Genomic DNA, 115,343 nt, shown 5'->3' with positions numbered 1-115,343 from the left:
CCGGCACCTGGGACCAGTACCCGAACTGGCGGCTGCCGATCGCCGACGCGCAGGGCCGCCCCGTGACGCTGGAGCAGTTGGCCGCGTCGCCGAGACTGCGCGCGCTGATGGAGGTGCTGCGCGGGTGAGAGGGGTGTCCTGAGCCCGCATAGGGCACCCCGGACGCGCGTCCTCCCCGCGCGTTCGCTACTTTTGCACCGTGGACAAGAAGAACGCCCTGCGCGCCGGCACCCTGGCGGCCGGTACGACGCTGATGATGCTGCTCCTGTCGTCCCCCGCGCTCGCTGTCACCCGCGACGACGGCGACGACCCCGGTCCGGGCCTGAGCGTCGGCGAGACGCTGGGCCTCTACGTGGTGGCGCCGCTCGCGCTGTTCGCGGTCATCGCCGGCCTGGTGTGGGTCCTGGACCGTTCCAAGGACCGTCAGGACGACACCAGCTCCAACATCACGGTCAAGGGCGAGGCGAGCGCCAAGGCCTGAGCCGCGCCGGTCCGAGCCCCCCGCCGGACCCGCTGGACGCTTCCCGAGGGCCCCGGAGCCGCGCATGTCACGCGTGACCCGGGGCCTTCGGTCGTGCCCGCGATCGTCGCCCCGGGCGGTCCCTCCGTGGAAGGATGACGCAACCACTCATACCGAGGAGATGACCGCGTGCCTGGCACAAACCTGACTCGCGAAGAGGCGCAGCAGCGGGCGAAGCTGCTCACCGTTGACTCGTACGAGATCGATCTCGACCTCTCCGGCGCGCAGGAGGGCGGCACCTACCGGTCCGCGACCACGGTGCGCTTCGACGTCTCGGAGGGCGGCGCCGAGTCCTTCATCGACCTGGTCGCCCCCACCGTCCACGAGGTGACGCTGAACGGCGAGTCCCTGGACCCGGCCCAGGTCTTCGCCGACTCCCGGATCGCCCTGCCCTCCCTGCTGGAGGGCCGCAACATCCTGCGGGTCGTCGCCGACTGCGCCTACACCAACACCGGTGAGGGACTGCACCGGTTCGTCGACCCCGTCGACGAGCAGGCCTACCTGTACACCCAGTTCGAGGTCCCGGACGCCCGCCGCGTCTTCGCCTCCTTCGAACAGCCCGACCTCAAGGGCACCTTCCAGTTCACGGTGAAGGCGCCGAGCGGCTGGACCGTCGTCTCCAACTCGCCGACGCCCGAGCCCAAGGACGACGTCTGGGTCTTCGAGCCGACGCCCCGCATCTCGACGTACATCACGGCGCTCATCGTCGGGCCGTACCACTCCGTGCACAGCGTGTACGAGAAGGACGGGCAGTCGGTGCCGCTCGGCATCTACTGCCGGCCCTCCCTCGCCGAGTTCCTCGACTCGGACGCGATCTTCGAGGTCACGCGGCAGGGCTTCGACTGGTTCCAGGAGAAGTTCGACTTCCCCTACCCCTTCGGGAAGTACGACCAGCTGTTCGTGCCGGAGTTCAACGCGGGCGCGATGGAGAACGCGGGCGCGGTCACCATCCGCGACCAGTACGTGTTCCGCTCGAAGGTGACGGACGCGGCGTACGAGCTGCGCGCCGAGACCATCCTGCACGAGCTGGCCCACATGTGGTTCGGCGACCTGGTCACCATGGAGTGGTGGAACGACCTGTGGCTGAACGAGTCGTTCGCCACCTACACCTCGATCGCCTGCCAGGCCTACGCGCCGGACAGCCGCTGGCCGCACTCCTGGACCACCTTCGCCAACTCGATGAAGACGTGGGCCTACCGGCAGGACCAACTCCCGTCCACGCACCCGATCATGGCGGAGATCAACGACCTGGACGACGTCCTGGTCAACTTCGACGGCATCACGTACGCCAAGGGCGCGTCCGTCCTCAAGCAGCTCGTCGCCTACGTCGGCATGGACGAGTTCTTCAAGGGCGTGCAGGCCTACTTCAAGCGCCACGCCTACGGCAACACGCGCCTGACCGACCTCCTCGGCGCGCTGGAGGAGACCTCCGGCCGCGACCTCAAGGCCTGGTCGAAGGCGTGGCTGGAGACGGCCGGCATCAACGTCCTGCGTCCCGAGATCGAGACAGACCCTGAAAGCACGGAAGGGGTCATCACCTCCTTCGCCGTGCGCCAGGAGGCCCCCGCGCTGCCCGCCGGCGCCAAGGGCGAGCCGACGCTGCGCCCGCACCGCATCGCCGTCGGCTTCTACGGCCTCGACGAGGGCAGCGGCAAGCTGGTGCGCGAGGAGCGCGTGGAACTGGACGTGGACGGCGAACTGACGGCCGTGCCGCAGCTGGTGGGCAAGCGCCGCCCGGACGTGGTCCTGCTCAACGACGACGACCTGTCGTACGCCAAGGTGCGCCTCGACGAGCAGTCCCTCGCCTTCGTCACCGAGCACCTCGGCGACTTCGAGGAGTCCCTGCCGCGCGCGCTGTGCTGGGCCTCGGCCTGGGACATGACCCGCGACGCCGAACTGCCCACCCGCGACTACCTGTCGCTGGTGCTGTCCGGCATCGGCAAGGAGTCCGACATCGGTGTGGTCCAGTCGCTGCACCGGCAGGTCAAGCTCGCCGTCGACCTGTACGCGGACCCCGCCGCCCGCGAGACCCTGCTGAGCCGGTGGACCGACGCCACGCTGGCCCACCTGCGGTCCGCCGAGGCGGGCAGCGACCACCAGCTGGCGTGGGCCCGCGCGTTCGCGGCGACCGCCCGCACGCCCGAGCAGCTCGACCTCCTCGACGCCCTGCTGGACGGCTCGCAGACCATCGAGGGCCTCACCGTCGACACCGAGCTGCGCTGGGCGTTCGTACAGCGGCTCGCGGCGGTCGGCCGGTTCGACGAGAGCGAGATCGCCGGCGAGTACGAGCGCGACAGGACCGCCGCCGGCGAGCGCCACGCGGCGACCGCCCGCGCCTCCCGCCCCACGGCGGAGGCCAAGGCGGAGGCGTGGGCGCAGGTCGTCGAGTCCGACAAGCTGCCCAACGCGCTCCAGGAGGCCGTCATCGGCGGCTTCGTCCAGACCGACCAGCGTGAGCTGCTCGAGCCGTACACGGACCGGTACTTCGACGTGGTCAAGGACATCTGGGAGGAGCGGTCGCACGAGATCGCCCAGCAGATCGTCGTCGGCCTCTACCCGGCCCTCCAGGTCTCCGAGGAGACCCTGCGCAAGACCGACGCCTGGCTGGCCTCCGCCGAGCCCGGCGCGGCCCTGCGCCGCCTGGTCTCCGAGGCCCGCGCGGGCGTGGAGCGCGCGCTGAAGGCCCAGGCGGCGGACGCGCGCTAGCGGCCCGTACGCGGCGAGGGCGCCCCGCCGGGGCGCCCTCGCCGGCCGGGGAGCACGACGTCCGGATCCCGCCGGTGGCGCGCGCCGCCGGGCGGGAGCCTGGCACGCATGACGTTCACGACCCACACGTACACCGCACGGCCCGTCGAGCCCGGCGCCCTTCAGGAGCTGCGCGTCACGGACGACGCGGGCCGCCCGGCCGAGCCCTTCACCGACCACGAGGGCGGCGACCCGCTCCGCTGCTGCCTGCGCCGCAGCGAGCCGGGCGAGCGGCTCGCGCTCGTCTCCTACGCCCCTCTGCGCCGCTGGGCGGCCGGGACGGGCGCCGACCCGGGCCCCTACGACGAGCAGGGACCCGTCTTCGTCCACGCGGGCCCGTGTCCGGGTCCGGCGGCCGGCGACCCGCTCCCCTTCGCGGACGCCCACTGCACGGTCCGCCGCTACTCGGCCGCGGGCCGCATACTGGGCGGCGCGCTCGTGCAGGCCGGAGGCCTCGCAGAGGCCTTCCGGAAAGCGTTCGACGACCCGGCCGTGGCACTCGTCCACGTCCGGGCCGTCGAGTACGGCTGCTTCCTCTACGAGGTGCGCCGAGGCTGAGGCCGTACGTCAGCCCTTCAGCTCGGCCGCCACCAGCTCCGCGATCTGGACCGCGTTCAGGGCCGCGCCCTTGCGGAGGTTGTCGTTGGACAGGAACAGGGAGAGGCCGTTCTCCACGGTCTCGTCCTCGCGGATGCGGCCCACGTAGGAGGGGTCCTTGCCGGCCGCCTGCAGCGGGGTCGGGATGTCGGTGAGGACGACGCCCTCGGCGTCCTTGAGGATCTCCGTCGCGCGAGCGGCGCTGACCGGACGCGCGAAACGGGCGTTGACCTGGAGGGAGTGGCCGGAGAACACCGGCACGCGCACACAGGTGCCGGAGACCTTCAGCTCCGGGATCTCCAGGATCTTGCGGGACTCGTGGCGGAGCTTCTGCTCCTCGTCCGTCTCGTTCAGGCCGTCGTCGACGATCGAGCCGGCGAGCGGGACGACGTTGAAGGCGATGGGCCGCTGGTAGACCTGCGGCTCCGGGAAGTCGACGGCCTCGCCGTCGTGGGTGAGCCGGTCGGCGTCGGCGATCACCTTCTGCGCCTGGCCGTGCAGCTCGGCGACGCCCGCGAGGCCCGAGCCGGACACCGCCTGGTAGGTGGCGACGACGAGGGCTTCGAGGCCCGCCTCGGCGTGCAGCGGCCGCAGCACCGGCATCGCGGCCATCGTCGTGCAGTTCGGGTTGGCGATGATGCCCTTGGGGCGGTGGGCGATCGCGTGCGGGTTCACCTCGGACACCACCAGGGGCACGTCCGGGTCCCGGCGCCACGCGGAGGAGTTGTCGATGACGACGGCGCCCTGCGAGGCGACCTTCTCGGCCAGCGCCTTCGAGGTCGCGCCGCCCGCCGAGAACAGCACGATGTCCAGGCCGGAGTAGTCGGCGGTCGCCGCGTCCTCCACCGTCACGCCGTCCAGCTCGGAGCCCGCGGAACGGGCCGAGGCGAACAGGCGCAGCTCGGTGACCGGGAAGTCGCGCTCCTTGAGGATCTTGCGCATGACCGTGCCGACCTGACCGGTGGCTCCGACGATTCCGACCCTCACGACGACTCCCTGTCTGTTCACGGCTTGCTGCCGCCTTCTACGGACCTCTGCGGCGCGGCGGCTCTTCACGGACCGCACGGCGTGGCCGAGGCCTTTCCATCATGCGGCCGACACCGGCCCGCCTGTCCAGTTCTTTGCCCGCGGCGCCCGAGGAATGGGACGCGGCGGTCCGGATCCCGGTTGCGGAACTGCGGTGCGCACCCCGCCCGAGCTGCAGAAAATCGCCTGCGGACGGGCCCGCGCCGCAAGCTCGCCTGCCCGTCCCGCCCCCTCTCACACAAGGGTGTGACGTACGCCTCGACGGGTGTGAAAAGCCACCCTCGAACGTTCCACGCTCTCCCCGCGTCCTAGGAGAAACGTGGTGGAGGGGGTGGCGTGTGCTGCGCGGAAGAGGGCGGCGCGTGCAGGGGGCGCGCGCGGACGACGACCCGCTGGACGCGGCGCAGGAACGCCGGGTGCGGGCGGTGCTCGCGCTGGGCGGGGTTCCGCAGTCGGATTTGCCGGACGGGGTGCAGCAGGTCCGGCTGCGGCTGCTGGAGCGGGCGGCGAAGGGGTACGAGGCGCCGCGGGACGTCTCCGCCTGGGCGGCCGTCGTCGCCTCCAACCTGGCCATGGACTGGCACCGGGCCAAGCGCCGGCAGGAACGCGTCGGCGAGCGCCTGGCGTCCCTGCGCCAGCACGAGCACCCCTCCGGCGAGGAGACGAGCGTGCTCTCCCTCGCCGTCGCCCGCGGTCTGGACGAGCTGCCCGACGCCCAGCGTCAGGTCCTCGTCCTGCGTTTCTACGCCGATCTGCCGGTGCGCTCCATCGCCCTCGAGCTGGGCGTCCCGGAGGGCACGGTCAAGAGCCGCCTGCACACGGCGGTCCGGGCCCTGCGCGCCCGCCTGCACGAGGACGAGGTGGTGTGACATGAGCACCGGACGCGACAGCGAAGAGACCTTCGGCAAGGGGGAAGGCGAAGCCGATGTCGACGGCTACGACGGCTACGACAGCTACGACAGCTACGACAGCTACGACGGATACGACGGACACGACGGCGACGAGCGCACCGACCCCCTGATGGCCGCGATCCTGGGCACCCTCCTGCCCGAGGAGTCCCGCGCCGACCCCGCCTTCCTGGCCGCGCACCGGGCGGCGACGGCGGACCTGACGGTGCTGCGCGAGCAGCTGGGCGTCATCGCGGACACCCTGACCCGGCCCGGGGAGGGCACGCAGGACACGCTCACGTCCGGGCCCGCCCCGGTACTGAGGCCGCGCCCCGTCCGCCGACGTGCCGCGCGCGCCCTCGCCCTCGCCGCCGCCGGTGCGATCGTCGCCGGGGCCGGGTGGCTGGTCGTACAGGTGGGTGAGGGGGTGAGCACGCTCAGCTCGGCGAAGAGCGCCGACAGCGGCGCAGCCGACACCACGGCCGAGGGCGAGGCGGGCGCGGCCGAGCCCGGCGCGAGGTCGGCCGACAGCCCGCTGGGCGACCCGGGCTACCTCGCCTGCGCCCGCTTCGTCGTCGAGGGGGAGGTGACGGACGTCGTCCCGGTCGCCGGCACCGGAGAGGACCGGGTCACGCTGCGGGTGACCCGCTCCTACCTGCCGGGGCGGTTGGCGGCGGGCGAGGTGGACGTCGTGCTGGCGCCGGACATGGACCCGCTCGTCGCCGAGGGCGACCACGTCCTGGCCGGCCAGGCGCGGGATGCGGCGTCGCCTGAGGTGTGGGCGGTCGGCGCGGCGGACATCGCCGCCGAGCGGGCGGCGATCGAACGCGCGCTGCCCCGCACCGACGGGGTGAGCTGCGGATGACGAAGGGGCGGGCGCCCTCACGGACGCCCGCCCCTCACACTGTGCCGTCACACGCTGAGTGCGGTTACGGCACGACCTTCTCGATGGCCACGCTGCCCGTGCCCGCGACCGTGCCGCGCGCGTTCTTCAGCTGGACCTGGCCGAAGAACGCCCGGCCCTCCGGCGCGGGGGCCAGGGCGGTGACGGTCGCGGAGACCGTCGCCGTGGCGCCCGTGGCCAACTTCACCGGCGTCGACCCGTCGACGGCGACGGTGCCGAGCGCCGAGGAGAAGAACACGTCCAGGTAGTCGTAGGCCGTGGTGCCGGCCGGGACCGAGTAGCCCGCGACCTCGATGGTGTACGTGCCGGCGGCGGGCGACGGGATGGAGACCGCCTCCTCCGAGTCGCCGTCGGCCTGCTGCGCGACCTGGTTGCCGGCGGCGTCGAACACCGTCAGGTCGAGGTCGGCGGAGGCGTCGGAGACCTTGCCGATGGAGACGTCCAGGGACTTGGCGCCCGCGGGCACCTCGACCGTGGTGGTGTGCGTCTCGTGGTTGGCGATGGTCGGCCGGGCCGCCTTGGAGGAGCCCAGCGGGCCGCCCACCGGCGTGCCCTCGAACGCCGCGAAGTTGTTCTTCACCTTCCAGGAGACGGCGGCCGGCGTGCCGACCTTCGCCTCGGGCACGGTCACGGTCGCCGGGTCGAACGTGGCGCCGAAGACGGTGACGTCCAGCTGGTAGGGGTTGTCGAGCAGCGGCGAGGTGCGGCGCGACTCGACCTCGATCTCCCAGACGCCCGGCTGCGGGTCGGCGTAGGAGCGGGCGTCCGGCTTGCAGCCGTTGCCGTTGAGGTAGTTGTTGTAGCAGTAGATGGTGGCGCTGTCCTCGACGCCGACACCGTACGGGTGGATCGAGATGAACCGGGTCTGGCTCTTGTCCTTCAGACCGCCGATCGCGACCTCCAGGGAGGTGGCGCCCTCGGGCACGGTCAGGAAGTAGTGCTCCGAGCTGTTGCGCTGCACGCTGCTCTTCGCGGTGAAGGTGTGCGCCACCGGCGTGGCGGCGACGACCGTGTTGAGGATCTGCTTGTCGACGCCCTCGGTCGCGGGGTCGTCGACCTCGAGGATCGCGCTCTTGATGCCGACGGCCTTCGCCCTGGCCTGGATCTGGACGGTCACCGGCTTGTTCAGCGGCAGCGTCACCTCGTCCGGGCCGAGGATCTTGAAGGTGTGGTCCGCGTTGTTCTTCAGGTCGAGGCTGTGGCGGATCGCCTTGTCGGCGCCGGTGGTGCGGGTGATGGTGACGTCGTAGACCCTCTTCTCACCGGTCTTCAGGCCGCCCTCGCGGTCGTAGATGCCGGTGCCGAAGCCGGGGGTCTTCAGCGCGGCGTCGATCGCGGTGTCGACGGGGGCCTTGACCGTGTACTCGTGGGCGGTGGCGCCGTCCTCGATGGCGTCCCAGGCGTCCACGATGTCGATGGCGCCCGCGCCCTCCTCGTAGGCCTGGAGGTCCTTGATGTGGTGGGCGGTCGAGGTGAGCGCCGTGCGCAGATCGGCGGGCGTCAGCTTGATGCCCTTCGCCTTGGCGGCGCTCAGCAGCAGCGCCGAGGCGCCGGCGGCCTGCGGGGAGGCCATCGAGGTGCCCTGGAGCATGGCGTAGCCGGCCGGCAGGGTGTAGCCCGACTCGGCGACCGGGGCGCCCGGCAGCCAGGTCTGGATGGTGTTGATCGCGGCGCCGGGGGCGACGAGGGTCGGCGTGAAGCCGCCGTCCTCACGCGGGCCGCGCGAGGAGAACGGCAGCAGCGCGTACTTCTTGTCGACCTGCGAGCCGTAGTTGGCGGCCCAGGTCTTCTGGGAGATGGCCGCGCCGACGGAGACGACCTTGTCGGCCAGGCCGGGGTCGCCGATGGTGTTGGCGCCGGGGCCCTCGTTGCCCGCGGAGATCACGAGCTGGACGCCGTAGGTGTCGATGAGACGCGTGTAGAGCTCGGCGCGCGCGTTGTTGCCGTCGTTGAGCGCCGGCAGGCCGCCGATCGACATGTTGACGATGTCGACGCCGCGGTTGACGACGAGGTCGATCATGCCCTCGGTGAGCGCGACGTTGGTGCAGCCGGGGCCGAAGACGCAGGCGCGGGAGGAGACGATCTTCGCGCCGGGGGCGGCGCCGTTCATCTTCCCGCCGAACAGGCTGTTGGCGGCGGTGATGCCGGCGACGTGGGTGCCGTGCTCGCTGGAGATCATGCCGATGTTGACGAAGTCGGCCTTCTTGCCGACCCAGTCCCCGCCGAACGGGTCCATCGGGACGTCCTTGCGGATCTCCACCACGAACGGGATCCGCTCGGCGACGTCGGTCGCCGGGTTGTCGGTGCCGAAGTAGCCGACCTGGAAGCCGTTCTTGTACGGCTTCATCGCGGTGTCGTCGGTGAAGTCGCCGTTGTTGTTCAGGTCGACGGTGACCGTGCCGGCGGCGGCGTTGTAGAGCACGCCCCAGGCGTCGGTCTTGTCGCCGTCGCGGTTGACGTCGCCCTGCTGGTCGCCGCCGGCGGTGGCCGACTCGCGGAACAGGTTGATGGAGTACGTCCCGGCCGGCGCGGTCCAGGTGCGGCCGCCGTAGACGAAGCTCGGGCCGGAGACGGTGTTCGTCATCGGGCGCCAGCTGAGGTCGTTGTCGGCGATCGGGTCGGTGGAGGTGACCCAGTCGACGATCTTGCGCTCGCCGGTGGTGGTCTTCTGCAGCGCGGGGTGCGAGAGGTCGACGCCGGAGTCCAGGACGCCGATGGTGACGCCGCGGCCGTCCCACTGCGCGTGGTCGTCGACGAAGTCGACGGCGCCCGTCTCGAAGGACGGGTTGTACGGGTTCTCGGCGGGCGTCTGCTTGCCCGGCGCCGGGTACGGCTTGGGGGCCTTGGCGGCGCTCGCGCCCTTCGCGGTGTCCGCGGCGGGCGTCGGGTCGTCGAGGACGATGTCCTGCTTGAGATCGATCGCGTGCACCGAGGACAGCTTCCCGGCGGCGGCGATCACCGAGTCGGCCTTGGCCGTGGGCACGGTGGCGCGGACGTAGCCGAGCTTGTCGTAGGAGCGGCCCACGGAGGCGCCGTCGACGGCGTCCAGCTTCTCGGCGACCTGCTCGGTGCTGCCCGGAGCGGTCGCGACCATCAGCGTGACGTTCTTGTCGCCGGCGGCCTTGGCTTCGGCGAGGAGGTCGGCGTCGTCGGAGCCGAGCTTGTCGGCGGCCGACTTCACGCCCGGGTCGGCGGCGGCCGAGGGCTGGTCGGCGGAGAAGGCCAGGGGTATCGGCCCGGCGGCCGACAGCGCGGCCACCAGACCCGCGGCCACGGCTATGCGGGCCGCGCGTCTTGCGCCCGGTATCGGTTCGCGCTGGGGGGTGTGGGTCATCGGCATCCCTTGTCGGTAAGGAACGATCAGCGCGCGACCAGGACCGTTCCCCGTCCGGTCGCGCACGTCCGGAACGCGATCCCGGACGAGCACGCAGCTTTACGCAAGGGATGGATGTTTGGGGAGAGTTGACCGAATCGATATGGACGTATGGGGAAAACCCCCGATGGCCATAGCGGAGATGAGCGCCCAACCCGGACGAAACGCCCCTTGACGGCTTTAAGGTTCGCCGGAGACCCTTGCCCGCGCCAAGTCCCGTCCGTGGGGCGTCCGTTCGCCGGCGTCTGGGTAACCTCCAGCGATGCGCGAGAAGTTGAGGGTGGCGGCCTACGCCGTCTGCGTCCGTGACGGCCGGCTCCTGCTCGCCCGCTCACCGGCCCCCGGCGGCACCTTCGAGTGGGTGCTGCCCGGCGGCGGGATGGAGCACGGCGAGGACCCGCACGACACCGTCGTGCGCGAACTGGAGGAGGAGACCGGGTACCGCATCGAGGTGACGGGCCTGCTCGGCGTCGACTCCTTCCGCCATGTCCTGCGCGGTGAACGGCTGCGCCCTCCCGTCGACCACCACGGCGTGCGCATCGTCTACGAGGGCCGGATCGTCGGCGGGGAACTGCGCGACGAGATCGGCGGCTCCACCGACACGGCCGCCTGGCACGACCTCGCCGACGTGCCCGCCCTCACCCGGGTGCCGCTGATCGACACGGCGCTGCGCCTGTGGCGGGAACGCCCGGCGAGCGGACGGGTGCCCGCGACGCCCGTGGAGTGAGTCCGCACCGCGCGGACCGGTGACGCGAGGAGGGGCCGCCGGCCTGAGGGGCGCGCGAACGTCCCTCGGGCCCGGCGGCCCCTCCTCTCCCCTCCTGCTGTCGGCTCCGTCGCCCCACTACTGGGGCAGTACCACGACGTACGCGGCCGGATCGCGGTCCCCCGAGGCCATCAGGGCCGTGCGCACCACCGCCGCCTGCTGCTCCATGCACTCCCGCAGCTTCCTCGGCGTGATGTGCACGACGGTGATCCCGAGCCGCTCCAGGTGCTCCCGCTTGCGCGCGTACTCCGACCACATCGCGTCGTCCTCCTGCCCGGCGTCGGGCCCGTCGTCCGGCCGGCGCCGGGGCCGGGGCGCGCGGGTGTCCAGCTCCACCGCCACCGCCTGCTCCGGCCAGTACGCGTCCACCCCGCCGAGGTGCGGGCCGCCCGGCAGCCGCAGGTCCACGTTCCACACCGGGTCCGGCAGACCGTGGTGGCGCACCATCGCGTACAGGCGGTCCTCCGCGATCGACCGCCCCTCGGCCAGCAGCGCGTCCACCGCGGCCACCACGTGCGGCCGGCCCAGCAGCTTCGCCAGCTTCAACTCACGTACCACCGAGGCCGGTTCGCAGTACCCCCCGCGCACCGCGTCGGACAGCAGCCGCCGGACCGCCCCCGCGTCCGTCAGTCCCGCCACCGCGTCCGCCAGCGCGCGCGGCACCGGCGCCACCGGGAGCCCGGTGGCCTCCTCGGCGACGGGCAGGTCCGGCGTGCGCAGGACGTGGGCGCAGCCCGCCGAGCGCAGCCGCCGCCGGCAGGAGACCAGGACGTCGATCCGCTCCAGGGAGGGCAGCGGGGGCGCGGAGGGGAAGCCGTGCAGCGTCAGCGCCGCCAGGCCCGTGATCATCGCCTCCGCGTACACCGGGCGGTGCGGCTCCCCGGCGCCCGGCTGTGCCGGCACCCCGGAGGGCGACGTCTCGCGGGCCGCGTACAGCAGCACCGAGTGCAGCCGCTCCTCGCTGGTCGGCGGTCCGGGGTGGAGCAGGAACACGCCCGGCAGGAGCTGCTGCCAGGGGCCGCCGGTGCGGCACTGCTCGCCCGCCGCGGCGGGGGAGACGCCGTGCGCGCGGAGCTGGGCCGTCGTCATGACCCGGCGCTGGACGTCCGAGAGGTGACGCAGGGGGCGGGGGGAGGCCGGGGGGAGGGGGGTGTTGTGGTTCATGCCTGGGAGGTTCCCGCGTCCGATCCGCCCTGTAACCGCTGTTACACGCTCGTCGACAAATGAGGACAAGCCCGCACTAAAGGACGGGTGTTCGGATGCCGAGTAGGCACCGGAAACCCCTGGTCCGCAAGACGGGAGCCAGGGGTTACGGGTCGGATTGCCTGAATTCCGTAACGGTCACGGACCGCCGGATCTCAGGCCAGAGCTCGGGCTTCCAGGGCAGCCCCCGGGCGTCAGCCGGTGCCGGCCTCGGCGGCCGCGTCACAGGCCTGCCCGCGCAGCGCCCGCGCCAGGTCGTCCCGCGCCTCCAGCACCAGCCGGCGCAGCGCCGGCGGCGCCGACTCGTGCGCCGCGAGCCACGCGTCCGTCGCCTCCAGCGTGCCGGGGGAGTCCTGGAGGTCCGGGAAGAGCCCCCTGACCACGTGCATCGCGATCTGGATGGACCGCTCCTCCCAGATCCGCTCGATCACCTCGAAGTACCTCGGCGCGTACGGCGCGAGCAGCTCCCGCTGCGAGGGCTGCGCGAAGCCCGCGATCGTCGCCTCCACCAGCGCGTTGGACAGCGCGTCCGACTCCACGAGCTGCGCCCACGCCTGCGCCTTGACCGCCGCCGAGGGGCGGGCGGCCAGGCAGCGGACCTGGTGCCGCTTGCCCGACGCCGTGTCGTCGCGGGCCAGTTCGGCGGCGAGCACGCCCTCGTCCACGACGCCGTGCGCGGCCAGGGGCTCCAGGAAAGCCCAGCGCAGCTCCTGGTCCACGTCCAGGCCGTCGATCTTCGCGGTGCCGTCCAGCAGGCCCCGCAGCAGCTCGAAGTCCTCCCCCGAGGAGGCCACCGACGCCCAGAACCGGGCCCATGCCAGCTGGTGTTCGCTGCCCGGCCCGGCCGACCGCAGTTCGGCCAGCGCGCCCTCGGCCAGCAGCCGCTCGCCGACCGGCCGCCACGCGGGGCTCACGTAGTGCACGAGGGCCGAGCCGGCCCAGGCGTGCAGCATCTGGAGCACCCCGATGTCGGACTCGCGCCCCGCGAACCGCAGCACCAGGTCCACGAAGTCCCGCGCCGGCAACAGCGCGTCCCGGGTCAGGTTCCACAGCGCGGACCAGCACAGGGCGCGCGCCAGCGGGTCGGTGACGTCCCCGAGGTGGGCCTTGAGGGTCGCCAGCGAGGTGTCGTCGAAGCGGATCTTGCAGTACGTCAGGTCCTCGTCGTTGACCAGGACCAGTTCCGGCGCGTCCGCGCCCGCCAGCTCCGTCACCAGCGTGCGCGGACCGTCGACGTCCGCCTCGGCGCGGGCGTACCGCTCCAGCCGGCCCTCCCGCAGGCGGTACAGGCCGATCGCCACCCGGTGCGGGCGCAGCTCGGGATGGGATTCGGCGGCCTCCTGGAGCACCGCCAGCTCGTCGATGCGCCCCGAGGGGTCCAGCAGCACCTGCGGGGTCAGCGAGTTGACGCCGGCCGTCTGGAGCCAGGACCGCGCCCACGCGCCCATGTCGCGCCCGCTGGTCTCGGCCAGCACCGACAGCAGGTCGCCCAGGCGCGTGTTGCCGTACGCGTGCCGCTTGAAGTAGCGCCGGGCGCCCTCCAGGAAGGCGTCCTGCCCGACGTAGGCCACGAGCTGCTTCAGGACGGACGCGCCCTTGGCGTAGGTGATGCCGTCGAAGTTGAGCTTGGCGTCCTGGAGGTCGCGGATGTCGGCGGTGATCGGGTGGGTGGACGGCAGCTGGTCGGCGCGGTAGGCCCAGGCCTTGCGGCGGTTGGCGAAGGTGATCCAGCCGTCGGTGAAGCGGGTCGCCCCGACCATCGAGAAGGAGCCCATGAAGTCGGCGAACGACTCCTTCAGCCACAGGTCGTCCCACCACTGCATGGTGACCAGGTCGCCGAACCACATGTGCGCCATCTCGTGCAGGATGACGTTGGCCCGCGCCTCGTACGACGTCCGCGTCACCTTGCCCCGGAAGATGTACTCCTCGCGGAAGGTGACCAGTCCCGGGTTCTCCATCGCGCCGAGGTTGTACTCGGGGACGAACGCCTGGTCGTACTTGCCGAAGGGGTACGGGTAGTCGACGTGGTCGTGGAAGAAGTCCAGGCCCTGCTTGGTGATCTCGAAGACGTCGTCGGCGTCGAAGTGCGGCGCGAGGCCCTTGCGGCACAGCGCGCCGAGGGGGATCTCCAGCCGGGTGCCGTCCTCGAACGTCCGCTCGTAGTGGTCCGTGACGTAGTGGTACGGGCCCGCCACCACGCAGGTGATGTACGTCGAGATCGGCTTCGTCTCGGCGAACCGCCACACCCCGTCGGTGCGCTCGCCCACGCCGTTGCTCCACACCACCCAGTCCTCGGGCGCCCGCACCTCGAAGCGGAAGGGCGCCTTCAGGTCGGGCTGTTCGAAGGTGGTGAGGACCCGGCGGGAGTCGGCCGGCTCGTACTGCGTGTAGAGGTAGACCTCGCCGTCCTCGGGGTCGACGAAGCGGTGCAGGCCCTCCCCGGTGCGGGAGTACGCGCACTGCGCGTCGACGACCAGCTCGTTCTCCGCGGCCAGGTCCTCCAGCAGGATGCGGGAGCCGTCGAAGACCTCGCCGGGGTCCAGATCGCGCCCGTTGAGGGTGACGGCGGTCACGCTCGGGGCGACGAGGTCGGCGAAGCTCGACGCGCCCGGCTCGTTGCAGCGGAAGCGGATCGTGGTGACGGAGCGGAAGGTGCGCGGACCCTCCCCGGCCCCCTCGCCGCCTCCCGCCGGGTCGTCCACCGCCGACCGCACGTCGAGGGACACGTCGTACCCGTCGACGGACAGCAGGGCGGCCCGCTCCCGGGCCTCGTCGCGGGACAGGTTCTCACCGGGCACGGGCGGTACTCCCTCGGGCGTTGACGCAAGTCGCAGGACAGTACCGATCCTGCCATGCGCCCCTGACCGGGAACACCGGGGAATGGCCTGCCCGGGCGGCGCGTTCCAACCCCTAAACGCTTCCTGCCGAGGAGAGACATGTCCGAGAGCGCCACCGCCGGCAAGACCCCCGTCGACTTCTGGTTCGACCCGCTGTGCCCCTGGGCCTGGATGACCTCCCGCTGGGTCCTGGAAGTGGAGAAGGTCCGCGACATCGAGGTCCGCTGGCATGTGATGAGCCTCGCCGTCCTCAACGAGGACAAGCTCGACGAACTCCCCGAGGAATACCGCGAGATGCTCGCCACCAAGGCGTGGAAGCCGATCCGCGTGGTGACCGCCGCCTGGCAGAAGCACGGCACCGACGTCCTCGGCCCGCTCTACACCGCGCTCGGCACCCGCTTCCACAACAACGGCGAGGGCCCCACCCTTGAGGCCATCGCCGGCGCGCTCGCCGACGCCGGACTGCCCGCCGACCTCATCGACTACGCCGACCAGGAGAACTTCGAGTTCGACGCCGAGCTGCGCGCCTCCCACAAGGAGGGCATAGAGAAGGTCGGCCAGGACGTCGGCACCCCGGTCATCGCGGTGCCCGGCCCCGACGGCGAGCAGATCGCGTTCTTCGGCCCGGTCGTCACCCCCGCCCCGAAGGGCGAGGAGGCCGCCCGCCTGTGGGACGGCACCCTCGCGGTCGCCTCCGTCCCCGGCTTCTACGAGCTCAAGCGGACCCGGACGAAGGGCCCGGACTTCAGCAACCTGTGAGGTGCGGCGCACCGGGTCCTGAGGGGCCCTGAGACGGGAGACCCCCGCGAGTCACGTCCTCGCGGGGGTCTCCTTCTTTCCGCCCGCCGCCGTGAAGGGTGAGAAGACGATCACGAGGCAGGGCGTCTCGCACAGCTTATTGCGAGTTGCTTGCAACTGCACGGTAGCAACAAACAGTCCTGCGCGAACAGCGTCCGGCGATCGCGCCCGCCGCCGACGGAAAGACGAGCGAGGCCCCCCGTGCCGGTCGCACGGGGGCCTCGCGGGTCGGGCAGGGCGCGTCAGGACGCGGTGCGCCTGCGCTGCCAGAGGTAGCCGGCCACCGCGAGCAACGCCGTCATCGCACCCGTCGAGTACAGCTGCACGCGCGTGTGCGGCTCCCGGGCCATCAGCACCAGCACCGCCGCCATGCCCGCCAGCGAGACCCAGGTCAGCACCGGGAACGCCCACATCCGCACCGTCAGCCGCTCCGGCGCCTCCCGCTCCAGCCGGCCGCGCAGCCGCAGCTGGGAGACGGCGACGAACGCCCAGACGACCAGGATCACCGCGCCGATCATGTTCAGCAGCCAGGGGAAGACGTCGTCGGGCCGCCAGTAGCTGAGCAGCACGCACACGAACCCGAACCCGCACGAGGCGAGGACGCCGACCCGCGGCACACCGCCCGAGACCCGGCCCAGCGCCTTCGGGCCCTGCCCGCGCTGCACCAGCGAGTAGGCGATCCGCGAGGCGCCGTAGACGTTGGCGTTCATCGCCGACAGCAGGGCGGCCAGGACCACGACCTTCATCAGCTGACCGGCGCCCGGGATGCCCAGCTGGTCCAGGGCGGCGACGTACGGGCCTTCCTGCGCGACCTTCGGGTCGTTCCACGGGACGAGGGTGACGACGACCGCCATCGAGCCGACGTAGAACAGCGCGATGCGCCACATCGCCGTGCGGACCGCGCTCGCCACACCGCGCACCGGGTCCGGCGACTCGGCGGCGGCGATGGTGACCGTCTCCAGACCGCCGTAGGCGAAGATCGAGGCGAGCAGGCCCACGACCAGGCCCTCACCGCCGTTGGGGAAGAAGTCGGCGAGATGCGCGGTCCCCGGGGAGTCCGTGCCGGGCAGGACCCCGGCGATCGCCAGCACGCCCAGCACCAGGAACAGGGTGATCGCGCCGACCTTGAGGGCCGCGAACCAGAACTCGAACTCGCCGAAGTTCTTCACCGCGGCCAGGTTCGCCCCGCAGAAGACCGCCATGAACAGCGCCACCCACGCCCACTGCGGCGTGCCCGGCAGCCAGCCGGTGACGATCTCCGCCGCGCCGATGCCCTCCAGGCCGACGGCCGTGCACAGCAGCACCCAGAACGACCACCCGGCGGTGAAGCCCGCCCACGGCCCGATCGCCCGCTCGGCGTGCGCCGAGAAGGAACCCGACGACGGGTACGCGGCCGACATCTCGCCCAGCATCCGCATCACCAGCATCACCAGCAGGCCGGAGAGGGTGTAGGCGAGGACGATCGAGGGGCCGGCGGCGGCGATGCCCTCGCCGGAACCGACGAACAGTCCCGCGCCGATGACCCCGCCGAGGGCGATCATCGACAGGTGGCGCTGTTTCAGGCCGTGGGACAGGGCGGCGTCCGACTCCGGGGGAGCGTCGGTGGTGGTGCTGGGCATGGGCGCGACTCGTCCAATGCGTAGAGGACAAAAAACGCCGCCAGTCTGGTCGGCCCCCGCGCACCGGCGCGGGGGCCGACCACTATCCGGACATCTGCCGGACTGACCGTGTCTACGCCGCTACGGTCGCCGCCTCCCGGGCCGCCGGAGCCGGCACGGGCGCGGCCACGGGCGTGTAGTGCGCCGCGTCCCCCTCCACCGACCTGCTCTTCCCGCCGTCGACGCCCACCGGGACGTCCCCGGCGAGGGTCACCCGGTGCAGCCGGCGCGGCTGCCCGTCGTAGTTGTCGACGGCGTAGTGCTGGGTGATGCGGTTGTCGAAGATCACCAGCTGGTTCGGCGACCAGCGGTGGCGCAGGACGTTCTCCGGGCGGGTCACGTACGACTGGAGCAGGTCCAGGATCTTGCGGGACTCGCCCACCGACAGGCCGACGATCCGCTGCGCGAACCCGCCGATGAACAGCCCCCGTTCACCGGTCAGCGGGTGGACCCGCACCACGGGGTGGGCGGTGCGGTACTTGATCGAGGTGAACTGGGCGCGCTGGGCGGCCTGTTCCTCGTCGACCGCCTCGTCCGGGACGGCGTAGTCGTAGTCGTTGGTGTGCTCCGCCCACAGTCCGTCCGCCAGCCGGCGCAGCGGTTCGGGCAGGTCGCGGTAGGCGGCGGCCGAGCTGGCGATCAGGGTCTCGCCGCCGTACGGCGGGACGGTGATGCTGCGCAGCGTGGTGGCCTGCGGCGGGTTGAGCACGAAGGTGACGTCGGTGTGCCAGTGGTTGGCGCGGCCCCGCTCGCTGTCCACGGGCAGCACGTTCGGCGAGCCCTCCACCGCGCCGACCGTCGGATGGGCGGTGGTCAGGTCGCCGAAGTGGCGGACGAACGCCTGGTGGCCCTCGTCGTCGAGGTTCACGTCGTCGAAGACCAGCGCCTTGTGGACGTTGAGGGCCTCGCGGACGGCGGCGACGCTCTCCTCGTCGAGGGGGCGGGAGATGTCGACGCCGGAGACGCGCGCGCCGATGTTCGCGGTGACCTTGGTGATCCTGATGTCGCTCATGGGAGTGTCCTTTCAGACCAGGGCGGGGGTGTGGACGTACTGGTTGGCGGGGCGGGGCAGCCCGTAGCGCTCCCGCAGGGTGCTGCGGCCGCCGTACTCCGTGCGGAGCAGGCCGCGGGCGCGCAGGATCGGGACGACGTGGTCGACGAAGGCCTCCAGACCGGAGGGCAGGACCGCGGGCATGATGTTGAAGCCGTCGGCGGCGCCCTGGGTGAACCAGGTCTCGATCGTGTCGGCGACCTGCTCGGGCGTCCCGGCGACGGTGAGGTGGCCTCGGCCGCCGCCGAGCCGCCCGATCAGCTGCCGCACGGTGAGCCGCTCGCGCCGGGCCAGAGCGACGACGAGCGTGTAGCGGCTCTTGGCGCCTTCGACGGCGTCCTCGGACGGCAGGCCGGCGGGCAGCTCGGCGTCCAGCTCCAGCGTCCCCGGCTCCAGCTGGAGCAGCTGCTCCAGCCGCCGGACGCCGTGCTCGTGGACGATGTGGTCCTCCAGCAGCCGCTCGTTCGCCTCCGCCTCGGCCTGCGTCGAGCCGAGCACCGGCACGATCCCGGGCAGCACCTTGATGTGCTCGGGGTCCCGGCCGGCCGCCGCCGTGAGCGACTTGAGGCCGGCGTAGAAGGCCCGCGCGTCCTCGATGGTCTGTTGGGCGGTGAAGACGGCCTCCGCGTAGCGGGCCGCGAACGCCTTGCCGTCCTGTGAGGACCCGGCCTGCACCAGCAGCGGGTGCCCCTGCGGCGAGCGGGGGACGTTGAGGGCGCCCTCGACGCTGAAGTAGCGGCCCTTGTGCCGGGGCGGATGGATCTTCGCGTCGTCGCCCCACACGCCGGCCGCCTTGTCGGCGACGATCGCGTCGTCCTCCCAGCTGTCCCACAGCTTCAGCGCCACGTCGAGGAACTCGGCGGCGCGGGCGTACCGCTCGGCGTGGGCGGGCTCGGCGTCGAGACCGAAGTTGCGGGCGGCCTCGGCGCCCGCGGTGGTGACGATGTTCCAGCCGGCCCGGCCGCCGCTGATGATGTCCAGCGAGGCGAACTTGCGGGCCAGGTTGTAGGGGGAGTTGTAGGAGGTGGACGCGGTCGCGATCAGGCCGATGTGCTCGGTCGCCGTGGCCAGCGCGGTCAGCAGCGTGAGCGGCTCCAGCGCGCCGGCCGGGCGCTGGGCGATGTCGCCCCACAGCTGCGGTCCGTCGGCGAGGAAGAGGGAGTCGAAGGTGCCGCGTTCGGCGGTTCTGGCGAGCCTGACGTAATGGCCCAGCTCGACGTGGGCGTACGGGTCGCTCTCGGGGAGCCGCCAGGAGGCCTCGTGGTGGCCGGTGTTCATCAGGAAGGCGTTGAGGTGCAGTCGCCGGGTCATGGGTGTCCCTTGCTCTGGACAGGGGGAGGACTCTTGAAGTTCCGGCCGGGCTGTGCAGCCCGTCCGGTGTTCGAGGACGAGGCCCGTTCAGGGCCGAAGCGGGGGCGTGGGGGCGGCGGCCCCCGCAGGACGGCCACCCGGACCGCCGGTCAGGCGATGTCCTCGGTGACGCCCAGCGCCGCCAGCAGCCGCTCGCGGTACTCCCCGAGCAGCGGGTCCCGGTACGAGCGCGGGTGCGGGCGGTCGACGGTCAGATCGACGGCGATCCGGCCGTGCTCCAGGACGAGGACCCGGTCGGCGAGCACGATCGCCTCGTCCACGTCATGGGTGACCAGCAGCACCGAGGGCCGGTGGCGCTCCCACAGCTCGCGCAGCAGGGTGTGCATCCTGATCCGGGTGAGCGCGTCGAGCGCGCCGAACGGCTCGTCGGCGAGGAGCAGTTCGGGCTCGCGCACCAGGGAGCGGGCCAGCGCCGCCCGTTGCGCCTCGCCGCCGGACAGCTCGTTCGGCCAGGCCTGCTCGCGTCCCGCGAGGCCGACCTCGGCGAGCGCGGCGCGGCCCTTGGCCTCGGCGTCCTTGCCGTCGAGGCCGAGGAGCACGTTGGGCAGTACCCGCCGCCAGGGCAGCAGCCGGGAGTCCTGGAAGACGACCGACACCCTTTCGGGCGCGCTCAGCTGCCCGCTGCCGGTGACCTCGTGGTCGAGCCCCGCGACCGCCCGCAGCAGGGTGGACTTGCCGGAGCCGCTGTGCCCGAGCAGGGCGACGAACTGTCCGGCGGGGATGTCCAGGTCGACGCCGTCCAGGACGGTCCGTCCGTCGAAGGAGCGGGTGAGCCCGCTCAGCCGGACGGCGGGACGGGTCAGTTGCTCAGTGTGCGGCGCCACGACAGCACCCTCCGTTCGACGATGCGGACCGCGCTGTCGGAGACCAGGCCGAAGATCCCGTAGACGACCAGGCCGACGAGGATGACGTCCGACTGGCCGTAGTTCGTGGCCTGGAACATCATGTAGCCGAGGCCGCTGGTGGCGTTGATCTGCTCCAGGACCACCAGTCCCAGCCAGGAGCCGGTCACGCCGAGCCGCAGCCCGACGAAGAAGCCGGGCAGGGCGCCGGGGATCACGATCTGCCGGATGAACCGGAGCCTGGACAGGCCCTGCACCTCGGCGAGTTCGACGAACCGGTGGTCGATGCCGGCCAGCGCGGAATGCGTGTTGAGGTAGATCGGGACGTAGACGACGATGGCGATGATCGCGATCTTGAAGGTCTCGCCGATGCCCAGCCAGAGGATGAACAGCGGGATCAGGCCGAGGGTCGGGATGGCCCGGTTGAGGTTGACCGTCCCGTCGATCAGCGCCTCCCCGGTGCGGGAGAGCCCGGAGACGAGCGCGAGCGTCACGCCGGCGGCCAGGCCGATCGCGAAGCCGGAGCCGGCCCGTTGCAGCGAGGTGAGGATGTCGGTGGTCAGCGTCCCCTCGGTCCACAGCCGGACGCCGGTCTCCACCACCGTCCAGGGCGCGGGGATCGCGGCGGGGTCGAGTCGTCCGGCGGCGGACGCGGCGGCCCACAGGGCGAGCAGCAGCAGCGGGCCGGTGAGCCGGGCGGCGGGGAGCTGTTTTCCGGGCGCGAGCCTTCGCCGGCGTTCCCGGGGGCGCTCGTCGGGGACGGCGGCGGGGGCGGTGGCCGTGTGCAGTGTGGTGGCGGTCATGGCGGTCACTTCCGGTACTCGGCCGGCACGGACTGGGCGGCGATGTGTTCGAAGCGGTGGTCGAAGAGCTCGGCGACGTCGAACTTCTTCACGAACCCGCCCTCGGCGAGCAGATCCGCGGTCTCCTGCTCCCACTTGATCGCCTCACTCCAACTGGGCGAGAACAGAGGCTTGTTGGCGAGTGCGGAGATTCCCTTGGCCTGTTCCGGGCTCAGGTTCTGCGTCTTGACATAGAACTCCTCGTTCCAGACGTCGGGGTTCTCCCACTGCCAGACCAGGCCCTTGGCCCACTGCGGGATGTACGCGGCGATCGCGGCGGCCTTGGCCGGGTCGTTCAGCACGGACACCGGCGCCCACAGCAGGTTGAGCAGGTCGACGACGTCGGTGGCGATGGTGTGGGCGCCCTTCGCCCCGTACTGCTTCAGGTAGGCCGGGGCCTGGCTGTTGGCGAGCGGCGCGATGTCCACCTGGCCGGACTGCAGCGCGGTGAGGAACTGGTTGCTGGTCAGCGGCACGAGGTCCACGTCGTCGTACTTCAGGCCCGCCTTCTTCAGCGCCCGCAGCAGGACGACCCCCTGCGCCTGGCCCTGCGAGAACGCCAGCTTGCGGCCCTTGAAGTCCGCGACGCTCCCGATGTCGCTGCCGGGCTTGGTGGCGAAGAGGTAGTTCGGCTTGCGCGTGAGGTTGATCGCGACGATCTTCGCGTCGAAGCCCTGGTAGTGCGCCTGGATCGGCGGGATGCCCGCGTTGTTGGCGAGGTCCAGGGACTTCGAGCGGAACGCGTTGATGACGTCGGGACCGGCGCCGATGTTCAGCCAACTCGACACCTTGAACGGCAGCTCGGGCAGTCTGGCCAGCTTGAACTGGAGCTGCTGGACGTTCTGGAAGGAGCTGATCCTCAGGCTGGTGCCGGCGGGCACCGTGGCCGGGATCGCGGCGGTGGAGGCGGCCTCGGACCCGGCGGCCGCGCTGCTCTCGGCGCATCCGCTCAGTCCGGCGGCAGCGGCGGTGGCGCCGAGCAGAGAGGTGAGGAAGAGACGCCGGTCGAGGCCGGACGCACGGGAAACGGGCATGGGAGGACCCCCAGGGGAAAGCAGCGGAAAGGCAGGGACACCGCAGGTGGAATTCCGGGCGCGAAAGAGCCCGGGAAAAGAATTCACACAACGTTGATCAGGCGTGGATTCCCGCGCCGTGAGGCGGGAAGAAGGCGCGCTCCCGGCGCGCCGGAAGCGTCAGCAACAGAGGGTGCGACAGCTCATGGGAAAGATGTTCCTGTCCGGGCGCCGGCCCTGTCAACATTCGGAGTTTCTGAATTAAGTCGACCCGGCTCAGGCGGCCGGCCGCAGCCGGGCGGAGACCGCCAGCGGATCCCGGTAGAGCACGTCGAGAGCCACCGCGCCGCCCGCCACCGCGAGCACCGAGTCCGGGAAGCTGCTCGGCGCGACCGACGCCGCCCGGTCCGGTCCGACCTCCTCCCGCAACGCGGCCAGGCAGTCCTCCCGGTGTATCGCGCCCACCTCGGTGACGACCACGCTCTCCGGGTTGAGCACGTCCATGAGCAGCGCCGCGGCCCGCCCCACCAGCCGTGCCCGCCCCACCAGCAGCCGCACGGCCACCGGGTCCCCGTCGGCTGCCGCGGCGACCACGTGCATCGGGTTGACCCCGTCGGTCACCCCGGCCGCCCGGGCCCGCCGGCACAGCGTCCGCTCGCTCAGCTCCACCTGGAGGCAGCCCACCCGGCCGCACTCGCACGGCTCGACGCCCCCGGTCAGCGGCAGATGCGCGATGGCGCCGGCCTGCGAGCGCGGTCCGTGGTGCACCTCGTCATGGGTGGCGAACGCCGCGTCGACGACGTTGCCGGCGAACAGGTGCAGCACACTGCGCCCGCCGCCCGCCCGCCCGAACAACCGCTCGGCGTTCACCAGCGCCCGCGCGTGCCCGTCCACCTGGACCGGCAGCCCCGTACGCATGCGGAACGCCTCCCGCACCGGCACGTCCCGCCAGCCCAGCAGCGGATGCTCGACCACGGTCCCCGAGTCCCGGTCGACCCAGCCGCCCACGGCCACGCCCACCCCGAGCGTCCGGCAGCCGGGCGCCGCGCCGAGCAGCGCGTCCAGCCCGTCGGCGGCCCGCGCCAGCACCGCGCCGGGCTCGGCGCCCTCGCGCCCCTCGTGCCGCAGCTCGCGCTGCGCCACCACCCGCCCGCGCAGATCCAGCAGCGCGACCGTCGTGTACGGCACCGCCACATGCACCCCGCCCACCACGAACCGCGAGTCGTCCAGGTCCACGGGGACGTGCGGGCGGCCCACCCCGTTGCTGCGCCGTGGCACGGCCGACTCCCGGATCAGCCCCAGCTCCGACAGGCGCGCGCAGTGGTCGGTGACGGACGCCGGGGACAGCCCGGTCACCCGCGCGATGGTGCTGCGCGCCACCGGCCCGTGCTCCAGCACCGACCGCAGGATCACACTGGCGCTGGTCCGCCGCCGGTCGCTGTCCGCGATACGGGAGACGGGGGAGGGCGGGGCTCCGGCGAACGAAGGAGACGTCGTCAGGGGAGAAACAGCGGTACGGGGCATGGAGAACTTCCTCGGGGCCGGTCCGACACTGCGCCTGCTGCGAAGGAGGCGCCACGGATCGGCTCCGCCCGCCTCACATCTGCCGGCGACAGGCGGCCGTGCCCACGCGTCGCAGGTCGACATGGCGACGCGACGAGAAGTTGAGGGACTGGGCGACCATGCGCCAGAAGCTAGCAAAGCCGTCCACGGCTGCCCAGACGGTGACCGACGGGCGAGACGGGTCCGGTCCACGCCCGCGCCACGATTGGTGGAACCCTACAGACGTGCGTCACCGGCTCCCCGTAGCCCGTGCCACGCCACCTCAGTGACCGGAGTCACGTCCGTACGGGTGTAACCCCCATCCTTTGTCCGGAGCCCACCAAGCCGCCGATCATCCGTTTGTCGACCACTGACGGTGAGCGGACCGCTCCCGCTGGGATAGCGTCGCCGTGTCCCCGAACCGTCCCCGTCCCGCGGAGCCCCCATGAGCATCGCCGCCACCACCGTCCGCCCCGGACAGGTCCTCGCCGACCTCCTCCCGGCCTCCCGTGTCCGGGACGCCGCGCTCGTGCTCGGCGGCGCCGCGCTCACCGGCCTCGCGGCTCAGATCGCCGTCCCGGTGCCCGGCTCCCCGGTGCCGGTGACCGGCCAGACCTTCGCCGCCCTGCTCGTCGGGACCACCCTGGGCGCCGGGCGCGGCTTCCTCGCCCTCGCCCTCTACGCCGTGGCCGGCGTCGCGGGCGTCCCGTGGTTCGCCGAAGCCGGCTCCGGCGCGGGCGCGGTGTCCTTCGGCTACGTCCTCGGCATGCTCCTCGCCTCCACCGTCGTCGGCGCCCTGGCCCGGCGCGGCGCGGACCGCGGCGTGTGGCGCATGGCGGGCGCCATGCTGATCGGCGAGGCGATCATCTACGCCGTCGGCGTCCCGTACCTGGCCTACGCGGCCGACATCTCCGCCTCCGCCGCGATCGCGGCCGGCCTCACCCCGTTCCTGATCGGCGACGCCCTCAAGGCTGCGCTGGCGATGGGCCTGCTGCCCACCGCCTGGAAGTTCGCGAACCGCTGAGCGACGGCCGGCCCGGCGCCGGCACCGGAAGAGGCCCGCTCGGGGCAGACCACCTGCCCCGAGCGGGCCTCTTCCGTGCGCCGTGGGACGGCCACGGCGGATCACGCGTGTCAGGCCTCGCGCCCTGGCGGCCGCCGCCGTGACCATCGCAGTCCGGCCGCGCCGACCACGATCAGCGCCGCCCCGGCCGCGCCCCACGGCAGGACGGCCGGCCCGGTCCGGGGCAGTTCGTCGCCGCCCGGCGCCGCCGGCGTGTTGTCCGTGCCGAGCAGCAGCGGCGTCGCGGGCGCGTTCGGCGACGGGTTCGTCGTACCGAACGGCACCGGGCCCTGCTGCCAGAACGTCTTCGCCCCGTCGGCGCTCTGGACGGGCAGGCAGATCCTCCCCTTCCGGCCCGTGTCGAAGGTCGCGCCGACCGCGTACGACTTCGACGCGCCGGCCGCGAGTTCACCGACCGGGCAGGCGAAACCGCTGTTCGCGCCCTCGGGGAGATCCTTCCGCGCGATCGCGGAGCACCCCGCCACCTTCTTCACCGTCAGCCCGTCGAACCCGACGACCAGCAGCCTGACGTCACCGCTCCCCTTGGTCCCCTCGTTGTGCACCGTGGCGGTGATCGCCGTTTCGTGCGAGGCGTTGTCGACCGAGATCCGCTCCGGCAGCAGCGTGCTCAGCTTGACGCCCGCGGGCGCCGCGTCGACGGCCTTCCCCCCTTCGCTGCTCCCGGGCCCCGGGTCGCCCGCGGCGGCGGGCAGGGCCAAAACCATCACCGCCGAGAAAGACGCCGCGATCAGCGATCCGGCGATGGTCGTCGTACGACGAGAACTCATGTTCGTCCCCCTTGCCTGCGCCTGAATTCGCAGTACCAAAAGAGGTACCACAAGATTTCTCCGCACTATGCTGATATGCCACCGAGTGTGACCATTGTGTTCCAGGGGTCGGGCAATGGAGGGGGTGCAGCGAATTGCCGGGGAGCGCGGGGAATCCAGGAATTACGGAAAACTCTGGGAACACCGGGAAAGGCGGTGTCCCGGGTTTTGTCGTGGCGGGCCGGTACCGGTTGGCCGAGGTGATCGGGCAGGGGGGAATGGGGCGGGTGTGGCGCGCCGCCGACGAGATGCTCGACCGGGTGGTCGCGGTGAAGGAGATGCGCATCGACGGCCTCGACGCCGAGGACGGCCGCACCCGCCGTGAACGCGCCCTGCGTGAGGCCCGCGCCACCGCACGCATCGACCACCCCGGCGTCGTACGGATCTACGACGTCGTCGACGAGGGCGAACGCCTGTGGATCGTCATGGAGTTGGTCGCCGGACGCTCCCTGGAGCGCCTCACCGCCGAGGAGGGCCCGCTCGGCCCCCGGGAGACGGCCCGGATCGGCCTCGGCCTGATCGCGGCGCTGCGCCAGGTGCACGCGCGGGGCGTCCTGCACCGTGACATCAAGCCGGGCAACGTCCTCATGGACGACGGCGGGTGGCGCGTGGTCCTCACCGACTTCGGCATCGCCGCGATCCAGGACGCCAAGGCGCTCACCATGGTCGGCATGCTGGTCGGCTCCCCCGACTACATGGCTCCCGAGCGGGTCTCGGGCAGGCCCCAGGGCGCGGCCTCGGACGTCTGGTCGCTGGGCGCCACCCTCTGCGCCGCCCTGGCCGGGCACTCCCCCTTCTCCCGCGGCACCACCCTCGCGACCCTCCACGCCGTGCTCTACGAGGAACCCGAACTCCCCTCCGGTGCGGGCCCGTTGCGCGAGATCCTCACTGGGGCGCTGCGCAAGGAGCCGTCGCTGCGCGCCGACCTGGACGCCCTGGAGAGCGCCCTGCGCCCGGTGGCCTTCCCCGCTCCGACCCCGACCCTGCCCGTGCACCCGGCCGGGACGCCCACCGCGGGGGCGGACGGGGCGGACCGGTCACGTGCAGCGACGGAACGCGGGCCGGCCCCGCCCACGGTCACCCGCGCGGATCCGCCGGCGCCGGGCGGGTCAACCGGCCCCGCCCGGCACCGCCGCACGGTGCGGTCGGCCGCGGCGGGCGCCGTGGCCGTGAGCGTGGCCGGCGCGCTGGTGTGGGCCGCGATGTCCGCGGGCGGGGCCGGAGCCGACGGGCCCGGCGCCTCGCCGCGGCCGAGCCCCGCGGTCACGGCCTCCGCCACGGCGAACGGCCCCACCGCCACTGCTGTCCCCGGCGGTTCCTCGCCCACCGTGGCGGGGACGTACCGGCCGCCGAGTCTGCCGCCGGGCGCGCACCAGGAGGCCGGCGGGTACGCATGGGCGACGCCCCGGGGATGGCGGCGGGACCTGAAGACGGGAGCGGAGGTGCACTACACCTCCCCGGACGGCACGCAGGAGCTCGTCGCCAAGTCCTCCCTGGCCCGGGGCGATCTGATGGAGACCTGGCGGACCTCCGAGCACAACGCCCGCCAGGGCCGGGGCTACCGCAAGATCCGCCTGGGGGAGACGAGGTTCCGCGGCCGGCCGGCGGTCGTGTGGGAGTACGCCTTCACCCTCGGGGGCGTCCCCTGGCACGCCGTCCTGCTGGGCTTCACCCAGGACGGGACGACGTACCAGGTCAACACCTGGTACCAGCCGGCCGTGGAGACGAGCGCGCTGCGGATCTACGAGAGGGCCAAGGACAGCTTCACCGTGCTCTGAACGCGCGAAGGGGCCCGCACGGGCGGGCCCCTTCGACGGTCCGGTGGAACGGACGTACGGCTACTTCTCGACCGGGACGGCGTCCTCCGCCACGGCCGGAACCTCGGCGGCGGCGGTCTTGCCCTTCACCTTCTCCTTCACGAAGGCGATGGCGATCACGACCGCCGCGACGAGCAGCGACAGCAGCACGGTCTCCCGGCCGTCGTGCTCGGTGTCGGTGAGCATGTAGCCGAGCACGAACACGATCAGCGCGGCCGTCGCCCAGGTCAGGTACGGGTACAGCCACATCCGCACGACCAGCTTCTCCGGGGCCTCCGCCTGGATGATCTTCCGCATGCGCAGCTGCGAGAAGCAGATCACCAGCCACACGAACAGCGCGACCGCGCCGCTGGAGTTGACCAGGAAGAGGAACACGGAGTCCGGGAACTTGTAGTTGAAGAAGACCGCGACGAACCCGAACACCACGGAGGCGATGATCGCGGCCATCGGCACGCCGCGGCTGTTCGTCCGCGCGAACGCCTTGGGCGCGTCGCCGCGCTGGCCCAGCGAGAACGCCATCCGGGACGCGGTGTAGAGACCGGAGTTCAGGCAGGACAGCACCGAGGTCAGCACGATGAAGTTCATGATCTGCCCGGCGTGCGCGATGCCCAGGGAGTCCAGGGCGGCGACGTAGGAGCCCTTCTCCTTGATGGAGGGGTCGTTCCACGGCAGCAGCGCGACGACGACGAAGATGGAACCCAGGTAGAAGACGCCGATACGCCAGATGATGCTGTTGGTGGACTTCGTCACCGCGCGCTGCGGGTCCTCGGACTCGCCGGCGGCCAGGGTCGCGATCTCACTGCCCATGAAGGAGAAGACGACGAGCAGCACACCGGTGAGGATGGCGCCCGGTCCGTTGGGCAGGAAGCCGCCGTGCTCGGTGAGGTTGCCGAGGCCCGCCTTGTCGCTGTCGACGCCGGGCAGCACGCCGAAGACGGCGAGTCCGCCGACGACGATGAAGGCGCCGATGGCGACGACCTTGATGCCGGCGAACCAGAACTCGAACTCACCGTAGGAGCCCACGGAGACCAGGTTGGTGGCGGTCAGGACCACCATCACGATCAGCGCCCACCCCCACTGCGGCACCGCCGGTATCCACGACTCGAGGATCGCGGCGCCGGCGGTCGCCTCCACGGCGAGGACGACGACCCAGAAGAACCAGTACAGCCAGCCGATGGAGAAGCCGGCCCAGGGGCCGAGCGCACGGTCGGCGTGCGCGGAGAAGGAGCCGGAGGTCGGGTTGGCCGCGGACATCTCCCCGAGCATCCGCATCACCAGCACCACGAGCGTGCCGACGAGGGCGTACGACAGGAGGATGCCGGGTCCGGCGGTGGCGATGCCCGAGCTGGATCCTACGAACAGTCCGGCACCGATGACGCCACCGATGGCGATCATCGAAAGATGGCGGTTCTTGAGGCCCGCCTGCAGACCGGGACCGGGTTCTTCGGGGCCTCCGGGGCCGTTTTCGGCCTTCTTCAGAGTCGGCTGCGAAGTCATGGAACGGGGTTTCCTTTGCGCCGCGGGGTGTCTCTCCCGTACGAGCGGATGTACGGGCCGTACGAAGGGGTGTACGAGCCGGTCCAGTGAATCCGAGGCATTGGAATTCGGGAACCTTTGATTCCGGATCGTTACTTGAGGTTTTCCTGAGGTTCCAATGGGGCACGTAGGTTTTTCGGGCCCGACACCCCGCGCTGCTACCCCGCAACACGCGTGTCACACTCATCCCATGCGCGTGTATCTCGGCTCGGACCATGCCGGCTTCGAACTCAAGAACCATCTCGTCGAATGGCTGAAGGAGGCGGGCCACGACCCGGTCGACTGCGGCCCGCACATCTACGACGCCCAGGACGACTACCCGCCCTTCTGCCTCCGCGCGGCCGAGCGGACGGCCGCCGACGCCGACTCCCTCGGCATCGTCATCGGCGGCTCCGGCAACGGCGAGCAGATCGCGGCGAACAAGGTGAAGGGCGTGCGCGCGGCCCTCGCCTGGAGCGAGGAGACGGCTGCTCTCGGCCGCCAGCACAACAACGCCAACGTCGTCGCCATCGGCGGCCGGATGCACACCCAGGACGAGGCGACGAAGTTCGTCGAGACCTTCCTCGCCACCCCGTTCTCGGGTGACGAACGCCACATCCGCCGCATCGACATGCTGTCGGACTACGAGACGACGGGCGACCTGCCCGCGATCCCGCCCCACCACCCCCAGCAGTAACCCACCCCACCCCGCCCGACCCGCCGGGCCGGGCGGGGACCGGGGGAGACGACGGCAGCGGAAGGACGGCGCGCAGTGCCGGAAGGGCACACGATTCACCGGCTGGCACAGGACTACGCCGCCCGCTTCACCGGCACGGCCCCCCGCCTCACCAGCCCCCAGGGCAAGTTCAGCGACGCCTCCGACCTCCTCACCGGCACCCCGCTCACCCGTACCGAGGCCCACGGCAAGCACCTGTTCCTCGGCTTCGGCGCCGCGCCCTCCTGGATCCACATCCACCTGGGCCTCTTCGGCAAGGTCACCCTCGGCGAGGCCCCCGCGCCCCCGCCCACGGACACCGTCCGCCTCCGCCTCGCGACCGGGACGTCGTACGCCGATCTGCGCGGCCCGACCACCTGCGCCCTGATCACCGAGGCCGAGAAGCAGGCGGTCCACGCCCGGCTCGGCCCCGACCCGCTCCGCGAGGACGCCGACCCCGGCATCGCCTACCGGCGGATCTCCCGCAGCCGGACCGCGATCGCCGCCCTCCTGCTGGACCAGAAGGTCATCGCCGGCGTCGGCAACGTCTACCGCGCCGAGGTCCTCTTCCGGCACGGCGTCGATCCGTACCGCGCGGGCCGGGACGTCACTCCCGCCGAATGGGACGCGATCTGGGCCGACCTCGTCGCCCTCATGCGCGACGGCGTCCGCGACAACCGCATCGACACGGTCCGCCCGGAGCACACCCCCGAGGCGATGGGCCGCCCGCCCCGCGTCGACGACCACGGCGGCGAGGTCTACGTCTACCGCCGCACCCACCAGCCCTGCCACCTCTGCGGCGAGACCGTCCGCACCGCCGACCTCGCCGCCCGCAACCTCTTCTGGTGCCCGACCTGCCAGAAGGACTGAACCCGCCCTAGAAGCCGTGCGGCAGCCAGGGCGCCGCCCAGCCGCCGAACGCCACCGACGCCTCCTCCAGCGCCCCCGGGCGCAGCTCCCGCACCCGGCCGGCTGCGGCGAGCGACCCCAGGCTCACGCCCCCGAGATACACCGCCCCCAACTCCCGTACCGACAGCGCGAGATCCGCCGCGTCCGTCGTCCGCGCACAGCTCGCCCCCTTCGCGTCGCCGGTCAGCCGCCAACGCCCCGTGTTCCACGGGCAGAAGGCGTCCTCGACCTCCAACACCACGTCCACCGGGGCCGGATACGTCCGCGCCTCGAGCGCGGCCCCGACGTCGACCAGCCGCACGTACAGCGAGTCCCGCACCCGCAGGTCACACCGGCGCACGTCCGAGACGAGGTGCTGCCAGCTCTCGTCCACGGGCCGGCCGCGCACCTTCAGCGAGGTGGTCAGGTCGATCCCGAAGAGGAACCGCCACAGCGCCGCGCCCGAACAAGGGTCGACCGCGACCAGATCCTGCAGCACCACCTGCCCGTTGTGCCCGGAGTCCGTCCACCGCGGACCGACCCGGAACCGGGCGTACCCGCTGACCTCGCCGTCCCGCTCGGCGAGCACGCACTGCAGCGGCGACGCGCCGCCCCGCGCGCTCTCCGGGTCGAGCACCCCCAGCCGCTCCCACCCGGGCCGCCGCGCCAGCATCCCCGGCCGCAGCGGCACCGTGCGCGCGTACAGCGCCTCGCACGCGTCCAGGCTGCCCAGGGGATCGGCGTAGCGCAGGCGTACGTCATCGGTGCCGGACGGGACGGACAGCCGCACCCGGCTGGTGTCGATCTCGGCGTGGAGGGAGGAGGTCGCCGCGCCGTACCCGAACCGGCCGTAGATCGCGGGCTCGGAGGCGGTGAGGACGGCCAACGGCTCGCCCCACGCGCGTATGTCGTCGAGCTGGCGCCGCATCATCGAGGTCAGGACGCCGCGCCGCCGGTGCGTGGCCGCCACGGAGACCATCGTCACGCCCGCGGCCGGCACCGAGGCCCCGCCGGGCACCGTCAACCGGAAGTCGAACGCCCCCGCGGTCCCCACCAACAGGTCGCCGTCCCAGGCGGCCAGGGAACGCTCGTACGGAGTGAGCGCTCTCCACAACTCACGCTCCTCACCGGCATCGTCGACGCCACCGAAGGCGCGCACCAGATTGTCGTACCATTCGTCCCAACCGTCCTGCCGCAGCACCGTGAGAGCCGCGGCCGGAAGGGGCGCGCGCCCCGTCGCCTCAGTCGTCATGAATCATGCCTACCAGCGCAATGCGGGACGAGCCAGGGAATTTCTCCCTCCTCGCGGCGGAATCGCTTTCCGTGCCGTTCACTGTGAAGTTCGAAGCTCGGACGGGGGACAAGTGGGACCTCCCGTGCCAAGCGGCGGGTCGGATGGATAGGGTCCCGAATTAATGGCGGCAGGACGACAGCGGCGAGCGGAAGCCGAGACGTCTACGGCCCGGTTGAAGCACCTCGTGCACCGGGTCCGCACCGGCGTGCGCCGGAGCGCCGTCGACTACTTCCGCGGCGACGGCTCGGACTGGATCGCGCTCGCCGGACTGCTGCTCACCGTCCCGCTGATCGCCGCCACCACCCTCGCCAACTCCGTCTGGTGCTCGCCGGCCGCGCTCGTGCTGCCGATCGTTGCGGGCGGTCTCCTGCTGCGCCCCGCGAGCCTGTTGGGCCTGTACGCGGCGGCGGCCACGGCCCTCATCGTGGAGTCGGTGCAACTCGGCCCGTACACCGAGGGCCCCTCCCGGGTCACCCCGGGCGTCGTGCTCGTCGTCGCGGCCTGCGGCCTCTTCGGGCTGCTCATCGCCCAGTTCCGCAGCCGGGTCGGCGTGCCGTGGCGGCGCGGCGGCACGATGCTGTTCGACCTGCGTGAACGCATCCGTGTGCAGAGCAAGTTGCCGACGCTGCCGAAGGGCTGGCACCGCGAGATGGCGCTGCGGCCCGCCGGCGGCCAGTCGTTCTCCGGCGACTTCGTCGTCGCCGCCCGCACCAACGGCGGCCGCACCATGGAGGTCGTCCTCACCGACGTCTCCGGCAAGGGCATGGACGCCGGCTCGCGCGCCCTGCTGCTGTCCGGCGCCTTCGGCGGCCTGCTCGGCTCGCTGCCCCCGCACGCCTTCCTGCCCGCCGCCAACGGCTATCTCCTGCGCCAGGACTGGGACGAGGGCTTCGCCACCTCCATCCACCTCGTCCTGGACCTCGACTCCGGCGACTACGAGCTGTACTCGGCCGGGCATCCGCCGGGCCTCCAGCTCAGCGCGGGCAGCGGCCGCTGGGAGGAGAAGGCGGCCGAGGGCCCGCTGCTCGGTGTCTACGAGGGCGCCCAGTTCGACCCGGTGAAGGGGATACTGCGCCCCGGCGACGTGCTGATGCTGTTCACGGACGGCCTGGTGGAGACCTCCGACCGGGACATCGTCGAGGGCATCGACCGCCTCACCGGCGAGGCCGACCGCTATGTCGCCGGCGGCTTCCAGGGCGCCGCCTGGCATCTGATCGAGGCCGTCGCCAAAGACGTCAACGACGACCGCGCCCTGCTCCTGATCTGCCGCGAGGGCCCCACGGCCCAGACGCCACCGCTTCTCTAGTGCCACCAGGGCCGGCAGCCGACACGAGGGAGAGGTCCCGCATGCTCACGCTGACCGAGGTCGAGGCGCTCGCCCGCGCCGCGCACGAGGGCCAGACCGACAAGGCGGGTCGCCCCTACGCCGAACACCTCCAGGCGGTCGCCGAGGGCGTACGGGACCGGGGCGGCGACGCCGACCAGATCGCCGCCGCCTGGCTGCACGACGCCGTCGAGGACGACGCCCTCTCGGAGACCTGGCTGCGCGAGGCCGCGCTGAGCGACCGTACGAAAGCGGTCGTGCTGGCCGTCACCAAGCGGGCCGGGGAGACACCCGAGGCATACGCGGGGCGCGTCCTCGCCACCCCGGGCGCGCTGCTGGTGAAGGAGGCCGACCTGGCGCACAACGCGGACCCGGCCCGGCTGGCCGTTCTGGACGCCCCGACCAGGTCCCGGCTGACCGGGAAGTACGCGCACATGCGCGCGCTGCTCGGCCTCACCGACGGCACCGGGACGGCCGGCTAGGCCGAGACGCTCTCGCGCCGCTGCTCCCTCGCACGCAGACGCTCCCGCTCCTGCTCGCGTTCCCGCGCCTCACGGGCGGCGTCCCGGCGGAACGCCCACTCCATCCCCGGCTCCACCACGCACCGGAACACCCGCCGGACGGGCTCGGTGCACAGCAGGGTGACGGCGGCGCCCACGGTCAGGCTGACGGCGATCACGCCGAGCGGGCCGTGCAGCCAGGCCGGCTCGAACAGCCCGGCGTAGATGGCGCTCTTGAGCAGGAAGCCGTGCAGCAGATAGCCGTACAGGGTGCCCGCGCCGAGCGAGGTGAACCAGGTCGTGCGACCCGGAACCAGCGCGAGGAAGCAGGCGGTCAGCAGCAACGAACAGCCGAACATGGCGAGTTGCATGAGCGGGCCGACCCACCAGGGCGCGCCCATCTCCTGCGCGGAGTCACGGTGGTAGAACCAGGCGTGGTCCATCCGAGGCACCGCCCAGTAGGCGAAGGCCAGCGAGAGGGCGAACAGCGGCACGGCGGCGATCCGCGCCGTACGGCGGCGCACCAGCTGGAAGTGCTCGGGCCTCAGGCACAGCCCCAGCACGAAGAACGGCAGGAACTGCAGCAGACGCTGGAGGTCGAGGTCGTCGCCGATGGCGGGGGAGAGCGACGCCAGCATGGCGACGGCGAGCGCGACCGGCAGCGGACGGCGGAGCAGGTTCCACACGGGGGTGGTCAGCCGCCAGACGAACAGCGCGCACAGGAACCACGTCAGGTAGTACGGGTCGAGGAGATTGAGCTCCTGGTCGGCGTTGCCGCCGGCGTAGCGCGCGAAGAGGGTGTAGCCGGCCTGGAACACGACGTACGGCACGGCGACGCCGGTGACCAGCCGCTTCAGCCGGTTCTGGCTCGCGTCGAAACGGCGGGAGAAGTAGCCGGAGATGACGATGAAGGCCGGCATGTGGAACGCGTACACCACGAGATACGCCGCCTGGAGCGGCCGGTCGCCGCCCTTGAGGGGCTCCCAGGAATGAGCCACCGCGACCAGCACGATCGCCAGGTACTTGGCGTTGTCGAAGAACGCGTCGCGCTGTTCGGGCCGTCTGTCCGGGGACTCCCGGCGCTGATCTTTCTCGCTCGGGGAAGAGCGCGGGCTCGGCACGAGAGACGAAGCGGCGTGGAACATCTGAGGCACCCTAGCGTTGTCCGCGGCGATCCGTGAAACGCGTGAGTGTGTTTCTCATTATCCGAGCCCGGCTGCCCGCGAATTAGCCGAACTCGGCGCTCGCATTGCTGTCTTGTGGGTCACAGAGCGCCCCGAATGTCGTGAATCATCCAGACTAAAAAGTACATACCGCCGGTTGTGGGCCCGTAGTCACCCGCCTCCCGCCACAATTCGAATCCTTTACGCAGCAGTTGTGAACGAACTGCGGGAACAGGCCCTCGAATTACGGTGCGAGGCCCTTTTCCCATGCCCCGCGCGCGATACGTGAGGGACGGTCGGCGTCGAGGATGCGTCACGGGCCGCATATAAGGGGCCTGTTGGTGGCACGATGGTCTCTGCGGGGTACGCGGGGTCGCGACCCCGGGCCGGCAGTGCGGAACCGACCGAGGGTGTGTGATCAGTTGTGGCCATCTCACTGTCAGTGGTGCTGCTGTTGGCGATCGTCCTGGTCGTCCTGATCCGGGGCGGCTCCATCAAGGCGGGCCCCGCCATCGTCGCGATCCTCTTCGGCTTCTTCCTCGCCTCGACCGGCATGGCCCCCTCGATCAACCGCTTCCTCAACTCCCTGGCGGAGACGATCAACCAGATCAGCTTCTGAACGGGGCGTCGGAGCCCTTCCCGATCACGCCGGGTTCTCTTCACCTGGCGCGCGGCCCGAGCCCGGCGGCGCTGCACTGCCGGTCGGGACCGGCGCCGGGGCTCACAGCGGCTGTGCGGGGTGGCTGCCACCGGGACCGCGGCGTTCGGCGAGCAGCCGCTTGCGATGGCCCCTGCGGCGCAAAGCGGTGACGAGGGAGATGGCGGCGCCGACGCCGATGCCGAGCATCGTGACGGCGGCAGCCAGCACCAGCCGGCCTCCGAACGTAAGTCCCTGAGCCAGATCGCCGGGCTGCATCCGGCGCAACCTGGATCATCCGCGCCGACTCGCCCCTTCTTTCCAGCGTGACCGGCTGAGCCCAAGGGGCACGCGGGGGGCGCGACGGACTGATCGGGACCCCCGAAAGCGATCAGGGCCAGGTGGAGGAGTGATCCTCCGGCCTGGCCCTGAGTCGTGCAGAGCGGGCGACGGGAATCGAACCCGCGTAGCTAGTTTGGAAGACTAGGGCTCTACCATTGAGCTACGCCCGCACAGGACGCGCCACGGTGTGGCCGCGGCACTGCAGGCATCGTAGCGGGTCCGGTCGCCCCGTCGCACACTGTGGTCCTCCGGTCGCGTCGACGCTCGGTAAATGCGGCGGTCGGGCGGGCCGCGGGCATGTACCCTACGTGTCGCACCAGACGGGGTGTGGCGCAGCTTGGTAGCGCGTCCGCTTTGGGAGCGGAAGGCCGTGGGTTCAAATCCCGCCACCCCGACCACCTGCGCGAACCGCCTGCGCGATCCCGCCGTACGCCTGGCCGTCGATCGTCTTTTGGGCGGTCCCCCGGCTGCGGCTACTATGCAAACTGCGCGCCCGTGTGTCCCGAGCCCACTCGGCCTGAGAATCCCGGGCGGCGAATCGCCGGACCTGTCTGGCTCCGGCGAAACCCAAGAAGTCAGCCACAAGGAGACCGAACCGTGAAGAGCGCCGTGGAGACCCTGAACCCGACCCGGGTTCGGCTCACTGTCGAGGTGCCCTTCGAGGAGCTCAAGGACAGCCTCGACGCGGCGTACAAGAAGATCAACCAGCAGGTCACGGTGAAGGGCTTCCGCAAGGGCAAGATCCCTGCCCGCGTCATCGACCAGCGGTTCGGCCGCGGTGCGGTCCTGGAGGAGGCCGTCAACGACGCGCTTCCGAAGTTCTACACCGAGGCGGTCAACGAGGCCGAGATCGACGTCCTCGGCCAGCCGGAGGTCGACATCACCGAGCTGAAGGACGGCGAGACGCTGAACTTCACCGCCGAGGTCGACATCCGCCCCTCCCTGGACCTCCCGGAGGACTTCTCCTCCATCGAGGTCGAGGTCGACGCCGTCGAGGTGACCGACGAGGACGTCGAGAAGTCCGTCGAGCAGCTCCGTGAGCGCTTCGCCTCCACCTCCCCGGTGGAGCGCGCCGCCGAGGACGGCGACGTCGTCACCGTCGACCTCGAGGCCAAGGTCGACGGCGAGGTGCTGGAGGACGGCGTCGCGAGCGGCGTCTCCTACACCATCGGCTCCGGCGAGCTCCTCGACGGCATCGACGAGGCCGTCAAGGGCCTGGAGGCCGGTGGCGAGACCACCTTCACCTCCGAGCTCAAGGGCGGTTCCGCGGCCGGCAAGGAGGCCGAGGTCACCGTCAAGGTCACCCAGGTCGCCGCGCGTGAACTCCCCGAGCTGGACGACGACTTCGCGCAGCTCGCCTCCGAGTTCGACACGCTCGACGAGATGAAGGCCGACAGCCGCAAGCGTCTCGCCGACATGAAGCAGTTCGACCAGGCCACCCAGGCCCAGGAGCGCGTCCTGGAGAAGCTCCTGGAGCTCGTCGAGGTGCCCGTCCCCGAGAAGCTGCTCGAGGACGAGGTCAACACCCGCAAGCACAACCTCGAGCACCACCAGCTCGGTCAGATGGGCCTGACCCTCGACAAGTACCTGGAGATCCAGGGCAAGACCGCCGAGGAGTTCGAGACCGAGACCCGCGAGGCCGCGGTCAAGGGCATCAAGACCCAGTTCGTCCTGGACGAGCTCGTCAAGCGCGAGAAGCTCAACGTCAACCAGGAGGAGCTCACCGAGCACCTCATGCGCCGTGCCGCCTCCTCCGGCATGTCCCCCGACCAGTTCGCCCAGGCGGTCGTCGAGGGCGGCCAGGTTCCGCTCCTGGTCGGCGAGGTCGCCCGCGGCAAGGCCCTGGCCCTGGTCGTCGAGTCCGCCACGGTGAAGGACACCAACGGCGAGGTCATCGACCTCGACGACGAGGACGAGGAGACCGAGGAGACCGCCTCCGCCGAGGCGGAGACCTCCGAGGACAAGAACGAGGCCTGAGCAGCCGAGCGTCACCGCTGAAGCAGTCAGAAGGGGCCCTGGGGCGATCAAGCTCCGGGGCCCCTTCGGCGTACGCCGGGGCAGACCACCCAGGGGCGCGGGGCTGTGCCGAAATGCGGCTCCGCCGCGCGGGCGCGATCAACCACCGACCGCCCCGCAGCCCGATGACCGCCGCAAGCACCCCGCGACGATCCGCCCCCACCCCCGGCGGAGCGCCCCGGCGGAGCTCTACGCCCCCGGCGAACACTCACCTCTCCGGGATTCCCCGAAGGGACCCGCGCGTTAGGGTCCATGAATACGAGGGCAGGGGAGTCGCCGAACCGCCGGACGGCCCCACGCCCCGGCAGAACACGTGAGACGGCCCGGCGCCGTCGTAAGACGAGCAGGTGGATACGTGACGAATCTGATGCCCTCCGCCGCCGGCGAGCCTTCCATCGGTGGCGGCCTCGGTGACCAGGTCTACAACCGGCTGCTCAACGAGCGAATCATCTTCCTCGGACAGCAGGTCGACGACGACATCGCCAACAAGATCACCGCACAGCTGCTGCTCCTGGCCGCGGACCCGACCAAGGACGTCTACCTGTACATCAACAGCCCCGGCGGCTCGGTGACGGCAGGCATGGCGATCTACGACACGATGCAGTACATCCCGAACGACGTGGTCACCATCGCCATGGGCATGGCCGCGTCCATGGGCCAGTTCCTGCTGACCGGCGGCGCGGCCGGCAAGCGCTTCGCGCTGCCCCACGCCGACATCATGATGCACCAGGGCTCCGCCGGCCTCGGCGGTACCGTCTCGGACATCAAGATCCAGGCCGAGTACCTGCTGCGGACCAAGAAGCGCATGTCGGAGCTGACCGCCCAGCACTCGGGCCAGACGGTCGAGGCGATCATCCGCGACGGCGACCGCGACCGCTGGTTCACCCCGCAGGAGGCCAAGGACTACGGCCTCATCGACGAGATCATCACGCATGCCTCCGGTGTTCCGGGAGGCGGCGGCACCGGAGCCTGACCGCTCCGGCCTCGCCCCGCACCGCCGAGACTTCAGCCCGTAACGCACCAGGATGGTGAACACGCACATGAGCAACTTCCCCGGCGCCGCCAGCGGCCAGTACGAAGGGCCCCGGCCCGACAGCCGCTACGTGGTCCCGCGCTTCGTCGAGCGCACCTCCCAGGGCATCCGCGAGTACGACCCGTACGCGAAGCTCTTCGAGGAGCGCGTGATCTTCCTCGGCGTCCAGATCGACGACGCCTCCGCCAACGACGTCATGGCGCAGCTGCTGTGCCTGGAGTCGATGGACCCCGACCGGGACATCTCGGTCTACATCAACAGCCCCGGCGGCGACATGACCGCCCTCACGGCCATCTACGACACGATGCAGTTCGTGAAGCCGGACATCCAGACCGTCTGCATGGGCCAGGCTGCCTCCGCCGCGGCGATCCTGCTCGCCGCCGGTACGCCCGGCAAGCGCATGGCCCTGCCGAACTCCCGCGTGCTGATCCACCAGCCGGCCGGCTCCACCGGCCGCGGGCAGCTCTCCGACCTGGAGATCATCGCCAAGGAGTTCACCCGGATGCGCGACCAGCTGGAGAACATGCTGGCCAAGCACTCCAACCAGCCGATCGAGAAGATCCGCGAGGACATCGAGCGCGACAAGATCCTCACGGCCGAGGAGGCGCTGGAGTACGGCCTGGTCGACCAGATCATCTCCACCCGGAAGATGAACAACAGCGAAGTACGCTGACGCGGGCGTGGTAACGTCCGCCGCCCCTTGGCGCGGTGTGTGACACGGTCCACGTGCGGTGGGTCGCAGTGAACCGTGCCAAGGGGGGCCCGAACGGGGGGCCCGGCAAGGTACCGTCGGACATAAGGCAGCACCAGGAGCCGCTGGACTCTTAGCGTCCAGTCGTCTCCCAGGCGAAGGGGAAGCACACCGTGGCACGCATCGGTGACGGCGGCGATCTGCTCAAGTGCTCGTTCTGCGGCAAGAGCCAGAAGCAGGTCAAGAAGCTCATCGCAGGGCCCGGTGTGTACATCTGCGACGAGTGCATCGATCTCTGCAACGAGATCATCGAGGAGGAACTCGCCGAGACGAGCGAGGTGCGCTGGGAGGAACTCCCCAAGCCCCGCGAGATCTACGAGTTCCTGGAGGGGTACGTCGTCGGCCAGGAGCCCGCGAAGAAGGCCCTTTCCGTCGCGGTGTACAACCACTACAAGCGGGTCCAGGCCGGCGAGAACGGCGGCGCCCAAGGCCGTGACGACGCCATCGAGTTGGCGAAGTCCAACATCCTCCTGCTGGGCCCCACGGGCTCCGGCAAGACCCTCCTCGCGCAGACCCTCGCGCGCATGCTGAACGTCCCGTTCGCGATCGCCGACGCCACCGCGCTCACCGAGGCGGGATACGTCGGCGAGGACGTCGAGAACATCCTGCTGAAGCTGATCCAGGCGGCCGACTACGACGTCAAGAAGGCCGAGACCGGGATCATCTACATCGACGAGATCGACAAGGTCGCGCGCAAGAGCGAGAACCCCTCCATCACGCGTGACGTGTCCGGCGAGGGCGTCCAGCAGGCCCTGCTGAAGATCCTCGAGGGCACCACGGCCTCGGTGCCGCCGCAGGGCGGCCGCAAGCACCCGCACCAGGAGTTCATCCAGATCGACACGACGAACGTCCTGTTCATCGTGGGCGGCGCCTTCGCGGGCCTGGAGAAGATCATCGAGACCCGGGCCGGCGCCAAGGGCATCGGCTTCGGCGCGACGATCCGCTCCAAGCGGGAGCTGGAGGCCAAGGACCAGTTCGAGGACGTCATGCCCGAGGACCTGGTCAAGTTCGGCATGATCCCCGAGTTCATCGGCCGCCTTCCCGTCATCACCTCGGTGCACAACCTGGACCGCGAGGCCCTGCTCCAGATCCTCATCGAGCCGCGCAACGCGCTGGTCAAGCAGTACCAGCGCCTCTTCGAACTCGACGGCGTGGAGCTGGACTTCGAGCGCGAGGCTCTCGAGGCCATCGCCGACCAGGCGATCCTCCGCCAGACCGGCGCGCGCGGCCTGCGCGCCATCATGGAGGAGGTCCTGATGTCGGTGATGTACGAGGTGCCCTCCCGCAAGGACGTGGCCCGCGTCGTCATCACCGCCGACGTCGTCCACTCCAACGTCAACCCCACCCTGATCCCGCGCGACGCCCGCGGCCGGGGCCCGGGGGAGCAGAAGACGGCGTAGCACCGCCGCCCCACACCAGAACGAGGGCGCTCCGACCGCGTGTTGCGGTGGGAGCGCCCTCGTTCGGGCGAGGCCAACACCGCCTGAGCGTTCCAGCGCCGGCGGGCAGGCTGCCGATTCCAATGCCGACCCCGTCGACGTCTCGGCCAAGGACCGATTGGATCGGGTCACTGTTCTGGGGGCGCTGGATCCGAGACTGCATTCATGATCGAATCCACCTGACCAGGTTGGACATGTGTTCGAATGTTCAGCTGTGTGAAACGGGAGGGATCCGATGACTTTTCAGCGAGCGAAGCGCATGGTTGCTATGGCCGGTGTGGTGGTGGCAGCAGGAGCGCTGCCGATCCTGGCGGCCTCGCCGGCGAGTGCCAACAAGAGCACCTGTGTGAACTACATCGGCGACGCAGGGTACGCCGTGGGCGTCATGGTGAAGGGGGCATGCAGTCATCCGGCGCTCCCGCTGCCCATCGGCTCCGGCAAGTTCCCGCACCCTACGTGCTATCGGGCGCTCGTCAACGCCGGTGTCCGCCCAACGGATGCGACCCAGGCCTGCGAACTCGCCTGACGTGGTGGCGGGAGGCCGGTCAGCGAGACCGGCCCCTTGCAACCGCATCAGGCCTTGACCCGGACCTCCTCGCGGAACCTGCCGGTGAGGTCGGCGGCGGCCGCCTGGTCCGTGGCCTTCTCGGCGGCGATGTTGGCGAGGTCCATGGGCATCACGAAGCCCAGCGTGCTGTAGTCGCCCCACGCGCAGTACGAGACTTTCATAGTGCTCGGCCCCTCGCTGGTGCTCTCCTTGGACTCCATCGTGGCGTCCTGGCACTTGAGGACCGCCCCGTCGGCGGAGTCGTAGGACTTCGGCTCACCGGTCATGGTGACCTTCATGCCGTCCTCCTCCTTACCGGACTCGGACTTCATGTGCGCCAGGAAGGCGTCGACGACCTTCTCGGGGTCGGCGATCTCGCCATAGACACCGCCGAACTGGAGCATCTTCTGCGACAGGGGGTTGTCCGGGTTGCCGGCCAGGTACGAGGCGCTCACGTCCTTCGGGTTCTTCACCCCCCACTTCTCGGCGTCCTTGACGTCCTCTGAGGTCAGGCTGTCGCCTTTGCTTGAGTCCGTCTTGTACTCGGCAAGCACGGTCGCCGGAGTGGTCAGCTTGTGCGGGCCGTCGTCGGCGATGTCCGAACCGCCGCTGTTGCCGAGGAGGAGCGTCACACCCACCGCTATCGCGGCCACGACCGCCACCGCGCCGATGACGATCGCGGCCTTCTTCTTGCCGCCGCCGGCCGGCGGCGGCGGCTGCGGAACGCCGTACGGGGGCTGGCCGTAGGGCACCTGGCCCATGGGCGCGGTGGGCGGCTGCTGACCGTACGGGCCCGGCTGCTGCTGGGGGTGGCCGTAACCCGGCTGCGGGGCCGGGGGCTGCTGGGGGTAGCCATAGCCGGGCTGCGGGGCCTGCGGCGGCTGGCCGTACGGACCGGGCTGGCCGTACGGACCGGGCTGCTGAGGCTGCTGCCCGCCGTACGGGCCCGGCTGGTTGTAGCTCATTCCTGGGTTCCCCTCCAGATGCTTATGTAGTTCTCACATCCTGTCCCAAGCCGTGGGGCCCTTCGGCGGTGGGGCCCTCACCGTTACAGAACAAAGGCGTTTCGGGACTGCCCCGTGACACCCCTAAACTGAGCCCGTGACCGAGAACGCTCAGCAGCAGCCACCAGCGCCCAGCACCGAACTGCCGACCCAGTACGCGCCGGCCGACGTAGAGGGGCCGCTGTACGAGCGCTGGGTGGAGCGGGGTTACTTCGACGCGGACGCGAAGAGCGACAAGCCGCCGTACACCATCGTCATCCCGCCGCCGAACGTCACGGGCAGCCTGCACCTCGGGCACGCCTTCGAGCACACCCTCATCGACGCCCTGACCCGCCGCAAGCGGATGCAGGGCTACGAGACGCTGTGGCAGCCCGGCATGGACCACGCCGGCATCGCCACCCAGAACGTCGTCGAGCGCGAGCTCGGCAAGGAGGGCAAGTCCCGCCACGACCTCGGCCGTGAGGCGTTCGTCGAGCGGGTCTGGCAGTGGAAGGGCGAGTCCGGCGGGCAGATCTCCGGCCAGATGCGCCGCCTCGGCGACGGCGTCGCCTGGTCGCGCGAGCGCTTCACCATGGACGAGGGCCTCTCCCAGGCCGTCCAGACCATCTTCAAGCGGCTCTACGACGACGAGCTGATCTACCGCGCCGAGCGCATCATCAACTGGTGTCCGCGCTGCCTGACCGCCATCTCGGACATCGAGGTGGAGTACCAGGACGACGACGGCGAGCTCGTCTCCATCAAGTACGGCGAGGGCGACGAGACGCTCGTCGTCGCCACCACCCGCGCCGAGACCATGCTCGGTGACACCGCCGTCGCCGTTCACCCCGACGACGAGCGCTACAAGCACCTGGTCGGCAAGCTCATCAAGCTGCCGCTGACCGACCGTTCCATCCCGGTCGTCGCCGACGAGCACGTCGACCCCGAGTTCGGCACGGGCGCCGTCAAGGTCACCCCGGCCCACGACCCGAACGACTTCGAGATCGGCCGGCGCCACGACCTGCCGTCCCTCACCGTCATGGACGAGCACGCGGTCATCACCGCCCACGGCCCCTTCCAGGGCCTGGACCGGCTCGAGGCCCGCTCCGCCATCGTCGCCGCGCTGCGCGCCGAGGGCCGGATCGTCGCCGAGAAGCGGCCGTACGCCCACAGCGTCGGCCACTGCTCGCGCTGCAAGACCACCATCGAGCCGCGCCTTTCCATGCAGTGGTGGGTCAAGGTCGGCCCGCTCGCCAAGGCGGCCGGTGACGCCGTCCGCGACGGACGCGTCAAGATCCACCCGCAGGAGATGGAGAAGCGGTACTTCGACTGGGTCGACAACCTCCACGACTGGTGCATCTCACGTCAGTTGTGGTGGGGCCACCGCATCCCGGTCTGGTACGGCCCGAACGGCGAGGTCGTCTGCGCCGGACCCGACGAGGAGCCGCCCACCGGCGAGGGCTGGCGTCAGGACACCGACGTCCTCGACACCTGGTTCTCCTCCGGCCTGTGGCCGTTCTCCACGCTCGGCTGGCCCGAACAGACCGAGTCGCTCGCGAAGTTCTACCCGAACTCCGTCCTGGTCACCGGTTACGACATCCTCTTCTTCTGGGTCGCCCGGATGATGATGTTCGGCCTGTACGCGATGGACGGCACCCCGCCCTTCCACACCATCGCCCTGCACGGCATGGTCCGCGACCAGTTCGGCAAGAAGATGTCGAAGTCCTTCGGCAACGCGGTCAACCCGCTGGACTGGATGGACAAGTACGGCTCCGACGCGCTCCGGTTCACCCTCGCCCGCGGCGCCAACCCCGGTGTCGACGTCCCGATCGGCGAGGACTGGGTCCAGGGTTCCCGCAACTTCGCCAACAAGATCTGGAACGCGACCCGCTTCGCGCTGATGAACGGCGCGACGATCGAGGGCCCGCTGCCGGACGCGTCCGCGATGTCGGCCACGGACCGCTGGATCCTCTCCCGCCTCAATTCCGTCGTCGCCGAAGTCGACGCGTTCTACGAGGACTACCAGTTCGCGAAGCTCTCCGACGCCCTGTTCCACTTCGCGTGGGACGAGGTGTTCGACTGGTACGTCGAGCTGTCCAAGACCACGTTCCAGGCGGGCGGCGAGGCGGCCGAGGTCTCCAAGCGGGTCCTGGGCGAGGTCCTCGACGTGACCCTCAAGCTGCTGCACCCGGTGGTCCCCTTCGTCACGGAGACGCTGTGGACGACGCTGACCGGCGGCGAGTCGGTCGTCATCGCCGAGTGGCCCACCGACAGCGGCTTCCGGGACGCGGCCGCCGAGCGTGAGATCGAGACGCTCCAGTCGGTCATCACCGAGGTCCGCCGCTTCCGCGCCGACCAGGGCCTCCAGCCCGGCCAGCGGGTCCCCGCCCGGCTGACCCTCGACGGCACCGCCCTGGCGCCGCACGAGGCCGCCATCCGCCAGCTGCTGCGCCTCCAGCCGGAGGGCGACGCCTTCGCGGCGACGGCGACCCTGCCCGTCGCGGGCGCCACGGTCGCCCTCGACCTGTCCGGCACGATCGACGTGGCGGCGGAGCGCAAGCGGCTGGCGAAGGACCTGGCCGCTGCGGAGAAGGAGAAGGCCCAGGCGAACGCCAAGCTCGGCAACGAGGCCTTCCTCGCCAAGGCGCCCGACCAGGTCGTGGACAAGATCCGCACCAGGCTGGCGAAGGCGGACGACGACATCGCCCGCATCCAGGCCCAGATGGAGCGCCTGCCCCAGGCGTGAGCGGCGTGACAGCGGCCGAAGGCCCCCGGAGCAACCAGCAGTGTTCATCCAGCTCCGGGGGCCTTCGCCCATCTCTGTCCTCGGCCGTCCGTAGACTGGCCCCGTGAGCGACGAAGACCCCGGCAACGGCCCCCATGACACGCCCGACTCCCTCGACGCCTTCGAAGAACTCATCGCGGCCGAGACAGATCGCGACCCCGATCTCGCGGTGATCGAGGCCGGCAGCCGCACCCTGCGCACGCAGGGCGGCCCGCCGAGCTCCGACGTGCCCGCGCGCCCCGAGGACCCGGAGGTCGACAAGGCGCTGCGCGAGGTCGAGACGGAGCTGGCCACGCGGTGGGGCGAGACCAAGCTGGAGCCGTCCGTCGCCCGCATCGCCGCGCTGATGGACGTCCTCGGGGACCCGCAGCGCTCGTACCCCTCCCTGCACATCACGGGCACGAACGGCAAAACCTCCACCGCCCGCATGATCGAGGCCCTGCTCGGCGCGTTCGAGCTGCGCACCGGCCGGTACACCTCCCCGCACGTCCAGTCGATCACCGAGCGGATCAGCCTGGACGGCGCGCCGATCTCCGCCGAGCGGTTCGTCGAGACGTACCAGGACATCAAGCCGTACATCGAGATGGTCGACGCCCAGCAGGAGTACCGGCTGTCCTTCTTCGAGGTGCTCACCGGCATGGCGTACGCCGCCTTCGCCGACGCGCCCGTCGACGTCGCCGTGGTCGAGGTGGGCATGGGCGGCTCCTGGGACGCCACCAACGTGATCGACGGGGACGTGGCCGTCATCACCCCCATCGACCTGGACCACACCGACCGGCTCGGTGAGACGCCCGGCGCGATCGCCGGCGAGAAGGCCGGGATCGTCAAGCAGGACGCGACGGTCATCCTGGCCCAGCAGCCCGTCGACGCCGCCCAGGTGCTGCTGAAGAAGGCCGTCGAGGTGGACGCCACGGTCGCCCGCGAGGGCCTTGAGTTCGGGATCGTGTCCCGGCAGGTCGCCGTCGGCGGGCAGCTGCTCACCCTGCGCGGTCTCGGCGGCGAGTACCCCGAGGTGTACCTCCCGCTGCACGGCCCCTACCAGGCCCACAACGCGGCCGTCGCGCTCGCCGCCGTCGAGGCGTTCTTCGGCGTGGGCGCCCAGCGACCCGAGCCGCTGGACATCGACACCGTCCGCAAGGCGTTCGCCGCGGTGTCCTCGCCGGGCCGCCTGGAGGTCGTACGCCGGTCGCCGACCGTCGTGCTGGACGCCGCCCACAACCCGGCCGGCGCCCGGGCCACCGCCGAGGCGATCGGCGAGGCGTTCGACTTCAGCCGGCTGATCGGCGTCGTCGGCGCGAGCGGCGACAAGAACGTGCGCGGGCTCCTGGAGGCCTTCGAGCCGATCTTCGCGGAGATCGTCGTCACGCAGAACTCCAGCCACCGCGCGATGGACGCGGACGAGCTCGCCGCGATCGCCGTCGAGGTGTTCGGCGAGGACCGCGTCCAGGTAGAGCCCCGGCTGCCCGACGCCCTGGAGGCGGCGATCACGCTCGCCGAGGAGGAGGGCGAGTTCGCCGGCGGCGGCGTCCTGGTCACCGGATCCGTCATCACCGTCGGGGAAGCCCGGCTGCTGCTGAAGGGCTGAGTCCATGCGCACGCTCTGTTCCTCGACCCTGATCGGCGAGTTCTTCATCATCGGCTTCGCCGGCCTGGTCGCCATGAAGGACCCCGACCTGTCCATGTCCACGGTGTGGACGGTGTGCGGCGTCGCCATGCTGCTCAGCGTGCTGCTGTGCGCCATGGTGACCCGGCCCGGGGGAGTGGCCCTGGGCTGGGCCCTCCAGATCGCCCTGGTCGCCGCCGGCTTCGTCGTCCCGATGATGTTCGTGCTGGGCGTCCTCTTCGGCGCCCTGTGGTGGGCGTCCGTGCACTACGGCCGCAAGATCGACGAGGCGAAGGCCCGCTTCGCGGCGCAGGCGGACGCCCCGTCCCCGGACGCTGCTGACGCTGTGTGACGGGCGCGCGGACACGCCCTGTAACCTCATCCCACCGCACACCGGCAGTAGAAGGAGTCCTCCCGTGAGCCAGCGCACCCTCGTCCTGCTCAAGCCCGACGCCGTCCGTCGAGGCCTGACCGGCGAGATCATCAGCCGTATCGAGCGCAAGGCCGGCTGGCGGATCACGGCGCTGGAGCTGCGCACGCTGGACCAGGAGACGCTGGAGCAGCACTACGGCGAGCACAAGGGCAAGCCCTTTTACGAGCCGCTCGTGGAGTTCATGTCGTCCGGGCCGGTCGTCGCGCTGATCGTGGAGGGCGAGCGGGTCATCGAGGGCGTGCGCGCGCTCGCCGGCCCCACCGACCCGATCGCCGCCGCGCCCGGCTCCATCCGCGGCGACTACGGCGTCATCGTCCGCGAGAACCTGATTCACGCCTCCGACTCCGAGGAGTCCGCCGAGCGCGAGGTGAAGATCTTCTTCCCGGGCCGGGCCTGAGCGACCCCGAGGGACGGGCGGCGGGGCCGCGCCGGCGCTGCCGCTTCCGCCTCCCGCGAAGGTTTCGCGGATTTTTCTGATGGACCGTTACCCCGACCGTCCGTCTGACCTGGGACGGCCGTGTCCTTTTCGGCCGTCCCTCGGCATATGCGTGGCGATCGGGGGAACGGATGCCCCCTATGGACCGTCTCCACAAGCGAGGCGCTCCGGCATCTGCTGACAATGGCGAAGACCCTCGCGCAGTGTCCGTGCAGGCGCGTCTACGATGGAAGCCTTCACGTCACAGCACCCACCTCGCCGACCTGAGAAGCCCTCAAAAGCTCATGGGAAGGCCTGTCGAATCCTGATGGGGAACTCAATGTCGTTCATCGGCCGTGACATGGCTGTCGACCTCGGGACCGCCAACACGCTGGTGTACGTCAGGGGTCGCGGGATCGTACTCAACGAGCCGTCCGTCGTCGCGATCAACACCAACACCGGTGGCATCCTCGCGGTCGGCGCCGAAGCCAAGAAGATGATCGGCCGCACGCCCGGCAACATCGTCGCCGTGCGTCCGCTGAAGGACGGTGTGATCGCCGACTTCGAGATCACCGAGCGGATGCTCCGCTACTTCATCCTGAAGATCCACAAGCGGCGCTACCTCGCCCGCCCGCGGGTCGTCGTCTGTGTGCCCTCGGGCATCACCGGCGTCGAGCGCCGCGCCGTCATCGAGGCGTCGACGCAGGCCGGCGCGCGCCAGGTGCACATCATCGAGGAGCCCATGGCCGCGGCCATCGGCTCGGGTCTGCCGGTCCACGAGGCCACCGGCAACATGGTGGTGGACATCGGCGGCGGCACCACGGAGGTCGCGGTCATCTCGCTCGGCGGCATCGTCACCGCCCAGTCCATCCGCGTCGCGGGCGACGAACTGGACAACGCGATCATCCAGCACATCAAGAAGGAGTACTCCCTCCTCCTCGGTGAGCGGACGGCCGAACAGATCAAGATCACGATCGGTTCGGCGTACGACCTCGACGCCGACGAACACACCGAGATCCGCGGCCGGGACCTGGTGTCCGGGCTGCCGAAGACCGTCGTCATCTCCGCCGCGGAGGTGCGCAAGGCGATCGAGGAACCGGTCAACGCCATCGTCGACGCGGTCAAGACCACCCTCGACAAGTGCCCGCCGGAGCTGTCCGGCGACATCATGGACCGCGGCATCGTCCTGACCGGCGGCGGTGCCCTGCTGCGCGGCCTCGACGAGCGGCTGCGGCGCGAGACCGGCATGCCGATCCACATCGCCGAGGACCCGCTGGACAGCGTGGCGCTCGGATCCGGCAAGTGCGTCGAGGAGTTCGAGGCGCTCCAGCAGGTCCTGGACGCCGCGCCGCGCAGATGACGTAACGCTTCGATTCCGCCGTACGAGACGATCTCTCCTCGTGCGGCGGATCGTTGCAATAGAGGCATAAGCTCCCACAAAGCGCCCCTTGGCCGCACAGGCCGGGGGCCACCCGAATTCCCGCAGAGGAAATTCCTACAGAGGAAGGGCACGGCCGCCGCACGTGAGGGACACACGAGAGAGCCGGCTGCTCCTGGTGCTGCTGATCGCCGTCGCGTTCGCGCTGATCACGGTGGACATCCGCGGCGGGGAGGACTCCCCGGTCGACGGTGCCCGACGGGCCGCGGCCGCGGCCTTCGGCCCCATCGAGGACGGCGTGTCCTCGGCGGTCGACCCGGTCGGCAACGCCGTCTCCGCGGTCCGCGACTCCGGTGAGCGCCACGACCGGCTCGCGGAGCTGGAGCAGCGCAACGCGGCTCTCGAGGCGAAACTCGGCAGCGACGACCGCAACCGCAGCCGGCTGACGCAGCTCGACAAGATGCTGAAGCTCGCCGGCGCCGGCCAGTACGGGATCAAGGGCGCCCAGGTCATCGCGATAGGAGCGGCCCAGGGTTTCTCCTGGACCGTCACCATCGACATCGGCGCCGCCGACGGCGTCAAGCGCGACATGACCGTCCTCAACGCCGACGGCCTCGTCGGCCGGGTGACCACCGTCGGCCCGAACACCTCGACCGTGCTCCTCGCCAACGACCCCGACTTCACCGTCGGCACGCGCATGGAGGCCGGCGACGAACTCGGCTTCGCCTCCGGGCAGGGCGACCGGCCGCTGCGCGTCGAACTCCTCAACGGCAAGGCGGAGGTGAAGGCGGGCGACCGGCTCGTCACCTTCGGCTCCCAGGCGGACCGGCCGTTCGTGCCGGGTGTCCCCGTCGGCGTGGTCTCCCGCGTCGACCCCTCCGGCGGCGACCTCACCCGCACCCTCTACGTCACGCCGTACGTCAGCTTCACCAAGCTCGACATCGTCGGCGTCGTCGTCGCGGCCCCGAAGAAGGACCCGCGTGACACGGTGCTCCCCGCCAAGCCCAAGCCGGTCCCCACGCCGACGGTGACCGTCACGGTCACCCCGAACGCGAACGCAACCGCCGACGGCCAGGACCAGCAGTAGGAGCTGACAACGAATGCGCGTCAACCGGATCCTGCTCTCCGTCCCCCTGGTGATCGTCGCCCTGGTCGTCCAGGTGAGCGTCCTCGCCCGCCTCCACCTGCCGGGCGCCGTGCCCGACCTGCTGCTGCTGACCGTGCTGGGGCTCGCCCTGGTCTACGGCCATGTCGGCGGCGCCCTCATCGGCTTCGGCGCGGGACTGCTCGCCGACCTCGCGCCGCCCGCCGACCACGCCGCCGGGCGCTACGCCCTGGTGCTGTGCGTGATCGGCTATCTCGCCGGGCTCGTCAAACCGGAGAACGGCCAGGTCAAGTCGGCCACCGGGCCGATGGTGGTGGTCGTGGCCGCCGCGGTCGGCTCCACCCTGCTGTACGCGGGCGTCGGCGCCCTCGTCGGCGACACCGCGGCCCGCGGCGTCGGCCTGACCGGCCTGCTGTTCTCGGCGGCCCTGTACGACCTGCTGCTCGCCCCGTTCGTGGTGCCGGGCGTGATGTTCCTGGCCCGGCGCTCGGAGAACGACCCGCTCGCCGAGACCACCTCCGGCGGCAAGGCCGCCGACATCTCCTCCGGCTGGCACTCCTCCGGGACGGGCCTGAGGGTCGGCGGACAGCGCGGCGGACTGCGGATGAAGGCGGCCCGGGCCCGGGTGGCGCGGGCCGGGCGCATCAAGGGGGTCAAGCGGCTGTGAGCGGCGGCGAGTTCACCCGGACGGGGGACGGCCCCGGCGGAACGGGGCGGAGCGGGCCGGACGTTCATCATTCGTACGCAGCGACATCCGCATCCGCACAGAGAGACGTACGTCAGCGCACCGAGAGGGGGAGGCAGCCGCAGTGACCAACATTCCCGAGACCGGGCGGACGCCACGGGTCCAGATCCGGCTCGTCGTGATCCAGATCCTCGTCCTCTCCCTGCTCGGCACCCTCGGCGGCAGACTGTGGTACCTCCAGATCCGGGAGGGCGCCGCCTACGCCAAGGAGGCCTCCGGCAACCACGTCCAGCAGGTCGTCGAGCCCGCCGTGCGCGGCTCCATCCTGGACGCGCGGGGCGTGCCCCTCGCCGACAACGAGACCCGCCTCGTCGTCTCCGCCTCCCGCACCGACCTGCTGAAGCAGAAGGACGACGGCAAGGCCGTCCTGACCAAGCTCGCGGGCGTCCTCGGCATGAGCGCCGAGGAGGTCACCCAGAAGGTCCGGCTGTGCGACGCGAAGACGCCCCAGCCCTGCTGGAACGGCTCGCCGTACCAGCCGATCCCGATCACCGACGAGGCCACGGCCAAGCAGGCGCTGCAGATCCGCGAGCGTGCCGAGGACTTCCCCGGCATCACCGCCGAGCCGGAGGCCGTGCGCCGCTACCCGGCCCCCGGCGCCGCCAACACCGCCCAGGTCCTCGGCTACCTCTCGCCGGTCACCGACGAGGAGATCACCAAGGCCCAGGACACCGACTCGCCCTACCTGCGCTCGGACCAGGTGGGCCGCAGCGGCCTGGAGCGCCAGTACGACAAGCAGCTGCGCGGCAAGGCCGGCGTCACCCGCTACGAGGTCGACAACCTCGGCCGGGTCATCGGCCAGGCCGAGGCCGACGCGGCGCAGCCCGGCTCCAACCTCGTCACCAGCGTCGACGCCCGGGTGCAGCGGGTCGCCGAGTTCGAGCTCAACGAGGCGATGAAGGCCGCCCGCAAGGAGTGGGACCGCAACACCAACGAGCGCTACAAGGCCGACTCCGGCGCGGTCGTGGTGATGGAGGCCAAGACCGGCCGCATCGTCGCCATGGCGTCCAACCCGACCTACGACCCGAACGCCTGGGTGGGCGGCATCTCCGCCAAGGACTACAAGCGGCTCACCGGCAAGTCCTCGAACTACCCGCTGCTCAACAGGGCCATACAGGGTCAGGCAGCCCCCGGCTCGGTGTTCAAGGTGGTCTCCACGGCCGCCGCGGTCCAGGCCGGCTACCCCTTCGACGGCCGCTACAACTGCTCCAGCTCGTACTCCGTCGGCGGCCAGGTCTTCAAGAACTTCGAGTCCCAGAACCACGGCCCGATCAGCCTCGGCCGCGCGCTGGAGGTCTCCTGCGACACCGTCTACTACGGGCTGGCGCACCGTGAGTGGCAGAAGGACGGCGGTATCAACCCGAAGAAGAAGCCCAAGGACTTCTTCTACAGGACGGCCCACCAGTTCGGCCTCGGCGCGGAGACCGGGATCGACCTGCCCAACGAGGTCAGCGGCCGCGTCCCCGACCGCGAGTGGAAGCAGGCGTACTGGGACGCCAACAAGAGCGCCTGGTGCAAGACGGGGAAGAAGGACGGCAGTTACGTCGAGAAGATCGCGTACGAGAACTGCCTCGAAGGCAACAAGATGCGCGCCGGTGACGAGATCAACTACTCCATCGGCCAGGGCGACACCCTGGTGACGCCGATTCAGATGGCCACCATCTACGCGGCCATCTCCAACGGCGGCACGCTCTACGACCCGACGGTCGGCAAGGCCGTCATCAGCGCCGACGGCAAGAGCGTCAAGGAGATCAAGCCGAAGTCGCACGGCAAGCTGCCCGTCAGCAAGCAGACGCTGGCGCAGATGGACGACGCCCTCGCCGGCGTCGCCACCCGCGGCACCGCCGCCTGGCGCTTCGGCGGCTGGCCGCAGGACAAGATCCAGATGCACGCCAAGACGGGCACCGCCGAGGTCTACGGCAAGCAGACGACGTCGTGGTTCGCCACGTACACCAAGGACTACGCGATCGTGATGACGATCTCCCAGGGCGGTACGGGTTCCGGGGCCTCCGGCCCGGCCGTGCGCAACATATACGACGCGCTGTACGGCATCTCCGACGACGGCACGATCACCCCGAAGAACGCGCTGCTGCCCACCCCGCAGAAGGGCCTGCCCACGATCAAGACGGACGGCACCATCGCGTCCCCGAAGATCTCCAAGGACCCGGCGAAGGAGCAGCAGGCCTTCCAGAAGGCCCCCGAGGAGGGCGCAGTTGCGGCCGGCGGTTCGCAGCCGGCGGCGACGGTGGCCTCGCCCGAGGCCAACCGCGACACCCGGCGGCGACGACGGCGCGGTCCGCGCGGGCGGGGAAGCCGGAGGGTGAGCTCATGACCGGCGCGAACGGGTTCTCCGTCTCCGGGTACGGGCCGCAGAGGGCGGGCTGGACGCGGCTGTTCGCCCGCGACTCGGTCGCCCGGCGTCTGGACTGGCCGATCCTGCTGTCGGCCACGGCCCTGTCGCTGATCGGCTCGGTGCTGGTGTACTCGGCGACGCGCAACCGCACCGAGATCAACCAGGGCGACCCGTACTACTTCCTGATCCGGCATGTGATGAACACCGGGATCGGACTCGCCCTGATGGTCGGGACGGTCTGGCTCGGCCACCGCGCCCTGCGCAACGCGGTGCCGGTCCTCTACGGGCTGTCGGTGCTGCTGATCCTGCTGGTGCTCACCCCGCTGGGCTCCACGGTCAACGGCGCGCACTCCTGGATCGTGCTGGGCGGCGGCTTCTCGCTCCAGCCCTCGGAGTTCGTGAAGATCACGATCATCCTGGGCATGGCGATGCTGCTGGCGGCCCGGGTCGACGCCGGTGACAAGCCCCACCCCGACCACCGCACGGTCCTTCAGGCACTGGGTCTCGCCGCGGTGCCGATGATGATCGTGATGCTCATGCCCGACCTCGGATCGGTGATGGTCATGGTCATCATCGTGCTGGGGGTGCTGCTGGCCTCGGGCGCCTCCAACCGCTGGGTCTTCGGCCTGATCACCGCGGGCGCGGCCGGCGCGATCGCCGTCTGGCAGCTGCACATCCTCGACGAGTACCAGATCGCCCGCTTCGCGGCCTTCGCCAACCCCAGCCTCGACCCGGCGGGCGTCGGCTACAACACCAACCAGGCCCGGATCGCGATCGGTTCGGGCGGACTGACCGGAGCGGGACTGTTCGAGGGCTCGCAGACGACGGGTCAGTTCGTGCCCGAACAGCAGACGGACTTCGTGTTCACGGTCGCCGGTGAGGAGCTGGGCTTCGTCGGCGGCGGCCTGATCATCGTCCTGCTCGGCGTGGTCCTGTGGCGCGCCTGCCGCATCGCCCGGGAGACGACCGAGCTGTACGGCACGATCGTCGCCGCCGGGATCGTCGCCTGGTTCGCCTTCCAGGCCTTCGAGAACATCGGCATGACGCTGGGCATCATGCCGGTCACCGGACTCCCGCTGCCGTTCGTGTCGTACGGCGGATCGTCGATGTTCGCGGTGTGGGTGGCGGTGGGACTGCTGCAGTCGATCAGAGTGCAGCGGCCCATGTCGGCCTGATTCCCGGGCGGTCCGAGGGCCGCCGGGGGCGCGTTACGCTTGATGGTCACCCCTGCCAGCTCAAGAAGGTTCGAGAGATGCCTGTCGCATCGGTCTTCCCGCAGCTCGAAGCTCTGCTCCCGCATGTGCAGAAGCCGATCCAGTACGTGGGCGGCGAGCTGAACTCCACCGTCAAGCCCTGGGACGACTGTGACGTCCGCTGGGCGCTGATGTACCCGGACGCGTACGAGGTCGGTCTGCCCAACCAGGGCGTCATGATCCTCTACGAGGTACTCAACGAGCGGGAGGGCGTCCTCGCCGAGCGCACGTACAGCGTGTGGCCGGACCTGGAGGAGCTGATGCGGGAGCACGGCGTCCCGCAGTTCACCGTGGACAGCCACCGCCCGGTGAAGGCCTTCGACGTGTTCGGCCTGTCCTTCTCCACGGAGCTGGGCTACACGAACATGCTCACCGCCCTCGACCTCGCGGGCATCCCGCTGGAGTCCAAGGACCGCACGATCGACGACCCGATCGTCCTCGCGGGCGGCCACGCGGCCTTCAACCCCGAGCCGATCGCCGACTTCATCGACGCGGCCGTCATCGGCGACGGCGAGCAGGCCGTGCTCGACATGACGGAGATCATCCGCGCGTGGAAGGCGGAGGGCCGCCCCGGCGGCCGCGAGGAGGTCTTGCTGCGCCTGGCCAGGACCGGCGCGGTGTACATCCCGGCCTTCTACGACGTCGAGTACCTGCCCGACGGCAGGATCGGCCGTGTGGTCCCCAACCGCTCGGGCGTGCCGTGGCGTGTGTCGAAGCACACGGTCATGGACCTCGACGAGTGGCCCTACCCCAAGCAGCCGCTGGTCCCGCTGGCCGAGACGGTCCACGAGCGGATGTCCGTGGAGATCTTCCGCGGCTGCACCCGCGGCTGCCGCTTCTGCCAGGCCGGCATGATCACCCGCCCGGTCCGCGAGCGGTCCATCACCGGCATCGGCGAGATGGTCGACAAGGGCCTGAAGGCGACCGGCTTCGAGGAAGTCGGCCTGCTGTCGCTCTCCTCCGCCGACCACAGCGAGATCGGCGAGGTCGCCAAGGGCCTCGCGGACCGCTACGAGGAGGACAAGATCGGCCTGTCCCTCCCGTCGACCCGTGTGGACGCCTTCAACGTCGACCTGGCGAACGAGCTGACGAGGAACGGCCGCCGCTCCGGTCTCACCTTCGCCCCCGAGGGCGGCTCCGAGCGCATGCGCAAGGTCATCAACAAGATGGTCTCGGAGGAGGACCTGATCCGCACGGTCGCCACCGCCTACGGCAACGGCTGGCGGCAGGTGAAGCTGTACTTCATGTGCGGTCTGCCGACGGAGACCGACGAGGACGTCCTCCAGATCGCCGACATGGCGATGAACGTCATCCAGAAGGGCCGCGAGGTCTCCCGCTCCAACGACATCCGCTGCACGGTGTCGATCGGCGGGTTCGTGCCCAAGCCGCACACGCCGTTCCAGTGGGCGCCGCAGCTGTCCGCCGAGGAGACCGACGCCCGGCTGGAGAAGCTCCGCGACAAGATCCGCGGCGACAAGAAGTACGGCCGTTCGATCGGCTTCCGCTACCACGACGGCAAGCCCGGCATCGTCGAGGGCCTGCTGTCCCGGGGCGACCGCCGGATCGGCGCCGTCATCCGCGCCGTCTACGAGGACGGCGGCCGCTTCGACGGCTGGCGCGAGCACTTCTCCTACGACCGCTGGATGAGCTGCGCGGACAAGGCGCTGGCACAGTTCGGCGTCGACGTGGACTGGTACACCACCCGTGAGCGCGGCTACGAGGAGGTCCTGCCCTGGGACCACCTGGACTCCGGTCTCGACAAGGACTGGCTCTGGGAGGACTGGCAGGACGCCCTCGACGAGACGGAGGTCGAGGACTGCCGCTGGACGCCGTGCTTCGACTGCGGCGTGTGCCCGGCGATGGGCACCGAGATCCAGGTCGGGCCTACGGGGAAGAAGTTGCTGCCGCTCTCGGTGAAGCAGCCCGCGGGCAGCGGGCACAGCCACTGAGCGAGCTGCGCTCGACGCGGTGAGGGGCGTTCGAGGGGTCGGTGACCCTTCGGACGCCCCTCTCGCATGTTGGCGCGGCGTCAGGACGCCGGGGTGGTCCCGCTGTTCAGGGCGCCCTTCCTCGGGCGCAGCGACACTTCCGCCCACACCTGGTCGGTGCAGTCGAGGATGGACGCGTCGCTGTCGTTGATCTCCCTGGTGCAGGTGATCTCGTAGACGCGTCCGGTGGTGGTGAGGACGTCGAAGGCGACGGTGTCGGTCTCCGCGAGCCCCGACACCGCGGCCGCGCAGGGAAGTCCGGCGCCCTTGTTTCCGGCCGGGTAGCCCTCGTTGCCGGTGAGGTCGGTCCACAGCATGGGGCGGTCGCCGTCGCCCGCGATGTCACGGACGCCCGCGTAGTAGCGTCCGCCGGTCAGCACGCCGCGGTACTCGACGCCGGCCTCGGCCCGCAGGGCGTCGATGTCGGAGCACGGGACGCGCGCGCCGCCGGGTGCGGCCGGGCCCGTCTGCCCGTGTCCGTGGCCGTACTCGCCCTTCGGGTCCTTGCACTCCTTGTCACCGCGCCCGCCCCGCGACGCGGCGTCCCCCGGCGTGTGGAAGGCGGGCTTGGCGGGGCCCGGCTTGGTCCGGCCGGGCTTGTGGGAGGCCGCTGTCACGGTGCCGGGCTTGTGCGCGGCGGGCTTGGCCGGGCCCGGCTTGGTCTGGCCGGGCCGGTGGGAGACGGGCTGCGTGCTGCCCGGCTTCAGCGTGGCGGGCTTGGCGGGGCCGGGCTTGGTCTGGTGCGGCTTGTGGCCGGCGGGTCCGGCGGTGCCCGGCTTGTGCGTGGCGGGCTTCGCGGGGCCTGGCTTGGTCTGGTGCGGCTTGTGGCCGGCGGGTGCGGCGGTGCCCGGCTTGGTCTGATGCGGCTTGTGGGGGGACGGCTTGGCCTGGCCGGGCTTCTCGTGGGCCGGCCTCGGCGCCGTCGGCTCGCAGGCGTCGGCCGGGGTGACCGCCGTGGTGACCGTACTGCCGGTCGCGGGGCCCGCCGGGGTCCCCGCCGTCGCGGCGGCCGGGCCGGCCGCGCCCGCCGCCAGCAGCAGCGCGAGGGTGGCGGCCAGGCCCGCCTTTCTGAACCCGGCGCGTGCCGACGGCCCGAGACATGAGGGCGGTGTCCCGAGGACAGGACTCATTGTCGTGCTCCTTGCTCTCCCGGTTCGGGTGATTCCCCTGAACCCGAGTGCGAGCGTGACGGGAACACGGGAGGCAGGGGTGCCTACGGGGGCGGAACGCGCCGACAATCGACGTATCGGGCTAACGCCGTGGGGCCCGGGCGAATCCGGACGGGCGACAGTGCATCCGGACGGGCGGCCATGGCGTCTACCTGGGCATGGACCTCCAGAAGAAGCCCGCGGACCGGCCCGCGCGGCCGGACCCCGAAGGGTGTCTCGTCGTCGCCCTCCGGCTGCCCGTGCGGATCGTCGCGTTCGTACTGGTCGTGCCGGTGCGGATGGCCTGGGACGCGCTCGTCGTGGCCGGCCGCCTGCTGCGCGACGCGGTGCTGCGGCCGTGCGGCCGGGCCCTGCTGTGGCTGGGCGAGGTCCTCGTCGTCCGGCCGCTCGGCTGGCTGTGGCGGTACATCGTCGTCCCCGTCGCCCGGGCCCTCGCCTGGCTCGTCCGCGTGCTGGTGGTCACGCCGCTGGTGTGGCTCTACGCACACGTCGTCGTCCCCGTCGCCCGGGCCCTCGCCTGGCTCGCGCACTGGCTGATCGTGGTCCCGGCCCTCCGGCTCCTCGAGTGGGTCCTCGTCCCCGTCGGGCGGGCGATCGGCTGGGTCCTGTACTGGACCGGGCGGATCCTCTTCGTGCTGCCCGCGCTCTTCCTTCACCGCTGGGTCCTCGTACCCGTGGGCCGCGTCCTCCTCGCCGTCGGCCGGGAGATCCGGGACGCCCTCGGCCACGCCTGGCGGGTCGCGGGCTACATGTCGCTCGCCGTGGGACGGTTCCTCGGCGTCCTCCTGCGGTGGACCGTCGTGGAGCCCGCGCGCTGGGTGTACCGCACGGTGCTGACGCCCGTCGGGCACGTCGTCCGCGACGCGGTGCTGCGCCCGGCGGCCCAGGCCGCCCGCGCGGTCGGCCGTACGGCACGGCAGGCGCTGAGCGCTGTACGGGAGTCCGCCCGGCAGGCCCGCGCCGACGTCCGCCGGCTGTTCCTCGGGGAACCCGGCGCACCCCGCGAGCGCGAGGCCGTCGGCCGCCGGGAACCTTCGGCCCGCGGGGCACGTACTCTTGGTAGCAGTACGACCGCTCTCACGAAGGACTGAACGACACTGGGCAAGCGACAGCCCGAAGGCCCGCCGCCCGCACCCGCGGTGCAGCGCATCCGACTGCGCTACACCAAGCGCGGCCGCCTCCGGTTCACCAGCCACCGTGACTTCCAGCGCGCCTTCGAGCGCGCGTTGCGCCGTGCCGAGGTGCCGATGGCGTACTCGGCGGGGTTCACGCCGCACCCGAAGGTGTCGTACGCCAATGCCGCACCCACCGGCACGGGCAGTGAGGCGGAGTACCTCGAGATCGCGCTCACCGAGGCGCGAGACCCGCAGAAGCTGCGTGAACTGCTCGACGAGTCGATGCCCGACGGGCTGGACATCGTCGAGGCGGTCGAGGCCCGCACCTCCGGCCTCGCCGACCGGCTCACGGCCTCCGTGTGGGAACTGCGCCTGGACGGCGTGGATCCCGCGGACGCCGAGCGCGCGGTGGCCGCGTTCGACACGGCCGACACCGTGGAGGTCCAGCGCCGCACCAAGAACGGCGTCCGCACCTTCGACGCCCGCTCCGCCGTGGTCCGGCTGGAAACGCACCTTCCCCAGGCTGATAGGCCTATCGACCAGCCCTGTGCGATACTGCGGCTGGTTGTTCGGCACGTGACGCCTGCCGTACGACCCGACGACGTCCTGTCCGGTCTCCGCGCCGTGGCCGACCTGGCGCCGCCGGTCCCCGCAGCGGTGACCAGGCTGGCGCAGGGGCTGTTCGATGAAGAGACCGGCGCGGTGACCGACCCGCTCGCGCCCGACCGCGAGGCAGCCGGGGCCAGTTCTACGGCCGATGCGACTGCCGCCGCGAAGGCGCCGGCGTAAGGAAGGTTCCGCACAGGGACGGACGTCGTAGCGCCGCCCTCGTACTCGGGAGCCACCTGGGTCGGGCAGCGCACCGACCAGAAGACTTTCGCCAGGCCGTAGGCAAATCGGCGTACGGAACCGGCGAGACAGGACACAGAGAGCTCCCGTGCGGCGGCCGCGCCCCGGACGGCGGCACCGCGCACAGCGCGAGCCGCGGACGTCAACGGCGACCGATCCCTGATCGGCGCCGGACCAGCGCGGCGCCCGGGAGCCTGACGGGAGACACACCCGCATGCTCGAGCCGACCGAACCCACCCAGGGTTCCGAAGAACAGAACAACACCCCCAGCGACACCCTGCCGCCGCGTCGTCGGCGCCGTGCCGCCTCCCGCCCCGCCGGTCCGCCGGTGGGCGCCTCCGCCGACGCCCCGGCAGAGACCGTCGCGCCGGCCGTCGCGGCCGTCGCGTCCGCCGACCTGGCGGACGACATCGACGAGGAGAAGACCGACGAGACGGTCGAGGCCGCCGGGACCGACGTGACGGAAGAAGCCGCGGAGGCGGCCGAGGCCGCGCCCGCGCGTCCGCGCCGTCGCGCCACCCGCCGCGCCTCCGCGCCCGCCGGTTCGCCGGACGCGGCGCAGACCGTGGTGACCGCCGAGACCATCGCTCCCGCCGAGGCGGCAGCGCCCGTCGCGGAGGCCGCCGCACAGGAGACCGCCGTGACGGAAGACGCCACCCCGCCCCGCCCCCGTCGTCGCGCGACGCGGCGCGTGGCCACTCCCGCCACCGCCCCCGAGGCGACGGAGGCCGTGGCCGCCGCGCCCGCGGGCGGCGCCGACGAGGCGACCGCCGACACCGCCGGGGAGCCCGCCGCCGAGGCCGCGCCCGCCCCCCGCACCCGTCGTCGTGCGACCCGCCGGGCCTCCGCGCCCGCCGGAGCGCCGCAGGAGACGGAGACCGCCGCGCCGGTCGAGGCCCCCCAGGCCGTCGAGACCCCCGAGGCCGTCGAGACCCCGGCTGCCGAAGAGGCCCCCGCCGAGCAGACCCCCGCCGAAGAGGCCGCCCCGCGTCGTACGCGTCGCCGTGCCACGCGCCAGGCGTCCACGCCGGCCGAGGAGCAGACCGCGACCACCGCGACCGTCGAGACCCCTGTGGCCGAGACGCCCGCCGCGCCCGCCGCCGAGGCGCCCGCCCCCCAGGCCGATGAGGACGCCGCTCCCCGCCGGCCGAGGCGCCGGGCGGTCCGCAAGGCCGCCGTCGGCTTCTCCGAGCCCGCGCGTCCGGCCGGCGACGAGGGCGACGGGCCGCGTCGTCCCGCCCGCCCCGCCGTCGCCGTCTTCCAGGCGCCCGTCTTCACCGAGCCCCGCTTCCAGACCCCGGAGCGCGCGGCCGCCGAAGCCGCGGCCGCCGAGGCGGAGCCCGTGGAGGCCGCCCAGCCCGCGCAGACCGCCGGGATCGAGGAGCCCTCGGAGGAGCAGACCGGGGCGCGCCGCCGCCGTCGCCGCCGGGGAGCCGGCCAGGGCGACGAGGCCGCCGAGACCGCGCGTCAGAGCGCCCCGGGCAACCAGGCCGCCCAGGCCGCCCAGGCCGCCGAGACCGTGGAGCCGTCCGCCGAGGACGAGACGGAGTCGGAGGAGCCCGAGCCCGAGTACGCCGACGAGTCGGCCGAGACCGCGGACGGCGCCGAGGGCGCCGACGAGGCGGCCGAGGGCGATGACGACGGCGACGAGGGCGGCTCGCGTCGCCGTCGCCGCCGGGGCGGCCGTCGTCGCCGTCGCGGTGACGCCTCGGACGGCGAGTCCGGGGACGCCGACTCCGACGACCTGGCCGCCGAGCAGGCCGAGCAGGACGCCGAGGACAGCGCCGAGCAGGACGACGAGGACGCCGACGAGGGGGACGAGGCCGCCGGCTCCACCGCGGGCAGCCGCCGTCGCCGCCGCCGTCGCCGTCGCGCCGGGGACAGCTCCCCCGACACCGAGCCGGGCGAGGGCGACCCGGAGCGCACCGTCGTCAAGGTCCGTGAGCCGCGCAAGGCCGGCGAGCCGTCCGACGAGGTGCAGTCCATCAAGGGCTCGACGCGCCTGGAGGCGAAGAAGCAGCGCCGCCGGGAGGGCCGTGAGCAGGGCCGCCGTCGTGTGCCGATCATCACCGAGGCGGAGTTCCTCGCCCGTCGCGAGGCCGTCGAGCGGGTGATGGTCGTCCGCCAGCACGGCGACCGCACGCAGATCGGCGTCCTGGAGGACGGCGTGCTCGTCGAGCACTACGTCAACAAGGAGCAGTCGACCTCGTACGTCGGCAACGTCTACCTGGGCAAGGTCCAGAACGTGCTGCCGTCGATGGAGGCCGCCTTCATCGACATCGGCAAGGGCCGCAACGCCGTCCTGTACGCCGGCGAGGTCAACTTCGAGGCGCTGGGCATGGCCAACGGGCCGCGCCGTATCGAGTCCGCCCTGAAGTCGGGCCAGTCGGTCCTCGTCCAGGTCACCAAGGACCCGATCGGGCACAAGGGCGCCCGCCTCACCAGCCAGGTCTCCCTGCCGGGCCGCTACCTCGTGTACGTGCCCGAGGGCTCGATGACCGGCATCAGCCGCAAGCTGCCCGACACCGAGCGGGCCCGGCTGAAGACCATCCTCAAGAAGATCGTCCCCGAGGACGCGGGCGTCATCGTGCGCACCGCCGCCGAGGGCGCGAGCGAGGAGGAGCTGCGCCGGGACGTCGAGCGGCTCCAGGGGCAGTGGGAGGACATCCAGAAGAAGGCCAAGAACGGCGGCTCCAGTGCGCCCTCGCTGCTCTACGGCGAGCCGGACATGACCGTCCGTGTCGTGCGGGACATCTTCAACGAGGACTTCACCAAGGTCGTCGTCAGCGGTGACGACGCCTGGTCGACGATCCACGGGTACGTCTCGCACGTCGCGCCGGACCTGGCCGAGCGGCTGTCGAAGTGGACCTCCGAGGTCGACGTCTTCGCCACCTACCGGATCGACGAGCAGCTCGCCAAGGCGCTGGACCGCAAGGTGTGGCTGCCCAGCGGCGGTTCGCTGGTGATCGACCGGACCGAGGCGATGGTCGTCGTCGACGTCAACACCGGCAAGTTCACCGGTCAGGGCGGCAACCTCGAGGAGACGGTCACCAGGAACAACCTGGAGGCGGCCGAGGAGATCGTGCGTCAGCTGCGGCTGCGCGACCTCGGCGGCATCATCGTGATCGACTTCATCGACATGGTGCTGGAGTCCAACCGGGACCTCGTCCTGCGGCGCCTCCTGGAGTGCCTGGGCCGGGACCGTACGAAGCACCAGGTCGCCGAGGTGACCTCGCTGGGGCTCGTGCAGATGACCCGCAAGCGGGTCGGGCAGGGGCTGCTGGAGTCGTTCTCCGAGACCTGCGTCCACTGCAACGGGCGCGGTGTCATCGTGCACCTGGACCAGCCGACGGCCTCCGGTGGCGGCGGCAAGCGCAAGAAGCGCGGTCGCGGCGGTGACGGACAGGGTCACGAGCACGAGCACGAGACCGTGACCGCGGACGCCACCGAGGCGGAGGCCCTGCCGGCCGACGCGGAGTCCGAGGCCGAGGTCGCCGCCGAGGTCGCCGAGCCGGTCGCCCTGGAGGCGCCCGACTTCGCGCCCGACGAGGAGCTGTACAGCAGCGTCGCCGAGGCGGAGGCCGCCGCCACGCGCGGCCGCGGCCGGCGTCGGGCGAGCCGCCGGGTGTCCGCTCCGGCGGGCACGCCGAGGGGCAACGCCAGGCGGGCGGCTGCCGCTTCGGAGGCGTCCGGGGAGACCGTGCCCACGGCGCAGGACGTCACCGCAGAGCAGGAGGCCGAGCGTCCGGTGCTGCCGGCCGAGGCCGTCACGGCGCAGGCCGAGCCGATCGCCGCGGAGGACCCGGTCGTCGAGGCGGCCGCCGCCCAGGCCGCGGCCGCCGAAGCGCCGGCGGCCGAGGCCCCTGCCGTCGAGGAGGCCGCGCCGAAGGGCCGTACGCGCCGCCGTGCCACCCGTAAGGCGTCCGCGCCGGCCGGGTCGCCCGCAGGGGCGGAGAGCGCCGTGGTGACGGTCGCCGAGACCGCGCCCGCTCAGGCCCCGGCGGAGCAGCCCGAGCCGGCGGCGCAGGCCGCTGCCGAGGCCGCTGAGGCCCCGGCCGAGCCGGTCGCCGCCGAGAGCGCCGCTCCGGCCCGTCCGAGGCGTCGTGCCGTCCGCAAGGCCACCGCGCCCACCGCGTCCGAGGAGACGGCCGTCGTGGTCGTCCCGTCGGAGGCGGCCGGGACGGAGACCGCGGAGGCGGAGACCGCCGCTGCGGAGGCCGCCGAGCCGGCTGCCGAGACCGCGGCGGCCCCGGCCAAGAAGGCGGCCCGCACGACCGCCAAGAAGGCCACGGCGAAGAAGGCCGCCACCAAGAAGGCGACGGCCACGGCGGAGAAGACGGCCGCCAAGAAGACGGCCGCGAAGAAGACGACGGCCAAGAAGACGGCGGCGAAGTCCACGGCCAAGAAGACGACGGCGGCGGCGCGGCGCACCACGCCCTCGGTGTCGGCCACGACCGACGAGGACTGAGCCGTCGAGGGCCGAGCAGTGAAGGGCTGAACCGAGGGGCCCCCGCCCGGGGGCCCCTCGGCGTTCACCGGCCCCCGCGCGCTCCCGTCCGCCCCCGCGCGCCCCTGCTGTCCGGGGCCGGACTCGGCCGGTTTGACCCCTGACCAGCCGCCCCGTAACCTTGACCGTCGGCGTGTCGTGTGGCGCGCCACATCCCCGTAAACCTCTTCCTCCCGGGTGCCTCGGCGGCCGGGAGAGGTCCGCTCGTGGCGTTCCGCCCGGCGGCTGGACTGCGGGGGTGCCGTTCCCGAGCGAGAGAGTGAGATCCGCGTGTACGCCATCGTGCGCAGCGGTGGTCGCCAGCACAAGGTTGCTGTCGGCGACATCGTTGAGGTTGACAAGATTTCCACCGCCAAGGTTGGCGACACGGTCGAGCTCTCGACCCTGCTCGTTGTCGACGGCGACGCTGTGACCAGCGACCCGTGGGTGCTGGCCGGCATCAAGGTCCAGGCCGAGGTCGTGGACCACCACAAGGGCCAGAAGATCGACATTCTGCGCTACAAGAACAAGACCGGCTACCGCCGTCGTCAGGGCCACCGCCAGCAGTACACGGCGATCAAGGTCACTGAGATCCCCGCGGCTGCGAAGTAAGGGACTGAGGAGAGATGGCACACAAGAAGGGCGCATCGTCCACCCGGAACGGTCGCGACTCGAATGCCCAGCGGCTCGGCGTGAAGCGCTTCGGCGGTCAGGTCGTCAACGCGGGTGAGATCCTGGTCCGCCAGCGTGGCACCCACTTCCACCCCGGCGCCGGCGTCGGCCGTGGCGGCGACGACACGCTGTTCGCGCTGCTGCCGGGCGCGGTGGAGTTCGGCACCCACCGCGGCCGCAAGGTCGTGAACATCGTCCCGGTCGGCTGATCGGACGCTTACGCGAGGCGGACCTCACTTCCCGGTCGGGAAGGCGGGTCCGCCTTTCGCGTGTTACACCACAAACAGACGTACGTTTCTCTGGAGGCACCGAACCATGACCACCTTCGTGGACCGCGTCGAGCTGCACATCGCCGCGGGTAACGGAGGTCACGGCTGTGCCTCCGTCCACCGGGAGAAGTTCAAGCCGCTCGGCGGCCCGGACGGCGGCAACGGCGGGCGCGGCGGTGACGTCGTACTCACCGTCGACCAGTCCGTGACCACGCTGCTCGACTACCACCACTCCCCGCACCGCAAGGCCACCAACGGCAAGCCCGGCGAGGGCGGCAACCGCTCCGGCAAGGACGGCCAGGACCTGGTCCTCCCCGTGCCGGACGGCACCGTCGTCCTCGACAAGGCGGGCAACGTCCTCGCCGACCTCGTCGGCCACGGCACGTCGTACATCGCCGCACAGGGCGGCCGCGGCGGCCTCGGCAACGCCGCTCTCGCCTCCGCCCGGCGCAAGGCCCCCGGCTTCGCGCTGCTCGGCGAGCCGGGCGACCTCCAGGACATCGTCCTGGAGCTGAAGACCGTGGCCGACGTGGCGCTGGTCGGCTACCCGAGCGCCGGCAAGTCCTCGCTGATCTCGGTGCTGTCCGCGGCCAAGCCGAAGATCGCCGACTACCCCTTCACGACGCTGGTGCCCAACCTCGGTGTGGTGACGGCCGGTTCGACCGTCTACACCATCGCCGACGTGCCCGGTCTGATCCCGGGCGCGAGCCAGGGCAGGGGGCTCGGTCTGGAGTTCCTGCGCCATGTCGAGCGGTGCAGCGTCCTCGTGCACGTCCTGGACACCGCCACGCTGGAGTCCGACCGCGACCCCGCCTCCGACCTCGACGTCATCGAGGAGGAGCTGCGCCAGTACGGCGGGCTCGGCGACCGTCCCCGCATCGTCGTCCTGAACAAGATCGACGTGCCGGACGGCAAGGACCTCGCGGAGATGGTGCGCCCGGACCTGGAGGCGCGCGGCTACCGCGTCTTCGAGGTGTCCGCGGTGGCGCACACGGGGCTCAAGGAGCTGTCCTTCGCCCTCGCCGACCTGGTGGGGCAGGCGCGGGCCGCCAAGCCGCAGGAGGAGGCGACGCGCATCGTCATCCGGCCCAAGGCGGTCGACGACGCCGGCTTCACCGTCTCGCGGGAGGAGGACGGCCTGTACCGCGTCCGCGGCGAGAAGCCCGAACGCTGGGTGCGCCAGACCGACTTCAACAACGACGAGGCCGTCGGCTACCTCGCCGACCGGCTCAACCGCCTCGGTGTGGAGGAGGAGTTGATGAAGGCCGGCGCCCGCGCCGGGGACGGCGTGGCCATCGGGCCCGAGGAGAACGCGGTCGTCTTCGACTGGGAGCCGTCCATGACGACCGGCGCGGAGATGCTCGGCCGGCGCGGTGAGGACCACCGCTTCGAGGCCCCCCGCCCGGCCGCCCAGCGCCGCCGCGACCGCCAGGCCGAACGGGACGAGGCGGACCGGGAGTTCGACGAGTTCGACGCCTTCTGAGCGAACGCGCGAAGGGTCCGCCCGCACCCCCCTCGGGGAGTGCGGGCGGACCCTTCGTCGTGTCAGGCGACCGGCGTCGGCTGGGTGTCCCGGTCGTCGGCGGAGGACGCGTCCTCGTCCTCGGCCCTGCGGGACGGGCCGGAGGTCCCGGCGTCGGTGTCGGTCCGCTTGCCGAAGCGCGGCTTCGCGGCGAGCAGCGGCAGCGTCAGGATGCCCAGGAACATCGGCGCGAACATGTAGCGGGCCAGCGGCGCCGGGTTGGCCGCCACCACCGTCAGCTGCAGCGCCAGCGTCACCGACATCAGGCCCACCGGCGCCCAGGAGCGGTGCCGGCGCGAGAACGTCAGGAGCACCGCGTACGCCACGTAGCACCAGGTGCCGCCGCGGAAGAGAAGCCACTGCAGCTGCGGCGTCTTGCTGGCCTTCCAGACGAAGAACGCCACGTCGTGCAGCTGGTCGTTGAGCGGGCGGATCTTCAGGACCGGCCGATAGGGGCTGTCCTTGATCTCGTCGTTCCAGTCCGCCCAGCCGAACAGGTTCTTCGGCACGGACGGCGGGCTGATCAGGGTGTGGCCCATCATGTCGACCGGGCCGGGGAACGGCGACCAGGCGATGTGCGAGCGGCACAGCCGCGCCGCGATCATCTGGTCCGGCGTCCGCTTCAGCACCCGCATCCACAGGTCCAGCAGCTGGCTGTTGAGCTCGTCGGCCTTCTTGCGGTTCATCGGCGGCCGCATCGCCCAGTCGGCGTTGTAGCAGTTGGCCGCCTTCCCGCCCCAGTGCGACAGCGGGGCCACCTTCGACATCAGCTCGGTGTCGGCCTTGCTGAAGGTCTTGGGGGCCTTGCCGTAGACCACCGCGATGTCCGCGTAGTTCATCGCGTAGACCTGGTCCTTCGTCGGCGTGATGACGCCGATCGCCGGATAGATCACGGTCTGCAGCAGACCGGCGGTGAGCGCCGGGATCACGGTGGCGACCAGCACAGCCTTGCGCATCCTCGGCAGCACCAGCAGCAGCACCGGCGCGGCGATGACCGCGACGAGCAGGCCGTTGTTGCGGAACAGGCCCATGCACAGGAAGCCGGCGAACAGCACCGCGATCTCGTTGCGGAACGCCTTGTCCCGCGCGGAGTCCACCCCGCGCATCCGGCGCACCACGAGCCGCCCGGCCGCGCCGAACGCCAGGACGGAACCGATGACGAACGGCACGTCCTTCCAGACGAAGATGACGAAGGAGCCGATGGACGGAACCGCCGCGCAGGCCACGGTGGCCGCCGCGCTCCACTTGCCCGGCACTCCGAACTTACGCAGCGTCACCGCCACGTAGGCCAGGGCCGACGCCATGGCGACGCTCTGAGCGAACGTCAGCAGCGCCAGATCACCGGTGGTGTTGAGGGACAGCCACACCAGCGCGTCGTAGGCCACCGAGTGGTTCGACATCCAGTGGCCGGTGGTGACGTGCCACACGTACGCGATGGAGTCGTAGCTCATCCCGCCCGGGTAGAAGGCCGCCCACCAGATCAGGAAGATCACCTGAGTGGTGCCGTAGACGGCCAGAGGCAGCCGTCGTGCGGGCGGAATGCGCTCCAGACGCTTTCTCAGACGCTCTCGGTCAAGGGGGATCCTCGTTGCTTTCAACGCTGCTCCGCGGGCTCAAGAGGGGGTCGGTCGGGGTGCGCGAGCTCCAGCATCCGGGTGATCACCCGCTCGGCGGCATGCCCGTCGTCGAGGTCGCAGAACACCTCCTTGAACTCGCGGTAGGCGTCCGCGTACGAGGCGCTGATGCCCTCGATCCCGGCCAGCGCGTCGATGAGTTCGTCGGAGCTCTGCAGGAGCGGGCCTGGAGCCCGCTTCTCGAAGTCGAAGTAGAAGCCACGCAGCTGGTCGCGGTAGTACTCCAGGTCGTAGGTGAAGAACAGCATCGGACGGCCCGTGTTCGCGAAGTCGAACATGAGCGACGAGTAGTCGGTGACCAGGACGTCCGTGATCAGGAACAGCTCGGCGATGTCCGGGTAGCTGGACACGTCGAAGACGAAGCCGTCACCGGCGCCGGGCACCGCGTCGACGATGTTGGAGTGCTTGCGTATGAGGAGGACGTGGTCGTCGCCGAGGCGCTCGCGCGCCTTCTGCACGTCGAGCCGCAGATCGAACTTGTAGTTGCCCGCCTGGTAGAACTGGTCGTCCCGCCAGGTCGGCGCGTACAGCACGACCTTCTTGCCCTCGGGCAGGCCTATTCGCTCGCGTACGGCGCGGGCCACGTCCTGCGTCTTGTCGGACAGCAGCAGGTCGTTGCGCGGGTAGCCGGACTCGAGGATCTCGCCGTCGTACTGGAACGCCCGCTTCATGATCGGGGTCGAGAAGCGGTTGGGTGAGACGAGGAAGCTCCAGCTCGGCGTCTCCTCCGCGACCTTCGAGAGGTACTTGCGGTCGGCGAACTGGACGCTGTCGATGTCGTGGCCGATCCGCTTGAGCGGGGTGCCGTGCCAGGTCTGCACGATGACCTGGCCCTCACGGCGCCGGATCCAGTGCGGCAGGTGGGTGTTGGTGACGATGTACCTGCTGCGGCCGAGCGCCTCGTACCAGTCGCGGCTCCACCGGCGTATGACCTTGACGCCCTTGGGGATCTCGGCGCGGCGGTCCTCGACCACCCAGATGTGCTCCAGGTCGGAGCCCTGGCGCACCAGCTCCTCGTAGACGGCGCGCGGCGAGTCGGAGAACTGGCGGCCGGAGAAGGAGGCGTACAGGACCGTGTCGCGCAGCGGGGCGGTGCGGGCCTGCGCGTACACGCCGGTGCGCATCTGGCGCTGGCGGAACCAGCCGAACTCCTCGGGGCCCAGGTCGGGGGCCGCCTCGATCAGCAGCCGGTCGAAGAAGCGGTGGGTGAGGGTGTAGTCGCGGCCGCGGACGGCGAAGCGCACGGGCAGGCCGGTGCGCGCGGACGGCACGACGCGGACCGGCACCTCGACGCGGCTGCGGGTGGTGCGGGCGAACAGGTACCAGCGGCCCTGGCGCAGCGGCACCTCGCTGATGCTGGTGGGCACCGGCAGGAAGTCGGCGCGGAACGTGCCGTCGGCGACGGTGGCGGGGTGGGCGTGCTCCTCGGCGTGCCGGCTGTGCCGCAGCACGATCTCGACGGGCTCGTCCACGGTCACGGGCAGGGTGCCGGTGAGGACGACGCGGCCCTCGGGGGTGACGGACAGCTCGCCGACCATGGGCTGGACGGGCTGGGTGCGCAGCGCGAGCCGGCCCACGCCGTCGTCGGTGACGGCCGTGACGCGGCCGCCCCACTCGGCGACCCGTCCGCCGGGCAGCGGGTGCTGGGGGGCGCGGTCGTCGCGGTCGGTGTCGACGGCCACGGAGTGCCCGCGCTTGGCGCCGCCGACGAGCAGTTCGGCCGTCCACTTGTCGACGACCTCGAGGTTCCCGGAGTCGCGGCCCTCGACGTCGAGGTCGGCGAGCGGCACCCGCAGGGAGAAGCCCTGCCCGGGGGTGCGCTCCACCGGGTACTCCAGCTTCGCCTCGGTCGAGCCGTGCTTGAAGCGCAGGGTGAGGGGCGCGTCGCCGGTGGCGGCCTCGTGGCCGAGGACGCCGGTCAGCTCCAGCACGCCGTCCTCGACGCGGTGGCCGGTGAGCTTGGCGCGGACCCGCTCGACCCGCAGGTAGAGGTGGTCGTCGTTGATGAACGGGACGACCCGTACGTCGTCGTCGACCCAGAACGGGGCGGGGCTCTCGGCGCTGCCGCTCTCGCCGCCCTTGAGCCGGGTGTGGCGGACGATGCCCTGCTGGACGGTGGCGACGGTGACCCGCCACACGGCGTCCCGCCAGCCGCCGCGGGCCTTGAGCTTCGCCGGGTCCAGGTCGAGGGAGAAGCCCGACCAGTCGTAGTTGTGCAGCGACTGACCGGAGGTCTGGGTGGCGCGAGAGGCCTGGGTGCGGGTGGGGCGGACCAGGACGGTGCGCCGGCTGCCGGTCTCGCGCAGCATCAGCACGCGCAGGGTGGTCGGCTGCGGCCGCTCGGCGGCCAGGTTGCGGATGTAGGAGTGGCCGCCGATGTGCAGCCGGCCGTCGCGCCAGACGATCTCCTCGGCGCGGGCCCGGGCGGCGAAGTCGGAGTCGACGCGCAGCACGGAGCGGGGCACGGCGCGCTTCTTGTCGATCACCGGGTAGTCGGCGAGGTAGCGCAGGCCCTGCCGGACCACCGGGACGGCCCGGCCGGCCTCGCGTTCGAAGGCGAGCAGTTCCATGAGCTCGTCGAGCCGGCCCTCGCGGATGAGGTGGCACTTCAGGCGCATCGAGACGGGCAGCCGGGGCATGACGCGGGGGTCGACGCGGCTGAGGAAGTCGGCGGCGCCGGACATGAACAGGTCGCGGAACTCGTCCCCGGCCTGGTCCAGGACGCCCATGAACAGCGGCAGCTCGTCGGTGATGAAGATCTCGTCGTACCAGCGCTTGTGCTGGACGTACGCCTCGCCCGGCTGGGAGGCGAGGAACCGGCTCACGGAGTCGCAGGAGCGGATGCGGTCGCGGACGTTGACCGGCTCGGTGCGGCGCTGGGTGATGGAGGGTGCGCCGCCGGTGCGCTGGCGCCACAGGTAGATCGGCTCGCTGAGCACGTCGACCGCGGAGGCCAGGAAGTGGGCGGGCAGGGTGACCGGCGCGTCCTCGTAGAGGATGCCGGGGAACCGGAAGGCGTGCTTGTCCCAGAACGACCGGCGGAAGACCTTGTTCCAGGCGGTGCGGTCGTAGACGAGGTCCTTGTCGCGGCTGATGTGGGTGCGGGAGCGGTCGGTGCGCAGCCGCTTGGCGTGCAGCGGGGAGGCGAGGATCTCGCCGGCCTTGAGCAGGTTGACGTTGCCGCTGACGAAGTCCGAGCCGGACGCCTCCAGGCTGGCGATGCACCGCTCGTAGGCGTCGGGCAGGACGATGTCGTCGCTGTCGACGAAGGCGAGGAACTCGGTGCCCTCGGTGAGGTGGGCGACACCGGTGTTGCGGGCCGGCCCGAGTCCCTGGTTCTCCTGTGCGACGACCCGGAACCGGGCGTCTCTCTGCGCCCACCTTTCGGCGATCGCCAGGCTGCCGTCCTTGGAGCCGTCGTCCACGACGATCGCCTCCCAGTCGGTGAACGTCTGGTCCGCGAGCGACTGCAGGCACTCGTCGAGGAACAGTTCCACGTTGTAGGAGGGAACGACTAGTGACAGACGGGGAGGCATCTGGGGTACTGCGCCTTTCTACAGGTGTTCGTCAACCGGACTTGCCGGACACGGTAGCTCTAGCCCCGCGCCGGACGGCTCGGACGCTCCGGGGAGATCACCGCAGGGGGGTCGACCTCGTCGTCCAGGAAGACCCTGCGTACCACACGTTCGGCGGCACGGCCGTCGTCGAACTCACCCAGGCGCCTGCGGAACTCCGTGCGCGCCTTGGCGGAGGTGTCGTCGCACCAGCGCCCCGAGAGGAAGACGTCCACGAGGTCGGTCTCGGTTGCCGCCACATGGCCGGGAGATTGGGCGTGGATGTCGAAGTACGTGCCGCGGGTGGCCCGGTAGGTCTCCCAGTCGTTCGCGAAGAGCACGATCGGCCGGTCGAGGAGCGCGTAGTCGAACATCAGCGACGAGTAGTCGGTGAGCAGGCAGTCGGCGGCGAGGTACAGCTGCTCCACCGAGGGGTGGGCGCTGACGTCGACGACGGTGGATCCCTCGGCGGAGCCGGGGCCGGAGCCGAGGTTGAAGTAGTGGGCGCGCACCAGCACGGTGAAGCCCTCGCCGAGCTGCTGAGCGAAGTGCTCCACGTCGAGCAGCGGGCGGGGTACGGCCATGTAGTCGCGGTGCGTCGGCGCGTACAGGACGACCTTGGCGTCGGGGGCGATGCCGAGTTCGGCGCGGGCCCGCGCCCGGTCCTCGTCGCGGGCGTTCACCAGCACGTCGTTGCGCGGGTAGCCGTAGTCGAGGGAGGTGTAGGTGGAGGGGTAGGCCCGGTCCCAGACGGCGGTGGTGAAGCGGTTGCTGGAGACGCTGTAGTCCCAGCGGTCGACCCGCTGCATCAGCGTGTCCATCTCCAGGTCCTTCTGGCCGAGCGGGAAGTCGACCAGGTCGACGCCCATCCGCTTGAGCGGCGTGCCGTGGTGGGTCTGCACGAAGACCTGGCCCGGCCGCTTGACCACGAGGGTGGGGAAGTTCACGTTGTTCACGAAGTACTTGCTGCGGGCCATCGCGCGCCAGAACTGGAACGAGCCGGGGTGCACGACGGCCGTGCCGGGCGGCGGGGCGTTGCGCGCGCCGGGCTTGAGCACCCAGGTGCTCTTCACCTTGGGGGCGAGTTCGCGCAACTTCTGGTGGACGGCCGCCGGGTTGCAGGCATAGTCGGCGTTCCAGTAGGCGGCGAAGACCGCGGTGTCCTTCTGCACCGGCAGCATCCGCTGGGCCCGGTAATAGGTCATCAGGACGGCGTGGCGGACCGGCTTCTTCAGCTTGCGGGCGGCGCGGTAGGCGCGGCGGGCGGCGGGGCGCAGCCGGCGCGGGAGCCGGTCGGCGGGGCGGCGCCGGCGTGCGGCTTCCTTGGCGCCGCTGTTCTCGGGCTCGCGGTAGCCGGCCGGGCGGTGGGCCCGCTCGGCTTCGAGGCGGCGGGCGCGGAACTCGGCGCGGGCCCCGGCGGGCAGCCGGCCCGGCATCCGCTCGATGACTCCGAGGTGGAAGGTCATGCGTTCGAACAGCGCGGGCCGCCAGCGCTCGAACTCGGGGTGCGCGGCGAGGAAGGCGAAGACCAGGTCGTACTGGTCGAAGACCTCGAAGTGCTTGCGGCTCGCGGAGGACAGGATGCTGCCCTGGCGGCGCTGGCGGTAGTGGACGCAGATCCGGTCGAGGACGGCGATGGTCTCGGCGGCGACCAGCACCGGGTAGGTCCAGGGGGTGTCCTCGTAGTAACCCGTGGGGTACTCGAAGCCCCAGCGCTCGACGAAGTCACGGCGGTAGGCCTTGTTCCAGGCGACCTGGAGCAGCTCGAGCAGTTCGGGGTTGCCGTCGAGGCCCACGGCCTCGCGGGGGCTCGCGGTGAGCACCGAGCGCTTGGCGTTGGGGCTGACCCGGCCGTCCCAGTAGGTGCGGGCGTAGTCGAAGACCAGCAGCTCGGGGTCGCCGGTCTCCTCGAGCCGGCGGGAGACGGCGAGCAGCGAGCCGGGGAGCATCGTGTCGTCGCTGTCGAGGAAGAGGAGGTACTCGCCGCGGGCGCGCTCCATGCCCGCGTTCCGCGCCCGGCCCAGGCCCACGTTCTGTTCGAGCTGCACCGCCACGACACGGGGGTCGGTGTCCGCGTACTCGGCCATGATCTCGCCGCATGCGTCGGGCGAGGCGTCGTTGACCGCGATGATCTCGAAGTCCCGGAACGACTGGCTCAGTACGGAGTCGAGGCAGTCACGCAGATAGGCCTCGACTCCGTACGCCGGCACGATGATGCTGAACCGGGGAGTGGGGGACGGCTCTGCGGCTTGCGTGGGAGTCATCAGGGCTTGGACTTTCGGAAGGGTTCGGCGGTTTGCGGTCCGCGGGGCGGGAACCCCCGTCCCGCGCGTGACGTCACTCGGATCTGGTCAGTGCGTATCCGAGCAGGCGGCGCACGGCGTCCGAACGGCGGTGACGCAGGGCTCCGGGGAGCATGGTCAGCGCGTGCAGCCGCATGGACAGGTGCCGCCGGGCGGCGCGGGCGGCCTTGGGCCAGCCGTGCCGGTCGAGGTCGTCGGCGACCTCGTTGAAGAACCGTACAGCCTCGCCGAAGCGGGCTCCGGTCACCGCCTCGGCCGAGGAGAGGCTGCCGGAGTGACGTCGGTAACGGAAGGCGAGCGCCGGGTCGACGACCAGCTTCTCGCCGCGCTTGATCAACTCGATGATCATCGCGAGGTCCTGGATGACCGAGAGGTCCTCGCGGAAGCCGACCGGCTTGACGGCGTCGGCGCGCCAGCAGATCGACGGGAAGTACAGCCAGTTCCCGCCCAGGAGGTTCGCGGCGAGCGGCTCGCCGGAGAGCACCAGCCGGGCGCCGTCGGGGTTCTTCGGCGCGTACAGCCGCCGTTTGACCTCGTCGCCCAGCGAGGTGGAGGGGTTGCCGTTCTCGTCTATGACCTCGACGCCCGGCTGGTAGATCGCCGCGTCCGGTTCGGCCGCGACGGCCGCGCGGATCGTCTCGACGTAGGTCGGCAGCAGCAGGTCGTCGCTGCCGAGCATGGTGAAGTGCGTCGACTCGACCAGGTCGACGCACTTGCGGAAGTTGCCCGTGATGCCGAGATTGCGCTCGTTGCGCATGTAGCGGACCCGGCTGTCGCCGAGTGAGGCGAACCACTCGGGCACGCCCTCCTCGCGGCCGTCGTCGACGACGGTGAGCCGCCAGTCCTTGTCGGTCTGGTCGAGCACGCTGCGCACGGCCGCCTGCATCAGGGCGGTGTCGCCGTAGTGCGGCAGCATGATGTCGAGGGTCTGCACCTGGCTCACTTGCCCTTCTTGCCGAGCGAGGAGCGGCGGCTGAACGCGAGGAGCAGGATCATGCCGATGCGGCCGAGGTAGAGGGTGGCCTTCCACGGCGACTGGCTCGGGGTGCCGGTCACCCGCGGGCGCATCGCGACGGGCACCTGCTCGACGCGGTAGCCGGCGCGCAGGACGGCGATCGTGGACTCCACAGTGTCGCCGAGGTACTCCACCGGGTACCAGCGGGCGAACGCGTCGATCAGGTCGCGGTTGCAGGCGCGGAAGCCGGAGGTGACGTCGGTGAGCTTGGTGCGCGCCATGCGCGACAGCCAGAAGGCGAGCACGAGCATCGCCCAGCGGCGCGGGCCGCGGGCCTCGTATTCGCCGGTGCCGGCGAACCGGGCGCCCATGACCAGGTCGGCGCCGGTCTCCAGGCGATCCAGCAGTTCGGGCACGTTGCGCGGGTCGTGCTGGCCGTCGGCGTCGACCTGGATGGCGATGTCGTAGCCGCGGTCGTGCGCGAACTTGTAGCCGGCGCGCATCGCGCCGCCCACGCCGAGGTTGTAGGGGAGCTTCATCACCGTGGCGCCGGCCGCCTTGGCGACGACGGCCGTGTTGTCGGTGGACCCGTCGTCGACGACGAGGACGTCCACTCCCGGCAGCGTGGTGTAGGTCTCCTTGATGACGTCGGCGACGCCCTCGGCCTCGTTCCACGCCGGCATGATGATCAGTACGCGCTTGCCGTCGATCACTTCAGATTCCCCCGTTCGGCAGATGCGGCCGGGGTCTCCTGTGCGGCGAGCCGGGACCGCAGCTCCGTGACGTCGATGCGGAGCAGGGCCACTTCCTCGGAGAGCGTGCGGCCCTCCTCCTCCAGGTGACCCACCTCCCAGCTGAGCTGGAGGCACACGATGAAGAGGAACGCCACGCTCAGGAACAGGATGAGGCTGACGCCCGAGGCGACTCCGACCATGCGGGCCACCGAGTCCAGACCGGTGGGGAAGAAGCCGAGCGGGATGATCACCAGCCCGGTGATCACCCACAGGAACGCGTACTTCTCCTTGAGCTTCCGCCGGCGCAGCAGCTCGACGATGCACAGGACGAGAAGGACTCCGGTGACCGAGGTCAGCATCCACAACTTCATGCCGCACTCCGGTGTATCGGACGACTCATTGGAAAGGGGCCTGTCTACTCTTCCAGGGAATACCGAGGCGGACGGCCGCAGAACGAGGCCGCCGGACTGCAGTCCACTGCCCGTCACATTTTGTCGCAATGCTTACGGAGAGTGATAGAATGGTGATCATTCTTAGGAGTGCAACGAACGGTAGCCTACACGAGCACGGACAACGAGCGTCATGAAGGCGACCACCGCAAAGGACCCCGCCGTGTACGCCACCTCGACCCGCGTCCTCAGGGGAAGGGCACTCAGCGTGACCGCCACCAGGGCCGCCGTCCCCACGATCCACGCCACCAGCTGGAGCCGCGCGGCGCCGCTGGTCAGCAGGGCCTGACCCAGCACCATCGCCAGCATGTAGAGCGTCGTCCCGAGCGACAGCCAGGCGAAGTCGACCGGCCCCAGCACGTCGGGCGCGCCGAACAGCGCCGGCAGCAGAGCCGGTCCGAGCGCCACCGCGCCGATGCCCCCGGCCACGCCGAGCCCGCCGGTCACCGACGCCGCCTTCAGCAGCAGACGGCGGTACTTCCGCGTGTCGCCCTCGGCCGCCGCCGACGACAGCCCCGCGAGCAACGACACCTGGAAGGCGCCGAACACGAACAGCGGCACCCGCGCCAGGACCAGCGCCGACAGCAGCGCCGCGACCAGCGCGTCGTCGTCCGTCGAGATCAGCTTGGTGCTGATCACCGCGATGTTCACCAGCACCTGGGCCAGCAGCGTGGAGCCGACCAGCAGCCCCAGGTGCTCGATCAGGTCACGCCAGTGCGCCGCCGTCCCCGACCGCGCGCCCTTGACCACCGGCCCGATCGTCGCCAGCACCGCGAGCAGCGGGGCCACCGTCAGCACCGCCGCGAAGGCGAACGCCGAGTTGACGCCGGACAGCGCCAGCCCCGCAGGCAGCACGATCCGCAGCGCGCCGTCCAGCCCCAGCTGCATCCCGTAGGCCTGGAACCGGCCCAGACCCGCGAGGACGCCCCGGGTCACATACGCAACGGCCAGCGCCGTGAACGCCCCGCCCAGCGCGAGGACCATGCCGGTGTCGCCGTGGAAGAACAGATCGGCGACCGGCCGGGCGAACACCGCCAGCGGCACCAGCACCACCGCGAGCAGGGAGGCGGAGAGCACCGCGCCCCGCCGCAGCACCGGCAGCGCCCCGTCGCCGTGCACCACCCGGGCGGCGACCAGGCGGGTGATCTCCTGCTCGACCGGGAAGAACAGCCCCAGGCCTATGGAGGACACCACCGTCCACAGGACCGAGAAGCTCGCCATCCCGTCGACGGGCAGCGAGTGGCCCGCCGCCGCGAGATGGATGTAGCTCGCCACGCCGAGCAGCGCCGTCCCGGCGCCGACGAACGCGGTGCCCTGCGGCAGCGCCGTGGCGATGCGGTCGAGGAGGCTCACGCGCCGGTCCGCCCAGGAGCGTCCGTCCGCCCGCCGGGAGCGATGACCTTCAGCGCCTCGGCGAGCTGCTCGCGCCACTCCGGCTGGACCGCCACGCCCGCATCGGCCCACCGGTCGTGCGCCAGCACGCTGTACGCGGGACGACGGGCCGGCCGTACGAACTTCTCCGACGTGGTCGGGCGCACCCGCTCCGGGTCGAGACCGGTCAGCTCGAACGCCGCCCGCGCCAGGTCGAACCAGGTGCCCGTGCCGGACGCGGTGCCGTGGTAGACGCCGGCCGGGGCCCGGCCGGCCACGGCCGCCTCGCCCAGGTCCGCGATCTGCCGGGCGAGCGCCACGGTCCAGGTCGGCTGACCCCGCTGGTCGTCGACCACGTCCAGGGTCTGGCGCTGCCCGGCCAGGTTCAGCATCGTCGCGACGAAGTTGCGCCCGTGCGCGCCGTACAGCCAGGCCGTGCGCACCACATAGCCGCGCTCGGGCAGCAGCCCGGTCACCGCTTCCTCGCCCACGAGCTTGCCGCGCCCGTAGGCGTTCACCGGCGAGGTCGGGGCGTCGTGCGGGTACGGCTCGGCGGCGTCGCCCGGGAAGACGTAGTCGGTGGAGACCTGGATCAGCGTGGCGCCGCTGTCCGCGCACGCCTGGGCGAGCACCCGCGGGCCCTCGCCGTTGATCCGGGTCGCGGCGGCCTCGTCGGCCTCCGCCCCGTCCACGTCGGTCCACGCGGCCGCGTTCACCACGACGTCGTGGCCCGCCACCGCCGCCCGCACCGCGGCGGCGTCGGTGACGTCCAGCTCCTGCCGGGTCGACGCGGTGACCTCGGCCCCGCGCCCCACGAGCACGTCGGTCAGGTCCCGGCCGAGCATGCCGCCCGCGCCGGTGATCAGCCAGCGGGTCATGCGGGCAGCGCCGCCTTCGCCTTGAGCGGCTCCCACCAGGCGCGGTTGTCGCGGTACCACTGGACGGTGTCGGCGAGACCCTGCTCGAAGGTGACGAGCGGCGTGTAGCCCAGCTCCTCCTTGATCTTCGCGATCGACAGGGAGTAGCGCAGGTCGTGGCCCTTGCGGTCCTCGACGTGCTCGACCATGTCCCAGCCCGCGCCGCAGGCGTCCAGGAGCAGACCGGTGAGCTCCTTGTTGGTGACCTCGGTGCCGCCGCCGATGTGGTAGACCTCGCCGGCCCGGCCGCCGCGCAGCACCATCTCGATGCCCCGGCAGTGGTCGGAGACGTGCAGCCAGTCCCGCACGTTCAGGCCCTCGCCGTACAGCGGGACCTTCTTGCCGTCCAGCAGGTTCGTGGTGAACAGCGGGATCATCTTCTCGGGGAAGTGGTACTGCCCGTAGTTGTTGGAGCAGCGGGTCACCACGACGTCCATGCCGTGCGTGCGGTGGTACGACAGCGCCAGCAGGTCCGAGCCGGCCTTCGAGGCCGAGTACGGCGAGTTCGGCGCCAGCGGCCAGTCCTCGGTCCACGAGCCCTCGGAGATCGAGCCGTAGACCTCGTCCGTGGACACGTGGACGAACCGGCCCACACCGTGGCGCTTGGCGGCGTCCAGCAGCACCTGGGTGCCCAGCACGTTGGTCGTCACGAACGGGGAGGAGTCCGCGATGGAGCGGTCCACGTGGGACTCGGCGGCGAAGTGCACCACCGCGTCCTGGCCGCGCATCACGTCGTCGACGGTGGCGAAGTCGCGGATGTCGCCGTGGACGAAGGTGTACCCGTCCTTGTCGGCGACGGGGGCGAGGTTCTCCTCGTTGCCGGAGTAGGTCAGGTTGTCCAGGACGGTGACCTGGGCGCCCTCGCCCGAGGGCAGCTCGCCGAGGAGCAGCGCCCGTACGAACTGTGAACCGATGAACCCGGCACCGCCGGTGACAAGAATCTTCATAAGAGCCCACATTCTATAGCCCGCCGTATCACGCGCTGTGCAGTGGCCCTTTTCACGGCGGGGGTGGCGGGAGCGGTCCGTGCCCTGCCGTAGGCTGCGGGCCCATGCGTGGAATTCTGCTCGCCGGTGGTACCGGTTCCCGACTGTGGCCGATCACCCGTGCGGTGTCGAAGCAACTGATGCCGGTCTTCGACAAGCCGATGATCTATTACCCGCTCTCCACCCTGGTGATGGCGGGACTGCGGGACATCCTGATCATCACCGGACCGGCCGAGCGACCCCAGTTCGAACGGCTCCTGGGCGACGGGTCCGACTGGGGCCTGAACATCGAGTTCGCCACGCAGGAACACCCCAACGGCATCGCCGAGGCCTTCGTCATCGGCGAGGACTTCATCGGTGACGAGGCTGTCGCCCTGATCCTCGGCGACAACATCTTCCACGGCTACGGCCTCGGCCGGCAGCTCGCCCGCTACAGCGACCCCGAGGGCGGTGTGGTCTTCGCCCACGCCGTCTCCGACCCGACGGCCTACGGCGTCGTCGACTTCGACGAGCAGGGCCGCGCCCGCTCCATCGAGGAGAAGCCGAAGAACCCCAAGTCCCGCTACGCCGTCCCGGGCCTCTACTTCTACGACAGCCGGGTCGTCGAGATCGCCAAGGGCCTCAAGCCGAGCGGCCGCGGCGAGCTGGAGATCACCGACGTCAACAAGTACTACCTCGACCGCGGCGAGCTCCAGGTCTCGGTCCTCGACCGCGGCACCGTCTGGCTCGACACCGGCACCTTCCAGTCCCTCGTCCAGGCCTCCGAGTACGTCCGGGTGGTCGAGGAGCGTCAGGGCATGAAGATCGGCTGCCTGGAGGAGGCCGCCTGGCGCGCCGGGTTCATCGGCGACGACCGCCTGCGCGCGCTCGCCGAGCCGCTGACCAAGAGCGGCTACGGCGACTACCTGCTCGACCTGCTCGCCCACGAGGCCTGAGAGAGAAACGGAAACGGTTCGATGAAGGTGAACCCCCTTGGCATCGAGGGCGCCTGGGAGTTCGTCCCCCAGCAGCACGGGGACGCCCGCGGCCTCTTCCTGGAGTGGTACAAGGCCGAGCGCATGGAGGAGGCCGTCGGCCACCCGCTCGACCTGAAGCAGGGCAACCTCTCCGTCTCCGCGGCCGGCGTCGTGCGCGGCATCCACTTCGCCGACGTGCCGCCCGGCCAGGCCAAGTACGTGACCTGCGTCCGCGGCGCCGTCCTCGACGTGATCGTCGACGTCCGGGTCGGCTCGCCGACCTTCGGCCGCTGGGAGACCGTGCGCCTCGACGACCAGGACCGCAAGGCCGTCTACCTCTCCGAGGGCCTCGGCCACGGCTTCTGCGCGCTCACCGACGACGCCACCGTCACCTACCTGTGCTCCGAGGGCTACGCGCCGCAGCGCGAGCGGACCGTGCACCCGCTCGACCCGGCGATCGGCGTCGAGTGGCCGGTAGAGGGCGTGCCCGAGCTGTCCGCCAAGGACGCCGAGGGCCCGACGCTGGCCGAGGCCCGCGAGGCGGGGATCCTGCCGGTGTACGAGGAGTGCCTGGCCTTCCGGGCCTCCCTGGCGAACCGGGGCTGAGCCCGCCCTCTCCGGCTGTCCCCGGGGCCGTCCGACCGGCGAAACGGAAAGGCGGCGCCGCCCCCCGCTCACGTAGATTGCGGACGAGCGCCGCGGCGGGGGAGCACGCGGCGCCAGGGACAGCCGAGTGAGGACGACGCAGGTGACAGTGGCAAGGCAGCAGGTGGCGCAGGCCCGCAGGATCGTCGTCAAGGTGGGGTCCTCCTCGCTGACGACCGCCGCCGGCGGGCTGGACGCCGACCGCGTGGACGCGCTCGTCGACGTCCTCGCCAAGGGACGCAGCGGCGGTGAGCGGGAGATCGTCCTGGTCTCCTCCGGCGCCATCGCCGCAGGCCTCGCCCCGCTGGGCCTGCGCCGCCGCCCCAAGGACCTCGCCCGCCAGCAGGCCGCCGCCAGCGTCGGCCAGGGCCTCCTCGTCGCCCGCTACACCGCCTCCTTCGCCCGCTACGGCGTCCGCGTCGGCCAGGTGCTGCTGACCAGCGACGACATGAGCCGCCGCGTCCACCACCGCAACGCCTCACGCACCCTGGACAAGCTGCTGGCGATGGGCGCGTGCCCGATCGTCAACGAGAACGACACCGTCGCCACCGACGAGATCCGCTTCGGCGACAACGACCGTCTCGCCGCCCTCGTCGCCCACCTCGTACACGCCGACCTGCTGGTCCTGCTCTCCGACGTCGACGGCGTCTACGACGGCGACCCCGCGAGGCCGGGCACCTCCCGGATCGCCGAGGTGCGCGGGCCCGCCGACCTGGAGGGCGTCGAGATCGGCAGCGCCGGCAAGGCGGGCGTCGGCACCGGCGGCATGGTCACCAAGGTCGAGGCCGCCCGGATCGCCGCCGCCGCCGGCATCCCCGTCGTCCTCACCAGCGCCGTCCACGCGGCCGACGCCCTCTCCGACGGAGACACCGGCACCTTCTTCCACGCCACCGGCAAGCGCTCCGCCGACCGGCTGCTGTGGCTCCAGCACGCCTCCACCCCGCAGGGCTCGCTCACCCTGGACGACGGCGCGGTGCGCGCGGTCGTCGAGCGGCGCAAGTCGCTGCTGCCGGCCGGGATCGCCGGCGTCGACGGCGAGTTCAGCGCGGGCGACCCGGTGGAACTGCGCGACGGCTCCGGGCACGCGGTCGCGCGGGGACTCGTCAACTTCGACGCCAGGGAGATCCCCCTCCTGATCGGCCGCTCCACCCGCGAACTGGCGAGGGAACTCGGCGCCGAGTACGAACGCGAGGTCATCCACCGGGACGACCTGGTGATCCTCCATCCCTGAACGGGTCCACGAGGGGCGCGGGTGACCCCTGAGGCGTCGAACGGCGGATTCCGGGCGGGGTCGAACGGCCGGGACCGGCGGGGGACGTTCCGTGAAACCGCCCCAAGGAGCCGCGCGGCCTGCTCAACTTTGTGTCGGGGGCAAGGACCCGTCCACGCCCCCTGCACGGACACGTTCCGCACGAGCGCTGCGTAAAGGAGGCCGTCGTGAGACGAGTGCGCCCTGGGGCGGCGACCCGCGGCGGTGCCGGCGAGGAACGCGCCCTGACCAGCGTCGCGGCCGGGGAGCGGTACCGGGCCGCGGAGGCCGACGGCGACGAGGGCGCGCTGCGCGCCGGGGCCGAGGACCTGCCCCGCCTGTGGCACGTCACCCTCAGCGTCTCCGGGGCCGACGCCGACCTGAAGGAGCTGCGGCGCGCCCTGGAACAGCTCGCCCACGACCACCCCTTCCTCCTGACCAGCCGTTATGCCGCCGACCACGCGGAGATCCGCTACTGGGAGGAGGCCCGCGACCTGCACGACGCGGCCGCCGTCGCCCTGCGGCTGTGGGGCGAGCACCGGCAGACGGCCGGACTGCCGGCCTGGGAGATCGTCGGACTGGAGGTCATCGACCGCCAGACCTACCACCAGCGCATCGCCGAGGGCTGCGGGCCGGCGCCGGCCGCCCCGGTGGGCGTCCACCCCTTCTGACCTCGCTTCCGGCACCCGTCCCAGCGCGTGTCTCGGCGTGTGGAACGCACGCCGGACGGCGTAGCCCGGCGCACTACCCTTCCCGTATGACCACGCTCTCGCCGTACGACGCCCTCTCCCCGGTCACCCAGGCCGCCTACCGTGCCAAGGCGGCCGCCGCCGACCTCGCGCCGCTGCCCCGGGCCGTGAAGGACGACGCGCTCCTCGCCATCGCGGACGCGCTGGAGGTCCGTGCGAGTGACGTCGTCGAGGCCAACGCCAAGGACGTCGCCAAGGCCCGCGAGGCCGGCACCAGCGAGGCCATCGTCGACCGGCTGACCCTCACCCCGGAGCGGGTGCGGGCCATCGCCTCCGACGTGCGGGACGTCGTCGCGCTGCCCGACCCGGTCGGCGAGGTGGTGCGCGGCTCGACCCTGCCCAACGGCATCGACCTGCGCCAGGTCCGCGTCCCGCTCGGCGTGGTCGGCATCATCTACGAGGCCCGGCCCAACGTGACCGTGGACGCGGCGGCGCTCTGTCTGAAGTCGGGCAACGCCGTGCTGCTGCGCGGCTCCGCCTCCGCCTACGAGTCCAACTCCGCTCTCGTCCGGGTGATCCGCGACGCGGTCGGCGGCGCCGGGCTGCCCGCCGACGCCGTCCAGCTCGTGCCCGGCGAGAGCCGGGACAGCGTGCGCGAGCTGATGCGCGCCCGCGGTCTCGTCGACGTCCTCATCCCGCGCGGCGGCGCCTCCCTCATCCGGACGGTCGTCTCCGAGTCCACCGTCCCGGTGATCGAGACCGGCACCGGCAACTGCCACGTCTACGTCGACGCCCGCGCCGACATCGACATGGCGATCGAGATCCTGATCAACTCCAAGGCCCACCGGGTCAGCGTCTGCAACGCCGCCGAGACCCTCCTCGTCCACCAGGACATCGCCCCCGAGTTCCTGCCCCGCGCCCTCGACGCCCTCGCCGAGGCCGGCGTCACCGTCCACGCCGACGAGCGGGTCATGGCGTACGGCGCGGACTCCAAGGCGACCGTCGTCGAGGCGACCCCGGAGGACTGGGAGACGGAGTACCTCTCCCACGACATCGCCGCCGCCGTCGTCGACTCCCTGGACAAGGCCGTCGAGCACATCCGGCTGTGGACCTCCGGCCACACCGAGGCGATCGTCACCACCTCGCAGCAGGCCGCCCGCCGGTTCACCCAGCTGGTCGACTCCACCACCGTCGCCGTCAACGCCTCCACCCGTTTCACCGACGGCGGCCAGTTCGGCTTCGGCGCGGAGATCGGCATCTCCACCCAGAAACTGCACGCCCGCGGCCCCATGGGCCTGCCGGAGCTGACCAGCACGAAGTACATCGTCACCGGCGACGGACACGTCCGGCGCTGACCCGCGCGCCCCCTCGGGGAGCCGCCGAGCCGTCTCAGCAGGCGGATGAATTTCCCTTCCGCCTGCCCAAGGCGACCGCCCAGGTCTACTCTGGTCCCGTGCCGGAGGACGTGGGGGGCACGCCGTTCCCGGACGGCTGGGAGCCCGACGACGACCAGGACCGCGGGGTGTCGGACGAAGAGTTCGCCTCCGTGGTCTTCGACGAGGCCTTCGTCCAGGCGGCCGCGGTGCACGAGCCGACCGCCGTCGAACGTCTCCTGGCCGCCGCCGAGGCCAGGGCCGAGGCATCCGAGGCCGAAGCCCGCCGAGCCCGCGCCCGCGGCGACCGCTACGGACCCGAGGACCCCCGTCGTTTCGGCCATGATCCGCACCAGGGCGACCTGGACGACGACGTGGCCGCCTGGGAACGCCACTACGACGACTACGACGACATCGGCCCCTACGGCCGCCAGGCGCGCTGGCACCGCCCCGTCGCCTGGGTGCTCGCCGTCGTCATGGGCATCGGCATGGTCGCGCTGGCCTTCGCCGCGGTCTACCGGGGAGCCTCCTCCGACAACCGGGACCGGATGCCGCTGCCCGCCTCCACCGGCCTCGGCCAGGGCGGCGGCCCCTCCGCGCCGCCCGAGGCGGCCGCCGAAGGCGCCGCGGACCGGATGCGCTCACCCGTCCCGGCGGTCCCGCACACGCCCTGAACGAGGCCCGCCGACGGGTGAGAAGCTGTCAGAAGTTGTCAGAATGCCGGGCGTTTACCCGAGCTCCCCGCGACCTACCCTGAAAGTATGGGCGGGCCTGGCGACCCACCGCAGGGGACACCCGAGGGAACTCCCGGCGGCGGCGAGGACGAGTACCGATCCGTCGTCTTCGACGAATCGTTCGTCCGGGCTGCCCGCCTCCAGGAGTACTCCGCCGAGGAACGCATCGCCGAGCACGCGCCCGCCGTGCGCCGCCGCCCGCCCGCGCACCGGGGACTGTCCCGGCAGGCGCTCGTCCTGGTGGTGCTGATCGCGCTCGCCTTCGGCACCGCCGTCTACATGGGCGTACGCCACCCGTACCAGAATGCGGCCGCCCGCCGGCCGGCGGAACCCCTGCGGATGACGGTCATCCCGCTCGCCCCGCAGGGAGCCGTACCCGGCTCGACCGACACCGCCTCCCTGTACGCGCACAGCCCGGCCGCCAACTTCCGCGTCGGCGCGGCGGGCATCCCGCTGCCCGCCGCCCGGCGCACCGCGCACTTCTCCGACAGCCAGGTCGTCACCGCCCTGCTCACCGCCCGCGACTACGTCATGCGCTCCTCCCTCTACCCGGAGGTGCTCACCGGGCAGCAGGTCCGGCCGGTGCGGGTGCTGATCTCACCCGAGCAGCTCGACCAGTTCGACGAGAGCTTCGCCCACCCGGCCCCCGACGGACGGCACGCGCCCACCGGCTGGCTGGTCCGCCTGGACCCCTCCCGGGCCGAGCTGGCCGACCCCGAGGTCCGGGTGCAGGGCACCCTGGAGGCCGCCGAGGCCGACTCGGCGACCCTGGAGGTCACCGCCGACCACACCTTCGTCTACGCCCTGCGGCCCGTCGGCGCCGACGCCGGGGCGCAGGTCTCGCTGTTCACCGTCCGCCGTGAGCTGCACTTCCGCTTCGACCTCGACGACCTGCGGCTGCGCCAGACCCAGCTGGTCGTCTCCTCCCTCCAGGCCGGCCCGCTGTCCTGCGCCGAGGACTCCGCGGGGCATCTGCGACCGCTGCTCGCCGGCCAGAGCGCCAAGGCGGGCGGCCCGGCCGGCACGGACCCGTACGTGACGGGCGACGCGCCGGCGCTGTGCGGGTCGCTGGCGAGCAGCGCGGAACCGCAAGTGTGAACTCGCGGGTGTGAGCCCCGGGTGCGAGCTCGCGGTTTCGGGCAGCGTCCCGCCGTCGGTCAGTCGTCCTCGCGCGGGGGCGCGTCCGCCGGACGCTCCTTCGGGGGCGCGGAACTGGTGAAGCCGTCGAAGCCGCGCCGGACCCGGCCGCCCAGGTTGCCCGCCCCGCCCGCGAGGTCGGTGACCAGCTTCATCAGCGGGTCCTTCGAGCTCTTGACGTGGTCGGCGTAGTGCGAGGCCGACTCGCGGAAGGAGTCCGAGACCGAGGTGTCCTTGTCCTCCGAGCGGCGCGGGTAGTGACCGTCCAGGATCCGCTGGTGGTCGCGGGACTCGGCCCACTTCTTCAGCTCGGCGGCGCGCACGGTGGTGAAGGGGTGCGAGCGGGGCAGCACGTTCAGGATCTTCAGCACGGAGTCGCGCAGGTCGCCGCCCGCCTCGTACTCCTCGGCCTGCTTCAGGAACGCGTCCACGTTCATCTCGTGCAGGTGGTTGCCGCCCGCGATCTTCATCAGGCCCCGCATCGAGGCCCGCAGGTCCTGGCCGACCAGCAGTCCGGCGCGGTCCGCGGACAGCTCCGACTTGCGGAACCACTCGCGCAGCGCCGTCACGACGGCCATGATCGCGATGTTGCCGAGCGGGATCCAGGCCACCCGCATGGCCAGACTGGTCAGGAACAGCAGGATGGTGCGGTACACGGAGTGGCCGGACAGCGCGTGCCCCACCTCGTGGCCGACGACCGCCCGCATCTCCTCCTCGTCGAGCAGCTCGATCAGGCCCGTGGTGACCACGATGATCGGCTCGTCCAGGCCGATGCACATCGCGTTGGGCTGCGGGTCCTGGGTGACGTACATCGGCGGGACCTTCGGCAGGTCCAGGATGTAACAGGCGTCCCGCAGCATGTCGTTCAGGTGGGCGAACTGCTCGTCGGACACACGCACCGAGTCGGACAGGAACAGCAGTCTCAGACTCCGCTCGGGGAGCAGCCCGCTGAGCGCCTTGAAGACCGTGTCGAAGCCGCTCAGCTTGCGCAGCGCGACCAGGGCGGAGCGGTCGGCCGGGTGCTCGTACGCACGCGAGGAGATCCCGGGAAAGCGGGTGCGCTGCCTGCTCGGCACGTTCGCGTGCCCGGTCTGCTCGTGGCCGTCGTCGGACATGTCATCCCCCATGTGCGTGTGTATGGGCCCTCGTGTGCGAGGTCCTTTACGGACCCTTGTGGGGCCCTTTGCGCTCCCGGAGCAGGGCCCAGCCTAGGCGGAGTTACGGTGGACGGGCACCACGCAGAAGGAGACCCGCGCCATGGAGCACAACCCCGCAGCAGCCTGGCTCGCCGAGGCCGCCGTCGCCGCCCAGCGGCAGGAGCCGGGCAACCTGCTCCGCGTCGTCCTGGTCGTCATGCTGGTGGGCTGTGCGCTGACCGCCTGGTTCCTGCTGCGTGGCTACAAGCGGAAGGACGACTGAGCGTCCGGGAAGGTTCCCGGGGCGGAGTCGGCGTGAGGGGCGGCGAGCCGCACGCTTACGATGGGCCGACATCTTTATCCCGCCCACATTGGATAGGTCCTGCCGAAGATGAGCTTCCACAGCGCCGCCGCCCAGTTGGTCACCCTCGCAGCCGAGGGCGAGGAGAAGGGCGGCAACCACGAGAGCCTGAGCCCCCTGGTCACCGGCGGTTCCGCCTTCCTCATCCTGCTGCTCCTGCTCTGGGTCACCACCCGGTTCAACCGCGACCGCTGAGGTACTCCGTGGTCATACCGGGGCATCCCGGACTCCCGTCGGCCGGCCCCCTCGGGCGGGGCCGGTAGGGTCTGCACGCATGGGAGAGCAGGACATGCCTACCGGCCCGGCGCACGGCCCGGCGAAGCGGGGCAGGCGCCGTCTCGGCGTCATGGGCGGAACGTTCGACCCGATCCACCACGGGCACCTGGTGGCGGCCAGCGAGGCCGCCGCGCGGTTCCACCTGGACGAGGTCGTGTTCGTCCCGACCGGCGAGCCCTGGCAGAAGAGCCACCGCAGGGTCTCCCTGGCCGAGGACCGCTACCTGATGACGGTCATCGCGACCGCCGAGAACCCGCAGTTCTCGGTCAGCCGCATCGACATCGACCGGGGCGGGCCCACCTACACCGTGGACACCCTGCGCGACCTGCGGGCCCTCAACCCCGACACCGACCTCTTCTTCATCACCGGCGCGGACGCCCTGGGCCAGATCCTGACCTGGCGGGACAGCGCGGAGCTGTTCTCCCTCGCCCACTTCGTCGGGGTGACCCGGCCGGGTCACAACCTCGCCGACCCCGGGCTCCCCGAAGGGGGCGTCTCCCTCGTCGAGGTCCCCGCCCTGGCCATCTCCTCCACCGACTGCCGCGTGAGAGTCGCCAAGGGCGACCCCGTCTGGTACCTGGTGCCGGACGGAGTCGTGCGCTACATCGACAAGCGCGAGCTGTACCGCGGCGAGTGAGCCGAGAGGGGTACCGGTGAACGACCGATACGACGCGGGAGACGCGGGATACGACGCCGGCCACGGCGGTGGCCACGGCGCCGGGTACGGCGAGGCCTCGTACGAGCTCGTCGGCTACGACGAGTACGGACAGCCGGTGTACCGGCAGGTCCAGGCGCAGCCCTACGACCCGTACGCCCAGCGCCCGCAGCAGGACTACGGCTACGACCAGTACGCCCCCGGCGCGCAGCAGCAGACGCACGCCTACGACCCGTACGCCGCAGGCCCCTACGACACCGGACAGCAGCCGCCCGTCTCCGGCTACGACACGGACCGTCAGACTCCGGTGGCCCACGACCCGTACACCTCCGGGACCACGGCCCCCTACGACCCGTACGACCCCTACGGGCAGGCCGCGAACAGCGGGCAGCAGCCGCGCGTCACCGAGCAGACCGCCTACATCCCGCACCAGGCCGGCCCCGCCGACGACCGCTCGGCCCGGACCGGTCAGGCCGCAACCCACGCGTCGCCGACCGGGCACCCGCACGCCGAGCCGGCGGAGGAGAAGGTTGCCGGGGCGCCCGAGGGGCCCGGGCCGGAGGGCGCCGGATCCGGGGAGCGCGGTGGTGACGCGGCCCAAGGCGACTACCGCACCGAGCAGTTCGCGTTCGTGGAGGAGCCCGACGGCGACTCCGAGGACGTCATCGACTGGCTGAACTTCACCGAGAACCGCACCGAGCGCCGCGAGGAGGCCAAGCGCCGCGCCCGCAGCCGGCTCGTCGCCCTCGTCGTCGTCCTCGCCCTGGTCGCGGTGGGCGGCGTCGGCTACCTCTGGTACGCCGGGAAGCTGCCCGGCCTGTCGTCGTCGGGAGAGTCCAAGACCGGCGCCGCCACCGCCTCCGCCGCGCAGAAGCGCGACGTGGTCGTGGTCCACCTGCACGACACCGGCGGTCAGGGCACCTCCACCGTGCTGCTGGTCGACAACACGACCACCGAGAAGGGCACCACGGTGCTGCTGCCCAACTCCCTCGTCGTCACCGCCGACGACGGCACCACCACGACCCTCGCCAAGTCCGTGGACGCCGACGGCTCGGCCGGCACGCGCGAGGCGCTGGACACCGTCCTCGGCACCCGGATCCAGGGCACCTGGCGGCTCGACACGCCCTATCTTCAGAACCTCGTCGACCTCGTCGGCAACATCGAGGTCGACACCGACACCGCCGTGCCCGACCCCACCGCCAAGAAGAAGGGCGCCGCCCCCCTCGTCGACAAGGGTGAGAACCAGACCCTCAGCGGCAAGATGGCCGTCGCATACGCCACCTACCGCGCCGAGGGCGAGGCCCAGAACGCCCAGCTGGAACGCTTCGGCCAGGTGATGCAGGCCGTGCTGCGCAAGGTGTCCTCCGACGCGCAGGCCGCCACGGTCACCGTCCAGACGCTGGCGCAGATCCTCGACCCCTCGCTGACCGACAAGGACCTCGGCGCGTTCCTCGCCCGGCTCGCCGACCTCGCCAAGGGCGGCGACTACAAGACCGCCCTGCTGCCCGTGGAGGCCGACGGCACGCTCAGCGCCCAGGCCGGCGCGAGCGTCGTCAAGGACGTCCTCGGCGGCACCGCGAAGAGCCCCGACAAGGACGCCGCCGTCAGCGTCTCCGTCCAGAACGCGAGCGGCCGCACAGCCGACACGGAGAACGCGCGCGTGGTGCTCCTCAACGGCGGCTTCACCTTCCTGGACGGCGGAAAGCCGTCCGGCACGCAGAGCGCCTCCAAGGTCCTCTACGGGGACGACGCCGACAAGGAGAACGCGGCCGAGGTCGCCAAGACCCTGGGCCTGCCCGCCGGCGCCGTGAAGAAGGGGACGGTCACCGCCAACGCGGACGTCACCGTCGTCCTCGGCGAGGACTACAAGGCGTCCACCTCGTAAAGCCGCGCCACCCGGCGGGCGGACGTGAAACGGATGGGGCGCCGTCGGCGGTCGTGAGACCCTTGAGGTCAAACGACCGCCGACGGAAAGCCGCGTAGTGACCGCCACCGACCGCTCTCTCGAACTCATCACCACCGCCGCGCAGGCGGCAGCCGACAAGCTCGCGCACGACATCATCGCCTACGACGTCAGCGACGTGCTGTCGATCACGGACGCCTTCCTGCTGGCCTCCGCCCCCAACGACCGCCAGGTCAAGTCGATCGTCGACGAGATCGAGGAGCGGCTGAACAAGGAGCTCGGCGCCAAGCCGGTGCGCCGCGAGGGCGACCGCGAGGCCCGCTGGGTGCTGCTCGACTACGTGGACGTCGTCGTCCACGTCCAGCACAGCGAGGAGCGCGTCTTCTACGCCCTTGAGCGGCTGTGGAAGGACTGCCCCGAGCTCGACCTCCCGGAGGACGCCAAGGCGACCCGCGGCAAGGCCAAGGAGCACGCCGCGCTGAACGCCGAGGAGGACGCCGCCGGCTTCGGGGACCCGCGATGACCGCGGGCTCCCGGGCCGCCGCGGGCCGCACGGAGGGCCGGGGCCGCCGGATCATCCTCTGGCGGCACGGCCAGACCGCCTGGAACGTGGAGCGCCGCTTCCAGGGCACCACGGACGTCCCCCTGACGGAGGAAGGGGTCGCCCAGGCCCGCCGCGCCGCCAGGCTGCTCGCCTCCCTCAAGCCCGACGCGATCGTCGCCTCGGACCTGTCCCGGGCCGCGAACACCGCGGCCGAGCTCGCCGCGCTCACCGCCCTGGACGTCGCCCACGACGAGGGCCTGCGCGAGACGTACGCGGGCGTGTGGCAGGGCCTGACGCACGAGGAGATCGTCGCCCGGCACGGTGACGAGTACGCCGCGTGGAAGCGCGGTGAGCCGGTCCGCCGCGGCGGCGGCGAACTGGAGACGGAGGTCGCCGACCGCGCCGCCCCCGTGGTGCTGCGGCACGCCGAGAAGCTTCCCGGGGACGGCACGCTCGTCGTCGTCAGCCACGGCGGCACGATCCGCACCACCATCGGCCGGCTCCTCGGTCTGGACGCCCGCGACTGGGAGAGCCTCGGAGGGCTGTCCAACTGCTGCTGGTCCGTCCTGGGCGAGGGAGCCCGCGGCTGGCGACTGCTGGAGCACAACGCCGGCACCCTGCCGGAACCGGTGCTCGGCGACGACGACTGACCCCCCGGGGCGGCCCGGGGGCCGATTTCACTTTCCGGCAGGTCGCAGGCTAAAGTTCTTCTTGTTCGCACCGCGGAGCGGAGCGAAACACCACGAGGTTCGCCACGTGGAACCAGGGGCTATAGCTCAGTTGGTAGAGCGCCTGCATGGCATGCAGGAGGTCAGGAGTTCAATTCTCCTTAGCTCCACGGTCCGACTCTCTCCGGAGTCGTCGGAGATCGCTTCGACAAGATCCCGTCCCCCATCCCGGGGGCGGGATCTTTTGTCGTCGGCTTGAGTCACTTCGGCTCCCGGAGGCGTATACCTCTGCGAAAGCGCTTCTCACATGCATGTTCGCGCTCGCTGGGGCAGTCGTGCCGAGGTGCCGTGTCCGGACTGGTACTGAGGCGTCGCTGACCGTATTGGCCCGGCCGTGGCAGAATCAAACGGCCGGAAGGGGGCGCGGCCCGACGGGAGGGAGTAGCGATGCCTGCGAGCATCCTCGGAGAGGTCGGCCACCTCTGCGCAGCAGCATGGACACGGGAAACGGCCACCCGGCTCAGCTGCCCTTCCTGCGGTTCCGCTTTCGTCGCCCAGGTCCTCGGGGACAACGGCGGGATCTCCTACGTGTGTACGGCCTGCCGCCACAGCTGGAGCTGATCGATGGGTGCACACAGGCGGAAGTGCGACTGGTGCGGCAGCGGCACCCCGATCGTGCGGGACATGGAGCCGGTCAACCCCGACTACCAGTACTGGTGCGAGGAATGCGCGCGGGCGCTGATCATAAAAGGCGATCCCATCGAGACCTACCGGGAGTTGGAGGGCGAGCCGATCTACGGCCGGCTCCTGGAGGAGCACTGCACCCTCAAGCGGTTCTACTCGTTCGTGACGGCTTGAGCCGACTTTCCTCGCCAAAGCGGACGGAACGGAAACGATTTGGTGGTCCGCCCCCCGGACCGTGTAATGTTGGCTTCGCCGCCGGGGAAACCCGCCGGAGCAGAACAAGGGGCTATAGCTCAGTTGGTAGAGCGCCTGCATGGCATGCAGGAGGTCAGGAGTTCAATTCTCCTTAGCTCCACAGCAGATCCCGCCGGATCGGAATGATCCGGCGGGATCTTTTGCGTTCGCACACCGGCGCGTGTCCGGTGCGCCGACCCACCGCACACGCGCGTCCGAGGGGGTGCGCCGACGACCCGCACACGCGCGCGAGGGGCCGCCTGTTTCCAGGCGGCCCCTCGTCCGTGCGTACCGCGTCAGCGGCCCAGGGCGCGCCGTCCGCGGCCCTGGGAGAGGACCGGGAGGTTGCGGGAGGGCGCCTGGCCGCGCGTGTCCTCCTCGATGCGCAGGGCCAGCGCCGGGCAGCGCCGCACCGCCCGCAGCGCCTTGGCCTCCGCGTAACGCGGCACCTTCGCCTGCGCCACGGTGGGGAAGCCGTCGGCGCCGAGCTGGAAGACCTCCGGGAGGATGTCCGCGCACAGGCCGTGGCCGCGGCACAGGGTCCAGTCCACGAAGATCTTCTGACGGCTGTCGCCGGTGTCCGAGGGCTCCGAACCGCCCGGGAGGCTCGCCGGGCCCATACCGCCCTCGAAGAGCGGCAGAACGCCCTCCACGGGCCGTCCGCAGCCGTTGCCGAGGACGTGCGCCGCGAGGTCGTCCGTGAACGCCTTGATCGTCGACTCCAGGAACATCGCGGAGCCGTCCGGGTGCGAGCACGCGCCGCGCCGCTTGACGTTCTTGGCGACCTGCTTGAGGGCCTCCAGGGCGGCCGGGCCGCCGCCGTTGAGGATGTCCTCCATGCCGCGCGCCGCGGCCGGCAGGCCGAGGTAGCAGGGGCCGCACTGCCCGGCGCTCTCCTCGGCCAGCCACTGGGCCACCCGCAGCGACTCGCCCAGCGGGCAGGTCTCCTGACTGATCGGCAGGATCGCTCCGGCGCCCAGCGCGCCGCCGACGGCGTCCAGGGAGTTGCGGGAGACGACCGCCTCGTTGACAGTGGCGGCGTCGATCCACTTGCCGTGGTAACCGCCGGTGAGCACGCCCTGCGGGACCGGCGGGGCGCCCGCCAACTGCAGGACGTAGCGCAAGGGGACGCCGGTGGGGACCTCGATCACCATCGGGCGGGCGACGGCACCGGACACCGTCAGCATCACGGTGCCGGGCTCGTCGTACAGGCCGGTGTTGCCGTAGCGCTCGGCGCCGATGCGGGCGGCGATGGCGAGTTGGGCGAAGGTCTCGGCGTTGGACAGCAGCGTGGGGGCGCCGCCGACGCCGTTCTGCGAGGCGCTGACCTTGCGGCCGGGCGGGATCGCCGGGCCGCCGTCGATGGAGCGGATCACGGAGGCGGCCGCGCCGGTGACCATGCGGATCGGGTTGCGCTGGACGAACGCCTTCAGCGCCGAGCGGCGGCCGTTGCTCAGGCCGCGCTCGGCGAGGGCGGCCTCCATGGAGCGCTCGGTCGACTCACGGGTGACCGCCACCACGAGCGTGCGGGCGCCCAGTGCCTCGGCGACGAGCAGCGCGCCGTCCAGGATGAGGTGCGGGGCACGGTTGATCATCACCGTGTCTTTGCGGCAGGCCGGTTCGTCCTCGCTGCCGTTGACGACGACGACCGGCCGCACGCCCCGCTTGATCGCCGCGTCGGCGACCGAGCGCAGCTTCTTGTGGAAGGGGAAGCCCGCGCCGCCGCGGCCCTTGAGGTTGATGCGCTCGGAGAGCTGCGCGAGCTTCTCTCCGCCCATGGGTTCGAGCGGCCCGTGCACCTTCAGGTGCATGGGCAGATCGAGTCTTTCGACAAGGTCGAAACCCGACGTGAGCTGCGGAAGCCCGACGACGCGGACTTCCGGGGTGTCGGGCAGGGCCTCGTTCACCTATAGCCTCCGGAAGGCATGTTCCAAGGTTCGCCCGCACCCGGAGTGTCGAAGGACGCTCCGGGTGCCGGTTCGTTGGCGGGACCGCTGTTGTACGTGTCGTTCGGGTTGTACGCGTTGTACCCGGTGTTCGTCTCACCGGTGTTGTACGCATCACTCCCGGCGTATCCGGCGGTGCCCGGATTGCCATAGACCGGGATGGTGAATCCCGTGTCCTGGAGCGGGTCGTAGACCGACTGGGGCGCCTCGCCGACCGGCGGCGGGGACGGGATCGGCCAGCTGCCCGAGGTGCTGCCGCCATTGTCGACCCGCGGCATCGCCTCCGTGGCCTGCATGTCGAACGGCATGTTCATGCGCGCGGTCTGGTCCGCCCCGTACGACTGCTGCTGCCCGCGGGGGGTGTTGACGGCGCGGTAGGCGGCGGCGAAGCCGTTCGCGGGTTCCGCGCCGGCGGGCGCGTCGAACAGTGACGACGAGGACGGCGACCTGCGCGAGGAGCCCATGGTGTCGGCGCCGGAGGAGCGGCTCGAGCGGCTCTCGTACCCGGGCAGCGAGCCCGACCCCGTCGCCTCGGCCACGCGTGCGCGGCTGGCCTCCAGCGCGTCCCGGCCGGCCGGCTCGGGGTCGCCGCCGATGATCGCGCCGATGCGGTCGGCGAACTGGCGCTTGACCGGCCGGGGGGCGGCGCGCAGCGCCAGGGCGGCCATGACGCCGACCAGCGCCAGTCCGTACAGGATCACGAAGATCGGCTTGGCCGCGCGACCCGCGTAGAGCCCGTGCAGCAGCGCGGCGCACCAGGCCGGATAGGCCAGCATGTGCATCGCGCGCCAGCGGGCGGCCACCGGGGCCGGGGAGGCGAACCGGGAGCGCAGCGCTCCGGTGATGCCCACGAAGATCATCAGCAGGCCGGCGAGGGAGCCCAGGCCGATGAGGAAGCCGCTGCCGGTGACGCCGAGCGAGAACGGGATGATCGCGGCGATGAGCTGGGTGTGCTCCAGCGCGATCTTCGTGGTGATGTGCAGCAGCAGGAACGCGATCGAGGCGACGGCCGTCGTCCTGTGCACCGCCTGCCCGACGATGCGCTGGCGCGTGTTGAGGATGACCCGGTCCTGGGCGACCAGGCCCCAGATCACCGAGCAGCTGAGCGAGACGAGGGAGAGCACACCCGCGCCGAAGTTCAGGAACTCCTGGAACCGGTCGCCTCCGACCAGCACCACCACGGGTATGAGGATGAGGACGACAGCGGTCGCCACCCCGTAGGCCGACCGGCCGGGCTTGGGGAGCGAGCTGTTACTACGAGTGTTCATGGGGGCAACTCCGAGCAGTTCGGGAAAGCGGTCCCGCTGCCGAACTCTAAGTGGGCGCCATACCGATGGGTACGAGGTTTGGGTATTGCGTTGTGACAAAAGGACGATGTGGCTGGTGGGATGTCCCATAGCGGCGGTTACGCCAGGTAAGCTTTGACTCTGGTTCAGTCCCGGGGGCTCCGTGCGGTCGGTGTCATTGTCGACCACGCATACGGAAGCGCGTCGCAGTCTGCTCAAGCGCTGCGGTACCCTTTGCCCATGCGTGCCGTACGCCTTCTGCTTAGCGAGCCGCGCTGATCAGTCCCGAACGCCGGTGAACCGGACGGTTCGGAATCGGCGCGGCGTCCCCTCCTGTGTGAGGGGTTTTTTCGTTTCTTGAATCGCAGCCGCTGGCAGAGACGATCGATGGAGCTTAAAGGATCATGAGCGAGACGAACCCCGCGGCCGCCGAGACGGCCGCGCCGCACCGCTACACGGCCGCAGTCGCCGCCGAGATCGAGGCACGCTGGCAGGACTTCTGGGACGCCGAGGGAACCTACGCGGCACCGAACCCCGAGGGCGACCTGGCGGGCGACCCCGAGGTCGTCGCCCGGCCCAAGAAGTTCATCATGGACATGTTCCCCTATCCGTCGGGCGCGGGCCTGCACGTCGGCCACCCCCTGGGCTACATCGCCACCGACGTCTTCGCCCGCTACCAGCGCATGACCGGCCACAACGTCCTGCACACCCTGGGCTTCGACGCCTTCGGCCTGCCCGCCGAGCAGTACGCCGTGCAGACCGGCACGCACCCGCGCGTGTCCACCGAGGCCAACATCGAGAACATGAAGGCCCAGCTGCGCCGGCTGGGCCTGGGCCACGACAAGCGCCGGTCGTTCGCCACGATCGACCCGGACTACTACAAGTGGACCCAGTGGATCTTCCTGCAGATCTTCAACTCCTGGTACGACCAGGAGGCCGGCCGGGCCCGCCCGATCGCCGAGCTGGTGGCCGCGTTCGAGTCCGGTGAGCGCCCCGTGCCCGGCCACACGCGCGCGTGGAGCGAGCTGGACGCCTCCGAACGCGCCGACGTCCTGGGCGAGTTCCGCCTGGCCTACGCCTCCGACGCGCCCGTCAACTGGTGCCCCGGCCTGGGCACGGTCCTGGCCAACGAGGAGGTCACCGCCGACGGCCGCTCCGAGCGCGGCAACTACCCGGTCTTCAAGGCCAAGCTGCGCCAGTGGAACATGCGCATCACCGCCTACGCCGACCGGCTGCTGAACGACCTGGACGCGCTGGACTGGCCCGAGGCCATCAAGCTGCAGCAGCGCAACTGGATCGGCCGCTCCGAGGGCGCCCGCGTCGACTTCCCCATCGACGGCGAGCGCATCACCGTCTTCACCACCCGCCCCGACACCCTGTTCGGCGCGACCTACATGGTGCTGGCCCCCGAGCACCCGCTGGTGGAGAAGTTCACCCCGGACGCCTGGCCCGAGGGCACCCGCGAGGCGTGGACCGGCGGCCACGCCACCCCCGCCGACGCCGTCGCCGCGTACCGCGCCCAGGCCGCCTCCAAGTCCGACGTGGAGCGCCAGGCCGAGGCCAAGGACAAGACCGGCGTCTTCATCGGCTCGTACGCCACCAACCCGGTCAACGGCGAGCGCATCCCCGTCTTCATCGCCGACTACGTCCTGATGGGCTACGGCACCGGCGCGATCATGGCCGTCCCGGCGGGCGACCAGCGCGACTTCGAGTTCGCGCGCGCCTTCGAGCTGCCGATCCACTGCATCGTCGAGCCGACCGACGGCCGCGGCACCGACACCTCCACCTGGGAAGACGCCTTCGCCTCCTACGACGCGAAGATCATCAACTCGTCCAACGACGAGATCTCCCTGGACGGCCTGGGCGTCGCCGAGGCCAAGGCGCGCGTCACCGACTGGCTGGAGCGGTCCGGCATCGGCGAAGGCACCGTCAACTTCCGTCTGCGCGACTGGCTGTTCAGCCGCCAGCGCTACTGGGGCGAGCCCTTCCCGATCGTCTACGACGAGGACGGCGTCGCCCACGCCCTGCCCGAGTCGATGCTGCCGCTGGAACTGCCCGAGGTCGAGGACTACTCGCCGCGCACCTTCGACCCGGACGACGCCGACACCTCCCCCGAGACGCCGCTGTCGCGCAACGAGGACTGGGTCAACGTCACCCTGGACCTGGGCGACGGGCGCGGCCCGCGCGCGTACCGGCGTGAGACCAACACCATGCCCAACTGGGCCGGTTCCTGCTGGTACGAGTTCCGCTACCTGGACCCGCACAACGACGAGCAGCTGGTCGCCCCCGACATCGAGCGGTACTGGATGGGCCCGCGCGAGGGCCTGCCGCACGGCGGCGTCGACCTGTACGTCGGCGGCGCCGAGCACGCCGTGCTGCACCTGCTGTACGCGCGCTTCTGGTCCAAGGTCCTGTTCGACCTGGGACACGTCTCCTCCGCCGAGCCGTTCCACAAGCTGTTCAACCAGGGCATGATCCAGGCGTTCGTCTACCGCGACAGCCGGGGCATCGCCGTGCCGGCCGCCGAGGTGGAGGAGCGCGACGGCGCCTACTACTACCAGGGCGAGAAGGTCTCCCGGCTGCTGGGCAAGATGGGCAAGTCCCTGAAGAACGCGGTCACCCCCGACGAGATCTGCGCCGAGTACGGCGCCGACACCCTGCGCCTGTACGAGATGGCGATGGGCCCGCTGGACGTCTCCCGCCCCTGGGACACGCGCGCGGTGGTGGGCCAGTTCCGGCTGCTGCAGCGGCTGTGGCGCAACATCGTCGACGAGAGCACCGGCGAGGTCACGGTGGTCGACGCCGAGCCCGGCGAGGACACCCTGCGGGCGCTGCACAAGGCGATCGACGGCGTGCGCCAGGACCTGGAGGGCATGCGGTTCAACACCGCCATCGCCAAGGTCACCGAGCTGAACAACCACCTGACCAAGGCCGGCGGCCCGCTGCCCCGCTCCGTCGCCGAGCCGCTGGTCCTGCTGGTCGCGCCGCTGGCCCCGCACATCGCCGAGGAACTGTGGCGCAAGCTGGGCCACACCGACTCCGTCGTCCACCGCGACTTCCCCGTCGCCGACCCGGCGTACGTCGTGGACGAGACCGTGACCTGCGTCGTGCAGATCAAGGGCAAGGTCAAGGCGCGCCTGGAGGTGTCGCCCTCCATCTCCGACGAGGAGCTGGAGAAGGCGGCGCTGGCCGACGAGCACGTCGTCAACGCGCTGGGCGGCGCGGGAATCCGCAAGGTGATCGTGCGGGCGCCGAAGCTGGTGAACATCGTCCCCGCCTGACGCGCCGCGCCCTGCGTCAGGGTGGTCCCCTACGGGCAGGTTCGGGGTTCTTCTGGAACTTCGAACCTGCCCGTGGCGTTTACCGTTGAAGAGAGCGGCGCGCGATGTGCCGGGGCCCGATTTGCCAGGAGGAGCTCGTGGAAGCGGTGATCGCAGTCTTCGCACTGCTCTTCGTGCTGTTCCTGGCGCTGGGCGCCTACGCCACGGTGAAGGCGGTCGGCGCGGCCAAGCGCAGCGTGGACCGCACCCTCACCCAGGCCCGGCGCACGGTCGAGGACCACACGCTGCGGGCCAAGTCCTTCACCCAGTTCGGTCCCGCCGCGGAGATCGCGCAGCTCCGCCTCAGGCTGCGCACCTCCATGCGGGCCACCCAGGACGCGCTGCGGGCCGGCGCCGTCGAGGACGAGTCCCTCAAGGAGTCCCTCGCGCTCTTCCAGCGCCTGAGCGCACACGGGTACGAACTGGACGCCGAGCTCAAGCGCCTGGAGACGGAACCCGACCGGGCCACGCTCACCGAGCGGCTCCCCTCGCTGCGGGAGCGCACCGAGCGCGTCACGGCGTCGGCGGACTCACTGCGCTGGGCGGCCCGGGACCGGGCCCGCCGCTTCGCGGACGAGGACCTGGACACCCTCAGCGCCGAGATCGACGTGGAGGCGGGCGCGCTGCGCCACTGGACCACCGCGGAAGGCGGCCCCGCTCCGGCCCCGTGGCCCGAGACGCCGGCCGCCGCCCCGGCGGAGGAGGGACGACCGCGCACGTCCGGTGTGCGCACCGCCCGGGAGCCTGCCCGGCCCGCCATCACCCCGCCGGGACCCCGGCCCACGTACCCGTGGCAGAAGAAGCCCCGCCCCGAGAGCACGACGTGACGCGTCGTCCGGCGCGGTGTCCGGCAGGGCGATGGACCCGGCGCCGGGGCCCCTCGGGCGACGGCCGGCCGGACGGGGTCGGGCTGACGTCCGTGGGCTACGGCAGGTAACCTCCAGGTCATGTCCCGCCATGTCGCGATCGTCACCGATTCAACGGCCTACCTGCCGCAGCGGACGATGGAGCGCCACGGCATCACCGCGGTGCCCCTGACCGTCGTCGTCGGCGGCCAGGCCCTCGAAGAGGGCACCGAGATCTCCACCCGCTCCCTCGCCGTGGCGCTGCAGAAACGACGCTCCGTCACCACCTCGCGCCCCAGCCCCCAGCTCTTCGCCGAGACCTACCGCAAGGCCGCCGAAGCCGGCGCCACCGGCATCGTGTCCCTCCATCTCTCCGCCGAGCTGTCCGGCACGTACGACGCGGCCGTGGTCGCGGCGCGGGAGGCGCCGGTGCCGGTACGGGTGGTGGACACCGGGATGATCGCGATGGCGCTCGGCTTCTGCGCGCTCACGGCCGCCGAGACGGCCGAGGCCGGCGGCAGCGTCGACGAGGCGGTCACCGCCGCCGAGAAGCGGGCCGCCGCCACCTCCGCCTACTTCTACGTCGACACCCTCGACTATCTGCGCCGAGGCGGCCGGATCGGTGCCGCCCAGGCGCTGTTGGGCTCCGCGCTCGCGGTGAAGCCGCTGCTCCAGCTCGACGGAGGGCGGATCGAACCCCTGGAGAAGGTGCGGACGGCGTCGAGGGCGATCGCCCGCCTGGAGGAGCTGGTGGCCGAGCGGGCGGGCGGCGCCCCGGTCGACATCGCCGTGCACCATCTCTCCGCCCCCGAGCGGGCGTCGGCCCTCGCGGACCGGCTGCGGGCCCGTGTGCCCGCCCTCGGGGAGCTGCATGTGAGCGAGGTGGGCGCGGTGATCGGTGCGCACACCGGGCCGGGGCTGCTGGCAGCCGTGGTCTCGCACCGGTGACCTCCGCGTCACGGGCGTGACGGGGGAATCTGCGGCCCTTCGGTCTTCTCTCCGAGCTTTCCGATCTTTCCCATGAGACCCACTCGTGTGGGTGATGAAGTTGTCCACAACCGGGGCGCTCTCCACGGGAATTGAGCAAGATCATCGCGATGTGGCGAAGTGTCCGATCCTCGTCGCATGGCACTTCGATCACGTTCACATGCGACCAATCCGACCAGTGGGCCCGGCCGGCGGCCCGGCTCTGACGGGCGCCTGCGACACCGGCGCACCCCCGCCCGCGGCCGGGTGGACGGCCGTCCTGCCCCGGCGGAGGAACTGCGCCGACGGGCGGAGCTGCTGTTCGGCGGACCGGGAGGACAGCCCGTTGAGCGGGGCGGCCGCGGCGAGTCGGGGAGCGGGCCGCCGGGGCACGGCGGCGTGCCGGGCGGTGGGCGTGCGGCCCGGGGCGCGTTGGGGGAGCCGGCACAGCAGTCCGGCGGTGTGCTCGTGGCGGTGGACGAGCCGGAGGAGGTGGTCGTCGACGGGTTCGCGGGGCGGCTGCGTCCGCCGCGTCCTGAGGCCGAAGAGACGCGGGCCGACGCGACCGCAACCGCTGCCGTGGAGGGGGCGGACTGGCGGACGCGGGCGGGGCTCGCCCTGCGGGAGCGGATGCCGGTGTGGGTGCAGGCGCGCTGCGGGCTGGAGGCGAGGAGCGTGATCGCGCTCTCCGTGGTCGTCGTCGCCGTCGCGGCCTTCGCCGTGCATCACTTCTGGTCCGGTGGGGCGCGGACCGTGCGGGCGCCGGAGGTGGTGCGGGCGGCCTCGTACGAGGAAGGCGAACGGAGCGGGCCGGGCGGCGGGCGGGAGGCCGCTGGAGCGAGTGGTGCGGCGGGCGTGGTGGGGGCGCGGGGCAAGGCGGGTGTCGGCGTCGGCGCGGGCACGGCCGAGATCGTGGTGGACGTCAGCGGGAAGGTGCGCGAGCCCGGGATCCATCGACTGCCGGTGGGCTCGCGGGTCGTCGACGCGCTGAACGCGGCCGGCGGGGTGCGGCCGGGCACGAACACCGACGGCCTGAACCGGGCGCGGTTCCTGGTCGACGGGGAACAGGTCGTCGTCGGCGGCGCGGTGGTGAGCGGTGGTGGCGCGGTCGGCGGTGGTGCCGCGAGCGGCCCGGCGGCGGGCGGGGCGGCGGGGCCAATTGCCGGGACGGGGGCGGGGGTACCGGTCTCGCTGAACACGGCCACCGTGGAGCAGCTCGACGCGCTGCCCGGGGTGGGGCCCGTCCTGGCGCGGCACATCGTGGACTACCGCGCGCAGCAAGGCGGTTTCCGCTCCGTGGACGAGCTGCGTGAGGTCAACGGCATCGGTCAGCGGCGCTTCGCCGACCTACGGGATCTCGTACGGCCATGACCCACGACGACCTCTCGCCGACGGTGACGGCAGCCGGTGCCGAGCCCCAGCCCGGTGCACGGCCGCGCCGGGCCGTGCACGCGGCATCGGGGCGGCGGCTGGGAGACGCGCATCCGCGGCAGGAAGGCCCGGTGGATCTGCGGCTCGTGCCGCCGGCGCTCGCGGCCTGGGCGACGGCGGCGGTGGCACTGGACGCGTCGCCGGGGCTGGTGAGCGCCGTCGTGCTCGTCTGCCTGACCGCGACCGGGGTCCTCCTCGGCGCGGGACGGCGGGGGCGGCGGGGACGGCGGGGACGGTCCGCCTCGGACGCGAGCGCCGGCCGGTCGCGGGCGACCGTCGCCGCGGTGCTGCTCTGCGTGGCCGCGGCCGCCGCGTCCGCCGGACTGCACGGGGCCGATCTGCGACGCGGGCCGGTGCCCGCCCTGGCCGGGGAGTACGCCACGGTCACCGCCGAGGCGGAGCTCGCCTCGGACCCCCGGCTCGCCCGCCCCCGCTTCACGGGAGACCGCCGCACCCCGGACGCGGTGCTGATCGACGCGGAGGTCCGCAGGGTCGAGACGCGTACGGGGCGGGCCTGGGCGAAGGAGCCGCCGGGAGCCGGAGCGTGGGATGGGCGGGTCAGGGCGGTGGTGGTGCGCACTCCGGTGCTGCTGGTGGTCGATGTCGCGGGTGCCGGGGAATCGGGAGCCCGGGGGCGGGCGGCGAGGGCGGAGTGGCTCGGGTTGCTGCCCTCGTCCCGGGTGCGGGTGACGGGTCGGCTGGCGCCGGCGTCGAGCGGCGGGGACCGGACGGCGGCGGTGCTGCGGGTGCGGGACCGGGCGGGGCCGGTGGTGGTGCGGGGGCCGTCGGCGGCGCAGCGTGCGGCGGGACGGCTGCGGGCGGGGCTGCGGGAGGCCACCGACAAGCTCCCCGCGGACGCGCGGGCGCTGCTGCCGGGGCTGGTCGTGGGGGACACCTCGCGGATCACGCCCGAACTGGACGAGGCCTTCAAGGAGACGGACCTCGCCCACACGCTCGCCGTGTCCGGCAGCAACCTCACGATCATGCTGGCCCTGCTCCTCGGACCGCCCGGTCTGGCCCAGCACGTGGAGCGCCGCGGGCTGGCGCCGAGGCTCGGCATCCCTCTGCGGGCGACGGCGCTGCTGGGCGGGGCGCTGACCCTCGGGTTCGTCGTGGTGTGCCGGCCCGACCCGAGCGTGCTGCGGGCGGCGGCCTGCGGCGCCGTGGTCCTGCTCGCGTTGGCGACCGGTCGCCGACGGTCGCTGATCCCGGCGCTGGCGACGGCGGTCCTGCTGCTGGTGCTGTACGACCCGTGGCTGGCGCTCAGTCATGGTTTCCTGCTGTCGGTGCTGGCCACGGGGGCGTTGTTGACGCTGGCCCCGCGCTGGAGCGCGGCACTGCGCCGGCGCGGAGTGCCGCCGCGGCTGGCGGAGGCGTTGGCGGCGGCGGGGGCCGCGCAGGCGGTGTGCGCGCCGGTGGTGACCGTGCTGTCGGCGCGGGTGAGCCTGGTGGCGGTGCCGTGCAACCTGCTGGTGGAGTTCGCGGTGGCCCCGGCGACGGTGCTGGGATTCGCGGCGCTGGCGACCGCTCCGCTGGCGATGCCGGTGGCCGAGGCGCTCGCGTGGTGCGCGGGCTGGCCGGCCGGGTGGATCGCGTCCGTCGCGCGGACCGGTGCGGCGCTGCCCGGCGCGGGGCTGGACTGGCCGGGCGGCTGGGCCGGGGCGCTGCTGCTCGCCGTCGTCACGGTCGCGCTGGTGCCGCTCGGGCGGCGGTTGACGAGGCGTCCGTGGCTGTGCGGGATCTGCGGAGCGTTGCTGTTGCTCGTGGTCGTGCAGCCGCCGCCGCTGACCCGGGTGCTCACGGGCTGGCCGCCGCCGGGCTGGCGGCTCGCGATGTGCGATGTGGGGCAGGGCGACGCGACGGTGCTCGCGGCGGGTGCGGGCACCGGGGTGGTGGTGGACGCCGGGCCCGATCCGGTCCTGGTCGACCGGTGTCTGCGCACCCTGGGCGTCACCCGGGTGCCGCTCGTGGTGCTGACCCACTTCCATGCCGACCATGTGGCGGGGCTGCCGGGGGTGTTGCGGGGCCGGGCGGTGGGGGCGATCGGGACGACGGGTTTCGAGGAGCCCGCCGACCAGGCGGAGTTCGTGCGGAGGGAGGCGCGGGAGCGGGGAGTTCCCGTGGTGCGGGCGGCGGCGGGGGAGCGCAGGCGGGTCGGCGCGCTCGAATGGGAGGTGCTGTGGCCGCCGCCGGCCACGGCCGCCGTCGCGGAGCCGGACGGGCCGAACGACGCCAGCGTGACCCTGCTGGTGCGCACGGCGGGGCTGCGGATGCTGCTCCTCGGGGATCTCGAACCCCCGGCCCAGCGGGCGCTGCTGCGCTCGCCGGCGGGCGCGGCACTGGCCGGCGGGGTGGACGTGCTCAAGGTGGCCCACCACGGGTCGGCCTACCAGGACCCGGATCTGATGCGCACTGCGGCGCCGAGGGTCGCGCTGATCAGCTGCGGGGCGGACAACCGGTACGGTCACCCGGCTCCCGGCACGGTCGCGGCGCTGCGGGCGTCGGGCGCGGTGGTGTTGCGCACGGACCGGGACGGGGCACTCGCGGTCGCGGGTACGGGCGCCGGGCTGCGGGTGGCGGGAGACTGAGGGGCATGGACTCCGCACAGGTCGCCTCCGCGCCGCTCGACTCCCCTCTGCTGGACGCCTATCTGCGCCGCCTCGGCGTCGCGTACCCGGCGTGGCCCACCGCCGACGTGCTGCGGGAGCTGCATGTGCGGCATCTGCAGACCGTGCCCTTCGAGAACCTGTCGATCCATCTGGGGGAGGAGATCGTCCTGGAGGAGAGACGGCTGGTGGAGAAGGTGGTGGAGGGCCGCAGGGGAGGGTTCTGTTACGAGCTGAACGGCGCGTTCGGGGCGCTGCTCGCGGGGCTCGGTTTCGATGTGACGCTGCTGGCCGGGCGGGTGTACGGGGAGGAGGGGCGGCCTGGGATCCCGTACGACCATCTCGCGCTGCGGGTGCGGACGGTGGACGCGGGGGAGTGGCTGGCCGACGTGGGCTTCGGGGCGCACAGCCACTTTCCGCTGCGCTGGGAGCACCGGGGTGAACAGGAGGATCCCGCGGGCGTGTTCAGGATCGTGGAGGCCAGGGCGGACGCGGCCGGGGCGAAGGGCGGGGCGGACCGCTCGGCCGATGACCTGGACGTCGTCCGCGACGGCTCGCGCCAGTACCGGCTGGAGGTGCGGCCGCGGGCGTTGGGCGACTTCGCGGCCGGCGCGTGGTGGCACCGGACGTCCCCCGAGTCGCACTTCACCCGGTCGCTCGTCTGCTCGCGGGTCACGGAGGACGGCGGGAGGATCACGCTGAGCGGGCGCCGGTTGAAGACGACGACGGCCGACGGGACGAGCGAGGAGCGGGAGTTGACGCGGGACGAGGAGGTGCTGGAGGTGTACCGGGAGCGGTTCGGGATCCGGTTGGAGCAGGTTCCGCGGGTGCGGGCAGGATGGGGGCGTGAGTGATGTGAGACATGTGCTGGTGCTGCCCGACCGCGACGCCGCGGAGGAGGTGGTCGAGGCGCTGCGGGAGCGGTTCGGGGTGCGTGAGGAGCCGCAGGTCGTCCGCGACGCCCTGGCCGGTGAGGACGACGCGGAGGACGCGCAGTGGCTGGTGGTGCTGCGCGACGAGGAGGAGCGGCTCGACCCGGCCGGGCTGGACGCGTTCGCGGGGGAGTGGGAGGGGTGGCGCGAGGAGCCGTGACGCTTTCCGGCCTCGCGGCCGCGCTCGGGGGCCGTCGGGCCGGGCCCGGTTGTCAGTGGGCCGTGGGATGCTGTGGGGGATGGCCAGGAAGACCGCTAACGACGACCTTCTCGCCCCGGTGACGCTCGCCGTGGGGCAGGAGGACCTGCTGCTCGACCGCGCCGTGCAGGAGGTGGTGGCCGCCGCCCGCGCCGCCGACGCCGACACCGATGTGCGCGACCTCACCCCCGACCAGTTGCAGCCCGGCACGCTGGCCGAGCTGACCAGTCCCTCGCTCTTCGCGGAGCGCAAGGTCGTGGCCGTACGCAACGCGCAGGACCTGTCGGCGGACACGGTGAAGGACGTCAAGGCGTATCTCCAGGCCCCCGCCGAGGAGATCACGCTCGTGCTGCTGCACGCGGGCGGGGCCAAGGGCAAAGGGCTGCTGGACGCCGCGCGCAAGGCGGGGGCGCGGGAGGTGGCCTGCCCGAAGATGACCAAGCCGGCGGACCGGCTGGCCTTCGTGCGGCAGGAGTTCCGGGCGACCGGGCGCTCGGCCACGCCCGAGGCGTGCCAGGCGCTCGTGGACGCGATCGGCAGCGATCTGCGGGAGTTGGCGTCCGCGGTGTCCCAGCTCGTCGCCGATGTGGAGGGCACCGTCGACGAGGCCGTCGTCGGGCGGTACTACACCGGGCGGGCGGAGGCGTCGAGCTTCACCGTCGCGGACCGGGCCGTCGAAGGGCGGGCGGCGGAGGCGCTGGAGGCACTGCGGTGGTCGCTGGCGACCGGCGTCGCGCCCGTGATGATCACCAGCGCGCTCGCGCAGGGCGTGCGGGCGATCGGCAAGCTGTCCTCGGCGCGCGGGGGCCGTCCGGCCGATCTGGCGCGGGAGTTGGGCATGCCGCCGTGGAAGATCGACCGGGTGCGGCAGCAGATGCGGGGCTGGACGCCGGACGGGGTCAGCGTCGCGCTGCGGGCCGTCGCCGAGGCGGACGCCGGGGTGAAGGGCGGCGGGGACGATCCGGAGTACGCGCTGGAGAAGGCCGTGGTGGCGATCGCCCTCGCGGCGCGGTCCCGGGGTCGCTGAGCGCACAGCGAACGTGCCCTGGGGGCACGTTCGTCACAGCCGGAAGCCCCCGTACGCCGTCCTGGGGAAGGGCGGGTAGCGGGGGCTTCGGGTCACGCTGTGTGGAACCGCGCCCGCGTGGCGAACGCAGGCCGCGCGCGGTTCCGGGGGGCCGGACGGGAGCGGATGAGAGAGGGCCCGCTCTGGGTCCTTCCGGCGGTCAGATCAGAAGGGTTCAGCCCTTGAGGGTCGCGACCTTGGAAGCGAGCGCCGACTTCTTGTTGGCGGCCTGGTTCTTGTGGATGACGCCCTTGGAGACGGCCTTGTCGAGCTGACGCGCGGCAGCGCGCTGGTACTCGGTGGCCTTCTCGACGTCACCCGCGGCAGCGGCCTCGCGGGCCTTGCGGATCGCGGTCTTGAGGGAGGACTTGACGGCCTTGTTGCGCAGCCGCGCCTTCTCGTTGGTCTTGATCCGCTTGATCTGGGACTTGATGTTCGCCACGAATGAGCCTTTACAGGTTCAGGCGCCGGCCCGCACGGATGCCGCGCGGATCCCGCACCAGGTGATTTCTTGATGACGTGCCTCGCGCTGAGAGGGCATGAGACACAGCTGCCCAGAGTACCAGTGGCCCCGAGGACGGCCCAAACCGCTCCCAGGTCCCCACGCGTGGGACCATGGAACCTACGTATCGATCCGACCGAGGCATAAGGCGCCTCAAGAGACAGGACCCTGCGTGCCCGCGATCCCTAACAATGTGCCCGAGCCGAGCCGTACCGACCCGGCGCTGATCCGCAACTTCTGCATCATCGCGCACATCGACCACGGCAAGTCCACGCTCGCCGACCGGATGCTCCAGCTGACCGGTGTGGTCGAGCAGCGGCAGATGCGTGCCCAGTACCTCGACCGCATGGACATCGAGCGCGAGCGCGGTATCACGATCAAGTCGCAGGCGGTGCGTCTGCCGTGGGCTCCGAGCCACGACAAGGGCAACACGCACATCCTCAACATGATCGACACCCCCGGGCACGTCGACTTCACCTACGAGGTCTCGCGGTCGCTCGCCGCCTGCGAGGGGACCGTCCTCCTCGTGGACGCCGCCCAGGGCATCGAGGCCCAGACCCTCGCCAACCTGTACCTGGCGATGGAGAACGACCTCAAGATCATCCCCGTGCTGAACAAGATCGACCTGCCGGCCGCCCAGCCGGAGAAGTTCTCCGAGGAGCTCGCCAACCTCATCGGCTGCGACCCGGACGACGTGCTCAAGGTCTCCGCCAAGACCGGCGTCGGCGTCGACCTGCTGCTCGACAAGGTCGTCGCCGAGGTGCCGGCCCCGGTCGGCGTCAAGGACGCGCCCGCCCGCGCCATGATCTTCGACTCCGTCTACGACTCCTACCGGGGCGTGGTCACCTACGTCCGTGTCATCGACGGCCAGCTCAACAAGCGCGAGCGGATCCGGATGATGTCCACGGGCGCCACGCACGAGCTGCTGGAGATCGGGACCAACTCGCCCGAGATGCTGGCGGCCGACGGCCTCGGCGTCGGCGAGGTGGGCTATCTGATCACGGGTGTGAAGGACGTCCGCCAGTCCAAGGTCGGCGACACCGTCACCAGCCAGGCCAAGGGGGCGACGGAGGCGCTCGGCGGGTACAAGGACCCCAAGCCCATGGTGTTCTCGGGTCTGTATCCGCTGGACGGCTCCGACTACCCCGAGCTGCGCGAGGCGCTGGACAAGCTCCAGCTCAACGACGCCGCGCTCGTCTACGAGCCGGAGACCTCCGCCGCCCTCGGCTTCGGCTTCCGCGTCGGCTTCCTCGGCCTGCTCCACCTGGACGTGATCCGGGAGCGGCTGGAGCGCGAGTTCGGACTCGACCTCATCGCGACCGCTCCCAACGTGGTCTACCGCGTGGTCATGGAGGACGGCGCCGAGCACACCGTCACCAACCCGAGCGAGTTCCCGGAAGGCAAGATCAGCGAGGTGTACGAGCCGGTCGTGCGCGCCACCATCCTGGCGCCGACCGAGTTCATCGGCTCGATCATGGAGCTGTGCCAGACCCGGCGCGGCACCCTGCTCGGCATGGACTACCTCTCCGAGGACCGGGTCGAGATCCGCTACACGCTCCCGCTCGCGGAGATCGTCTTCGACTTCTTCGACCAGCTGAAGTCGAAGACGCGCGGGTACGCGTCGCTGGACTACGAGCCCACCGGCGAGCAGACCAGCTCCCTCGTCAAGGTCGACATCCTGCTGCACGGCGACAAGGTGGACGCGTTCTCCGCGATCACCCACAAGGACCAGGCGTACGCGTACGGCGTACGGCTCGTCGCCAAGCTCAAGGAGCTCATCCCGCGGCAGGCCTTCGAGGTGCCGGTGCAGGCCGCCATCGGCTCCCGGGTCATCGCCCGCGAGACCATCCGCGCCATCCGCAAGGACGTCCTCGCCAAGTGCTACGGCGGCGACATCTCCCGTAAGCGCAAGCTTCTGGAGAAGCAGAAGGAAGGCAAGAAGCGGATGAAGATGGTGGGTTCCGTGGAGGTTCCGCAGGAGGCCTTCATCGCCGTGCTCAGCAGTGACGACAGCGCGGGGTCGGCAAAGGGCAAGAAGTAGCGGTCCACCGAGCTGTCCAGGGGCCCGTCGTGCGGTTGCGCGGCGGGCCCCGTGGCTGTGGTCTGTGAAAAGTGACAGTACGTGACCCCTTACGTGCCGGGCGGTCGCCCTCTACGCTGAAGCCTGCTCGATGGTTACTCGCGAGTTAAACAACAGCCGCACTGAGCCAGCCGCATCGTCGCGGGCCCCGGAGGATGTCGTGAGCGACACACAGACCCTGATCGAGAACCGTCCGCCGTCCGTCGCGGGCCTCTTCCTGGAGCGCGTGTCCGCCACGCCCGACGCGGAGGCCTACCGGTATCCGGTACCGGCCGCGTCGGGCCAGGGCCCGGACGACTGGAAGTCGCTGAGCTGGGCGCGGACCGCCGAGCGGGTGTACGCCATCGCGGCCGGGCTGATCGAGCTGGGCGTGCAGCCGGAGCAGCGCGTCGCGCTCGCCTCCTCCACCCGGATCGAGTGGATCCTCGCCGACCTCGGCATCATGTGCGCCGGCGCGGCGACCACGACGATCTACCCGCAGACCAACGCGGAGGAGTCGGCGTTCATCCTCTCCGACTCCTCGAGCCGGGTGATGATCGCCGAGGACGCGGCCCAGCTCGCCAAGGCGGTGGAGAAGCGCTCCGAGCTGCCCGAGCTCACCCATGTGGTCGTCGTCGACGCGGCGGGGCTGGAGAGCGTGGACACCGGCGACTGGATCCTCACGCTCGACGAGCTGGAGAAGCGCGGCGCCGCCCGGCTGGAGCAGGAGCCGGAGCTGATCAAGGAGCGGGTCGGCGCGATCGCCAAGGACCAGCTCGCCACCCTCATCTACACCTCGGGCACCACCGGCCGCCCCAAGGGCGTGCGCCTGCCGCACGACAACTGGTCGTACATGGCCAAGGCGATCGCCGCGACCGGGCTGGTCAGCGCCGAGGACGTGCAGTACCTGTGGCTGCCGCTCGCCCACGTGTTCGGCAAGGTGCTGACCTCCGGGCAGATCGAGGTCGGGCACGTCACCGCCGTGGACGGCCGCGTCGACAAGATCATCGAGAACCTGCCGGTCGTGCAGCCGACCTACATGGCGGCCGTGCCGCGCATCTTCGAGAAGGTCTACAACGGGATCGCCACGAAGGCCCGGGCCGGCGGCGGCGCCAAGTACAAGATCTTCCAGTGGGCCGCCGAGGTCGCCCGCGAGTACGCCAAGGTCGCCCAGGACAACTTCCGCCGCACCGGAACGGCCTCCGTGCCCTTCGGGCTCGGCGCGAAGCACAAGGTCGCCGACGCGCTCGTCTACGCCAAGATCCGGGAGGCGTTCGGCGGGAACCTGCGCGCCTGCGTCTCCGGCAGCGCGGCCCTGTCGCCCGAGATCGGCTACTTCTTCTCCGGCGCCGGGGTCCACATCCTGGAGGGGTACGGACTCACGGAGTCCTCCGCGGCCTCCTTCGTGAACCCGGGCGAGGCCTACCGCACCGGCACCGTCGGCAAGCCGCTGCCCGGCACGGAGGTGCGGATCGCCGAGGACGGCGAGATCCTGCTGCGCGGCCCCGGCATCATGGAGGGCTACCACGGCCTCCCCGACAAGACCGCCGAGGTGCTGGAGGCGGACGGCTGGTTCCACACCGGCGACATCGGCGAACTGTCGGCCGACGGGTACCTGCGGATCACCGACCGCAAGAAGGACCTGATCAAGACGTCGGGCGGCAAGTACATCGCGCCGGCCGAGGTCGAGGGCCAGTTCAAGGCGGTCTGCCCCTACGTGTCGAACATCCTCGTGCACGGGGCCGACCGGAACTTCTGCACCGCGCTGATCGCCCTCGACGAGCCGTCCATCCTCGGCTGGGCCGAGGAGAACGGGCTGGCCGGCAAGTCGTACGCCGAGGTCGTCGCCGCGCCGGCCACCGTGTCCCTGGTCCAGGGGTACGTCGAGCAGCTCAACCAGGGGCTGCAGAAGTGGCAGACGATCAAGAAGTTCCGGCTGCTGCCGCGGGACCTCGACGTGGAGCACGGGGAGATCACGCCGAGCCTGAAGCTGAAGCGGCCGGTCGTGGAGCGCGAGTACAAGCACCTGATCGACGAGATGTACGCGGGCACGCGCGAGGCCTAGCCGCCAAGGGGCGCGGACCCCAACTCCGCGCCCCACCCCACGCCCCCGAGCCCGGACTCCGCGCGCCCGCGCTCAGGCTCCGGGTGCCGCGTCCCCACCCCGCGCGCCCGCGTCCGGACTCCGCGTGCCGTCCCCCGGCTCGACGTACCGCGCCCCACGCTCCCGCGTGCCCCACGCTCACTCCGCGTGCACGCTCACTCCACGCCCCCGCACCTCACCCCGCGCCCCCGTACCTCACTCCGTGAGCCCGGCTGCCTCCGTGGTCCCGTTACCCGCTGTGTCGGTCTCGGCGGTGGGCGCGGCCCCCTCCGGGGGCGGGGGGTCCAGCAGGGTGCATACGACCGTCAGCAGGCGGTCGACGTCCACGGGCTTGGGGACGTAGTCGTTGGCTCCGCGGGCGATGGACTTCTCCCGGTCGCCGGGCATCGCCTTGGCGGTCAGGGCGACGATGGGCAGGCCCGCCCAGCGCGGGGTGCGGCGGATGGCGGCGATGGTCTCGTAGCCGTCCATCTCCGGCATCATGATGTCCATCAGGACGAGTTCGACGTCCGGGTTGCGCTCCAGCGTCTCGATGCCCTCGCGGCCGTTCTCCGCGTACAGCACGGGCATGCCGACCCGGCCCAGCACATGGGTGAGCGCGAAGACGTTGCGGATGTCGTCGTCCACGATCAGCACCCGCCGTCCGGGCAGGACCTGCCCCGCCCGCCCCGCCTGCCAGGCCTCCAGCTTGGTGAGGGCCGGCCAGGAGTCGTCGCTCTCGTGCGCCCCGGAGGAGGGCTCGGCGGCCAGGACGGACGTGCCGCGTTCCTCCGTGACCGTGTGGCCGGGGCTGACGACCGGGACGTACAGCGTGAACGTGGAGCCCCGGCCGGGCTCGCTCTCGGCGACGATCCGCCCGCCGAGCAGCCCCGCGATCTCCCGGCTGATGGACAGCCCGAGGCCCGTGCCGCCGTACTTGCGGTTGGTGGTGCCGTCGGCCTGCTGGAACGCCTCGAAGATCACCGGGAGTTTCTCGGGCGCGATTCCGATACCGGTGTCGGAGACGGTGAAGGCGATCACCTCGTCGCTGCTCTTCACATACCGGTAGTCGGGGTCCGCGACCCGGTTCACCCGCAGCTCCACCCGGCCCGACGCGGTGAACTTGATCGCGTTGGAGAGCAGGTTGCGCAGGATCTGCTGGAGTCGCTGCTCGTCCGAGTACATCTCGCGCGGCACGTCCTCCCCGACCGTCACCTCGAAGGCGAGCCCCCGGTCCAGGGTGAGCGGGCGGAAGGTGGCGTGGACGTAGTCCAGCAGCTTGATGAGCGGGAGCCGCTTGGGCCGTACGTCCATCCGGCCGGCCTCGATCTTCGACAGGTCCAGGATGTCGTTGATCAGTTGCAGGAGGTCGGAGCCCGAGCGGTGGATCGTCGTCGCGAACTGCACCTCCTGGTCGGAGAGGCGGCCGTCGGGGTTGTCCGACAGCAGCCGGGCCAGGATCAGCAGGGAGTTCAGGGGCGTGCGCAGCTCGTGCGACATGTTGGCCAGGAACTCCGACTTGTACTGGGAGCTGGTCGCCAGCAGAGCCGCCTTCTCCTCCAGTTCCGCGTTGGAGCGCTGCAACTCGGCCTGCTGCTTCTGGAGTTCGTCGGAGCGCTCCTGGAGCTGCATGGCCAGGCGCTGGGACTCGCCGAGCAGCGACTCCGTGCGGGAGTTGGCGATGATGGTGTTGATGGCGACGCCGATGGTGTTCACGAACTGGTCGAAGAACGCCAGGTGCACATCGGAGAACCGGGAGAACGAGGCCAGCTCGATCACCCCGAGGAGCGTGTCCTCGAAGAGGATCGGGATGATGACGATCGTGGTCGGGGAGGCCTCGCCCAGCCCGCTGTTGATCTTGATGTAGTGCGGCGGGGCCCCCTCGACCAGGATCCGCTTCTTCTCCCGGGCCGCCTGGTGGACCAGGCCGTGCACCGGCAGCCCGCCCGTCTCCACGGTCGCGCCCTCTGCCGAGCCGTAACCGGCGATGAACGCCAGCCCCTTGGCCGGCACGGTCGTCCTGACGGCCGCCTCGCCCTCCGGATCGGCCAGGTAGAACGCCCCGTACTGCGCGTTCACCAGCGGCGTCAGCTCCCGCAGGATCAGGTCGGCGACCTCCATCAGGTCCCGGTGCCCCTGCATCAGGGCGGCCAGCCGGGCCAGGTTGGACTCCAGCCAGTCCTTCGCCCGGGTCGTCTCGCGCAGGTTGGCCACCATCAGGTTGATGTTGTCCTTCAGCTCGGCCACCTCGCCGCGCGTCTCCACGGAGATCGAGCGGGACATGTCGCCCTGGGCGACCGCCGAGGCGACCTCGGCGATCGCGCGGACCTGGGTGGTGAGGTTCAGTGCCAGCTCGTTCACGTTGGTCGTCAGGCGCTTCCAGGTGCCGTACACGCCCTCCACCCGCGCCTGGCCGCCGAGTTGGCCCTCGGAGCCCACCTCGCGGGCCACCCGGGTGACCTCGGAGGCGAAGGAGGACAGGGTGTCGACCATCGTGTTGATGGTGGTCTTCAGTTCCAGGATCTCACCGCGCGCGTCCACGTCGATCTTCCGCGACAGATCGCCCTGGGCGACCGCCGTGGCCACCTGGGCGATGTTGCGGACCTGCGAAGTGAGGTTGTCTGCCATGTAGTTGACGTTGTCGGTCAGGTCCCGCCACACGCCCGAGACGCCCAGCACCTGGGCGCGCCCGCCGAGCCGGCCGTCCGTGCCGACCTCGCGGGCCACCCTGGTCACCTCGTCGGCGAAGGCCCGCAGCTGCTCCACCATCGTGTTGACGGTGTCCTTCAGCTCCAGGATCTCGCCCCGCGCGTCCACGGTGATCTTCTTCGACAGGTCGCCGTTGGCCACCGCCGTCGTCACCTGGGCGATGTTGCGGACCTGCGAGGTCAGGTTCAGCGCCATGAAGTTGACGTTGTCGGTGAGGTCCTTCCAGACGCCCGAGACGCCTCGCACCTGCGCCTGGCCGCCGAGGTTGCCCTCGGTGCCG

At 71.5% G+C, this 115,343-nt stretch carries 92 protein-coding genes and 4 tRNA genes (1 of these 96 only partly in view); 63 read left to right on the top strand and 33 right to left on the bottom strand.

The window, feature by feature from the left end; genetic code table 11:
• From malQ to ACFYXA_RS16945, 4 genes are all read left to right on the top strand, one after another.
• A protein-coding gene (gene malQ, locus ACFYXA_RS16960; RefSeq protein WP_389033279.1) for a 4-alpha-glucanotransferase crosses the window boundary here: on the top strand, positions 1-128 show its 3' portion. It extends 1,987 nt beyond the left edge of the window; only the last 128 of its 2,115 coding nucleotides appear in the window; its start codon lies beyond the left edge, outside the window; it ends in the stop codon at positions 126-128.
• A gap of 71 nt (positions 129-199) precedes the next feature.
• Positions 200-481, top strand: a complete 282-nt coding sequence (locus ACFYXA_RS16955) for a hypothetical protein (RefSeq protein WP_389033276.1) — start codon at positions 200-202, stop codon at positions 479-481.
• 168 nt (positions 482-649) lie between these two features.
• Entirely contained in the window at positions 650-3,226 is a 2,577-nt protein-coding gene (pepN, locus tag ACFYXA_RS16950; RefSeq protein ID WP_389033273.1) for an aminopeptidase N, read from the top strand.
• Positions 3,227-3,334: 108 nt separating this feature from the next.
• Positions 3,335-3,823: a DUF1203 domain-containing protein gene (locus tag ACFYXA_RS16945; RefSeq protein ID WP_389033270.1), complete on the top strand. Its 489-nt coding sequence runs from the start codon at positions 3,335-3,337 to the stop codon at positions 3,821-3,823.
• A gap of 9 nt (positions 3,824-3,832) precedes the next feature.
• Here the strand turns inward: ACFYXA_RS16945 and ACFYXA_RS16940 are convergent, their stop codons facing one another.
• Complete coding sequence (locus tag ACFYXA_RS16940; RefSeq protein ID WP_389033267.1) at positions 3,833-4,849, bottom strand: aspartate-semialdehyde dehydrogenase; 1,017 nt, start codon at positions 4,847-4,849, stop codon at positions 3,833-3,835.
• Between the two features lie 377 nt (positions 4,850-5,226).
• On the opposite strand from ACFYXA_RS16940, the gene ACFYXA_RS16935 reads away from it, so the two are divergent.
• Complete coding sequence (locus tag ACFYXA_RS16935) at positions 5,227-5,757, top strand: sigma-70 family RNA polymerase sigma factor (RefSeq protein ID WP_130436750.1); 531 nt, start codon at positions 5,227-5,229, stop codon at positions 5,755-5,757.
• 1 nt (position 5,758) lies between these two features.
• Entirely contained in the window at positions 5,759-6,640 is an 882-nt protein-coding gene (locus ACFYXA_RS16930) for a hypothetical protein (protein ID WP_389033263.1), read from the top strand.
• A gap of 64 nt (positions 6,641-6,704) precedes the next feature.
• Here the strand turns inward: ACFYXA_RS16930 and ACFYXA_RS16925 are convergent, their stop codons facing one another.
• Positions 6,705-10,013, bottom strand: coding sequence for a S8 family serine peptidase (locus tag ACFYXA_RS16925; RefSeq protein WP_389033260.1), 3,309 nt, complete (start codon positions 10,011-10,013; stop codon positions 6,705-6,707).
• 301 nt (positions 10,014-10,314) lie between these two features.
• Here ACFYXA_RS16925 and ACFYXA_RS16920 point away from each other — a divergent pair, with 301 nt between their 5' ends.
• Positions 10,315-10,779 (top strand): NUDIX hydrolase, encoded by a 465-nt coding sequence (locus ACFYXA_RS16920; protein WP_389033257.1) that lies wholly within the window; start codon positions 10,315-10,317, stop codon positions 10,777-10,779.
• 117 nt (positions 10,780-10,896) lie between these two features.
• On the opposite strand, the gene ACFYXA_RS16915 is transcribed toward ACFYXA_RS16920, so the two are convergent.
• Entirely contained in the window at positions 10,897-11,982 is a 1,086-nt protein-coding gene (locus ACFYXA_RS16915) for a hypothetical protein (protein WP_389033254.1), read from the bottom strand.
• Positions 11,983-12,215: 233 nt separating this feature from the next.
• Positions 12,216-14,819, bottom strand: a complete 2,604-nt coding sequence (pepN, locus tag ACFYXA_RS16910; RefSeq protein WP_352249157.1) for an aminopeptidase N — start codon at positions 14,817-14,819, stop codon at positions 12,216-12,218.
• Between the two features lie 138 nt (positions 14,820-14,957).
• Here pepN (ACFYXA_RS16910) and ACFYXA_RS16905 point away from each other — a divergent pair, with 138 nt between their 5' ends.
• Positions 14,958-15,617, top strand: coding sequence for a DsbA family protein (locus tag ACFYXA_RS16905; RefSeq protein ID WP_389033250.1), 660 nt, complete (start codon positions 14,958-14,960; stop codon positions 15,615-15,617).
• 281 nt (positions 15,618-15,898) lie between these two features.
• Here ACFYXA_RS16905 and ACFYXA_RS16900 read toward each other — a convergent pair whose 3' ends face one another.
• The 7 genes from ACFYXA_RS16900 to ACFYXA_RS16870 form a co-directional block, all read right to left on the bottom strand.
• Positions 15,899-17,275, bottom strand: a complete 1,377-nt coding sequence (locus ACFYXA_RS16900) for an amino acid permease (protein ID WP_389033247.1) — start codon at positions 17,273-17,275, stop codon at positions 15,899-15,901.
• 112 nt (positions 17,276-17,387) lie between these two features.
• On the bottom strand, positions 17,388-18,326 hold the full coding sequence (locus ACFYXA_RS16895) for a TauD/TfdA family dioxygenase (protein WP_352249163.1): 939 nt from the start codon (positions 18,324-18,326) through the stop codon (positions 17,388-17,390).
• A gap of 12 nt (positions 18,327-18,338) precedes the next feature.
• Entirely contained in the window at positions 18,339-19,676 is a 1,338-nt protein-coding gene (locus ACFYXA_RS16890; protein WP_389033243.1) for an LLM class flavin-dependent oxidoreductase, read from the bottom strand.
• A 149-nt stretch (positions 19,677-19,825) separates the two neighbouring features.
• On the bottom strand, positions 19,826-20,560 hold the full coding sequence (locus ACFYXA_RS16885; protein WP_389033240.1) for an ABC transporter ATP-binding protein: 735 nt from the start codon (positions 20,558-20,560) through the stop codon (positions 19,826-19,828).
• Positions 20,536-21,381, bottom strand: coding sequence for an ABC transporter permease (locus tag ACFYXA_RS16880; RefSeq protein WP_352249169.1), 846 nt, complete (start codon positions 21,379-21,381; stop codon positions 20,536-20,538). Before ACFYXA_RS16880 ends, ACFYXA_RS16885 begins: the two co-directional genes overlap by 25 nt.
• A gap of 5 nt (positions 21,382-21,386) precedes the next feature.
• Complete coding sequence (locus tag ACFYXA_RS16875; RefSeq protein ID WP_351090972.1) at positions 21,387-22,454, bottom strand: ABC transporter substrate-binding protein; 1,068 nt, start codon at positions 22,452-22,454, stop codon at positions 21,387-21,389.
• Positions 22,455-22,709: 255 nt separating this feature from the next.
• The gene (locus ACFYXA_RS16870) at positions 22,710-23,957 is read right to left on the bottom strand and encodes an ROK family protein (RefSeq protein WP_389033235.1); all 1,248 of its coding nucleotides are present in this window, start codon (positions 23,955-23,957) and stop codon (positions 22,710-22,712) included.
• A 463-nt stretch (positions 23,958-24,420) separates the two neighbouring features.
• Here ACFYXA_RS16870 and ACFYXA_RS16865 point away from each other — a divergent pair, with 463 nt between their 5' ends.
• Positions 24,421-24,999: a biotin transporter BioY gene (locus ACFYXA_RS16865; RefSeq protein WP_130436762.1), complete on the top strand. Its 579-nt coding sequence runs from the start codon at positions 24,421-24,423 to the stop codon at positions 24,997-24,999.
• A gap of 110 nt (positions 25,000-25,109) precedes the next feature.
• On the opposite strand, the gene ACFYXA_RS16860 is transcribed toward ACFYXA_RS16865, so the two are convergent.
• The gene (locus ACFYXA_RS16860) at positions 25,110-25,826 is read right to left on the bottom strand and encodes a hypothetical protein (protein WP_389033231.1); all 717 of its coding nucleotides are present in this window, start codon (positions 25,824-25,826) and stop codon (positions 25,110-25,112) included.
• A 212-nt stretch (positions 25,827-26,038) separates the two neighbouring features.
• Here ACFYXA_RS16860 and ACFYXA_RS16855 point away from each other — a divergent pair, with 212 nt between their 5' ends.
• Entirely contained in the window at positions 26,039-27,643 is a 1,605-nt protein-coding gene (locus ACFYXA_RS16855) for a protein kinase (protein ID WP_389033228.1), read from the top strand.
• 60 nt (positions 27,644-27,703) lie between these two features.
• Here the strand turns inward: ACFYXA_RS16855 and ACFYXA_RS16850 are convergent, their stop codons facing one another.
• On the bottom strand, positions 27,704-29,179 hold the full coding sequence (locus tag ACFYXA_RS16850; RefSeq protein ID WP_352245131.1) for an amino acid permease: 1,476 nt from the start codon (positions 29,177-29,179) through the stop codon (positions 27,704-27,706).
• A 229-nt stretch (positions 29,180-29,408) separates the two neighbouring features.
• Here ACFYXA_RS16850 and ACFYXA_RS16845 point away from each other — a divergent pair, with 229 nt between their 5' ends.
• Positions 29,409-29,894 (top strand): ribose-5-phosphate isomerase, encoded by a 486-nt coding sequence (locus tag ACFYXA_RS16845; protein WP_351090985.1) that lies wholly within the window; start codon positions 29,409-29,411, stop codon positions 29,892-29,894.
• A gap of 75 nt (positions 29,895-29,969) precedes the next feature.
• Positions 29,970-30,782: an Fpg/Nei family DNA glycosylase gene (locus tag ACFYXA_RS16840; protein WP_389033223.1), complete on the top strand. Its 813-nt coding sequence runs from the start codon at positions 29,970-29,972 to the stop codon at positions 30,780-30,782.
• A gap of 7 nt (positions 30,783-30,789) precedes the next feature.
• Here the strand turns inward: ACFYXA_RS16840 and ACFYXA_RS16835 are convergent, their stop codons facing one another.
• A complete protein-coding gene (locus ACFYXA_RS16835) occupies positions 30,790-32,052 on the bottom strand; it encodes a GNAT family N-acetyltransferase (protein ID WP_389033220.1) in 1,263 nt (420 codons plus the stop codon).
• 163 nt (positions 32,053-32,215) lie between these two features.
• On the opposite strand from ACFYXA_RS16835, the gene ACFYXA_RS16830 reads away from it, so the two are divergent.
• Entirely contained in the window at positions 32,216-33,400 is a 1,185-nt protein-coding gene (locus ACFYXA_RS16830; RefSeq protein ID WP_352245128.1) for a PP2C family protein-serine/threonine phosphatase, read from the top strand.
• A 41-nt stretch (positions 33,401-33,441) separates the two neighbouring features.
• Positions 33,442-33,900, top strand: a complete 459-nt coding sequence (locus ACFYXA_RS16825; protein WP_352245127.1) for an HD domain-containing protein — start codon at positions 33,442-33,444, stop codon at positions 33,898-33,900.
• On the opposite strand, the gene ACFYXA_RS16820 is transcribed toward ACFYXA_RS16825, so the two are convergent.
• Complete coding sequence (locus ACFYXA_RS16820; RefSeq protein ID WP_389033216.1) at positions 33,897-35,063, bottom strand: acyltransferase family protein; 1,167 nt, start codon at positions 35,061-35,063, stop codon at positions 33,897-33,899. The genes ACFYXA_RS16825 and ACFYXA_RS16820 overlap by 4 nt on opposite strands.
• 442 nt (positions 35,064-35,505) lie before the next feature.
• Between ACFYXA_RS16820 and ACFYXA_RS16815 the strand changes: the two genes are divergently transcribed.
• A complete protein-coding gene (locus ACFYXA_RS16815) occupies positions 35,506-35,700 on the top strand; it encodes a hypothetical protein (RefSeq protein WP_130436771.1) in 195 nt (64 codons plus the stop codon).
• A 102-nt stretch (positions 35,701-35,802) separates the two neighbouring features.
• Here ACFYXA_RS16815 and ACFYXA_RS16810 read toward each other — a convergent pair whose 3' ends face one another.
• Together ACFYXA_RS16810 and ACFYXA_RS16805 are read right to left on the bottom strand one after the other, a co-directional pair.
• On the bottom strand, positions 35,803-35,949 hold the full coding sequence (locus ACFYXA_RS16810) for a hypothetical protein (protein ID WP_389033213.1): 147 nt from the start codon (positions 35,947-35,949) through the stop codon (positions 35,803-35,805).
• 210 nt (positions 35,950-36,159) lie between these two features.
• Positions 36,160-36,230 (bottom strand) — tRNA-Gly (locus ACFYXA_RS16805).
• A gap of 151 nt (positions 36,231-36,381) precedes the next feature.
• On the opposite strand from ACFYXA_RS16805, the gene ACFYXA_RS16800 reads away from it, so the two are divergent.
• From ACFYXA_RS16800 to ACFYXA_RS16775, 6 genes are all read left to right on the top strand, one after another.
• Positions 36,382-36,458, top strand: a tRNA-Pro gene (locus ACFYXA_RS16800).
• Positions 36,459-36,657: 199 nt separating this feature from the next.
• Complete coding sequence (gene tig, locus ACFYXA_RS16795; RefSeq protein ID WP_352245124.1) at positions 36,658-38,037, top strand: trigger factor; 1,380 nt, start codon at positions 36,658-36,660, stop codon at positions 38,035-38,037.
• Positions 38,038-38,443: 406 nt separating this feature from the next.
• Positions 38,444-39,049: an ATP-dependent Clp protease proteolytic subunit gene (locus tag ACFYXA_RS16790; protein WP_352245142.1), complete on the top strand. Its 606-nt coding sequence runs from the start codon at positions 38,444-38,446 to the stop codon at positions 39,047-39,049.
• Positions 39,050-39,116: 67 nt separating this feature from the next.
• Positions 39,117-39,782, top strand: a complete 666-nt coding sequence (locus ACFYXA_RS16785; RefSeq protein WP_130436773.1) for an ATP-dependent Clp protease proteolytic subunit — start codon at positions 39,117-39,119, stop codon at positions 39,780-39,782.
• A 191-nt stretch (positions 39,783-39,973) separates the two neighbouring features.
• Entirely contained in the window at positions 39,974-41,260 is a 1,287-nt protein-coding gene (gene clpX / locus ACFYXA_RS16780; RefSeq protein WP_130436774.1) for an ATP-dependent Clp protease ATP-binding subunit ClpX, read from the top strand.
• Positions 41,261-41,534: 274 nt separating this feature from the next.
• Entirely contained in the window at positions 41,535-41,825 is a 291-nt protein-coding gene (locus ACFYXA_RS16775; protein WP_352245123.1) for a hypothetical protein, read from the top strand.
• Between the two features lie 47 nt (positions 41,826-41,872).
• Here the strand turns inward: ACFYXA_RS16775 and ACFYXA_RS16770 are convergent, their stop codons facing one another.
• A complete protein-coding gene (locus ACFYXA_RS16770; protein ID WP_389033209.1) occupies positions 41,873-42,811 on the bottom strand; it encodes a hypothetical protein in 939 nt (312 codons plus the stop codon).
• 136 nt (positions 42,812-42,947) lie between these two features.
• Between ACFYXA_RS16770 and ACFYXA_RS16765 the strand changes: the two genes are divergently transcribed.
• The 10 genes from ACFYXA_RS16765 to ACFYXA_RS16720 all read left to right on the top strand — a co-directional run bounded on the left by ACFYXA_RS16765 (position 42,948) and on the right by ACFYXA_RS16720 (position 56,845).
• Positions 42,948-45,572 (top strand): valine--tRNA ligase, encoded by a 2,625-nt coding sequence (locus ACFYXA_RS16765; protein ID WP_389033206.1) that lies wholly within the window; start codon positions 42,948-42,950, stop codon positions 45,570-45,572.
• A 103-nt stretch (positions 45,573-45,675) separates the two neighbouring features.
• Entirely contained in the window at positions 45,676-47,196 is a 1,521-nt protein-coding gene (locus ACFYXA_RS16760; protein WP_130436777.1) for a folylpolyglutamate synthase/dihydrofolate synthase family protein, read from the top strand.
• A gap of 4 nt (positions 47,197-47,200) precedes the next feature.
• Positions 47,201-47,566, top strand: a complete 366-nt coding sequence (locus ACFYXA_RS16755; protein WP_130436778.1) for a DUF4233 domain-containing protein — start codon at positions 47,201-47,203, stop codon at positions 47,564-47,566.
• A 64-nt stretch (positions 47,567-47,630) separates the two neighbouring features.
• Positions 47,631-48,044, top strand: coding sequence for a nucleoside-diphosphate kinase (gene ndk, locus ACFYXA_RS16750; protein ID WP_055515342.1), 414 nt, complete (start codon positions 47,631-47,633; stop codon positions 48,042-48,044).
• A 358-nt stretch (positions 48,045-48,402) separates the two neighbouring features.
• Positions 48,403-49,422 (top strand): rod shape-determining protein, encoded by a 1,020-nt coding sequence (locus ACFYXA_RS16745; RefSeq protein WP_130436780.1) that lies wholly within the window; start codon positions 48,403-48,405, stop codon positions 49,420-49,422.
• Between the two features lie 163 nt (positions 49,423-49,585).
• Positions 49,586-50,527: a rod shape-determining protein MreC gene (gene mreC / locus ACFYXA_RS16740; protein ID WP_389033199.1), complete on the top strand. Its 942-nt coding sequence runs from the start codon at positions 49,586-49,588 to the stop codon at positions 50,525-50,527.
• Between the two features lie 13 nt (positions 50,528-50,540).
• On the top strand, positions 50,541-51,212 hold the full coding sequence (mreD, locus tag ACFYXA_RS16735) for a rod shape-determining protein MreD (protein ID WP_352245118.1): 672 nt from the start codon (positions 50,541-50,543) through the stop codon (positions 51,210-51,212).
• Positions 51,213-51,354: 142 nt separating this feature from the next.
• Positions 51,355-53,622: a penicillin-binding protein 2 gene (gene mrdA / locus ACFYXA_RS16730; RefSeq protein ID WP_389033195.1), complete on the top strand. Its 2,268-nt coding sequence runs from the start codon at positions 51,355-51,357 to the stop codon at positions 53,620-53,622.
• A complete protein-coding gene (gene rodA, locus ACFYXA_RS16725; protein WP_352245116.1) occupies positions 53,619-54,818 on the top strand; it encodes a rod shape-determining protein RodA in 1,200 nt (399 codons plus the stop codon). The genes mrdA and rodA overlap by 4 nt, the downstream gene beginning before the upstream one ends.
• A gap of 77 nt (positions 54,819-54,895) precedes the next feature.
• Positions 54,896-56,845: a TIGR03960 family B12-binding radical SAM protein gene (locus ACFYXA_RS16720; RefSeq protein WP_130436785.1), complete on the top strand. Its 1,950-nt coding sequence runs from the start codon at positions 54,896-54,898 to the stop codon at positions 56,843-56,845.
• Positions 56,846-56,925: 80 nt separating this feature from the next.
• Here ACFYXA_RS16720 and ACFYXA_RS16715 read toward each other — a convergent pair whose 3' ends face one another.
• Positions 56,926-58,014 (bottom strand): hypothetical protein, encoded by a 1,089-nt coding sequence (locus ACFYXA_RS16715; RefSeq protein ID WP_389033191.1) that lies wholly within the window; start codon positions 58,012-58,014, stop codon positions 56,926-56,928.
• 197 nt (positions 58,015-58,211) lie between these two features.
• On the opposite strand from ACFYXA_RS16715, the gene ACFYXA_RS16710 reads away from it, so the two are divergent.
• From ACFYXA_RS16710 to obgE, 6 genes are all read left to right on the top strand, one after another.
• Positions 58,212-59,144, top strand: coding sequence for a hypothetical protein (locus ACFYXA_RS16710; RefSeq protein WP_389033188.1), 933 nt, complete (start codon positions 58,212-58,214; stop codon positions 59,142-59,144).
• A 48-nt stretch (positions 59,145-59,192) separates the two neighbouring features.
• Positions 59,193-59,957 carry a TIGR03936 family radical SAM-associated protein gene (locus ACFYXA_RS16705; protein WP_130436788.1) on the top strand — a complete coding sequence of 255 codons (765 nt, stop codon included), beginning with the start codon at positions 59,193-59,195 and terminating at the stop codon, positions 59,955-59,957.
• Between the two features lie 274 nt (positions 59,958-60,231).
• The gene (locus ACFYXA_RS16700; RefSeq protein ID WP_389033185.1) at positions 60,232-64,485 is read left to right on the top strand and encodes a ribonuclease E/G; all 4,254 of its coding nucleotides are present in this window, start codon (positions 60,232-60,234) and stop codon (positions 64,483-64,485) included.
• Between the two features lie 309 nt (positions 64,486-64,794).
• Positions 64,795-65,115: a 50S ribosomal protein L21 gene (gene rplU / locus ACFYXA_RS16695; protein ID WP_004931419.1), complete on the top strand. Its 321-nt coding sequence runs from the start codon at positions 64,795-64,797 to the stop codon at positions 65,113-65,115.
• A 14-nt stretch (positions 65,116-65,129) separates the two neighbouring features.
• Complete coding sequence (rpmA, locus tag ACFYXA_RS16690) at positions 65,130-65,384, top strand: 50S ribosomal protein L27 (protein ID WP_130436790.1); 255 nt, start codon at positions 65,130-65,132, stop codon at positions 65,382-65,384.
• 106 nt (positions 65,385-65,490) lie between these two features.
• On the top strand, positions 65,491-66,927 hold the full coding sequence (gene obgE, locus ACFYXA_RS16685; RefSeq protein ID WP_352245112.1) for a GTPase ObgE: 1,437 nt from the start codon (positions 65,491-65,493) through the stop codon (positions 66,925-66,927).
• Positions 66,928-66,989: 62 nt separating this feature from the next.
• Here the strand turns inward: obgE and ACFYXA_RS16680 are convergent, their stop codons facing one another.
• The 9 genes from ACFYXA_RS16680 to rfbB form a co-directional block, all read right to left on the bottom strand.
• Positions 66,990-68,459: a DUF6020 family protein gene (locus ACFYXA_RS16680; protein WP_389033180.1), complete on the bottom strand. Its 1,470-nt coding sequence runs from the start codon at positions 68,457-68,459 to the stop codon at positions 66,990-66,992.
• 101 nt (positions 68,460-68,560) lie between these two features.
• Positions 68,561-72,136 (bottom strand): CDP-glycerol glycerophosphotransferase family protein, encoded by a 3,576-nt coding sequence (locus ACFYXA_RS16675; RefSeq protein ID WP_352245110.1) that lies wholly within the window; start codon positions 72,134-72,136, stop codon positions 68,561-68,563.
• Between the two features lie 59 nt (positions 72,137-72,195).
• A complete protein-coding gene (locus tag ACFYXA_RS16670) occupies positions 72,196-74,418 on the bottom strand; it encodes a bifunctional glycosyltransferase family 2 protein/CDP-glycerol:glycerophosphate glycerophosphotransferase (protein ID WP_352245109.1) in 2,223 nt (740 codons plus the stop codon).
• A 73-nt stretch (positions 74,419-74,491) separates the two neighbouring features.
• The gene (locus ACFYXA_RS16665) at positions 74,492-75,400 is read right to left on the bottom strand and encodes a glycosyltransferase (protein WP_242620643.1); all 909 of its coding nucleotides are present in this window, start codon (positions 75,398-75,400) and stop codon (positions 74,492-74,494) included.
• On the bottom strand, positions 75,397-76,125 hold the full coding sequence (locus tag ACFYXA_RS16660) for a glycosyltransferase family 2 protein (RefSeq protein ID WP_351091034.1): 729 nt from the start codon (positions 76,123-76,125) through the stop codon (positions 75,397-75,399). The genes ACFYXA_RS16665 and ACFYXA_RS16660 overlap by 4 nt, the downstream gene beginning before the upstream one ends.
• A complete protein-coding gene (locus tag ACFYXA_RS16655; protein WP_351091036.1) occupies positions 76,122-76,517 on the bottom strand; it encodes a DUF2304 domain-containing protein in 396 nt (131 codons plus the stop codon). Before ACFYXA_RS16655 ends, ACFYXA_RS16660 begins: the two co-directional genes overlap by 4 nt.
• Before the next feature lie 162 nt (positions 76,518-76,679).
• Positions 76,680-77,948, bottom strand: a complete 1,269-nt coding sequence (locus ACFYXA_RS16650) for a lipopolysaccharide biosynthesis protein (protein WP_389033173.1) — start codon at positions 77,946-77,948, stop codon at positions 76,680-76,682.
• Positions 77,945-78,844, bottom strand: a complete 900-nt coding sequence (rfbD, locus tag ACFYXA_RS16645) for a dTDP-4-dehydrorhamnose reductase (RefSeq protein WP_389033170.1) — start codon at positions 78,842-78,844, stop codon at positions 77,945-77,947. Before rfbD ends, ACFYXA_RS16650 begins: the two co-directional genes overlap by 4 nt.
• On the bottom strand, positions 78,841-79,830 hold the full coding sequence (gene rfbB, locus ACFYXA_RS16640) for a dTDP-glucose 4,6-dehydratase (protein ID WP_351091042.1): 990 nt from the start codon (positions 79,828-79,830) through the stop codon (positions 78,841-78,843). Before rfbB ends, rfbD begins: the two co-directional genes overlap by 4 nt.
• 104 nt (positions 79,831-79,934) lie before the next feature.
• Here rfbB and rfbA point away from each other — a divergent pair, with 104 nt between their 5' ends.
• The 7 genes from rfbA to ACFYXA_RS16605 all read left to right on the top strand — a co-directional run bounded on the left by rfbA (position 79,935) and on the right by ACFYXA_RS16605 (position 86,613).
• Positions 79,935-80,804, top strand: a complete 870-nt coding sequence (rfbA, locus tag ACFYXA_RS16635; RefSeq protein ID WP_130436800.1) for a glucose-1-phosphate thymidylyltransferase RfbA — start codon at positions 79,935-79,937, stop codon at positions 80,802-80,804.
• A 21-nt stretch (positions 80,805-80,825) separates the two neighbouring features.
• Positions 80,826-81,431, top strand: a complete 606-nt coding sequence (rfbC, locus tag ACFYXA_RS16630; protein WP_352245106.1) for a dTDP-4-dehydrorhamnose 3,5-epimerase — start codon at positions 80,826-80,828, stop codon at positions 81,429-81,431.
• Positions 81,432-81,594: 163 nt separating this feature from the next.
• Positions 81,595-82,701 (top strand): glutamate 5-kinase, encoded by a 1,107-nt coding sequence (gene proB / locus ACFYXA_RS16625; RefSeq protein WP_389033435.1) that lies wholly within the window; start codon positions 81,595-81,597, stop codon positions 82,699-82,701.
• A 206-nt stretch (positions 82,702-82,907) separates the two neighbouring features.
• Positions 82,908-83,390: a hypothetical protein gene (locus ACFYXA_RS16620; protein WP_351091046.1), complete on the top strand. Its 483-nt coding sequence runs from the start codon at positions 82,908-82,910 to the stop codon at positions 83,388-83,390.
• An 86-nt stretch (positions 83,391-83,476) separates the two neighbouring features.
• Positions 83,477-84,763, top strand: coding sequence for a glutamate-5-semialdehyde dehydrogenase (locus tag ACFYXA_RS16615; protein WP_389033166.1), 1,287 nt, complete (start codon positions 83,477-83,479; stop codon positions 84,761-84,763).
• Between the two features lie 98 nt (positions 84,764-84,861).
• Entirely contained in the window at positions 84,862-85,455 is a 594-nt protein-coding gene (locus ACFYXA_RS16610) for a hypothetical protein (protein WP_389033163.1), read from the top strand.
• Between the two features lie 87 nt (positions 85,456-85,542).
• On the top strand, positions 85,543-86,613 hold the full coding sequence (locus ACFYXA_RS16605; RefSeq protein WP_389033161.1) for a hypothetical protein: 1,071 nt from the start codon (positions 85,543-85,545) through the stop codon (positions 86,611-86,613).
• A 59-nt stretch (positions 86,614-86,672) separates the two neighbouring features.
• Here ACFYXA_RS16605 and ACFYXA_RS16600 read toward each other — a convergent pair whose 3' ends face one another.
• On the bottom strand, positions 86,673-87,767 hold the full coding sequence (locus ACFYXA_RS16600) for a M48 family metallopeptidase (RefSeq protein ID WP_352245140.1): 1,095 nt from the start codon (positions 87,765-87,767) through the stop codon (positions 86,673-86,675).
• 142 nt (positions 87,768-87,909) lie between these two features.
• Here ACFYXA_RS16600 and ACFYXA_RS16595 point away from each other — a divergent pair, with 142 nt between their 5' ends.
• The 9 genes from ACFYXA_RS16595 to ACFYXA_RS16555 all read left to right on the top strand — a co-directional run bounded on the left by ACFYXA_RS16595 (position 87,910) and on the right by ACFYXA_RS16555 (position 93,234).
• Complete coding sequence (locus ACFYXA_RS16595) at positions 87,910-88,071, top strand: hypothetical protein (RefSeq protein ID WP_351091052.1); 162 nt, start codon at positions 87,910-87,912, stop codon at positions 88,069-88,071.
• 108 nt (positions 88,072-88,179) lie between these two features.
• Positions 88,180-88,344 carry a hypothetical protein gene (locus tag ACFYXA_RS16590; protein ID WP_165430287.1) on the top strand — a complete coding sequence of 55 codons (165 nt, stop codon included), beginning with the start codon at positions 88,180-88,182 and terminating at the stop codon, positions 88,342-88,344.
• 79 nt (positions 88,345-88,423) lie between these two features.
• Positions 88,424-89,062 (top strand): nicotinate-nucleotide adenylyltransferase, encoded by a 639-nt coding sequence (gene nadD / locus ACFYXA_RS16585; RefSeq protein ID WP_130436805.1) that lies wholly within the window; start codon positions 88,424-88,426, stop codon positions 89,060-89,062.
• Positions 89,063-89,078: 16 nt separating this feature from the next.
• Positions 89,079-90,965: a LytR C-terminal domain-containing protein gene (locus ACFYXA_RS16580; RefSeq protein ID WP_389033157.1), complete on the top strand. Its 1,887-nt coding sequence runs from the start codon at positions 89,079-89,081 to the stop codon at positions 90,963-90,965.
• A 97-nt stretch (positions 90,966-91,062) separates the two neighbouring features.
• On the top strand, positions 91,063-91,506 hold the full coding sequence (gene rsfS, locus ACFYXA_RS16575) for a ribosome silencing factor (protein ID WP_351091057.1): 444 nt from the start codon (positions 91,063-91,065) through the stop codon (positions 91,504-91,506).
• On the top strand, positions 91,503-92,177 hold the full coding sequence (locus ACFYXA_RS16570) for a histidine phosphatase family protein (protein WP_352245101.1): 675 nt from the start codon (positions 91,503-91,505) through the stop codon (positions 92,175-92,177). Before rsfS ends, ACFYXA_RS16570 begins: the two co-directional genes overlap by 4 nt.
• A gap of 115 nt (positions 92,178-92,292) precedes the next feature.
• Positions 92,293-92,365: transfer RNA gene (locus ACFYXA_RS16565), tRNA-Ala, on the top strand.
• 454 nt (positions 92,366-92,819) lie between these two features.
• Positions 92,820-93,053 (top strand): hypothetical protein, encoded by a 234-nt coding sequence (locus ACFYXA_RS16560; protein WP_003976229.1) that lies wholly within the window; start codon positions 92,820-92,822, stop codon positions 93,051-93,053.
• 108 nt (positions 93,054-93,161) lie between these two features.
• A tRNA-Ala gene (locus tag ACFYXA_RS16555) sits at positions 93,162-93,234 on the top strand.
• Positions 93,235-93,409: 175 nt separating this feature from the next.
• Here ACFYXA_RS16555 and ACFYXA_RS16550 read toward each other — a convergent pair.
• Together ACFYXA_RS16550 and ACFYXA_RS16545 are read right to left on the bottom strand one after the other, a co-directional pair.
• A complete protein-coding gene (locus ACFYXA_RS16550) occupies positions 93,410-95,020 on the bottom strand; it encodes an NADH-ubiquinone oxidoreductase-F iron-sulfur binding region domain-containing protein (protein ID WP_351091061.1) in 1,611 nt (536 codons plus the stop codon).
• On the bottom strand, positions 95,017-96,327 hold the full coding sequence (locus ACFYXA_RS16545; RefSeq protein ID WP_352245100.1) for a cytochrome b/b6 domain-containing protein: 1,311 nt from the start codon (positions 96,325-96,327) through the stop codon (positions 95,017-95,019). Before ACFYXA_RS16545 ends, ACFYXA_RS16550 begins: the two co-directional genes overlap by 4 nt.
• 422 nt (positions 96,328-96,749) lie before the next feature.
• On the opposite strand from ACFYXA_RS16545, the gene leuS reads away from it, so the two are divergent.
• The 8 genes from leuS to holA all read left to right on the top strand — a co-directional run bounded on the left by leuS (position 96,750) and on the right by holA (position 107,671).
• Complete coding sequence (gene leuS / locus ACFYXA_RS16540) at positions 96,750-99,626, top strand: leucine--tRNA ligase (protein WP_389033150.1); 2,877 nt, start codon at positions 96,750-96,752, stop codon at positions 99,624-99,626.
• Between the two features lie 137 nt (positions 99,627-99,763).
• Positions 99,764-100,492 carry a hypothetical protein gene (locus ACFYXA_RS16535; protein ID WP_352245098.1) on the top strand — a complete coding sequence of 243 codons (729 nt, stop codon included), beginning with the start codon at positions 99,764-99,766 and terminating at the stop codon, positions 100,490-100,492.
• Positions 100,493-100,612: 120 nt separating this feature from the next.
• Entirely contained in the window at positions 100,613-101,458 is an 846-nt protein-coding gene (locus ACFYXA_RS16530) for a DegV family protein (protein WP_389033146.1), read from the top strand.
• 177 nt (positions 101,459-101,635) lie between these two features.
• Positions 101,636-102,847 (top strand): helix-hairpin-helix domain-containing protein, encoded by a 1,212-nt coding sequence (locus ACFYXA_RS16525; protein WP_389033143.1) that lies wholly within the window; start codon positions 101,636-101,638, stop codon positions 102,845-102,847.
• Positions 102,844-105,495, top strand: a complete 2,652-nt coding sequence (locus ACFYXA_RS16520) for a ComEC/Rec2 family competence protein (RefSeq protein WP_389033140.1) — start codon at positions 102,844-102,846, stop codon at positions 105,493-105,495. Before ACFYXA_RS16525 ends, ACFYXA_RS16520 begins: the two co-directional genes overlap by 4 nt.
• Positions 105,496-105,500: 5 nt before the next feature.
• On the top strand, positions 105,501-106,367 hold the full coding sequence (locus ACFYXA_RS16515; RefSeq protein WP_389033137.1) for an arylamine N-acetyltransferase: 867 nt from the start codon (positions 105,501-105,503) through the stop codon (positions 106,365-106,367).
• Entirely contained in the window at positions 106,360-106,605 is a 246-nt protein-coding gene (locus tag ACFYXA_RS16510) for a hypothetical protein (RefSeq protein WP_352245094.1), read from the top strand. The genes ACFYXA_RS16515 and ACFYXA_RS16510 overlap by 8 nt, the downstream gene beginning before the upstream one ends.
• Before the next feature lie 79 nt (positions 106,606-106,684).
• Complete coding sequence (holA, locus tag ACFYXA_RS16505) at positions 106,685-107,671, top strand: DNA polymerase III subunit delta (protein ID WP_352245093.1); 987 nt, start codon at positions 106,685-106,687, stop codon at positions 107,669-107,671.
• Between the two features lie 214 nt (positions 107,672-107,885).
• Here the strand turns inward: holA and rpsT are convergent, their stop codons facing one another.
• Positions 107,886-108,152, bottom strand: a complete 267-nt coding sequence (gene rpsT / locus ACFYXA_RS16500; RefSeq protein ID WP_053750780.1) for a 30S ribosomal protein S20 — start codon at positions 108,150-108,152, stop codon at positions 107,886-107,888.
• A 232-nt stretch (positions 108,153-108,384) separates the two neighbouring features.
• Between rpsT and lepA the strand changes: the two genes are divergently transcribed.
• Positions 108,385-110,253: a translation elongation factor 4 gene (gene lepA / locus ACFYXA_RS16495; protein WP_351091080.1), complete on the top strand. Its 1,869-nt coding sequence runs from the start codon at positions 108,385-108,387 to the stop codon at positions 110,251-110,253.
• Between the two features lie 199 nt (positions 110,254-110,452).
• Positions 110,453-112,336, top strand: coding sequence for an AMP-binding protein (locus ACFYXA_RS16490; RefSeq protein WP_352245092.1), 1,884 nt, complete (start codon positions 110,453-110,455; stop codon positions 112,334-112,336).
• Between the two features lie 234 nt (positions 112,337-112,570).
• On the opposite strand, the gene ACFYXA_RS16485 is transcribed toward ACFYXA_RS16490, so the two are convergent.
• A partial coding sequence (locus ACFYXA_RS16485; RefSeq protein WP_389033130.1) for an ATP-binding protein occupies positions 112,571-115,343 on the bottom strand: 2,773 nt, incomplete at its 5' end.

Source organism: Streptomyces sp. NPDC002566, assembly GCF_042889585.1.
Classification (GTDB): domain Bacteria; phylum Actinomycetota; class Actinomycetes; order Streptomycetales; family Streptomycetaceae; genus Streptomyces.
Note: the sequence above shows the minus strand (reverse complement) of the source record. Positions and strands in the feature narration are given on the sequence as shown.

Excerpts from the sequence above, each read along its gene's own strand:
- ACFYXA_RS16945 (WP_389033270.1), top strand. The coding sequence starts at position 3,335 with ATGACGTTCACGACCCACACGTACACCGCACGGCCCGTCGAGCCCGGC.
- ACFYXA_RS16930 (WP_389033263.1), top strand. The coding sequence starts at position 5,759 with ATGAGCACCGGACGCGACAGCGAAGAGACCTTCGGCAAGGGGGAAGGC.
- ACFYXA_RS16925 (WP_389033260.1), bottom strand. The coding sequence starts at position 10,013 with ATGACCCACACCCCCCAGCGCGAACCGATACCGGGCGCAAGACGCGCG.
- ACFYXA_RS16920 (WP_389033257.1), top strand. The coding sequence starts at position 10,315 with ATGCGCGAGAAGTTGAGGGTGGCGGCCTACGCCGTCTGCGTCCGTGAC.
- ACFYXA_RS16915 (WP_389033254.1), bottom strand. The coding sequence starts at position 11,982 with ATGAACCACAACACCCCCCTCCCCCCGGCCTCCCCCCGCCCCCTGCGT.
- ACFYXA_RS16905 (WP_389033250.1), top strand. The coding sequence starts at position 14,958 with ATGTCCGAGAGCGCCACCGCCGGCAAGACCCCCGTCGACTTCTGGTTC.
- ACFYXA_RS16900 (WP_389033247.1), bottom strand. The coding sequence starts at position 17,275 with ATGCCCAGCACCACCACCGACGCTCCCCCGGAGTCGGACGCCGCCCTG.
- ACFYXA_RS16895 (WP_352249163.1), bottom strand. The coding sequence starts at position 18,326 with ATGAGCGACATCAGGATCACCAAGGTCACCGCGAACATCGGCGCGCGC.
- ACFYXA_RS16890 (WP_389033243.1), bottom strand. The coding sequence starts at position 19,676 with ATGACCCGGCGACTGCACCTCAACGCCTTCCTGATGAACACCGGCCAC.
- ACFYXA_RS16880 (WP_352249169.1), bottom strand. The coding sequence starts at position 21,381 with ATGACCGCCACCACACTGCACACGGCCACCGCCCCCGCCGCCGTCCCC.
- ACFYXA_RS16875 (WP_351090972.1), bottom strand. The coding sequence starts at position 22,454 with ATGCCCGTTTCCCGTGCGTCCGGCCTCGACCGGCGTCTCTTCCTCACC.
- ACFYXA_RS16870 (WP_389033235.1), bottom strand. The coding sequence starts at position 23,957 with ATGCCCCGTACCGCTGTTTCTCCCCTGACGACGTCTCCTTCGTTCGCC.
- ACFYXA_RS16865 (WP_130436762.1), top strand. The coding sequence starts at position 24,421 with ATGAGCATCGCCGCCACCACCGTCCGCCCCGGACAGGTCCTCGCCGAC.
- ACFYXA_RS16860 (WP_389033231.1), bottom strand. The coding sequence starts at position 25,826 with ATGAGTTCTCGTCGTACGACGACCATCGCCGGATCGCTGATCGCGGCG.
- ACFYXA_RS16850 (WP_352245131.1), bottom strand. The coding sequence starts at position 29,179 with ATGACTTCGCAGCCGACTCTGAAGAAGGCCGAAAACGGCCCCGGAGGC.
- ACFYXA_RS16845 (WP_351090985.1), top strand. The coding sequence starts at position 29,409 with ATGCGCGTGTATCTCGGCTCGGACCATGCCGGCTTCGAACTCAAGAAC.
- ACFYXA_RS16835 (WP_389033220.1), bottom strand. The coding sequence starts at position 32,052 with ATGACGACTGAGGCGACGGGGCGCGCGCCCCTTCCGGCCGCGGCTCTC.
- ACFYXA_RS16830 (WP_352245128.1), top strand. The coding sequence starts at position 32,216 with ATGGCGGCAGGACGACAGCGGCGAGCGGAAGCCGAGACGTCTACGGCC.
- ACFYXA_RS16825 (WP_352245127.1), top strand. The coding sequence starts at position 33,442 with ATGCTCACGCTGACCGAGGTCGAGGCGCTCGCCCGCGCCGCGCACGAG.
- ACFYXA_RS16820 (WP_389033216.1), bottom strand. The coding sequence starts at position 35,063 with ATGTTCCACGCCGCTTCGTCTCTCGTGCCGAGCCCGCGCTCTTCCCCG.
- ACFYXA_RS16790 (WP_352245142.1), top strand. The coding sequence starts at position 38,444 with ATGCCCTCCGCCGCCGGCGAGCCTTCCATCGGTGGCGGCCTCGGTGAC.
- ACFYXA_RS16785 (WP_130436773.1), top strand. The coding sequence starts at position 39,117 with ATGAGCAACTTCCCCGGCGCCGCCAGCGGCCAGTACGAAGGGCCCCGG.
- ACFYXA_RS16775 (WP_352245123.1), top strand. The coding sequence starts at position 41,535 with ATGACTTTTCAGCGAGCGAAGCGCATGGTTGCTATGGCCGGTGTGGTG.
- ACFYXA_RS16770 (WP_389033209.1), bottom strand. The coding sequence starts at position 42,811 with ATGAGCTACAACCAGCCGGGCCCGTACGGCGGGCAGCAGCCTCAGCAG.
- ACFYXA_RS16755 (WP_130436778.1), top strand. The coding sequence starts at position 47,201 with ATGCGCACGCTCTGTTCCTCGACCCTGATCGGCGAGTTCTTCATCATC.
- ACFYXA_RS16745 (WP_130436780.1), top strand. The coding sequence starts at position 48,403 with ATGTCGTTCATCGGCCGTGACATGGCTGTCGACCTCGGGACCGCCAAC.
- mreD (WP_352245118.1), top strand. The coding sequence starts at position 50,541 with ATGCGCGTCAACCGGATCCTGCTCTCCGTCCCCCTGGTGATCGTCGCC.
- rodA (WP_352245116.1), top strand. The coding sequence starts at position 53,619 with ATGACCGGCGCGAACGGGTTCTCCGTCTCCGGGTACGGGCCGCAGAGG.
- ACFYXA_RS16720 (WP_130436785.1), top strand. The coding sequence starts at position 54,896 with ATGCCTGTCGCATCGGTCTTCCCGCAGCTCGAAGCTCTGCTCCCGCAT.
- ACFYXA_RS16715 (WP_389033191.1), bottom strand. The coding sequence starts at position 58,014 with ATGAGTCCTGTCCTCGGGACACCGCCCTCATGTCTCGGGCCGTCGGCA.
- ACFYXA_RS16710 (WP_389033188.1), top strand. The coding sequence starts at position 58,212 with ATGGACCTCCAGAAGAAGCCCGCGGACCGGCCCGCGCGGCCGGACCCC.
- ACFYXA_RS16700 (WP_389033185.1), top strand. The coding sequence starts at position 60,232 with ATGCTCGAGCCGACCGAACCCACCCAGGGTTCCGAAGAACAGAACAAC.
- rpmA (WP_130436790.1), top strand. The coding sequence starts at position 65,130 with ATGGCACACAAGAAGGGCGCATCGTCCACCCGGAACGGTCGCGACTCG.
- obgE (WP_352245112.1), top strand. The coding sequence starts at position 65,491 with ATGACCACCTTCGTGGACCGCGTCGAGCTGCACATCGCCGCGGGTAAC.
- ACFYXA_RS16675 (WP_352245110.1), bottom strand. The coding sequence starts at position 72,136 with ATGCCTCCCCGTCTGTCACTAGTCGTTCCCTCCTACAACGTGGAACTG.
- ACFYXA_RS16670 (WP_352245109.1), bottom strand. The coding sequence starts at position 74,418 with ATGACTCCCACGCAAGCCGCAGAGCCGTCCCCCACTCCCCGGTTCAGC.
- ACFYXA_RS16655 (WP_351091036.1), bottom strand. The coding sequence starts at position 76,517 with ATGAAGTTGTGGATGCTGACCTCGGTCACCGGAGTCCTTCTCGTCCTG.
- rfbD (WP_389033170.1), bottom strand. The coding sequence starts at position 78,844 with ATGACCCGCTGGCTGATCACCGGCGCGGGCGGCATGCTCGGCCGGGAC.
- rfbB (WP_351091042.1), bottom strand. The coding sequence starts at position 79,830 with ATGAAGATTCTTGTCACCGGCGGTGCCGGGTTCATCGGTTCACAGTTC.
- rfbA (WP_130436800.1), top strand. The coding sequence starts at position 79,935 with ATGCGTGGAATTCTGCTCGCCGGTGGTACCGGTTCCCGACTGTGGCCG.
- rfbC (WP_352245106.1), top strand. The coding sequence starts at position 80,826 with ATGAAGGTGAACCCCCTTGGCATCGAGGGCGCCTGGGAGTTCGTCCCC.
- ACFYXA_RS16615 (WP_389033166.1), top strand. The coding sequence starts at position 83,477 with ATGACCACGCTCTCGCCGTACGACGCCCTCTCCCCGGTCACCCAGGCC.
- ACFYXA_RS16605 (WP_389033161.1), top strand. The coding sequence starts at position 85,543 with ATGGGCGGGCCTGGCGACCCACCGCAGGGGACACCCGAGGGAACTCCC.
- ACFYXA_RS16600 (WP_352245140.1), bottom strand. The coding sequence starts at position 87,767 with ATGTCCGACGACGGCCACGAGCAGACCGGGCACGCGAACGTGCCGAGC.
- ACFYXA_RS16595 (WP_351091052.1), top strand. The coding sequence starts at position 87,910 with ATGGAGCACAACCCCGCAGCAGCCTGGCTCGCCGAGGCCGCCGTCGCC.
- ACFYXA_RS16590 (WP_165430287.1), top strand. The coding sequence starts at position 88,180 with ATGAGCTTCCACAGCGCCGCCGCCCAGTTGGTCACCCTCGCAGCCGAG.
- nadD (WP_130436805.1), top strand. The coding sequence starts at position 88,424 with ATGGGAGAGCAGGACATGCCTACCGGCCCGGCGCACGGCCCGGCGAAG.
- ACFYXA_RS16570 (WP_352245101.1), top strand. The coding sequence starts at position 91,503 with ATGACCGCGGGCTCCCGGGCCGCCGCGGGCCGCACGGAGGGCCGGGGC.
- ACFYXA_RS16560 (WP_003976229.1), top strand. The coding sequence starts at position 92,820 with ATGGGTGCACACAGGCGGAAGTGCGACTGGTGCGGCAGCGGCACCCCG.
- ACFYXA_RS16545 (WP_352245100.1), bottom strand. The coding sequence starts at position 96,327 with ATGAACACTCGTAGTAACAGCTCGCTCCCCAAGCCCGGCCGGTCGGCC.
- leuS (WP_389033150.1), top strand. The coding sequence starts at position 96,750 with ATGAGCGAGACGAACCCCGCGGCCGCCGAGACGGCCGCGCCGCACCGC.
- ACFYXA_RS16530 (WP_389033146.1), top strand. The coding sequence starts at position 100,613 with ATGTCCCGCCATGTCGCGATCGTCACCGATTCAACGGCCTACCTGCCG.
- ACFYXA_RS16525 (WP_389033143.1), top strand. The coding sequence starts at position 101,636 with ATGGCACTTCGATCACGTTCACATGCGACCAATCCGACCAGTGGGCCC.
- ACFYXA_RS16520 (WP_389033140.1), top strand. The coding sequence starts at position 102,844 with ATGACCCACGACGACCTCTCGCCGACGGTGACGGCAGCCGGTGCCGAG.
- ACFYXA_RS16515 (WP_389033137.1), top strand. The coding sequence starts at position 105,501 with ATGGACTCCGCACAGGTCGCCTCCGCGCCGCTCGACTCCCCTCTGCTG.
- holA (WP_352245093.1), top strand. The coding sequence starts at position 106,685 with ATGGCCAGGAAGACCGCTAACGACGACCTTCTCGCCCCGGTGACGCTC.